This is a genomic window from Caulobacter sp. ALps2 (genome assembly GCF_058681635.1).
The window spans coordinates 847823-959890 of sequence record NZ_CM178743.1 but is presented as its reverse complement, the minus strand read 5'-3'; the positions used below and the strand labels follow the sequence as shown (position 1 = coordinate 959890).

The 112068-nt window shown below is 68.1% G+C and carries 100 protein-coding genes and 1 pseudogene (2 of these 101 only partly in view); 40 read left to right on the top strand and 61 right to left on the bottom strand.

Annotated elements, in window-relative coordinates; all coding sequences use genetic code 11:
- A protein-coding gene (locus tag ACW173_RS04315) for an NAD-dependent epimerase/dehydratase family protein (RefSeq protein ID WP_492083643.1) crosses the window boundary here: on the top strand, positions 1-779 show its 3' portion. It extends 28 nt beyond the left edge of the window; 779 of the gene's 807 nt are visible here — the last part of the coding sequence; the start codon falls outside the window, past its left edge; it ends in the stop codon at positions 777-779.
- On the opposite strand, the gene ACW173_RS04310 is transcribed toward ACW173_RS04315, so the two are convergent.
- The 3 genes from ACW173_RS04310 to ACW173_RS04300 are packed head-to-tail and all read right to left on the bottom strand — an operon-like array spanning position 780 to position 2972.
- Positions 780-1265: a VOC family protein gene (locus ACW173_RS04310; RefSeq protein ID WP_492083642.1), complete on the bottom strand. Its 486-nt coding sequence runs from the start codon at positions 1263-1265 to the stop codon at positions 780-782.
- Between the two features lie 22 nt (positions 1266-1287).
- On the bottom strand, positions 1288-2112 hold the full coding sequence (locus ACW173_RS04305; RefSeq protein WP_492083641.1) for an oxidoreductase: 825 nt from the start codon (positions 2110-2112) through the stop codon (positions 1288-1290).
- 2 nt (positions 2113-2114) lie between these two features.
- Positions 2115-2972 (bottom strand): TauD/TfdA dioxygenase family protein, encoded by an 858-nt coding sequence (locus ACW173_RS04300; RefSeq protein WP_492083640.1) that lies wholly within the window; start codon positions 2970-2972, stop codon positions 2115-2117.
- Positions 2973-3245: 273 nt separating this feature from the next.
- On the opposite strand from ACW173_RS04300, the gene ACW173_RS04295 reads away from it, so the two are divergent.
- Genes ACW173_RS04295 through ACW173_RS04280 form a run of 4 tightly spaced genes read left to right on the top strand, consistent with a single transcriptional unit; the run spans position 3246 to position 7331 of the window.
- On the top strand, positions 3246-4484 hold the full coding sequence (locus ACW173_RS04295) for an aromatic ring-hydroxylating oxygenase subunit alpha (protein WP_492083639.1): 1239 nt from the start codon (positions 3246-3248) through the stop codon (positions 4482-4484).
- A complete protein-coding gene (gene ygiD / locus ACW173_RS04290; protein WP_492083638.1) occupies positions 4481-5269 on the top strand; it encodes a 4,5-DOPA-extradiol-dioxygenase in 789 nt (262 codons plus the stop codon). The genes ACW173_RS04295 and ygiD overlap by 4 nt, the downstream gene beginning before the upstream one ends.
- A 13-nt stretch (positions 5270-5282) precedes the next feature.
- Positions 5283-6359, top strand: a complete 1077-nt coding sequence (locus ACW173_RS04285) for an acetamidase/formamidase family protein (RefSeq protein ID WP_492083637.1) — start codon at positions 5283-5285, stop codon at positions 6357-6359.
- Positions 6360-6362: 3 nt separating this feature from the next.
- The gene (locus ACW173_RS04280; RefSeq protein ID WP_492083636.1) at positions 6363-7331 is read left to right on the top strand and encodes an AraC family transcriptional regulator; all 969 of its coding nucleotides are present in this window, start codon (positions 6363-6365) and stop codon (positions 7329-7331) included.
- A gap of 184 nt (positions 7332-7515) precedes the next feature.
- Here the strand turns inward: ACW173_RS04280 and ACW173_RS04275 are convergent, their stop codons facing one another.
- The gene (locus ACW173_RS04275) at positions 7516-9816 is read right to left on the bottom strand and encodes a TonB-dependent receptor (RefSeq protein ID WP_492083635.1); all 2301 of its coding nucleotides are present in this window, start codon (positions 9814-9816) and stop codon (positions 7516-7518) included.
- A gap of 101 nt (positions 9817-9917) precedes the next feature.
- Complete coding sequence (locus tag ACW173_RS04270) at positions 9918-12545, bottom strand: TonB-dependent receptor (RefSeq protein WP_492083634.1); 2628 nt, start codon at positions 12543-12545, stop codon at positions 9918-9920.
- A gap of 175 nt (positions 12546-12720) precedes the next feature.
- Between ACW173_RS04270 and ACW173_RS04265 the strand changes: the two genes are divergently transcribed.
- From ACW173_RS04265 to ACW173_RS04240, 6 genes are all read left to right on the top strand, one after another.
- Complete coding sequence (locus tag ACW173_RS04265; RefSeq protein WP_492083633.1) at positions 12721-13296, top strand: RNA polymerase sigma factor; 576 nt, start codon at positions 12721-12723, stop codon at positions 13294-13296.
- Positions 13250-14296 carry a FecR family protein gene (locus ACW173_RS04260; protein ID WP_492083632.1) on the top strand — a complete coding sequence of 349 codons (1047 nt, stop codon included), beginning with the start codon at positions 13250-13252 and terminating at the stop codon, positions 14294-14296. Before ACW173_RS04265 ends, ACW173_RS04260 begins: the two co-directional genes overlap by 47 nt.
- A 116-nt stretch (positions 14297-14412) precedes the next feature.
- Entirely contained in the window at positions 14413-15897 is a 1485-nt protein-coding gene (locus ACW173_RS04255; RefSeq protein ID WP_492083631.1) for an amidohydrolase, read from the top strand.
- Between the two features lie 91 nt (positions 15898-15988).
- A complete protein-coding gene (locus tag ACW173_RS04250; RefSeq protein ID WP_492083630.1) occupies positions 15989-16231 on the top strand; it encodes a hypothetical protein in 243 nt (80 codons plus the stop codon).
- A 374-nt stretch (positions 16232-16605) separates the two neighbouring features.
- Positions 16606-19587 carry a TonB-dependent receptor gene (locus tag ACW173_RS04245; RefSeq protein WP_492083629.1) on the top strand — a complete coding sequence of 994 codons (2982 nt, stop codon included), beginning with the start codon at positions 16606-16608 and terminating at the stop codon, positions 19585-19587.
- A 118-nt stretch (positions 19588-19705) separates the two neighbouring features.
- On the top strand, positions 19706-20413 hold the full coding sequence (locus ACW173_RS04240; RefSeq protein WP_492083628.1) for an IclR family transcriptional regulator: 708 nt from the start codon (positions 19706-19708) through the stop codon (positions 20411-20413).
- An 8-nt stretch (positions 20414-20421) separates the two neighbouring features.
- Here the strand turns inward: ACW173_RS04240 and ACW173_RS04235 are convergent, their stop codons facing one another.
- From ACW173_RS04235 to ACW173_RS04225, 3 genes are read right to left on the bottom strand one after another with little or no spacing between them, the layout of a single operon-like run.
- The gene (locus ACW173_RS04235) at positions 20422-21369 is read right to left on the bottom strand and encodes a FecR family protein (RefSeq protein WP_492083627.1); all 948 of its coding nucleotides are present in this window, start codon (positions 21367-21369) and stop codon (positions 20422-20424) included.
- The gene (locus ACW173_RS04230; protein WP_492083626.1) at positions 21347-21883 is read right to left on the bottom strand and encodes an RNA polymerase sigma factor; all 537 of its coding nucleotides are present in this window, start codon (positions 21881-21883) and stop codon (positions 21347-21349) included. The genes ACW173_RS04235 and ACW173_RS04230 overlap by 23 nt, the downstream gene beginning before the upstream one ends.
- Positions 21884-21908: 25 nt before the next feature.
- The gene (locus tag ACW173_RS04225) at positions 21909-22100 is read right to left on the bottom strand and encodes a hypothetical protein (RefSeq protein ID WP_492083625.1); all 192 of its coding nucleotides are present in this window, start codon (positions 22098-22100) and stop codon (positions 21909-21911) included.
- Between the two features lie 203 nt (positions 22101-22303).
- On the opposite strand from ACW173_RS04225, the gene ACW173_RS04220 reads away from it, so the two are divergent.
- The 4 genes from ACW173_RS04220 (at position 22304) to ACW173_RS04205 (ending at position 29241) form a co-directional block, all read left to right on the top strand.
- Positions 22304-22606 carry an HU family DNA-binding protein gene (locus tag ACW173_RS04220; protein WP_492083624.1) on the top strand — a complete coding sequence of 101 codons (303 nt, stop codon included), beginning with the start codon at positions 22304-22306 and terminating at the stop codon, positions 22604-22606.
- Positions 22607-22734: 128 nt separating this feature from the next.
- Positions 22735-26196: a TonB-dependent receptor domain-containing protein gene (locus ACW173_RS04215; protein WP_492083623.1), complete on the top strand. Its 3462-nt coding sequence runs from the start codon at positions 22735-22737 to the stop codon at positions 26194-26196.
- A 100-nt stretch (positions 26197-26296) separates the two neighbouring features.
- A complete protein-coding gene (locus ACW173_RS04210) occupies positions 26297-27892 on the top strand; it encodes a pectate lyase (RefSeq protein WP_492083622.1) in 1596 nt (531 codons plus the stop codon).
- Positions 27889-29241 carry a pectinesterase family protein gene (locus ACW173_RS04205; protein WP_492083621.1) on the top strand — a complete coding sequence of 451 codons (1353 nt, stop codon included), beginning with the start codon at positions 27889-27891 and terminating at the stop codon, positions 29239-29241. The genes ACW173_RS04210 and ACW173_RS04205 overlap by 4 nt, the downstream gene beginning before the upstream one ends.
- Positions 29242-29259: 18 nt before the next feature.
- Here ACW173_RS04205 and ACW173_RS04200 read toward each other — a convergent pair whose 3' ends face one another.
- The 6 genes from ACW173_RS04200 to ACW173_RS04175 all read right to left on the bottom strand — a co-directional run bounded on the left by ACW173_RS04200 (position 29260) and on the right by ACW173_RS04175 (position 38564).
- Positions 29260-30888: an alkaline phosphatase D family protein gene (locus ACW173_RS04200; RefSeq protein ID WP_492083620.1), complete on the bottom strand. Its 1629-nt coding sequence runs from the start codon at positions 30886-30888 to the stop codon at positions 29260-29262.
- 69 nt (positions 30889-30957) lie between these two features.
- On the bottom strand, positions 30958-34197 hold the full coding sequence (locus ACW173_RS04195) for a TonB-dependent receptor domain-containing protein (protein WP_492083619.1): 3240 nt from the start codon (positions 34195-34197) through the stop codon (positions 30958-30960).
- Between the two features lie 93 nt (positions 34198-34290).
- Positions 34291-35301, bottom strand: a complete 1011-nt coding sequence (locus ACW173_RS04190) for a FecR family protein (protein WP_492083618.1) — start codon at positions 35299-35301, stop codon at positions 34291-34293.
- Entirely contained in the window at positions 35270-35872 is a 603-nt protein-coding gene (locus ACW173_RS04185; RefSeq protein ID WP_492083617.1) for an RNA polymerase sigma factor, read from the bottom strand. Before ACW173_RS04185 ends, ACW173_RS04190 begins: the two co-directional genes overlap by 32 nt.
- Positions 35873-35966: 94 nt before the next feature.
- Positions 35967-37127: a hypothetical protein gene (locus ACW173_RS04180; protein WP_492083616.1), complete on the bottom strand. Its 1161-nt coding sequence runs from the start codon at positions 37125-37127 to the stop codon at positions 35967-35969.
- A 33-nt stretch (positions 37128-37160) separates the two neighbouring features.
- Positions 37161-38564: an amidase gene (locus ACW173_RS04175; protein WP_492083615.1), complete on the bottom strand. Its 1404-nt coding sequence runs from the start codon at positions 38562-38564 to the stop codon at positions 37161-37163.
- 66 nt (positions 38565-38630) lie between these two features.
- On the opposite strand from ACW173_RS04175, the gene ACW173_RS04170 reads away from it, so the two are divergent.
- The gene (locus ACW173_RS04170) at positions 38631-39620 is read left to right on the top strand and encodes a P1 family peptidase (protein WP_492083614.1); all 990 of its coding nucleotides are present in this window, start codon (positions 38631-38633) and stop codon (positions 39618-39620) included.
- Here the strand turns inward: ACW173_RS04170 and ACW173_RS04165 are convergent.
- The 6 genes from ACW173_RS04165 to ACW173_RS04140 all read right to left on the bottom strand — a co-directional run bounded on the left by ACW173_RS04165 (position 39617) and on the right by ACW173_RS04140 (position 48005).
- The gene (locus ACW173_RS04165; RefSeq protein WP_492083613.1) at positions 39617-41200 is read right to left on the bottom strand and encodes an ABC transporter ATP-binding protein; all 1584 of its coding nucleotides are present in this window, start codon (positions 41198-41200) and stop codon (positions 39617-39619) included. The genes ACW173_RS04170 and ACW173_RS04165 overlap by 4 nt on opposite strands.
- Position 41201: 1 nt before the next feature.
- Positions 41202-42038 carry an ABC transporter permease gene (locus tag ACW173_RS04160; protein WP_492083612.1) on the bottom strand — a complete coding sequence of 279 codons (837 nt, stop codon included), beginning with the start codon at positions 42036-42038 and terminating at the stop codon, positions 41202-41204.
- On the bottom strand, positions 42035-44581 hold the full coding sequence (locus ACW173_RS04155; RefSeq protein WP_492083611.1) for an ABC transporter substrate-binding protein: 2547 nt from the start codon (positions 44579-44581) through the stop codon (positions 42035-42037). The genes ACW173_RS04160 and ACW173_RS04155 overlap by 4 nt, the downstream gene beginning before the upstream one ends.
- Positions 44578-45930 (bottom strand): tetratricopeptide repeat protein, encoded by a 1353-nt coding sequence (locus tag ACW173_RS04150; protein ID WP_492083610.1) that lies wholly within the window; start codon positions 45928-45930, stop codon positions 44578-44580. Before ACW173_RS04150 ends, ACW173_RS04155 begins: the two co-directional genes overlap by 4 nt.
- Before the next feature lie 10 nt (positions 45931-45940).
- Positions 45941-46906 (bottom strand): alpha/beta fold hydrolase, encoded by a 966-nt coding sequence (locus ACW173_RS04145; protein WP_492083609.1) that lies wholly within the window; start codon positions 46904-46906, stop codon positions 45941-45943.
- 352 nt (positions 46907-47258) lie between these two features.
- Complete coding sequence (locus ACW173_RS04140) at positions 47259-48005, bottom strand: Crp/Fnr family transcriptional regulator (protein ID WP_492083608.1); 747 nt, start codon at positions 48003-48005, stop codon at positions 47259-47261.
- Here ACW173_RS04140 and ACW173_RS04135 point away from each other — a divergent pair.
- The 6 genes from ACW173_RS04135 (at position 47984) to ACW173_RS04110 (ending at position 54262) form a co-directional block, all read left to right on the top strand.
- Positions 47984-50107 carry a toll/interleukin-1 receptor domain-containing protein gene (locus ACW173_RS04135; protein WP_492083607.1) on the top strand — a complete coding sequence of 708 codons (2124 nt, stop codon included), beginning with the start codon at positions 47984-47986 and terminating at the stop codon, positions 50105-50107. The two genes, ACW173_RS04140 and ACW173_RS04135, sit on opposite strands and share 22 nt — an antisense overlap.
- Positions 50104-50511: a hypothetical protein gene (locus ACW173_RS04130; protein WP_492083606.1), complete on the top strand. Its 408-nt coding sequence runs from the start codon at positions 50104-50106 to the stop codon at positions 50509-50511. The genes ACW173_RS04135 and ACW173_RS04130 overlap by 4 nt, the downstream gene beginning before the upstream one ends.
- A gap of 11 nt (positions 50512-50522) precedes the next feature.
- On the top strand, positions 50523-52274 hold the full coding sequence (locus tag ACW173_RS04125; protein ID WP_492083605.1) for a tetratricopeptide repeat-containing protein: 1752 nt from the start codon (positions 50523-50525) through the stop codon (positions 52272-52274).
- 310 nt (positions 52275-52584) lie between these two features.
- The gene (locus ACW173_RS04120) at positions 52585-52806 is read left to right on the top strand and encodes a hypothetical protein (protein WP_492083604.1); all 222 of its coding nucleotides are present in this window, start codon (positions 52585-52587) and stop codon (positions 52804-52806) included.
- A complete protein-coding gene (locus ACW173_RS04115) occupies positions 52799-54070 on the top strand; it encodes a hypothetical protein (protein WP_492083603.1) in 1272 nt (423 codons plus the stop codon). The genes ACW173_RS04120 and ACW173_RS04115 overlap by 8 nt, the downstream gene beginning before the upstream one ends.
- Before the next feature lie 12 nt (positions 54071-54082).
- Positions 54083-54262: a hypothetical protein gene (locus tag ACW173_RS04110; protein ID WP_492083602.1), complete on the top strand. Its 180-nt coding sequence runs from the start codon at positions 54083-54085 to the stop codon at positions 54260-54262.
- A gap of 18 nt (positions 54263-54280) precedes the next feature.
- Here the strand turns inward: ACW173_RS04110 and ACW173_RS04105 are convergent, their stop codons facing one another.
- The 6 genes from ACW173_RS04105 to ACW173_RS04080 all read right to left on the bottom strand — a co-directional run bounded on the left by ACW173_RS04105 (position 54281) and on the right by ACW173_RS04080 (position 60870).
- Entirely contained in the window at positions 54281-54667 is a 387-nt protein-coding gene (locus ACW173_RS04105; RefSeq protein WP_492083601.1) for a DUF6491 family protein, read from the bottom strand.
- A 93-nt stretch (positions 54668-54760) separates the two neighbouring features.
- A complete protein-coding gene (locus tag ACW173_RS04100) occupies positions 54761-54928 on the bottom strand; it encodes a thioredoxin domain-containing protein (protein ID WP_492083600.1) in 168 nt (55 codons plus the stop codon).
- A complete protein-coding gene (locus ACW173_RS04095; RefSeq protein WP_492083599.1) occupies positions 54925-55056 on the bottom strand; it encodes a hypothetical protein in 132 nt (43 codons plus the stop codon). The genes ACW173_RS04100 and ACW173_RS04095 overlap by 4 nt, the downstream gene beginning before the upstream one ends.
- Before the next feature lie 123 nt (positions 55057-55179).
- Complete coding sequence (locus ACW173_RS04090) at positions 55180-56457, bottom strand: DUF5690 family protein (protein WP_492083598.1); 1278 nt, start codon at positions 56455-56457, stop codon at positions 55180-55182.
- A gap of 69 nt (positions 56458-56526) precedes the next feature.
- Complete coding sequence (locus ACW173_RS04085; protein ID WP_492083597.1) at positions 56527-58737, bottom strand: ATP-binding protein; 2211 nt, start codon at positions 58735-58737, stop codon at positions 56527-56529.
- A 51-nt stretch (positions 58738-58788) separates the two neighbouring features.
- The gene (locus ACW173_RS04080) at positions 58789-60870 is read right to left on the bottom strand and encodes a hypothetical protein (RefSeq protein ID WP_492083596.1); all 2082 of its coding nucleotides are present in this window, start codon (positions 60868-60870) and stop codon (positions 58789-58791) included.
- A gap of 116 nt (positions 60871-60986) precedes the next feature.
- Between ACW173_RS04080 and ACW173_RS04075 the strand changes: the two genes are divergently transcribed.
- Entirely contained in the window at positions 60987-62042 is a 1056-nt protein-coding gene (locus tag ACW173_RS04075) for an MBL fold metallo-hydrolase (RefSeq protein WP_492083595.1), read from the top strand.
- A 40-nt stretch (positions 62043-62082) separates the two neighbouring features.
- Here ACW173_RS04075 and ACW173_RS04070 read toward each other — a convergent pair whose 3' ends face one another.
- Together ACW173_RS04070 and fdxA are read right to left on the bottom strand one after the other, a co-directional pair.
- On the bottom strand, positions 62083-62586 hold the full coding sequence (locus ACW173_RS04070; protein ID WP_295109222.1) for a CarD family transcriptional regulator: 504 nt from the start codon (positions 62584-62586) through the stop codon (positions 62083-62085).
- 458 nt (positions 62587-63044) lie between these two features.
- On the bottom strand, positions 63045-63386 hold the full coding sequence (gene fdxA, locus ACW173_RS04065) for a ferredoxin FdxA (protein ID WP_492083594.1): 342 nt from the start codon (positions 63384-63386) through the stop codon (positions 63045-63047).
- A 265-nt stretch (positions 63387-63651) separates the two neighbouring features.
- Here fdxA and ACW173_RS04060 point away from each other — a divergent pair, with 265 nt between their 5' ends.
- Positions 63652-65742 (top strand): putative bifunctional diguanylate cyclase/phosphodiesterase, encoded by a 2091-nt coding sequence (locus ACW173_RS04060; RefSeq protein ID WP_492083593.1) that lies wholly within the window; start codon positions 63652-63654, stop codon positions 65740-65742.
- 36 nt (positions 65743-65778) lie between these two features.
- A complete protein-coding gene (locus ACW173_RS04055; RefSeq protein WP_492083592.1) occupies positions 65779-67113 on the top strand; it encodes an ATP-binding protein in 1335 nt (444 codons plus the stop codon).
- Here the strand turns inward: ACW173_RS04055 and ACW173_RS04050 are convergent.
- From ACW173_RS04050 to ACW173_RS04040, 3 genes are read right to left on the bottom strand one after another with little or no spacing between them, the layout of a single operon-like run.
- Positions 67110-67397: an RNA-binding S4 domain-containing protein gene (locus tag ACW173_RS04050; RefSeq protein WP_492083591.1), complete on the bottom strand. Its 288-nt coding sequence runs from the start codon at positions 67395-67397 to the stop codon at positions 67110-67112. The two genes, ACW173_RS04055 and ACW173_RS04050, sit on opposite strands and share 4 nt — an antisense overlap.
- Positions 67394-69940 carry a helicase-related protein gene (locus ACW173_RS04045; protein ID WP_492083590.1) on the bottom strand — a complete coding sequence of 849 codons (2547 nt, stop codon included), beginning with the start codon at positions 69938-69940 and terminating at the stop codon, positions 67394-67396. Before ACW173_RS04045 ends, ACW173_RS04050 begins: the two co-directional genes overlap by 4 nt.
- Before the next feature lie 47 nt (positions 69941-69987).
- A complete protein-coding gene (locus ACW173_RS04040) occupies positions 69988-71634 on the bottom strand; it encodes an amidohydrolase (protein WP_492083589.1) in 1647 nt (548 codons plus the stop codon).
- Between the two features lie 79 nt (positions 71635-71713).
- On the opposite strand from ACW173_RS04040, the gene ACW173_RS04035 reads away from it, so the two are divergent.
- Entirely contained in the window at positions 71714-72289 is a 576-nt protein-coding gene (locus ACW173_RS04035) for a methylated-DNA--[protein]-cysteine S-methyltransferase (RefSeq protein ID WP_492083588.1), read from the top strand.
- A 186-nt stretch (positions 72290-72475) separates the two neighbouring features.
- Here the strand turns inward: ACW173_RS04035 and ACW173_RS04030 are convergent, their stop codons facing one another.
- Complete coding sequence (locus ACW173_RS04030; protein WP_492083587.1) at positions 72476-72937, bottom strand: DUF3617 domain-containing protein; 462 nt, start codon at positions 72935-72937, stop codon at positions 72476-72478.
- A gap of 244 nt (positions 72938-73181) precedes the next feature.
- Here ACW173_RS04030 and rpmB point away from each other — a divergent pair, with 244 nt between their 5' ends.
- Entirely contained in the window at positions 73182-73481 is a 300-nt protein-coding gene (gene rpmB, locus ACW173_RS04025; RefSeq protein ID WP_125155294.1) for a 50S ribosomal protein L28, read from the top strand.
- Positions 73482-73831: 350 nt separating this feature from the next.
- Here the strand turns inward: rpmB and ACW173_RS04020 are convergent, their stop codons facing one another.
- The 4 genes from ACW173_RS04020 to cobT all read right to left on the bottom strand — a co-directional run bounded on the left by ACW173_RS04020 (position 73832) and on the right by cobT (position 78020).
- Positions 73832-74131, bottom strand: coding sequence for a hypothetical protein (locus ACW173_RS04020; RefSeq protein ID WP_492083586.1), 300 nt, complete (start codon positions 74129-74131; stop codon positions 73832-73834).
- A 348-nt stretch (positions 74132-74479) separates the two neighbouring features.
- A complete protein-coding gene (locus ACW173_RS04015) occupies positions 74480-74791 on the bottom strand; it encodes a hypothetical protein (protein ID WP_492083585.1) in 312 nt (103 codons plus the stop codon).
- Between the two features lie 206 nt (positions 74792-74997).
- Positions 74998-76095, bottom strand: a complete 1098-nt coding sequence (locus ACW173_RS04010) for an esterase-like activity of phytase family protein (RefSeq protein ID WP_492083584.1) — start codon at positions 76093-76095, stop codon at positions 74998-75000.
- Positions 76092-78020 carry a cobaltochelatase subunit CobT gene (gene cobT / locus ACW173_RS04005; protein WP_492083583.1) on the bottom strand — a complete coding sequence of 643 codons (1929 nt, stop codon included), beginning with the start codon at positions 78018-78020 and terminating at the stop codon, positions 76092-76094. The genes ACW173_RS04010 and cobT overlap by 4 nt, the downstream gene beginning before the upstream one ends.
- 106 nt (positions 78021-78126) lie before the next feature.
- On the opposite strand from cobT, the gene ACW173_RS04000 reads away from it, so the two are divergent.
- Positions 78127-78309 (top strand): DUF1328 family protein, encoded by a 183-nt coding sequence (locus ACW173_RS04000; protein WP_492083582.1) that lies wholly within the window; start codon positions 78127-78129, stop codon positions 78307-78309.
- 81 nt (positions 78310-78390) lie between these two features.
- Here ACW173_RS04000 and ACW173_RS03995 read toward each other — a convergent pair whose 3' ends face one another.
- On the bottom strand, positions 78391-79545 hold the full coding sequence (locus tag ACW173_RS03995; RefSeq protein ID WP_492083581.1) for a DUF3089 domain-containing protein: 1155 nt from the start codon (positions 79543-79545) through the stop codon (positions 78391-78393).
- Between the two features lie 145 nt (positions 79546-79690).
- On the opposite strand from ACW173_RS03995, the gene ACW173_RS03990 reads away from it, so the two are divergent.
- Complete coding sequence (locus tag ACW173_RS03990) at positions 79691-80641, top strand: IMCp domain-containing protein (RefSeq protein ID WP_492083580.1); 951 nt, start codon at positions 79691-79693, stop codon at positions 80639-80641.
- A 1-nt stretch (position 80642) separates the two neighbouring features.
- On the opposite strand, the gene ACW173_RS03985 is transcribed toward ACW173_RS03990, so the two are convergent.
- The 4 genes from ACW173_RS03985 to groES all read right to left on the bottom strand — a co-directional run bounded on the left by ACW173_RS03985 (position 80643) and on the right by groES (position 83312).
- The gene (locus ACW173_RS03985; protein WP_492085901.1) at positions 80643-80957 is read right to left on the bottom strand and encodes a hypothetical protein; all 315 of its coding nucleotides are present in this window, start codon (positions 80955-80957) and stop codon (positions 80643-80645) included.
- A 39-nt stretch (positions 80958-80996) separates the two neighbouring features.
- On the bottom strand, positions 80997-81128 hold the full coding sequence (locus tag ACW173_RS03980) for a hypothetical protein (protein ID WP_492083579.1): 132 nt from the start codon (positions 81126-81128) through the stop codon (positions 80997-80999).
- Between the two features lie 189 nt (positions 81129-81317).
- The gene (gene groL, locus ACW173_RS03975) at positions 81318-82961 is read right to left on the bottom strand and encodes a chaperonin GroEL (protein ID WP_492083578.1); all 1644 of its coding nucleotides are present in this window, start codon (positions 82959-82961) and stop codon (positions 81318-81320) included.
- Between the two features lie 60 nt (positions 82962-83021).
- Positions 83022-83312, bottom strand: coding sequence for a co-chaperone GroES (gene groES / locus ACW173_RS03970; RefSeq protein WP_172270611.1), 291 nt, complete (start codon positions 83310-83312; stop codon positions 83022-83024).
- A 175-nt stretch (positions 83313-83487) separates the two neighbouring features.
- On the opposite strand from groES, the gene ACW173_RS03965 reads away from it, so the two are divergent.
- The gene (locus tag ACW173_RS03965) at positions 83488-83871 is read left to right on the top strand and encodes a VOC family protein (RefSeq protein ID WP_492083577.1); all 384 of its coding nucleotides are present in this window, start codon (positions 83488-83490) and stop codon (positions 83869-83871) included.
- Positions 83872-83900: 29 nt separating this feature from the next.
- Entirely contained in the window at positions 83901-84329 is a 429-nt protein-coding gene (locus ACW173_RS03960; RefSeq protein WP_492083576.1) for a DUF4345 family protein, read from the top strand.
- Here the strand turns inward: ACW173_RS03960 and ACW173_RS03955 are convergent.
- Together ACW173_RS03955 and ACW173_RS03950 are read right to left on the bottom strand one after the other, a co-directional pair.
- Complete coding sequence (locus ACW173_RS03955; RefSeq protein ID WP_492083575.1) at positions 84326-84838, bottom strand: methylated-DNA--[protein]-cysteine S-methyltransferase; 513 nt, start codon at positions 84836-84838, stop codon at positions 84326-84328. The genes ACW173_RS03960 and ACW173_RS03955 overlap by 4 nt on opposite strands.
- 163 nt (positions 84839-85001) lie before the next feature.
- Positions 85002-86309 carry an acyl-CoA dehydrogenase family protein gene (locus ACW173_RS03950; protein ID WP_492083574.1) on the bottom strand — a complete coding sequence of 436 codons (1308 nt, stop codon included), beginning with the start codon at positions 86307-86309 and terminating at the stop codon, positions 85002-85004.
- A gap of 147 nt (positions 86310-86456) precedes the next feature.
- On the opposite strand from ACW173_RS03950, the gene ACW173_RS03945 reads away from it, so the two are divergent.
- The 3 genes from ACW173_RS03945 (at position 86457) to ACW173_RS03935 (ending at position 89850) form a co-directional block, all read left to right on the top strand.
- On the top strand, positions 86457-87053 hold the full coding sequence (locus tag ACW173_RS03945; RefSeq protein ID WP_492083573.1) for a GNAT family N-acetyltransferase: 597 nt from the start codon (positions 86457-86459) through the stop codon (positions 87051-87053).
- 17 nt (positions 87054-87070) lie between these two features.
- On the top strand, positions 87071-88303 hold the full coding sequence (locus ACW173_RS03940; RefSeq protein WP_492083572.1) for a hypothetical protein: 1233 nt from the start codon (positions 87071-87073) through the stop codon (positions 88301-88303).
- Positions 88304-88473: 170 nt separating this feature from the next.
- On the top strand, positions 88474-89850 hold the full coding sequence (locus ACW173_RS03935) for a hypothetical protein (RefSeq protein WP_492083571.1): 1377 nt from the start codon (positions 88474-88476) through the stop codon (positions 89848-89850).
- Positions 89851-89856: 6 nt separating this feature from the next.
- Here ACW173_RS03935 and ACW173_RS03930 read toward each other — a convergent pair whose 3' ends face one another.
- A complete protein-coding gene (locus ACW173_RS03930; protein ID WP_492083570.1) occupies positions 89857-90267 on the bottom strand; it encodes a VOC family protein in 411 nt (136 codons plus the stop codon).
- A gap of 48 nt (positions 90268-90315) precedes the next feature.
- Positions 90316-92217 carry a DNA mismatch repair endonuclease MutL gene (gene mutL, locus ACW173_RS03925; protein ID WP_492083569.1) on the bottom strand — a complete coding sequence of 634 codons (1902 nt, stop codon included), beginning with the start codon at positions 92215-92217 and terminating at the stop codon, positions 90316-90318.
- A 100-nt stretch (positions 92218-92317) separates the two neighbouring features.
- Here mutL and ACW173_RS03920 point away from each other — a divergent pair.
- Positions 92318-93359 (top strand): annotated as a pseudogene (locus ACW173_RS03920) (TraB/GumN family protein); the annotation flags it as partial.
- A gap of 97 nt (positions 93360-93456) precedes the next feature.
- Here the strand turns inward: ACW173_RS03920 and ACW173_RS03915 are convergent.
- The 8 genes from ACW173_RS03915 to ACW173_RS03880 form a co-directional block, all read right to left on the bottom strand.
- On the bottom strand, positions 93457-94029 hold the full coding sequence (locus ACW173_RS03915) for a DUF3035 domain-containing protein (protein ID WP_492083568.1): 573 nt from the start codon (positions 94027-94029) through the stop codon (positions 93457-93459).
- A 125-nt stretch (positions 94030-94154) separates the two neighbouring features.
- Positions 94155-94706 (bottom strand): signal peptidase II, encoded by a 552-nt coding sequence (gene lspA / locus ACW173_RS03910; RefSeq protein WP_492085899.1) that lies wholly within the window; start codon positions 94704-94706, stop codon positions 94155-94157.
- Positions 94707-94782: 76 nt separating this feature from the next.
- Complete coding sequence (gene ileS, locus ACW173_RS03905; protein WP_492083567.1) at positions 94783-97692, bottom strand: isoleucine--tRNA ligase; 2910 nt, start codon at positions 97690-97692, stop codon at positions 94783-94785.
- 79 nt (positions 97693-97771) lie between these two features.
- Positions 97772-97816: a hypothetical protein gene (locus ACW173_RS03900; RefSeq protein WP_181242883.1), complete on the bottom strand. Its 45-nt coding sequence runs from the start codon at positions 97814-97816 to the stop codon at positions 97772-97774.
- 159 nt (positions 97817-97975) lie between these two features.
- Positions 97976-99067, bottom strand: a complete 1092-nt coding sequence (locus ACW173_RS03895; RefSeq protein WP_492083566.1) for a S1C family serine protease — start codon at positions 99065-99067, stop codon at positions 97976-97978.
- Between the two features lie 187 nt (positions 99068-99254).
- Positions 99255-100196, bottom strand: coding sequence for a bifunctional riboflavin kinase/FAD synthetase (locus ACW173_RS03890; protein ID WP_492083565.1), 942 nt, complete (start codon positions 100194-100196; stop codon positions 99255-99257).
- Positions 100196-100654: a MaoC family dehydratase gene (locus ACW173_RS03885; protein WP_492083564.1), complete on the bottom strand. Its 459-nt coding sequence runs from the start codon at positions 100652-100654 to the stop codon at positions 100196-100198. Before ACW173_RS03885 ends, ACW173_RS03890 begins: the two co-directional genes overlap by 1 nt.
- Entirely contained in the window at positions 100629-101489 is an 861-nt protein-coding gene (locus ACW173_RS03880; RefSeq protein ID WP_492085897.1) for a TIGR01459 family HAD-type hydrolase, read from the bottom strand. Before ACW173_RS03880 ends, ACW173_RS03885 begins: the two co-directional genes overlap by 26 nt.
- A gap of 149 nt (positions 101490-101638) precedes the next feature.
- Between ACW173_RS03880 and ACW173_RS03875 the strand changes: the two genes are divergently transcribed.
- Positions 101639-102205: an NnrU family protein gene (locus tag ACW173_RS03875; RefSeq protein ID WP_492083563.1), complete on the top strand. Its 567-nt coding sequence runs from the start codon at positions 101639-101641 to the stop codon at positions 102203-102205.
- Between the two features lie 28 nt (positions 102206-102233).
- On the opposite strand, the gene ACW173_RS03870 is transcribed toward ACW173_RS03875, so the two are convergent.
- From ACW173_RS03870 to tipF, 3 genes are all read right to left on the bottom strand, one after another.
- Positions 102234-102935, bottom strand: a complete 702-nt coding sequence (locus tag ACW173_RS03870) for a 2OG-Fe(II) oxygenase (RefSeq protein WP_492083562.1) — start codon at positions 102933-102935, stop codon at positions 102234-102236.
- Complete coding sequence (locus ACW173_RS03865; RefSeq protein ID WP_492083561.1) at positions 102932-103651, bottom strand: methylated-DNA--[protein]-cysteine S-methyltransferase; 720 nt, start codon at positions 103649-103651, stop codon at positions 102932-102934. Before ACW173_RS03865 ends, ACW173_RS03870 begins: the two co-directional genes overlap by 4 nt.
- 101 nt (positions 103652-103752) lie before the next feature.
- On the bottom strand, positions 103753-105030 hold the full coding sequence (gene tipF / locus ACW173_RS03860; protein ID WP_492083560.1) for a flagella assembly cyclic-di-GMP phosphodiesterase TipF: 1278 nt from the start codon (positions 105028-105030) through the stop codon (positions 103753-103755).
- Between the two features lie 188 nt (positions 105031-105218).
- Here tipF and ACW173_RS03855 point away from each other — a divergent pair, with 188 nt between their 5' ends.
- Genes ACW173_RS03855 through ACW173_RS03840 form a run of 4 tightly spaced genes read left to right on the top strand, consistent with a single transcriptional unit; the run spans position 105219 to position 108126 of the window.
- Positions 105219-105542, top strand: coding sequence for a FeoA family protein (locus ACW173_RS03855; protein ID WP_492083559.1), 324 nt, complete (start codon positions 105219-105221; stop codon positions 105540-105542).
- A 4-nt stretch (positions 105543-105546) separates the two neighbouring features.
- Positions 105547-107454 carry a ferrous iron transport protein B gene (gene feoB / locus ACW173_RS03850; protein WP_492083558.1) on the top strand — a complete coding sequence of 636 codons (1908 nt, stop codon included), beginning with the start codon at positions 105547-105549 and terminating at the stop codon, positions 107452-107454.
- 37 nt (positions 107455-107491) lie between these two features.
- On the top strand, positions 107492-107749 hold the full coding sequence (locus ACW173_RS03845; RefSeq protein ID WP_492083557.1) for a hypothetical protein: 258 nt from the start codon (positions 107492-107494) through the stop codon (positions 107747-107749).
- Complete coding sequence (locus ACW173_RS03840) at positions 107746-108126, top strand: type II toxin-antitoxin system VapC family toxin (RefSeq protein WP_492083556.1); 381 nt, start codon at positions 107746-107748, stop codon at positions 108124-108126. Before ACW173_RS03845 ends, ACW173_RS03840 begins: the two co-directional genes overlap by 4 nt.
- Positions 108127-108129: 3 nt before the next feature.
- Here ACW173_RS03840 and ACW173_RS03835 read toward each other — a convergent pair whose 3' ends face one another.
- The 5 genes from ACW173_RS03835 to ACW173_RS03815 all read right to left on the bottom strand — a co-directional run.
- Positions 108130-109008, bottom strand: coding sequence for a 3-hydroxybutyryl-CoA dehydrogenase (locus ACW173_RS03835; protein WP_492083555.1), 879 nt, complete (start codon positions 109006-109008; stop codon positions 108130-108132).
- 150 nt (positions 109009-109158) lie between these two features.
- Positions 109159-110214, bottom strand: coding sequence for a lysine-2,3-aminomutase-like protein (locus ACW173_RS03830; protein WP_492083554.1), 1056 nt, complete (start codon positions 110212-110214; stop codon positions 109159-109161).
- 52 nt (positions 110215-110266) lie between these two features.
- Positions 110267-111415, bottom strand: coding sequence for a hybrid sensor histidine kinase/response regulator (locus ACW173_RS03825; RefSeq protein ID WP_492083553.1), 1149 nt, complete (start codon positions 111413-111415; stop codon positions 110267-110269).
- Entirely contained in the window at positions 111412-111990 is a 579-nt protein-coding gene (locus ACW173_RS03820; protein ID WP_492083552.1) for a chemotaxis protein CheB, read from the bottom strand. The genes ACW173_RS03825 and ACW173_RS03820 overlap by 4 nt, the downstream gene beginning before the upstream one ends.
- Positions 111987-112068 carry the 3' end of a CheR family methyltransferase gene (locus ACW173_RS03815; RefSeq protein ID WP_492083551.1) on the bottom strand. Its footprint extends 743 nt past the window's final position, so the window shows 82 of its 825 coding nt (coding positions 744-825); its start codon lies beyond the right edge, outside the window — the gene reads right to left on this strand; the stop codon is at positions 111987-111989. Before ACW173_RS03815 ends, ACW173_RS03820 begins: the two co-directional genes overlap by 4 nt.

Genomic DNA, 112068 nt, shown 5'->3' with positions numbered 1-112068 from the left:
GCGGCATCGGCTCGGCGATCCGATCGGGCCTGGCCGGCCGCTACGACCTGATGCGGTTGGCGGACATCGCTCCGCTGACGCGGGCGGGCGAGGGTGAGCAATGCATCCGCGCCGACCTGCTGGACATGGCGTCGCTGGCCGCGGCGATGGATGGGATCGACTGCGTGGTCCACATGGCCGGCGTACCCGTCGAGCCCGAGACCAACGCCTGGGAGCGGGTGCTGCCGGCCAATATCGTCGGCGTCCACAACCTGTTCGAAGCCGCGCGGATCGCTGGGGTGAAGCGCGTGCTATTCGCCTCGTCGCACCACGCCGCCGGTTTCCATCGCCGCGAAACCCCGACTGTCGAGACCCTGGTCCCGCGCCCCGACAGCTATTACGGCGTCAGCAAGGTGTTCGGCGAGGCGATCGGGCGGATGTACGCCGACAAGTTCGGCCTGCAGGTGTTGTCCCTGCGCATAGGCGCCTATCGCGAACGGCCGTCCGATCCACGCCAGCTGGCCGTCTGGATCAGCCCGCGCGACATGGTCGAGCTGGTCCGCTGCGGGATCGAGGCGCCGAGCTTCGGCTATGCGACCGTGTACGGCGTTTCGGCCAACACACGGAATTTCTGGGACAATTCGGCTGTCGCGTTTCTGGGCTATGCGCCGCGTGACAACGCCGAGGCCTGGGCGGCCGAGATGATGGCCGGGCCGCCCGAGGACCCGGCCGCCGTCCCGTTTCAGGGCGGCTGGTACTGCGCCAAGGACTTCGTCGGCGATCCCTCGCGCGTCGACTGACTATTCCCGCGTGAAGTCCGCCGGGACCCGCGGATCAGCGCCAGCCTTGCCCCACAACACGATCTCGTTGCCCCAGGGGTCCCGGAAGGCGTGGTTGTAGCCGTTGAATTCCTTCCAGTAATGGTTCCGCCACAGGATCGTCGCGCCCAGCGCCTCAGCGGCTCCGAGGATGCGATCGGCGCTGTCGTCGTCGCTGATGAGCACCCAGATTCGAGGCTTGCGGCCGTCGGTGCTGAGCGCGCGCGGCTCGACGCCCTCGGGCTCGGGGTGGGGACGGGCGTTGGCGGCCTTGAAGATCCCCAGGTGCAGATTGCCGATCTCGCTGTCGGTCCCGTCGGATTTCTTAAAGAAGCCGCCGGGCACCATGCGGTGATAGACGCCTTCGGGGCGAGCGTCGTTCTGCCAGCCGAACACCTTGGCGTAGAAGTCGCCGGCTTTGGACGGGTCTTCGGAGGCCAGGTCGACGAAGATCAGGGTGTTGGTCAAGGCGTGCGCTCGCGTTCGGGGTTCAGGCGTCAAAGCCGGTGGAGAGGGACAGGGCCTTCCAGGCGTCGATATCGGCGGCCAGGCCCTGAGCGGCGTAGCCGGCGTACTTCAGGGCGTCCTCGCCCAGCAGCAGGTGCATCGGCGGATCCTCGACGTCGGCGATCGTCAGGATCGCCTGGGCCGCCTTGACCGGATCGCCGGGTTCCTGGCCGGCGTGGTCGGCCATGATCCGCTCGGCGTCCCGCGCCAGACCGTCATAGTCGGAAAGCTTGTCGGCCACGATGACCTTGGAGCCGGTGGCGAAGTCGGTGCGCAGGCCGCCAGGGGCGACATTGACGACCTTGATTCCCAGCTCGGCGACTTCCTGGGCCAGGGTCTGGGTCAGGCCCTCCAGCGCCCACTTGCTGGCGCAATAGACGCCTGTGCCGGCCCAGACAGCCAGGCCCGAGACCGAGGTGATGTTGATGATCCGGCCCGCACGGCGCGCGCGCATGGCGGGCAAGACGGCCTTCAGCACCGCCAAGGGGCCGAAGACGTTGACCTCGAACTGTTTGCGAACCTCGTCCAGCGAGGCCTCCTCGACCGCGCCGACCAAGCCGTAGCCGGCATTGTTGACCAGGACGTCGATGGTCCCGGTGACGTTTTCGGCCTTGGCGACGGCGGCCTTGATCGCTGCCTCGTCGGTGACGTCGAGGATCACGGCATGGCCGCCGAGAGCCTCGAGCGCGGCCGCCGCTTCGGGCTTGCGCACCGTGCCGACGACGATATCGCCGCGCTCCAGGGCGGCGCGGGCGATCTCTCGGCCCAGGCCGCCCGAAACGCCGGTGATCATCCAGGTCCTGGTCATGATCAGTAGGGCTTGTCGCCCTTGACCCACAGGCGGTGCATGGTCCGGATGTACTTGGTGTCGTCGTACAGCGTGCCAGTGTGCAGGGTGCAGCGGTTGTCCCACATCAGGAGGTCGCCGACCTTCCACTTGTGGCGATAGATGAACCGCTCCTCCGTCATGAACTCGACCAGCTCGTCCAGCAGGGCAAGGCCCGCCGGGCCGGGCATGCCGATGACCTCGGTCACCGTACCGGTCGAGGGCCACAGCGCCTTGCGGCCGTCGGCGGGGTGGGTGCGGATCAACGGATGCTCGACATCGGGGTTGGCCGCCTCCAGCTCGGGCGACAGGTTTTGTTGCTGGCCAAACTGCCGGGTGGCCATGAAGTGCTTGTAGCTGTGATGCAGCCGCAGCTTTTCCAGCATCGCCTGCTTGTCGGCGGGCAGGGCGTTCCAGGCCGCGCAGCCGTCGGCCAGCAGGGTGTCGGAACCTTCGTCCGGGACCTCGACCGCGTAGAGCATGGTCAGCATCACCGGCTCGGGCTTGTAGCTGTAGTCGGTGTGCCAGCCCACGCCGTCATTGTGCGCGCCGATCGGCTTACCGTCGACGATGCGGTTGCTGAGGATGAAGATCTTCGGATAGCCCGGCAGGGTGAAGCGGGTCTGGGTGTGGTCCTCGGGATCGCCGAACCGCCCGATGAAGCGCATCAGGTCGTCGGGCGTCATCTTCTGATCGCGCAGGGCTATGGCGCCATGGCGGTGGAAGGTGTCGACGACGTGGTCCAGGGCCGCGTCCGGGGCGGAGGCCAGGTCGATGCCGGAGATTTCGGCCCCGAAGCCCGGCTTCAGGTCCTTGATGGCGATGTCGGCGGTCAGCGTCATGGCGTCCTCCGTGGGGCGATGTCCACGATGGAAATCTAGGCGCGCCGACGGCGGCGGTCTTGTCTCAACGCGCACGACAGCTTTCTCGTCGGTGTCGGAGGTGATCCCCGATTGGGCGCCGGAGGCGTTGTCGGGGCGCCCAGCGCCCGCAAATCCGGCGTCGCGCCGCGCGGAGCGCTCGATGACCAACTCTTCGTGCGCGCTGAGGCAAGACCGGTCCACGGTGCGGTCCTAGCGTGATGGTCGACCTCCGACATTTCAGAGCGCTTCCCGATGAACCCGCGCCCGCCCTTTCTCAGCGACGTCTTCTTCGAAGGCCTTTCACGCTCGATGCGGGATGTCGAGGCCGCCGAGACCCTGCCGCCGGCCTGCTATGTCGACGCCGACTTCTACGAGTTCGAGAAGGAGGCGTTGTTCAATCACGAATGGCTGTGCGTGGGGCGCGTCGACTGGGTCAAGGAACCTGGCGACTACTTCACCACCCGGATCATCGGCGAGCCGATCGTGGTGGCTCGCAACCGCGACAATCAGATCAAGGCGATGTCGGCGGTCTGCCAGCACCGGGCCATGCTGGTGGCCGAGGGCCGTGGCAACACGCGCGGCTTCGTTTGCCCCTATCACCATTGGGTCTATTCGCTGAATGGCGACCTGGTGAACGCTCCGGCCATGGAGCGCACCTGCGAGTTCGACAAGAAGGCGATCAAGCTGCCGACCTTCAAGGTCGAGATCTGGCTGGGCTTCATCTTCATCAACTTCGACGCCGAGGCCCCGCCGCTGGCGCCGCGTCTGACGGCGGTCGAGGCGGCTGTCGCCAACTATGACCTCGACAACGCCGACGGTCTGTCGCCGCCGATGACCGGTCAGTTCGCCTGGAACTGGAAGGTGATGTTCGAGAACAACAACGACGGCTACCACGCCAGCAAGCTGCATCGGGGGCCGCTGCACGACTTCATTCCCAGCGAGCTGTGCAGCTTCCCGGAAGCCGAGGATGGAGACGCCGGCTTCCTGCGCTACAACGGCACGCTGCACGCGGACGCCAGCTTCAACCCGACCCAGAAGGCGGTGCTGCCGATCTTCCCGAAGCTGACGGACGAAGACCGCAACCGCGCCACCTTCGCCAACATCCCGCCGACGCTGTCGCTGGTGATGACCAGCGACATGGTCATCTACCTGATCCTGCGCCCCACCGGTCCCGAGACCATGGAGCAGGACACCGGCATCCTGGTCGCGCCCGGCGCCATGGAGAGCCCCGGTTTCGAGGAGCGGCTCGAGATGATCATGACCTCGGCCGGCAAGATCATCGCCCAGGACATGCATGTCGACGAACTGGTCCAGCAAGGCCTTCGCTCGCGCTTCGCCATCCGGGGCCGCTACTCCTGGCAGGAGGGCGCGCAGGTGCAGTTCAACCGCTGGCTCGCGCCGCGCTACCAGCAGGCCTGGGCGGCGATGAAGGATCCCCAAGGGAGCGACGGTGACGCACCGGCGCCCGCCAATTCGGAGGCCGCCGCATGAGCCGTCTGCCTGTCGTCTTCTTCGGTCACGGCAGCCCGATGATCGCACTGGAGACCAACGACACCACGCGCGCCTGGAAGTCCATGGGCGACGCGATCGGCAAGCCCAAGGCCATTCTGTGCGTCTCGGCCCACTGGCTGACGCGCGGGGTCGCGGTGACGGCCATGACCAAGCCGCGCACGATCCACGACTTCGGTGCGTCCTTTCCGAAGGCGTTGTTCGATCAGCGGTATCCCGCCCCCGGTTCGCCCGAACTGGCCGCGCGGGTCGCGGAAATCCTGGCGCCCACGCCCGTGACCCTGGATGAGCGGGCTTGGGGGCTGGATCACGGGACCTGGTCGGTGCTGGGCAAGGCCTTTCCCGACGCCGACGTGCCGGTGGTGCAACTGAGCATGGACGCGACCAAGCCGCCGGCCTGGCACTTCGAGATCGGCCAACGCCTGGCGCCTTTGCGCGACGAGGGCGTGCTGATCGTCGGCACCGGCAACATCGTCCACAACCTGCCGGCCATGGACTGGGGCGACCGCAACTGCGCGCCCTACGACTGGTCGCGGCGGTTCAACGACTACATCAAGACCGCGATCGTCGAAGACGCGCCCGAGCGGGCCGTGGACTTCGAGAGCCAGGGCCACGACGCCCAGCGCTCGGTTCCGACGCCCGACCACTACTGGCCGCTGCTCTACGTGCTGGGCGCGCGCCTGCCCGGCGACGTCCCGACCTTCGCCCCCGACCACATCGAGCACGGCTCGCTGAGCATGACCTCGGTCACGCTCGCTAGCGCCTGAACCGGAGATCCCGATGCCCTTCATCTGCGAACCCGGCCAGACCCGCCCGGACGTCGTCCCCGGCGCCCTGCACACCCTGAAGGCCACGCCCCAAACCGTGCACTGGGGCTATTTCGATCCCTCGACCCCGCCATCGCTGCGCATCAAGAGCGGTGACCTGGTCCAGGCCGAGGCCATCACCCACCATGCAGGCGACGCGCCCGAGCTGATGATGGACGAAGGCGTTACGCGGATCTTCAAGGAGATTCCCGAGGACGACCGCAACCCCGGCGTCCACATCATGACCGGCCCGATCTATGTCGAGGACGCCAAGCCCGGCGACGTGCTGGAGGTGCGCTACCTGCGCATGGTTCCACGCAACAACTACGGCTCCAATCTCGCGGCCAACTGGGGCTATCTCTACAAGGAGTTCGGCGAGAAGGAGCGGGTGACGATCTACGAGCTGGATCCCAACACCAACACCGCCAGCGCGCTCTATGCCTACGACTTCGAAGGCAAGTACCTGATCCCGGGCACGATCACCAATTGCCCGGAATGCGATCGCCAGCCGGCCCTGAAGGGGATCCGGATCCCGGCCCGCCCGCACCTGGGCACCGCCGGCGTGGCGCCCGCCGTCGATGGCCGTGTCAGCACCATCCCGCCCGGCGAGCACGGCGGCAATATCGACAACTGGCGCATCGGGGCGGGAGCCACGATGTACTACACGGTGCAGGTCGACGGCGGTCTGTTCTCGATCGGAGATCCTCATGTCAGCCAAGGTGACGGCGAGCTATCGGGCACGGCCATCGAGTCCTCGCTGAACGTCCTGATGCAGATCGTGCTGCGTAAGGACATCCAGACTCCCGGTCCGCTTCTCGAGACCCCCAAGTGGTGGATCGTCCACGGCTTCAACGAGGATCTGAACCTGGCCATGCGCGACGCCTCGACCAAGATGCTGAGTCTGCTCAGCGACCAGGTCGGCCTGTCGAAGAACGACGCCTATTCGCTGATGAGCGTGGCGGCCGACTTCGGCGTCACCCAGGTGGTCGACGGCACCCAGGGCTGCCACGTGCGCATCCCGCGCGACATCTTCCCGAAGCTCAAGGTGTGACGCATGAAGGCCTGGTCGTTCAGCACTGAAAGCCATCCCCGCGCCGAACGCGCCGAGGCCTGGCGCGAAGCGATGAGCCGCCTGGGCCTGCCCATCGAGGGCCTGGCGAACGGCGAACCGGCGGCCGCTTCGGTGGCCTGTCTGACCTCGCCGCTAGGGATCGAGTTCGCCTTGGTCGAGGCCGGCGCCCAGACGATCGCCGGTCGTCTGACGTCGCAACCGGCGGCGGTCTGGCTGGCGGTCCTGCTGCACGGCGAGGCGACGCTGGTCACCGACGAGCTGGCGGTCAGCGTCGCTTCGAGCGACATCGCCTTTGGCCCGACGGGGCAGGCGGCGGCCCTGCGGCTGGACACCCGATCGCGCCTGTTGTTCGTACGCGCGCCGCGCGTGGCGCTGGACCATCGCCTGATCAGGCCCTTCAACCTTCGGGTCGGATGGCTGGACGGCTCCAAGGGCGTTCCGCGCATCCTCTCCGACCTGCTGCGCGCCACCGCCGAGGAGCTGGAGAACCTGTCCGTCGACCAGCTGCGGCCGGTGGACCTGGCCTTCACGGAGTTCCTGGCCCAGTGCCTGCTTGAACGGGGGGGCGCGGTCTCCGACGCCTATGACACAGCGACGCCTACCGCCCACCTGCAGCGCCTTTGCCAGACCATAGAGACCCTGTTGCCGGACGCGGAGCTGTCGCTGCGGCGTGTCGCCAACGAGGAAGGGGTCTCGCCCCGCTATGTGCAGAAGCTGTTCGCCTCGGCCAACGAGACCTTCAGCCACTATCTGCGCTCACGTCGCCTGGAGCGCTGCCGGATCGACCTGGCCAGCCCCCAGCACGCCCGCTTGTCGATCTCGGAGATCTGTTTCCGCTGGGGCTTCAACGGCTCGGCGCATTTCAGCCGAGCCTTTCGTGAGCAATACGGTCTCTCGCCGCGGGAGTTCAGACAGGGACGCGGGCCCAGCGACTCCGAGGTCTTGAACTGAGGTCACTACGGGGTGTGGTTCCGGCCCGTTGGGCGAGGCGCTCGAGGGTCGGTCGGTTCGAGTCCGTGAAAACCAACTGGATCTCACCCTACCCCCGACAGCGCGGGGCCGAGGCGGAACGAGCTCTGGACATCCATGTGATCGAAGGCGACGGGCGAGCCGATGGCTCGCCCGTCGTTCTTTTTTAGAAGCGTTTGCGGACCTGGATACCGGCCGTCCGCGGACTGATGCTGACGACCTGCTTGGCGTTGTTGACCGCCGAGGTCACGCTCATCAGCCCGACCTCGTCGGCCACGTTGTTGACGAAGGCATAGGCGCCCCAGTCAGCCCCTTCGACCCCGACGCGGACGTTGGCGTAGCCGTAGTCGCCTTGTTTCTCGTAGTAGACGTAGGTCGGGCGGAACTGCGAGGCGGACTCGCCGACATAGGCGTAGTCGGCCCGGATCAGGCCGTTCAGGTCGCCTTTCAGCGGCCAGGTATATTCGACCGCGGCCGAACCGCTGAACTTGGCCACGTTCGGGAACTTGTCGCCGCGCAGGCCGGTCGAGCCGGTGATCAGGATGGTCGAGTTGGCCTGGTCCTCGGTCAGCTTGGCGTCGACGACGGCGGCGGTGCCGCTGATCGTCAGGCCGGAGATCGGACGGGCCACGGCCTCGATCTCGAAGCCCTTGATCCGGGCCTTGCCGGCGTTGGTCAAATAGCTGAAGGCGCCGTTGGCGCTGGTCGCCGAGATCTGCATGTTCGACCAGTCGATCTGGTAGGCGGCGGCGTTCAGGGTCAGGCGACGGTCGAACCACTGGCTCTTCACGCCACCCTCGTAGTTCCAGAGGCTGTCGGGCGCGTAGCCCAGCAGCGCGCTGGCCAGGCCAGGCACGTTGTTGGCGCCGCCCGGGCGGAAGCCCTTGGCCGCCACCGCGTAGAACATGACGTCGGACGTGACCTGGTAGGAGGCGTTCAGCTTGCTGACCCAGCCATCGGCGCCGGCGTCGACCTGGGCGGCCGGACCGACATAGGACTGGGTGATGAAGTTGCTGATCAGGACCTGGCCCGAGACGGTCTTGTCATACTTGAAGCGGCGCACGCCGCCGGTCAGGGTCAGCTTCTCGATCGGCTTCCAGGAGACTTCGCCGAAGAAAGCGGTCTGCTTGGTGTCGGTGCCAACGTGGCGCCAGGCGGTCAGGTCGTTGGGGTTGATGACGCCGGTGGTGGCGTCGCCCTTGGCCACCTTGCTCTCGATGTAGTCTTCACGCTTTTCCAGATAGACGCCGCCAGTCCAGTTGACCTTGTCGTCGAACAGCGCGCCGGTCATGCGCAGCTCGTGGTTCCACGAGGTCAGGCCCATCGGCTGGTACAGCGCGCCCGGGGTGCGGCTGTCGGCATAGGCGGTGTAGGCCGTCAGCTGCGCGGCCGTGCAGGCCGGGTTGGTCGAGCCCGTCGGAGCCGGACCGCCGGCGATGTAGTTGCGGCAGGAGGTGGCGTTGGCGCGGCTGCCCGACAGCGTGGGGCTGTAGTCGGAATTCCGCAGCAGGGTCCACTTGTAGTAGGACGAGGTGGCCGTGACCGTGGCGAAGCTCAGGTCCCACTTACCCGTGACGTTGTAGAGGCGCAGGTTGTCGCTGGTCGGGGCGATGACGCGGGCATTGGTCGAATAGGCGTCCTTGCCCAGCGCCGGATACCAGCTGTTCTGACCGTCCAGGTTGGTCTTCTGGTACAGGCCGGTGGCGTTGATCGTCAGGTTTTCGGTGGGCGTGAAGCCCAGCATCAGGCGACCGCCGCTGGAGTGCTGGTCGTTGATGTCCTTCTTTTTCAGCAGGACGTCGTCGACATAGCCGCCGCCTTCGGTCTTGTAGAGCACAAGCCGCGCGGCCAGCTTGTCCTCGATCAGCGGCACGTTGACCATGCCCTTGACCGAATAGCCGTTGCTGCCGCCCTTGGTGCTGGTTCCCTGGGCTTCGACGGCGCCGGCATAGCGGCTGGAGTCGGGCTTGTTGAGGATCACGCGCAGGGTGCCGCCCATCGAGCCCGAGCCGTAGAGCGTGCCTTGCGGGCCGCGCAGGACCTCGATGCGCTCGGCGTCGAACAGGTTGACGTCGGCGCTGGTCGAGCTGGCGTCGGCGGTCGTGCCGGCCGGGCCCGTCAGCGGGGTTTCGTCGTAGTAGAGACCGACGGTGGCTTCACCGGCGCTGCGCACGCCGCGCAGGGTCAGGCGCCGGCTGGTCGGCGAGTTGCCGTCGACCTGCAGGTTCGGCACCGTACGGAAATAGTCCTGGATGCCGGACGCGCCCAGGGCCTGCAGCGACTTTTCCGTGACCGCGCTGACGCTGATCGGGGTGGTCTGGACGGTGGTGGAGCGCTTCAGCGCGGTGACGACCACTTCCTCGATCGTGCCGGCGTCGTTGGACTGGGCGAACGCCTGTCCGGCGACCAGGCTCGTTAGCGCGCTAGCGCCCAGGGCCAGGGCGCGAAGGCCTCGAAATTGCATCATTGTTGATCCCCTCTTGCGGCGCGCTCGACGGCGGCCTGTAGGATCAGACGCAAGGGCCACACGCTCCCTCACCCGATGTGGGCGAAAAAGACAGGCCCGGATCAGAAGCGGCGTTCGATGCCTACGCGCAGCGTGCGCGGCGCCACGCCGAAGTACTCGATCGGGCCCGAGGTGTTGCGCGAGGCGGTGGCGCGACCGGCCCGATCCAGCAGGTTGTCGACCGACAGGTCCAGGATCCAGGCGCGATGCTCCAGGCCGACGCTGGCGCCGAAGACGGCGTAGCCGCCCATCTTCAGATAGTCGCTGTTGCCGGCGTTGAAGGCCGAACGGGCCAGCCCCGCATAGGAGCCGTCGAGGCGGAAACGGGCGGCAAGGTCGCCGGGCAGGGTCCAGCGGCGCTCCATCGAGGCCGAGGCCGTCATCCGGGGCACGACTGGCAAGCGATCGCCCTCGAGCCCCAAGCCGATCGCGGTGTTGGTGAGCTGGTCGGCGGTCAGGCGCGCGTCGGTCACGGTCAGCGCGCCGGCCAGGGTCCATCCCAGCACCTGCTGCGCGGCGGCCTCGACCTCCAGTCCATGGATGCGCGCCGCGCCGATATTGGTGACGTAGGTGAAGGCGCGGTTCTGGGTCTGGGCGGCGTACTGCATGTCCCGCCAGGCGATCCGGTAAAACGCCACATTGCCGGTGAAGCGGTGGTCGGCGCTCTGGAGCTTCAGGCCCAGCTCATAGTTGTTCAGCCGATCCGAGCGATAGACCGCCAGGGTCTCGGGCAGTCCGGGTACGACATTGACGCCGCCGGGGCGGAAACCCTGGGAGACCTGAGCGTAGCCAAAAAATCCAGGTCCAAATTCGCGGCTGGCCAGCGCCTTCAGGCTCCAACCCTGCTCCTGTGTCCGCGCGTCGATCGCATAGTCAGCCCAGGTCCCGGAAACGACATTGGCGATCTGCACCGCGCCTCGGTCCCGCTTGACGTAGTCGAAACGTCGCGCGCCCAGGGTAAGCTGGGTCAAAGGCGCGACGGCGTAGGAAACCTCGCCGAAGACCGCGCTCTGGGAGAGGTGGTTCTCGATGTCGCGGCGGCCGATCAGCACCGGCGGTTCGACGAGAGCGCCGGTATCGGGATCCACGTGCCGAACCTGGCTGTCGATAGAGTCGCCGCGTACCTCCCGGTACGCGCCCAGCGTCCAGGTGAGGGGACCCTCGCCGACGGAGGAGGCCCGGATTTCATGGATTTCGGCGGTCAGCTCGGCCGGCTGGTTCAAAATCGCCGGATAGACGCTGTCGACATAGGCCGTGTAGCTGGCCATCTGCGTGGCGTCGCAGGTCTGGGCCTGGCTGAACATCCGCAGACAGCCGGCCGCGTTGGTCCGCTCGCCCAGCAGCACGCCGCTGTAGTCTGAGCGGCGGGTCAGTCTCCAGCGGTACCAGGACGACACGGCCGTCAGGTCCACGGCGTCGCCTCGCCATTTCACGGTCGCCGCCGCCAGGTCGATGTCGCCGTCGAAGGGCGCGCGGCCGGCATGGACGGTCCGCCAGGGGCCGGCGGTGTCGTTCCAGGCCGAGATGTCATCGCGGTGGCTGGCCTGGTGCGTGGCCGAGAGCAGGGCCGACAGCCGCGACGCCGGCGCCCAGAACGCCGCGACCCGCGCGCCGCGCACGCGGGAGGCGTCGACGTCCTTCAGGCCCAGCCGCGCATTGTCGATCACGCCGGGCTGGCGTTGGTCATAGGCCGTCAGCCGGAACGCCAGGGTGTCGGGGATCGCGACGACGTTCAACGCGGCGTTCGCCCCGCCGGCTTGCCCGCCGTGGGCGGCGGAAGACAGCGAGGCGCCGATCGCGGCGGAGTCCTCCGACAGGTCCGGACGCTTGAACAGGATCCGTAGCGCCCCGCCCATCGCGCCGGAGCCGTACAGCGTGCCCTGCGGTCCCCGCAGAAGTTCGACGCGCTCGACGTCGACCAGGGCCAGTTCCGGCGCCATCACGCCGGGATCGGACGTGGTGCCGACCGGCCCGGTCATCGGCGTCTCGTCGTAGTAGAGCCCGGTCGTCGCTTCGCCGGCCCCATAGACGCCGCGCAGCACCAGGCGCCGGCCAAAGGCGGTGGAGATCAGTTTCAGTCCCGGCAGCAGCGGCGCGGCCTTCTCCAGGTCGACGACGCCGGCTCGCGACAACTGCTCGCCGGAGATCACGGTCATGCTGATCGGCGTCTGCCGCGCCAGGCTGGCGCGCTTCAGGGCCGTCACGACAACGGAGTCGATCGCGACGGGCTGAGACGGCTGAGACGGCGGCGCGTCCGGCATGGAGGCCTTGGCCGGGCGTGGGGCTGGCACCACAAGGAAGCTGCGGCCCTCGAGTTGGACGGTCAGTCCCGACCCCGCCAGCAGCGCGTGCAGCGCCGCCTCCGCCGTGAACACGCCCCACAGACCAGCGGTGCGCTTGCCCTGGGTCAGGGCGGGCGAGAACAGGATTTCGCGATCGCTGCGCAGCGCCAGCTGATTCAGGGCCTGGCTCAAGGGCTGGGCGGGAATGTCGAAGCGGATGGCGGCGTCCGGACGCCGAGGCGCGGCGACAGCCGCGGCAGCCGGCGCGGCGCTTAGGGCCGTGGCGCAAAGCAGAGCCAAGACGGCGCCGCGCCGTCCGGACGCTTCCGAGCCTCTGGGCCTGAACAACAACGAATCCCGATCTCCCCTGGCGGCCTGGAACGTCATGCCGTCGAGGGCGCGCACCATGCCTTATTTCGTCGGCCGCCGTGCTTCGCGGCGTGCCCTGACGCCTCAAGATCGCGTGTTGCATAGGCAATAGGCAACCGGCCAGCGGTTGCGTCGCCACGACTTCACTCGGACGGCCTCCCTTGACAGGGGCGAGAGCACGATTTCACCTGACTGCCATGTCGGGGCGTAAACAATGATCTGGGGCCGCAAGCCCGCCAAGCCTCCCGAGCAGGTCCGCGACCTGTCGGACAGCGGCGCGCGCTTCACGCCGGCGCTGCGCGCCTTCTTCTCACGCCGCGCGCACGCCAACGACGTCGAGGACCTGGTGCAAGAGGTTCTGCTCCGGATCCAGAAGCGCCAGCCGGGCGCGGTCGTGAACAATGTCGAGGGTTATCTCTTCGAGGTCGCGGCCAACGTCCTGATCGATCGCGGCCGCCGCGACCGCACCCGCCGACGGTCCGATCACTGCGAACTGCAAGAAATTCATCATCCTGTTGATGAAGTATCGCCCGAACGCGTCTTACAGGGACGTGAGCAGATGGCGCGCGCCATGGCGGCCCTCAACGAGCTGCCGGAACGCACGCGACGGGTTTTCATTCTCGTGCGCTTCGAGGAGATGAGCTACAAGCTCGTCGCCCAGCGCCTGGGGGTCTCCGTCAGCGCTGTCGAGAAACATGTGATGAAGGCGCTGCGTCACCTGCACGCGCGTCTGCGAGACCAGGATGACGTCGACCACGTCGGGCAAAGAGATACACGACGACCCGGATAGCGCGGCCGCCCTCTGGTTCGCGCGACTGCAAGGCGATGACGTGGCGCCGCGCGATCGGCGGGCGTTCGAGCGCTGGCTGAAGGCCGACGCCCGGAACGCTGTCGCGTGGGAAGGTCTCGACCGCACCTGGAACGGTCTTGCCGACATCGAGGACGACCCGGCCTTCGCGGCCCTGCGCGCCGATGCGCTGGGCGCCGATAAACTAGGGGGCGGCGACAAGCGCCCGCATCTGGATCGCCGCGCCTTGGGCCTAGCCGCCGCCGGCCTGGTCGCCGCGGTCGGCGGCGCCATCGTCGGCAAGCGCTGGCTGAGCGATGGCGGCGCGCTGGCCCCGCCGGCCGACGAACCGGTGTTCAGCACGGCGGTTGGCGAAAGTTCGACCTTCCGTCTCGCCGACAGCTCGGTCGTGACGCTCAGCACCGACTCCGCCGTGCGGGTGAACCATTGGAGCAAGGAGCGCCGGCTGACGCTGCTGCGCGGTCAGGCCTTCTTCCAGGTCGCCAAGGACCCCTCGCGGCCCTTCGTGGTCGCGGCCGGCGACAAGCGGGTGACGGCGGTCGGCACGGCCTTCGACGTGCGCATGGAGCCGGGCAAGCTGTCGGTGACGCTGGTCGAGGGCCGTGTGCGCATCGCCGCCGACGCGGCCGCCAATGGACAGGGGGGCGAACGGCGCGTCGAGATGTCGGCGGGCTCACGCTTCGTGGCGGCCGATCCCGCCGAGTGGCTGATCTCCGCGGTCGACACCGCCAAGGAATCCGCCTGGCTGAAGGGGCGACTGGTCTTCGACGGCGAACCGCTGTCGGCCGTTGTCGCGGAGATGAACCGCTTCTCCGAGCGCAAGCTGTCGCTGGCCGATCCAGCCCTGGGCGCGACGCCGGTCAGCGGTGTCTTCAAGACCGGCCAGATCGACGCCTTTGTCGCGGCGCTCAAGACCTATGGCCTGGCCGATGTCGGCCGCGCCGACGACAAGCGGGTCGAGCTGGTGCGCCCTCGCGCCTAACGCGCGACGCGATCTTGAGAAAATTTGCGGACCCAGGTGAGGTGAGGGCGCGGCCCTACGTCATATAGGTGGGCGCCCGCTTGGCGTCGTCCTTCGCTACCCGGGGAAACCGTTCCATGAAGCTTTCCGCTCTGAAGCTCGCCCTTCTGTCCGCCAGCATGGCGACGGGCGTGCTCGCGACCCAGGCCCACGCCGCGCCGCTCAACGACGCCGCCCGCGCCCAGATCCTCAAGGCCGTCGACGCCGACGCCCCGCAGATCCAGGACGCCGCGCTGAAGATCTGGGGCTTCGCCGAGGTCGGCTACCAGGAGGTCAAGAGCTCGGCCCTGCTGCAAGGCCAGCTAAAGGCCGCCGGCTTCGACGTGAAGGCTGGCATCGCGGGTGAGCCGACCGCCTTCGTGGGCAGCTTCAAGAACGGCGCCGGCCCCGTCATCGCCATCCTCGCCGAGTTCGACGCCCTGCCGGGCCTGGCCCAGACGGCTGAGCCCGTGAAGACCGGCATCCCTGGCCAGGTCGCCGGCCACGGCTGCGGCCACAATCTGTTCGGCGCCGCCTCGGTCGGCGCCGCCGTCGCCATCAAGGACTGGATGGTGAAGAACAACATCAAGGGCGAACTGCGCGTGTTCGGCACGCCCGCCGAAGAGGGCGGCTCGGGCAAGGTCTATCTGGTCCGCGACGGCCTGTTCAACGACGTAGACGCCACGCTGCACTGGCATCCGTCCAACGAGAACTCGGCCGTCCAGGGCGTGTCGATGGCCAATATCAGCGGCAAGTTCCGGTTCCACGGGATCTCGGCCCACGCCGCCGGCGCGCCTGAAAAGGGGCGCTCGGCCCTGGACGGCGTTGAGGTCATGGACGTCGCCACCAACTTCCTGCGCGAGCACACCCCGGACAAGACCCGGATCCACTACGTGATCACGGCGGGCGGCACGGCCCCCAACGTCGTGCCCAACTTCGCCGAGGTCTACTACTACGTCCGTCACCCCGATCCGGCGGTGGTCAAGGATGTCTGGGCCCGTGTCGAGAAGGCCGCCGAGGGCGCAGCCATGGCCACCGGCACCACGGTCGAAAAGGAAATCACCGGCGGTGTCTACGCCCTGCTGCCCAATGACACCCTGGGTCGCGTGATGGACGCCAACCTGCGCAAGGTCGGCGGAATCACCTGGACTCCGGAGGAGCAGGCCTTCGCCAAGAAGATGCAGGAGAGCCTGCCCGGCGCGCCGTCGATCGACACCGTCAAGACGATCGAGCCCTACAAGGTCGAACTGGAAGGCGGCGGCGGCTCGACCGACGTTTCGGACATCAGCTGGGTCACCCCGACCGTGGGTCTGGGCACCGCCACCTTCGTGCCGGGCTCGGCCGGCCATAGCTGGCAGAACGTGGCCGCCGCCGGCTCGTCGATCGGCGTCAAGGGCGCCGTCAACGCGGCCAAGACCCTGGCGCTGACGGGCGCGGACCTGTTCTCCAACCCAGACGTCGTCAAGAAGGCCAAGGCCGAGCTGGACCAGCGTCGCGGTCCGAACTTCGCCTACAAGGCCATGCTGGGCGACCGTCCGCCGGCGCTCGACTACCGCAAGCCCGCCTCGGCGGGTCGCGAATAACGATCGTTTCCCCCGGCGATCGTCAGCGGCCGGCGCCGTCCTTCCCGGGCGCCGGCCGCGCACCTTTTTTGGGCGTCCATTGGAGTTCGGCTTGGTCCAGACCATCACCATCAGCCTCGAGCGTTTCGAAGTGCTCAAGGCCGCCTTGCCGGCGATCACGCGCGAGCACCTGACCGACGTCTACGGCATCAGCGAGACGACCTGGATCAAGCTGCGCAGGGGCGAGCCGATCAAGCTCAAGACCTGGGAGCGGATCCAGGCGCGGCTGGCGCGGCGGATATCTCTATCGGGATCCGGCGGCGATCATCGTCTGTCCGCCGCGACGGGCCGATAAGGGAAACGAGGTCCCAAGAGGCCCGTTCGCGGAGGGCCACCCGCGCCGGGAACCAAGGCGCACTGAACCGCAGTCATACAGGCGATTCCCGCGCGAGCGGAGCCGACTGATCGTGTCTGGACGAAGCCGAAGGCCGTCCTGGCGCCGTGAAACCGCTGACATTCGACAACTCGTGGACGCGAGAAATTTTCCCCGCGCGGCCTTACGGCGCCGCGGCGCTCATTTCCGGCATGACGCCTCTTGCCATCGATAGCAATGTTATCCCAATATAAATAGTATTATTCCGACATGTGGGAGCTTGGGTGTCTATGCGCGCCTTTGGTCCCTGAGCGACAAGACGGAGCCGGCGCAGTTCGGCCCGAGGGAAGGGAAACATGCAGAACAAGGCATTCCGCGCGCCCGTCAGGTCGCTTCGAACCGCCGCCTCCACGAGCGTCCTGGCGATCGCCCTTCTGTCCGCGGCGCCCGCCGCTTGGGGCCAGGCCCAGACACCGCCGACGGACGCCGCGACCGTCGACGAGATCGTCGTCACGGGCTTTCGCGCCTCACTGAACAATGCGCTGGCGATGAAGCGCACCGAGAACGCCGCCGTCGACAGCATCGTCGCCGAGGACATCGGCAAGTTCCCCGATAGCAACCTCGCCGAGTCGATGCAGCGGATCCCTGGCGTGACCCTGTCGCGCGGCGATGGCGGCGAGGGGCGAAACATCTCGGTGCGGGGGCTTGGCCCAGGCTTCACCCGCGTGCGCATCAACGGCATGGAGGGCGCGGCCCAGACCGGCTCGTCCGATATCTACGGCGCAGGCAACAACGGCCGCAGTTTCGACTTCAACGTCTTCCCGACCGAGATCTTCTCCTCGCTGGCGGCGCGCAAGACCGCCTCCGCCGACGTGGAGGAAGGCTCGCTGGGCGCGACGATCGACTTGCGCGCGCCGCGTCCGTTCGACTCGAAGGAAGACCAGGTGCTGACCGCGACCGCGCGCGGCGTTTACAACAGCGTCTCCAAGAGCACGGACCCGCGGTTCTCGCTGCTGGCGTCCAAGAAGCTGACCGACAGCTTCGGCGTGCTCGGCTCGATCGCCTACCAGGACCGGAACATCCGCGAGGTCGGCTATTCGGCCGTGGACATCCTGTCGGCGAACACCAACGGCCTGACGGTCGACGGCGTCGTCCATCCGTTCTGCACGCCGATCGGCTACGCCACGACCAGCCCGTCGCCCATCGCTCAGGCCGGCAAGGGCGCCACGGCCGCCAACTGCAGCACCAACAATCCCCGGACCAGCACGCTGGCGGCCTACAACGCCGTGGCCGCCCTGCGTCGCAGCGACCTGCCCAACATCCCCGGCAGCGGCGCCTTCCTGCCGCGCCTGCCGCGCTATGTGAACTCCGAGCAGGACGCCAAGCGCCTGGGCGGCACGCTGTCGTTCCAGTGGAGGCCCAGCAGCGACACCGACGTCGCCCTCGACCTGATCTATTCGAAGTTCAAGGTCGAGCGCCGCGACAACTACATCGCCGCCATCGCCTTCGGCCGGAACGTCAACAACAACGGCCAGCCGATGGTGTCGGTGCGCGATATCCAGTTCGATTCCCAGGGGTCCCTTGTCTACGGCCTCTTCGACGGGGTGGACGTGCGCTCGGAGGGCCTGGTCGACCGCTTCACCACCGAGTTCAAACAGGCCAACCTCGATTTCCGCCATCGCTTTAACGACAAATTCGAGGTCAGCGGCGTGGTCGGGCGCTCGGTCTCCAAGTGGGACGGCACGCTGCGCCTGCAGACCTTCATGGACGCGATCGACGTCGACAACTTCAGCATCGACTTCCGCGACGGCGGCGACACGCCGAAGATCTCGTACGGCTTCGATGTCGCCAACCCGGGCAACTTCGCCTACGGGCCGGCGCTGGCGGACGGCACGGTGCTGGGCGGCTTCACGGCCCAGGGGCGGCCGCAGTTCAACAAGACGATCAGCTCGACCGCCGAGCTGAACGGCAAGTGGGACCTGTTCGACGCTGTCACGCTGAAGTTTGGCGGCCAGTTCCGCGAGAGCGACTACACGAGCTATCAACTGAACATCGTGCCGACGAGCACGGCGGTCGTGGCGCTGCCGGCGGGGACGACACTCGCGAGCGTCACTCGGCGGATCACCGGCCTGGACAAGCTGTGGGGCGATGGCGCGCCCGCCGCCTGGGCCGCGATCGATCCGGCCAAGTGGCGCCAGGCCACGGGCTTCGACTCCTTCAAGTACTGCGGGGTCGAGTGCGGCGCGGGCTCGTCGCGGATCAAGGAGACCATCAAGAGCGGCTACGCCATGGCCGACTTCCACATCGAGGACGCGCTGCCCGTGCCCGTCCGCGGCGATGTCGGCGTGCGCTACGTCAAGACCGAACAGCTGGCGATGGGCCACATCCCGATCGCGGCCCCGGCTGGCTCGACCTATCCGACGGTCGGCCAGCGTAACGAGGTCGATCGTTCGTACGACGACTGGCTGCCCTCGGCCAATGTCGTGCTGGAGTTCACCCCCAGCCTGCTGGGACGCCTGTCGGCGGCCAAGGTCATGTCGCGCGCGGAACTGGCGTCACTGACCCCGTCCAGCGGCGTCAACGGCATCACCCGCACCGGCACGATCAACAACCCGTTCCTCGACCCGATCCGCGCCGACACCTACGACGCGGCGCTGGAATGGTACTTCCGGCCCGGCTCGCTGGTCTCGGTGGCCTACTTCCACAAGAAGATCGACACCTTCATCCAGCGCGTCACCAGCCAGGTGCCGTTCAACCAGCTGGGCCTTCCGGACGCGCTGCTGGCCAATACCGGCGCCGCGCCCACCGACGTCTTCACGGTCAGCCGCATCGAAAATACGCCCGGCGGCCCGCTGTCGGGCGTCGAGCTGAACCTGCAGGCGCAGCTGGATTTCCTGCCCGGAATCTGGAGCCACTTCGGCGTGCTGGCGAACTACACGCACGTCACTTCGGAGATCAATTACATCCTGGCCAGCGTCAACGGCGCGGTGACGGCCTCGACGACAGCGGATCTGACGGGGCTGTCGCGCGATTCCGCCAGCGGCACGTTCTACTATGAGGACGACCGCTTCAGCGTCCGCGCCACCGGCAGTTATCGCGGCAAGTACATCCGCGGCATCCCCGCCTCGCCGGGCAGTGATCTGCAAGGCAATGACGCGACCTTCTATCTGGACGCATCGGCCTCCTACGCGATCAATGACCACTGGAAGGTGATCGTCGAGGCGCAGAACCTGACCGACGAGCAGAACCGCCTCTACATCGACAGCAAGCGTCAGGACACGCTGTTCCAGACGCGGATCGGGCGAACCTTCACGGTCGGCGTGAACGCACGGTTCTGATCGCGTGGGCGTGGGCGGGCTCGTCTTCGGACGAGCCCGTTCGCCCTTCCAAGGCTCTCGTGGGAGTTCGGATAATGAAGCGCCGAGTCTGGTCCGCGCGCTCATCGGTCCCGCGGCCATGATGGAGACGTCCAAGATCTCCTCCAGCCAGACCTTGGTGCGGGCGATGGACCTGCTCGACGCCTTGCGTGAGGGGCCGCGCGACCTGAAGGGCTTGCAGGCCAAGCTTGGCCTCTCTCGCAGCACCGTCCACCGGCTGGCCAGTCTGCTGGTTGATCGACAACTGCTCGCGGTGACGGACCGACGCTACCGCTTGGGGCCTGGGCTGATCCATCTGGGCTTCAAGGCCCAGGAACAGCGCGACCTGATCACGATCGCGAGGCCTTTCCTCGCCGACCTGACAGCCGAGACGGAAGAGGCGACCAACCTGGCCGTCCGGGACGGCGACGAGATCGTCTATGTCGCTCAGGTCCCGGGCCAGCGGCGGGTCGCGGTGCGCCACAGCATCGGCGATCGTAACCTCGTCGCCGACACGGCGTTGGGGCGAGCGCTGCTGGCCGATGTCGGCAAGGTTCAGCTTAAGCGCATGTTTCTCGACACGTCCTGGGCGTTCGTCGAGGGCTGTGTCCTGCACCGCGAGGATGGCCGCGACCACATCTGCTGCATAGCCGCGCCGATCCGCGAAGCGAGCGGGGCGATCGTCGCCGCGATCAGCCTGTCGAGCACGCCGCGATATATGGACCCTGACCGCATGCGCAGGCTGTCGCCCCGCGTTCGCGCGGCGGCCGCGAGCATCAGCGTGGAGCTGGGCTTCGGCGAATTCTAGAGTCTTGGCTAGCGCGTCGCGCGCGGCGTGACGACCAGGACGCCGTCGGCGCGCGGGCGCACGTCGACCGGCAAGGCGGTGGGCAGGCTGGCGACGAAGGTCCGGGATTGGTCGGCGCGGAAGCTGGCGGTCACGCGCAGCTCGGCCACGGCGGGCGCCGCGACCACGCGCACGGCCGAAAAGCGACCAATATCGGCGGCGACGTCGGTCAAGCGGGCCGAGACATAACTCAGGCGGCCCCGACGCCAGCCGGCGATGGCGTCCGGATCGGCCAGCTTGGCCCGGTGCGCGCCGCGGGTGTCCAGGGTGACGCTGTCACCCCGGGACAGAACGGCGTCGAAGGCCGGTCCGCCTTCGTCGCGATGCACGGCGACGCGGCCGCGCGCGACCGAGACGCCGATCTCGCCGCTCGGGGCGCGACGGACCTCGAAGCGGGTCCCTAGGACCGTGACCTGCGTCTGGCCGGCCTCGACCTTGAACGGACGGCCTCGCGCGTGGCGGACGTCGAACAAGGCCTCGCCGCGCTCCAGCACATAGTGACGGCCGCCGAACAAGCCGGTCTTCCGCAGCCGCGTTTCGGGCGCGAGGGTCGCGACGCTGCCATCGCTCAGCGTGGCGGTCCGAACGACGCGGTCGCTTTGCAGGATCTCGGGCGGGCGCGTGGCCAAACCGATGCCGATCGCCAGGCAGGCGGCCAGCGGCAGGGCGGCGGCCGCCGCCCAGCGCCAGGCCGGCGCGCGAGTCTGGCGTTGCTCGCGGGCCAGGACATCGACGCTGCTCAGCGCCAGCATCAACCGCTCGGCCTCGTCATAGGCCTGGGTGTGGCGTGGATCGGCGGCCAGCCAGTCGCGCAGGGCGTCGGCGCGTTCGGGCGGCAGGCGCTCGCCAAACACGGTCAGGGCCCAGTCGCGGGCCTGTCCTGCGATGTCGCCCTCAGGCGCGGCGGTTGCGTTCACGAGACAATCCTCGAAAGTCTATCTGTCCGCCGGCGACCGCGCGCTGGCAGGCGGCGACGGCCTCGCCGACCGTCTTGCGCACCAGCGCCTCGGAAACGCCGTTCTGGCGGGCGATCTCGGCAAAGCTGAGACCCGCCACGCGATTGGCCGCCAGGAAGCGGCGGTGGCGCGGGGGCAGGCCTTCGACAACACGGCTCAACACGCCCAGCTCTTGCTTGGCGATGATGATCCGCTCGGCGTCCGGTTCGGCGTCCGCCTCCAGGGTCGGCGCGGAGGCCGACACCAGGCGAGAAGCCAGCTTCTGACGTCGCAGGGCGTCGCGCGCGAGATTGATGGCTACGCGAAACACGAAGGCCCTTGGGCTCTCGTGGTCCTGGTTCGCCGGTCGCTCGCCGAGCTTGACGAAGGCCTGTTGCGCCAGGTCCTCGGGCTCGGGAGGGCCGGGTCCGAACCGCGCCCGAAGAAAACGGCGCAGGTCCTCCCAGTCGTCGCAGTAGCTCTCGCGGAAGGCCATCTGGCCGCTCCACGTTCGCACGTCGTTATCGGCGCTCGGCCGCTGCGGTTTCGCCACGGCCCCTCCCATCTTCTCTCGCGCCGTTTATGCCGCCGACGATGCGGGTTTGCGGCGTTCCATTCAATGCGCCGACAAAAAAATCGCGGGCGCGATGGTTTTGTTGTGCGGATCGGCTCAGCTCATTCGTTGAATAAGGTTTGATGGCGATTTTGTGCAAGTATTTGCCCTGTAAATCGCATGTGACCGGTAACTTTTCTCTTTCGAATTTAAATTCGGCATGTTTATGTCGCAACAAGTGACACCGGTGTCCAACCGGGAAAGCGGCGTTTTCGCCGGTTAGGGAAGGGGAGGCGGGCCAGTTGCGAGCCCCGAGCGATATTGATCGCCTTGCGCGGATCGCCTCGAACGGACGAGGCGCCCATGCGCGTTGACGGCGCCTTTGTACAATCCTTTGTGGACTACTCGCGCATGGACCGCGAGGTCAGCGACGTGCTGGTCCACGCCCTGTTGGGCCGCATGCGCCAGGCGCTGCTGGACGGCCTCAGCCTGGACGTGCCGGGGATCGGCGAGCTGACCATCCATCAGTCGCGCCCTCGCGCTCTCGTCAACCCGACCAGCGGCCAGACCCGTGAGCTGGGCGGCGAACGGACGATCCTTTTTCGACCGGACAGGACCCTGGTGCGCGAGTTGAACGCCGCCGGGAAGGACCACGATGTCGCCTGACCGCAACATGCCGCAGGGCGTCTTCGCGCGCCGCAAAGCCACGGCCGACTAGGGGCCGCCACCCGGCGGAGGGACGGACTCAAGAGAAGCCCGCCGCCCACACCGACATCAGATTGGGGAGGAAACCAATGACCATCCATCGAGACCAAAACAAGAAGAGGGCCTGGCTGCTGGCCGGCATTTCCACCGCCGCGGTCGTCGCCGCCGCGCCGGGCTTCGCCGCCGCTCAGGACACGGCGGCCGCGCCGGCCAGCTCGCCCGACACCGTCACTGAAGTGGTCGTCACCGGCTACCGCGCCGCGCTGCAAAGCGCCCTGACGCTGAAGAAGAACTCGGACGTGATGATGGACGCCATCAACGCCGAGGACATCGCCGACTTCCCCGACTCCAACCTGGCCGAGTCGCTGCAGCGCCTGCCGGGCATCTCGATCGACCGCGACAACGGCGAAGGCCGCACCATCAGCGTGCGCGGCCTGTCGGGCGACTTCAGCCGTGTACGGATCAACAACATGGAAGCGCTATCGACCGGCGCGGCCAACGACGCTGGCTCCAGCCCCAACCGCTCGCGCGCGTTCGACTTCAACGCCTTCGCCTCGGAGCTATTCAGCTCGGTGCGCGTGCGCAAGTCGTCTTCGGCCGAGGCCGACGAAGGCTCGCTGGGCGCGACCGTCGACCTGATCACCGGACGCCCGTTCGACTACAAGCGCAGCGCCGCGGCCTTCTCGGCCGAGGACTCCTACTATCAGAACGGCAAGAAGCACTCGCCGCGCGTCACCGGCCTGTTCTCCGACCGCTTCTTCGACGGAAAGATGGGCGTGCTGGTCTCGGCCGCCTGGGCCAAGCGCAATTCCGAGGATGACAACTATGCCCGCGGCACCGGTTCGTCGGACTATGTCTATCGCGGCTCGACCTGGACTGGCGACGAGTTGCCCGGCCGCGCCGGCTTCGCGGCCCCGACGGGCACGGTGTTCAGCGCCCTGATCCCGACCACCCTGACCGGCTCGGCTCTGGACGCCTACAAGGCCAACCCGGCCAACTACTACAACCCGTTGTCCAACCCGGCCGCCTATGCGGCGATGACCGGCTCGGACCCCGCCGCCTACGCCAAGCTCTATCCAGGCTGCGCGGCGGTGACGTCGGCGCCGGTCGCGGGCCTGACCCCGACGACGCCGGGCTGCAACAATTCGTTGGTCCGCTTCCCGGCCCTGCCGTCGATCCAGCAGCGCAATGTCACGACCGAGCGCCTGGGTCTGACAGGCTCGTTCCAGCTGCAACTGGCCGAGCGCACCCGCCTGACCGTCGACGGCCTTTATTCAAAGTTCGAGAGCGAAAGCACCAACTACCAGCTGGGTCCCGTCGGCCTGAACCGCAACAACACCAACGCCAGCTACTCGTACGGCGCCAACGTCCCGACGGCCACGGCGCGCGCGGGCACGGCCTACACCGACGCCCAGCGCCGCGCGCTTTATCCCGGCACCTGCACTTTCGCCGCGGAGACCGAGCTTACCCCCGGCACCGACTGCGGCCAGTCGCTGAACAGCACGAGTCCGCTGCCGGGCTACACCTACAGCTACAACCCCAACAACCTGGACGCCTATGAGTACTACACCAACCCAGCGTCGCCCGGTTACGCTGGTCCGGCCGCTTCTCTGCCGTTCCGCGGCCAGCTGATCGGCCGGCCGGCGGTCAAGGTGCTGGACGCCGACGTCGTGGGCCAGAACGCGGAATATCTGAAGCTGAGCAATGTCGACTGGCGTTCAGCCGCCGACCGCGGCGCCTATACCACCGACTTCCGCCAGGTTTCGGTCAATGTCGACCACGAGTTCAGCGACAAGCTGAAGGCCACGGCCTCGGTCGGCGCCTCGCGTTCGGAGAACGTCAACGTCGGCACCCTGGTCGAGTTCAACGCCATGGACGTCCAAGCCCCGTTCGTCTTCGACGAGCGCGGCGCGACCGGCATGCCCAAGTTCGACGCGGGCTTCAACGCCGCTGACCCGAACAACTGGGGCATCGTGAAGGGCTTCTCGGGCATGCGCCACTATCGGCGCACGACGGTCAACGACTACAAGGGCGGCAAGATCGACGTCACCTACGAGCTCGACGACCACTGGACCATCAAGACCGGCATCACCAAGCGTGAGTTCCAGTTCTCGACCGACCAGTACGAACGCAACAACGACCTGCTGAACCCGACCGAGAAGGAAGCCAAGGTCTCGGTGGCGTCGTTGAGCCAGGTGATCGAGTTCGGCAACGGCCTCGATGTGCCGGCCGGTTCGACGACCAGCTTCATCGTTCCCAACATGGAGGCGTTCAGCAACGTCTTCGGCTTCGACTGCAACTGCATCAACAAGTTTGGCGACTTCACGATCACCCGGAAGCGCAACCGCACCGCCACCTTCGGCGTGACGGAAAAGAACCTGTCGTACTACGCGCAGTTCAACTTCGACTACGAAGTCTGGAACGGTCGTCGCCTGTTCGGCAACGTCGGCGTCCGCCAAGCGGAAACGGACGTCCTGGCCTATGGCGAGACGACCGCTGGCCGCCGCATCACCGGCGAGAACCACTACACCGACACCCTGCCGTCGGGGAACCTGACCTGGGAAGCCTACGACAACCTCTACATCCGCTTCGCCGCGGCCAAGGTCATGGCTCGGCCGTTGCTGGGCAATCTGTCGCCGGCCATCACCGGCGTCAGCATCCCAAGCGATGGCTCAAATATTGGCGGTACGCTGACGGTCGGCAACACCAAGCTCTCGCCGTTCCGCGGCAAGGCCTACGACGTCGCCGCCGAGTGGTACTTCAACAAGGGCGGCCTGATCAGCTTGGGCTACTTCCGCAAGGACATCTCCAGCTTCCCGCAGACGGTCTTCTATGAAGCGCCGCTGTCGCAGTTCCTGGACGCCGACGCCCTGGCGGCCCTCAAGCTGCAGTACCCGGCGGCGACCGGTGGCGACGTCTTCCGCCGCGCCTATATCGACGCCGACAACCCGGTCCTGGCGCGCCAGGTCCGCGACGCGCCCGGCGGCTACCTGCAGGGCTGGGAGTTCAACTTCCAGCAGGACCTGACCTTCTTGCCCTGGTACTTCAAGAACCTGGGCGTCCAGTTCAACATGACCAAGCTGGACACCGAACTGACCTATATCCTGGATCCGGGCACCGTGGTGGCCGGCGCCGGTACGGTCACCAAGCCGCCCACCTATGGCAAGGGCCCGTGGCTCGGCGCTTCTCCCAAGGGCCTGAACTTCACGCTGTACTACGAGACCGAGAAGTTCAACGCCCGCGTCTCGGTGGCCAAGCGCGACGCCTACAAGACCAACTATCCGCTCACCTCGGGCAACTGCGATCCCGGCCTGCAGTCGAGCGGCGCGGCGTGCGACAGCCCGCTGATCAACGAGTTCGGCTCCTCGGCGGCGACGACCAATGTCGACATGTCGGTGCGCTGGTCGCCGCTGAAGAAGGTGAGCATCACCTTCGAGGCGCTGAACATCACCGACGAGAAGGCGACCCGCTACAGCTATACCGATCCGGTGATCCAGTCGTACGGCGCCAGCGGTCCGAACTACCGTCTGGGCGTCCGCTACAAGTTCTAGGCTGACTTCCTCTTATCCCCGGGCCGCCTCCAACGGCCCGGGTCCAGAGCGACGCCGGCGACCTCTCGCCGGCGTCGTCCTTTTTGGGACGGAGTGTGGGATGTTCTCGCGACGCACTTTGCTGGGCTCGGTCACGGGCCTGCCTTTCCTGGGACGCGCCGCCAAAGCGGCGACGGGGCCGTCGGTCGCGGAGGTCAAGGCGACCATGGCCCGTGCCACGCGCTTCATGACCGACAAGGTCGCCGTCCACGGCGGTTATGTCTGGTCCTATCTGGCGGACTTCTCGCGCCGCTGGGGCGAGATGGAGGCCTATCCGTCCATGGTCTGGACCCAGGCGCCAGGCACGCCGGAGATGGGGCAGATCTTCCTCGACGCCTATCATGCCACCGGCGACGAGACCTATTACAAGGCCGCCGAGCAGGCCGGTTCGGCCCTGATCGCCGGACAGCATCCGTCGGGCGGCTGGAACTACATCATCGACTTCGCAGGCGAGGCCAGCTTGCGCCGTTGGTACGAGACGATCGGGACCAACGGCTGGCGGCTCGAGGAATTCCAGCACTACTACGGCAACGCCACCTTCGACGACCATGTGACGGTCGAGTGCGGCCGCTTCCTGTTGCGCCTGCACCTGGAGAAGGGCGATCCCAAGTATCGCGCCGCCGTCGACAAGGCGGTCGATTTCGTTCTGAAGAGCCAGTACCCGAGCGGCGGCTGGCCCCAGCGCTGGCCGCGCATGGGCGCGTTCTCCAAGCAGGGACGGCCCGACTATACCGGCTTCATCACGCTGAACGACGAGGTCGCCGAGGAGAACATCAGCTTCCTGCTGCTGGTGCTGCAACAGCTGAAGGACGAGCGAGTGCGCGAGCCCGTCAAGCGCGCCATGGAACTGATCATCGCCCTGCAACAACCCCAGCCCGCGCCGGGTTGGGCCATGCAGTACGATCTGGACTTGAAGCCCGCGACGGGGCGCACCTATGAGCCAGTGTCGATCACGCCGCATGGCACGGCCGCGGCGGTGATCCAGCTGCTCGACTACTACCAGCAGACCGGCGAGCGGAAATATCTGGTCCGAATCCCCGAGGCGCTCGACTGGCTGGCCAGCGTCGAGATCCCGCCGGGGAAGCGCGGCCCCGACGGGCGCAACTTCTACCGCAACTACGATCCGGCGACGGGCAAGCTGCTGGGCGGCCATCGCAAGGGCTCGAACAGCCAGAACGGGACCTTCTGGGCCGACTTCAACACCGAAGACACGCGGGCCGAAAAGCACATCAACGTCGCGGCCCTGCGGGCCCGCTACGACCGCGTCGCGACGATGTCGCCGGAGGCGGCGACCAAGAACTCAGTCCTGATGGGGCGTGGTCCGTCGCTGCCGCCGCCCTACATCGTCAGCCATGTCGGCGGCTCGGACCTGAACGTCACGGTCTCCGATGGCAAGCGCGCGGCAGCCGTGACCGAGTTGGTCGCGGGCCTGAACGCCGAGGGCTACTGGCCCGTGGAGCTGCGGACGACCAGCCACCCCTACCAGGGACCCGGCCCGGCCGCGCCGCCGCCAGGTTTCGTCGATGCCGGCCAGGTCGGCGACGCCTGGGACACCTCGCCCTTCACCCTGCCCAGCGGCCCGATGGGCATTTCCACCGGCGCCTATATCAACAACATGGCGCGACTGATCAGCTATCTGCGGACCCAGAAGGCATGAACTCCAACGCGATGACGCGCCGCGCGGCGCTGGCCGGACTGTCGGCCCTGCCTGCCGTCGCGCGGGCCACGAGCCCTGGGCCGGCGGCCTACGCCCTGTCCCCCGACATCGTGGTGGCCAAGGACGGCTCGGGCCAGTTCAGCTCGATCCAGGCGGCGCTGAAGTCCATCCCGACCGACAACCGCGAGCGCAAGGTGATCCTGGTCCGCAACGGCTTCTACGACGAGGCCGTGCGGGTCGACGCGCCCTACGTGACCCTGCGCGGCGAAAGCCGGCTGGGCGCGCGGCTGCGGGCCAACCGCCCGGCCAACGAGATCAAGGACGAGATCGGCCAGGGCGTGCTCAACATCGCCGCTACCGCCCACGACTTCGTCCTCGAGCACATGACCGTGCACAACACCGTCACCGTCGCCGGCCCGCACGCCTTCGCGGTGCTGGGCCGCGCCGACCGCACGATCATCCAGGACGCCGACCTCCTCAGCCTGGGCGCGGACACCCTGGCCTTGTGGCGGAGCGAGAAGTCCAAGGCCGAGGCCGGCCTGTCGGAAGCGCCGGGCGCGACGCCGCTCAGCCCCGACGGCGGGCGCTACTATCACACTGGTCTGCGCGTGACGGGGGCGGTGGACTTCGTCTGCCCGCGCGGCTGGTGCTTCATGGCCGACTCCGAGATCGTCCAGGTCTATCCGCGCGCCGAGGCCGCCGTCTGGCACGAGGGCAAGGGCAATGCGGACAAGAAGTTCGTCATGAAGAGCTGCACGTTCGACGGCCCGCCGAACTTCTATCTGGGCCGCCATCACCGCGACGCGCTGTTCTATTTCATCGACTGCGCCTTCTCCGAGCGGATGCGCGACAAGCCGACCTACCAGGTGGTCTATCCGCTGGATGGCGGGACCCCGACTCCGGCGGACATCGAGCGCAATCGGGTGGCGGCCGCCGAGACCCAGTGGGGCGAGCGGCGCTACTTCCACAACAGCCACCGCGCGGGCGGCGACTACGCCTGGATGGCCGACAATCTGGGCAAGACCCAGGCGGCCAAGATCGACGCGGCCTGGACCTTCGCCGGGACCTGGAATCCCGAGCGCGTTGACGGCCCGCGCGTGACCGGCGTCGCCGAGCAGGGCGGCCGGACGCGCCTGACCTTCGATCGTCTCGTGACGGTCAAGGGCGCGCCCCAGCTGGTCTCGGTCAACGGTCAGGCCGGCAAGTATGTCGAAGGCAGCGGGACCAACGTTCTGGCCTTCGAGACGGCCGGCAAGCCAGCGCGCCTGGACTTTGCCCAGGGCGCCGTGATCGGCACGGAGGCTGTCTCGAAGACGGCCTTCGCGCGGACCACGCTGCCACGTCGGTGATGACCCGACTGTCGCGGGTCAGCCCGTGAAGACCTTCCGTCCGCGCTCCACCGACATCCGGTGCGAGCCGGAGAGGGCGGTCGAGCGGGCCTTGATGGTTTGCAGGAACAGCCACTCGCCCGTGATCCGCTGGGGCGTGACCTCGATCATCATGTAGCCGCGCTGGCTGGTGTCGGCCCATTTCAGCTCGGGATTGGCGGCCATGAAGCCGCGCGCCACGACCTTGGGATCGGCCCCCATGTCGCCTTCCATGCCGTTGGAGGTCACCGCCTGGCCGGCGAACTCGACGCCGGCGGGACGGCCGTCCTCGACCAGGCCGTAGGCCCAGGCGTTGTGGCTGTCGCCCGACAGCATGACGAGGTTGGCGTCGGCGGCTTGGGCTGACTTCAGGAGGCGCGAGCGGGCGGCGGGGTAGCCGTCCCAGCGGTCCATCCACATCGGCAGACCTGCTTGCGCGGCGCGGATGTTGTTCTTGTAGCCCGCGACCTTCTTTTCGCTCACCTCGGGACGCAGCCAATCCACGGCCTCCTTGGGCATGACCGTCCGTCCCAGGATGGTGCCCATGCCGACCAACTGCCACGTGTCTTTCGTGGCCTTCATCTGGTGGGCCAGCCAGCTCTCCTGCGTGGAGCCCATCATCGTCGCCGACGGATCCTTCCAAACGCCGTCGCGGAACGTCTTGAGAGCCGCGTCGGGATCGGCGGCCTTGAAGGTCGCGCCGATGTCGGCGGGCTTGGTGCGGGCCAGCAGGCGCGATTCCGTGCGGTACAGGGTGGCCAAGGTCCCGATCGGATAGGCCTTCCACGGCTCGTCTGAGACCGGCATCCACTCGCGATAGACCTGCATGGCCGCCGCGCGGCGAACGTTCCAGTCGCCTTCCTTGTCCGGCTGGTGGTTCTGGGCGCCGGCCTCATAGCTGTCGTTGGACGACTCGTGATCGTCCCACAGGGCCACCATCGGGGCCAGCTGGTGCAGGCGTTGCAGGTCGGGATCGGCGCGATAGCTGGCGTAGCGCAGGCGGTAATCGGCTATGGCCAGGATCTCGGTGACCGGCAGCAACTGCTCCTTGCGGCCCTGCGCCCAATCGGCCTCACGGGTCGAGGCGACGCCGTATTCGTAGATGTAGTCGCCGGTGTGCAGCCACAGGTCCACGTCCTTGCGCGCCGCCGCGTGGCCGTAGGCGTTGAACAGGCCCTGGGGCAGGTTCGAGCACGAGAAGACCGCCAGGTTGAAGCGATTCACCGGCCCCCGCGGCAAGGTCTTGGTGCGGCCGACGGGCGAGCGCTCGCCGTTCGGGGCGATGAAGCGGTACCAGTAGACGGTCCCGGGTTTCAATCCGTCGACGGTGATCTTGACGGTCCAGTCGCGATAGGCGCCGGTGCGCACGACGCCGCCGGAGACCACCTTGGCGAAGTCTGGATCCAGGGCGACCTCGGCCTCCAGCCGCACGAAGCCGTCGCCAGCCAGCGGGACGTAGCGCGTCCACAGCAGCATGGCGTCGGGGCCAGGCTCGCCGCTGGCGACATTGTGGGTGAAGCCGCTGGCGCCCAGCAGTTGCCGGGCGACGGCCTGGCCGGCCGGCGACATCAAGGCGCCCAGGCCAAGCCCGCCCAGAACCAGGCCGCGACGATCGATCTTCAGAACCATGAGGTCCTCCGCATAAAAGAAAACTCCCGCGGCTGGAGGGCCGCGGGAGTGAAGTTGCTCAGGGGAAAACTAGAAGGTGCCCTTGATGCCGACGTTCCACATCGAGCCGTAGATGCTGTACTGCTGCACCCGGGTGCGGACGTTCGAGTAAACGACGTCAGGCGCGTTGAAGATGTTGCGGCCGGCCAGCATGACCTCGAACTGCTTGTTGATCTTGTAGCTGGCGCTGACGTTCCACAGCTCGCGGGCGGCGCGGTAGAGGGTGCCGTTGTTGGCGGTGGTCGGGGTGTTGCTGAGCGCGCTGGTGCGGGCCGACGACTGGTAGTTGCCGGTCAGTTGCAGGTCGAACTTGCCGTAGCTGTAACGCAGACCCCAGTTGGCCGAGGTCTTGGGCAGGTTCACGCGCACGCCGTCGGGATCGACCTTGGTGACCGAGGCCCGCAGGCCCAGGCCGCGCAGCGCGCCCGGCAGGAAGGTCAGTTGCTGGTCGTATTCCAGCGTGATCCCCTTGTTGGTGCTGGTGCCCGGCAGGTTCTGGGCGCTGCGGAATGTGTAGCCGGCGTAGTCGGCGGGGTTGTAGCCGACGTCCTCCGGGTTCACCGTGATGCCGGTGACCTGCATGTCCTGGACGTCCAGCTGATAGGCCGAGATGCCGATGATGCCCGACGGCTCGAGGTAGTACTGCAGGCTGGCATAGTACTTGGTCGAGTGCTCGGGCTTGAGCAGCGGGTTGGGCACCGTGACGATCAGGTTGTTGTCGTCGACGGCCACGACGCCGCCCAGGTTGCCGTAGTCGGGGCGCAGGATCGACTGGCTGAAGGCCAGCTGGCCGACCAGTTTCTTGGAGAGCTCGTACTTGGCGCCGCCGCTCCAGAACCAGTCGTCATACTCGCCCTCGCGGGTCGTATATGTACCGTTGCGGTACTGGTACAACAGACCGGCGACGGTGCTGGTCGACAGGCCCGCGGCGGTCACTTCCTTGGCCGAGCGGATGTCGGCGACGCGCGCTTGGGTCTTCGTCTTTTCGTAGCGCAGGCCAAGGTCGAACTGGGCCTTGCCGATGCGCGGCTGCATCTCGGCATAGGCGGCGCTGACTTCTTCGCCGATCTTCTTGTTGTTATCCAGCTGGCGCTTCACGTTGCCGACCGTGTCGGGCACGAAATACTCGGGATGCTGGGCGTAAATATCGTAAACGCCGTAGTTGCTGTCGGCGCGCCAGTGCTGGTCATTGAGGTTGCCGGCGTCGAAACCGTGAATCTTGAAGGCGTAGTTTTGGGTCGCCGGGATCATTGCTTCCGGCGCCTTCTGAGTCAGGTCGCCGGTCGGGCCGACATACTGGAACTGCTTGTACGAGCCTTCGACGGTCTTCCAGGCGTTGGTGCGGTAGCTGGCGCCGCCCAGGACCTTCAGCTGGACCTTGCCGAAGGCCAGCTTCTTCTTCAGGTCCAGATTGGCGCTGTACATCTGGTTGTTGGCGTTCGACTGCGACGTGCGGATGTTGTTGCCGATGTCGTCGTCGCGGTTGAAGCTGGCCGGATCGCTCCACGGACGGCCCGCCGTCTGCTTGAGGGTCCAGGCGTTGGAGTCTTCCGACGCGCGGTCCAGGGTGAAACCGATGCGGGTCAGGTAGCTGTCGGTGCGCTGAAAGAAGCCGCGATCATTGTCCTCGAAATTGAATTCCGAACTGGAATAGCTGGTCCGCAGCAGGGCCTCGAACGTATCGCCGCGATACTCCAGCTTGGGCGCGAACACCCAGGCCGGGGTGCCGGCGTAGCGGTGCGAGTACTGGGTGTGCAGGCGGGTGCTGGTCCCGTTCGGGTTCACCACGATGTGGGTCCCGGTCGAGTCCGCCGTGGTCTGGCTGGCCGTCGTCGTGCCGAAGATCAGGTAGGTGTACTGGTTGAAGTACTCGACGTCGTAGAACGAGTAGCTGCTGCGCAGGGACAGCGCCAGCTTGTCGGTGATCTTGTAATCGAGGCTGAGATTGGCCGCCTTGCGGTGGGTCAGCTTCGGACCCGGGCGGTACATCAACTGGTAGGGAATGACCCGGCCGTTAGCCAGATACGACCAGTCGGTCTGGATGCGGTCTTGCTGGACGAAGTTGGCGTTGTAGCTGGCGTTGAACGCCACGCCGAGGCGACCGTCCAGGAATACGTCGGCATAGCCGAGCTGGGCCGACGGATAGATCGTCGAATGCTTCTTGTCGTCGGGCAGGTACTGGCGCGACAAGGTGCTGTCCGAGGTGCCGACGCCGCCGACCTGGAAGCGCAGCAGGCGGCTGCTGCGTTGGAAGGCATACTTGCTGCGCAGGTTGATGGCGCCGCCGGGGCTGTCGGCGTCCATGTTGGCCTGCAGCGTGTTGTTCAGCTCGATCGAGTCGATGCCGGTGATCGACATCTGTTCGAAGGAGTTCTGGCGCCCGGCGTTGTTGTTCGAGGTGGCCGTGGCCATCCGCGCGCCGTCGGTGGTGAAGGTCGAGTACTTCGGGTCCAAGCCACCGATGCGGACGGCCGTGGCGTCGACCTCGGTATAGTCCAGCGACAGGCCGGGCATGTTCTTCATGAACTCGCCGACGTCGCCCATGGTCAGGGCGCCGAAATTGTCGGCGGCCACGACGGTCTTGGCGTTGGTCGAGGCGCGGCGCTCCATGATGGCGGCCGCCTGGCCCTCGCGCTTGGCGGTGATGGTCACCGCCTCGACTTCACCGGCCGCGGCGGTATGGGCCCCAGGGTTCAGCGCGACCTCGATCGTGGAGGCCTGGCCGGGCGTGACCGTGACGACCGTGCGCGACTCCTGCAGGCCCGCATACTTGACCAGCACGCTGACATCGCCGGCCGGAACGCCGGACAGGCGGAAGTCGCCGCCGTCCTCCGAATAGGCGACGATCGACGCGCCTTCGACGCGGATTTCGGCGTTGCGGACATATTCGCCGGTGGCGGTGTTGAGGACGCGGCCCCGAACGATCCCGCTACCGACGCCGGCCTGGGGGCGCGAAACGCCCGTGGTCGAGGCGCGCAGGGTGATGGTCTGGCCATCGTCGCTGTCGATCGTGAGCGGCGTGCCGACGATCAGGCGGCGCAGCGCCGTGCGCACGTCCATCACACCCTTCACGGCCGGGGTCTGGATGCCGTCCAGCTGGCGGGCGGGCGCCACGATCTGCACCTGGCCCTGGCGAGCCAGTTCGGGAATGGCGCGCACGGCCGGCTGGGCCGGAATGTCGAACACTCGCTCCTGGGCGAAGGCGGGCGCGGCGATCGCCATGGCGACGACGGACACCCCGTAGGCGAGGCGGGAATAGCGAGAAGTCATTGGCTTTACGGCCCCCGATGATCGCGTTGTTTGCGACGTTGCCGGTTGAGAGCCGTCGGCCCGGGGTCTTCCGCTATATGTTGCAAAAACTTCTTATTGCGCGGCGGCCTGGGCGGCGTTCGCGCGGGTCAGTACGACCTTGTCGGCGCCCTGTTCCAGCCGGGCGTCGAACACCCGGGCGATAGCCCGGCTGAAGCCCACTGGATCGTTGGCGGCGAACAGGCCGGTGACCGGTTCGCGAGCCAGTTCGGCGTCCCGCACCTGGATGCGAGTGTCGCTGTAGCGAGCGAACTCGGCGGCGGCCTCGCCCAGGGTCTGGCCTTCGAAAGCCAGCTTGCCTTCGCGCCAGGCCAGCTCGCGGGTGACGATCTGCGGCGGGATCGGCAGCGGACGCTCGGTCGAGATATGGGCCGGATCCGACAGCGCCAAGCGTGTATTGGCCAGCACGGCGACGATCTTCGCGGAGCCGATCAGGGGCGCCGCCGACACGTCGATCTGACCGAGGTTCACCAGCACGTCGACGGGCTTCTCGTCCAGCTTGCGGACGCGGAAGCCGGCCTGGACCGTGCGCAGCCGCCGGCCGTTGACCTCGACGACGAAGGGCCGTTTTTCGTCGCGCGCCACGGAGAAATAGGCCTCGCCCTTCAGCAGGACGACCACGCGTTGGTCCTTGTCGTAGCGGACGCGGATGCGGCTGTCGGTGTTCAGGAGGACGGTCGAGCCGTCCTTCAGCGGGGTCAGGCGGATCTCGCCGCGCTCGGTGCTGATCACCGTCCCGGCCGCGGCCGAGGTCACGCCCAGGGCGGCCAGCGAGGCGGCGGCCGCGGCCGCGCCCGTCCAGGTCAGGGCCTGGCGACGCGACAGGCGCGGCCGACGCGTTTCGGTGAACACCGCCGGGTCGAACTCCGGACCGAGGGCCTGGGCCGACTCGCTCATCATCGACAGGGCGCGAGCGCGCAACATGGCGCCCTTGCTGCGCGGATCCCCGTTCAGCCAAGCCTGGTAGACCGCGTCCATCTCCGGCGACAGCGGCCCACGATCCAGCCGCGCCGTCCATTCGGACGCCGTCTGGTCAATGTCGCGACTGGTGTCTCGTTTGGCCATTTATCGGGGCGATCTCTGCTTCCGTAGTCCTAGAGGTTTGGGGTGGGGTGTTTCCGCTACGACCGAACCAATCAATCAGGAAGAGAATGCCTCGGGAGATGTGAGTCTCCACGGTATTTTCCGAAATTCGCATGCGGGCGGCGATCTCGCGTTGGGGCAGGCCCTTGACCCTTCGCAGCACGAACGCCTCGCGCGTCTTGAGCGGCATGGCCGCGATCGCCTTGGCCAGCTGCCGCAGCTCGTCGCGGTCGATCGTCCGCCGCTCGGGCGAGGCCGCGTCGTCGGGATGCTCCAGGCGCTCCAGGTCGTCGACCGCGTGGATCGCCACGATCCGCGCCCGGCGCACGTGGCGGGTGATCACCGAACGGGCCACCTGGAACAGGTAGGCGCGCGGATGGCGGATGTCGTCGACGCTCTCCAGCTCGGCCAGGATCGTATAGGCTTCCTGTATGATGTCGTCGGGATCCACGCCCGTTGGCGCGCCGCGGGACAGCCACCCCTTCAGCGCCGGCTCGTGCGGAAGGATGTTCCGCAAGAACCACCGTGTTCTTTCCCTGTCGGCGCCGCTCATCTCGGACTCGCTGGCTGGACACTGCGTGAGGCCGCCTGCCTAGCGGCCGTTTGTGACAGCCCGATCAGGCCGCACGCGGAGGATTTAGCGGTGGTCAGCGTGCAACCTTGGCAACATCTTCGGCTGTGGCGGGCGCGAACGGCGCGGCCGCATCGCCGGTCCAGCGCATCAGGGTCAGGTCGGCGGTCTGCTTGCCGTCGACCTTGGTGTTGACCGCCAGATAGGCCCGGCCGTGGCCGACCGGTTGCAGGCCGACATCGGCCTTCTGGTTCCAGCCGCGCACGCCGGTGGCGGGGTCCTTCAGGCCGCCGTCGGCCAGGGCCAGCAGTTGACCCTTCTCCCAGCCGCCGGGGCCGGGCACGCCCACGAGGTCGGCGGTCACCGGCTTCTCGCGCGCCTCGACGGCGAACAGGCCGTAGTTTGGGAAGCCGGTCTTCTTGCCCAGATAGACACCCATCAGCCAGCGCTTCTGGGCGTCGTCATAGGCCAGGTTCTGGACGCCGTAGCTGGTGTTGCCGGTGCGGATGAACACCTTGGCCGTCGGCGAGACAGGACCGTTGTGGTGCGGCGCGGCCTCGGTCAGCGGGCTGGCGTAGCGGCCCCAGTCCGACACGTCGTACTGCAGCAGCACCTGATGGTCGTTGTCGGTCCGTTCGGTGTTTCCGTAGATCCCGTAGGCCACGGTGAGGTAGCGCGGACCGTCGGCGCGGCCGAACGCCGGACCGAACGAGACGCCGTCGATGCCCGAGCAGCCGTAGCGGTGGTCGGCCGTCTTGCCGACATCGCCATCGAACTGGCCGTCGCCGTTCATGTCGGCGGCGTAGTCGTGGGTCACCTCGGGCAGGTAGACGGTGCGGAAGATCTCGCTGGCGCCGGCCTCGACGCCGACGCGATCCAGGCGCGCCACATCGATCACCGCGATGTAGAAGGCCTTGTCCTTCTTGTACTCCAGCGAGCCGTAGACCTTGCCGTCGGCCGGGTTGAAGTCGAGGTCGCCCAAGTGCCCGGTCCAGCCGACCAGGGTCCCGACCAGGTTTCCCTTCAGGTCGTACTTCGCCAGCAGGTTGGTGAACGAGTAATAGACGTAGCCGCCCTTCACATCGACGGCGATGCCTTGCACGTGGCCGGACGCCCAGGTCCCGCCGTTCTGCTTCAGAGGCAGGTCCGCGAGGGGCGCCGAACTGGCGGCCTGGACAGGGGATGATGCGGTCGCCAGCAGGGCGCAGGCCAGGAGGAGCGGAAGGCGCGTCTTCATGGGAAGCGCCGACTATCCCCATTGGATGACGGTTTAACGACTGTCCTTGAATGGCGCGGCGGGCCAAGGGCGTTGCGCGGGTCGTAGGCGTTCCCAGGCGCGGGACAGGCGCAGCACGCCCAGGTCGTCGAAACGCCGACCCGCGATCTGCAGACCGATCGGCAGGCCATCGGCCGTGTAGCCGGCGTTGATCGAGGCCGCCGGCTGCTCGGTCATGTTGAAGGCGACGGTGAAGCCGATGTGCTCGAACGGCCGCGCGGGATCGTTGGTCGGCGACGGCAGATGGGCGTCGAAGGCCGGCATGGGCGCGGTGGGCGAGATCACGAAGTCGAACGGCTGGAACGCCTTGGCGCCGAACTCGCGGATGCGCTGGATCTGGTTGAAGCCGCGATAGACCGACAGGCCGTCCGCGCCCCGCGCCGCCCGGGCCCACTCCAAAATGTAGGGCAGGGCGCGCTCGGCCCGTTCCGGCGGCAGGGCGTCCAGGTCGCTCAACGAGCGGGTGCGCCAGAACAGGTCCAGGCCATCCAGCATCTCGCGGGTCAGGAACGGCGCGAACGGCTCGACGACGGCGCCGGCGGCTTCGAAGGCGCGAGCAGCGGCGGTCACGGCCTCGGCGACGTCTGGCTCGACCGGCAGGCCGACGCCGGCGTCCAACATCAGGCCGATGCGTAGGCCTTTCGGGTCGATATCGAGGTCGTCCCAGGCCAGGCGCTCCGGCGGCAGGCTCATATAGTCGCGCCAGTCGGGGCCGCTGAGCACGGTCATGGCCAGGGCGGCGTCCTCGACCGTGCGGGTCATCGGCCCCGCGCAACGGCCGATATAGGGCGGGTCGATCGGGATGCGGCCATTGCTGGGCTTGAAGCCATAGATCCCGCACCAGCCGGCCGGCAGGCGGATCGAGCCGCCGATGTCGGTGCCTAGGTGCAAGGGCCCGTAACCCGCGGCGGCGGCCGATCCCGCGCCGGCGCTGGAGCCACCGGGGGTCTTGGCCAGGTCCCACGGATTACGCGACAGGGCGTGGAAGCTCGACAGGCCCGACGACAGCATGCCGAAGTCGGGATTGGTGGTCTTGGCCAGGATCACCGCGCCCGCCTCGCGCAGCCGCGCGGCCGGCGGAGCGTCGAGGGGCTCGGGCGCGAGGTCCGAGGCGGCCGAGCCGATCGGCTTGGGCGCGCCCCGCGTGGCGATCAGCTCTTTGATGGTGACGGGAACGCCGTCCAGCGGGCTCAGCGCCTCGCAGTTTCGCCAACGAGCCTCCGAAGCGTGGGCCGCGTCCAGCGCCGCGTCGGCGTCGAGGGCCCAGGTGGCGGCGAGGTCCGGCTCCCAGGCGTCGATCCGCGCCAGCACGGCTTGCGTGACCTCGACGGGCGACACGCCGCGCTCGCGATACAGCCGGGAAAGTTCGGTCGCCGTCAGATCGGGAAGCTCGTTCATGGAGGGAGACTAGGACGCCCAGGAGCGGCTTCGCTAGAGTGCGGCGAATCCAAAAGGGACATCGCCTTGCTTCGACCTGGTCCGCGCAATCTGCTCACCGACGTGCCTGGCCTGACGGTCGGCAACGCCACGGACGAGGCGGCCAGGACCGGCGTCACCGTGGTGCGCTTCCCCGGCGGCTGGACGGCGGCGGTCGATGTGCGCGGCGGCGGGCCGGGCGTGCGCGAGACCGCGGCCCTGTCGCCCGAGAACGGCTACGCCAAGCTGCACGCCCTGACCTTCAGCGGCGGCTCGGTCTTTGGCCTCGGCGCGGCCGACGCCGTGACCGCCGCTCTGTCGCGGGCCGGCGAGGGTTTCCAGGTGCGGCCCGAGACGCCGCGCGTGCCGATCGTGGCTGGGGCGGTGCTCTACGACTTGGCCAATGGCGGCGACAAGGCCTGGGGTCTGGACCCGCCCTATCAAGGCCTTGGCCGGCGGGCCTTCGAGGCGACCGGCGCGAGCTTCGACCTCGGCGCGGTCGGGGCCGGACGCGGGGCCAGGGCCGGGGTGACCCAGGGCGGCCTGGGCTCGGCCTCGCTGGACCTTGGCGAGGGCCTGGTCGTCGGCGCCCTGGCCGCCGTGAATCCGGTCGGATCGGTGTTCATGCCCGATGGCGAAACCTTCTGGGCCTGGCCGTTCGAGATCGACGGCGAGTTCGGCGGGCGCGTTCCGAGCGGCCCGGCCGGCGCGGTCGAGCCGCTGCCCCATGACTCCCGCCTGGCGGGCCTGGGCCGTCTGACGCCGGGCGCCAACACGACCCTGGCGTTGGTCGCGGTCAATGCCGACCTGACCCCCGGCGAGTGCCTGCGGCTGGCGATCATGGCCCAGGACGGCCTGTCGCGCGCCATTCGCCCGGCCCACACCCCGTTCGACGGTGACGTCGTTTTCACCGCCGCCTCGGGCGCGGTCAGCCTGGGCGAGGAGGGCCGCCAGCAGCGCCTGGCGCGACTGGGCTCGGCGGCCGGCGACTGTCTGGCGCGGGCGATCGCGCGGGGGGTCTACGCGGCTCGGAGCTAGGCGCGAGCGGCCAGTGCGCGGGCCAGGTTCGGCGTCGCGGCGATCAATTGTGCCGTATACGGATGTTTTGGCGCCGCGAAGACCTCGGCGGTTGGGCCGGCCTCGACGATTTCGCCCTTCCGCATGACCAGCACCCGGTCGGTCAGGCCGCGCACCACGCCCATATCGTGGGTCACGAACAGATAGGCGACGCCCAGTTCGTCCGAGAGCCTGGCCAGCAGGTCCAGCACCTCGGCGCGGACCGTGACGTCCAGGGCCGAAACCGCTTCGTCCAGGGCGATGACGTCCGGTTCGATGATCAGCGCGCGGGCGATGGCGATGCGCTGGCGCTGGCCGCCGCTGAACTGGTGCGGATAACGATCGGCGGCGTCGGCGGGGAGCCCGACCTTGGCCAGCACGGCCTCGACCCTGGCGCGGCGCTCGGCGAGGGCGAGCTTCTCGTCCAGCAGGTGAAGCGGCTCGGCCACCAGTCGCTCGACCGTCCAACGCGGATCCAGGCTGCCGTTCGGATCCTGGAAGACCAGCTGAATCGCTCCGCGGCTCCGGCGCGGCGAGGTCGGGGTGAAGACCTCGCCGGCCAGCCGCACCTCGCCGCCCTGGACGGGGTCCAAGGCCAGCAAGGCCCGCAGCAGGGTGGACTTGCCGCTGCCGGACTCGCCGACCAGGCCGACGATTTCGCCGGGACGGATGGCCAGGGAGACGCCGGGTAGCACCCGGATCGGCGCGCCAGTCCGCGGGAAGCCGGGCCGCCCCGGATAGTCGCGAACCACCTCGCGCGCCTCCAGCACGGGCGCGGCCTCGGTGTCCGGCGTGCGGGTCCGCACCGGCATGCGCTCGGCATTGGCGGCCAGGGCGCGGGTGTAGGGATGGGTGAGATTGGCGAACAGCGCGGAGGTCTCGCCCTGCTCGACGATCTCGCCGTCCTTCATCACCGCCACGTGGTCGGCGGCCTGGGCGACCAGGGCCAGGTCGTGGCTGATCAGGATCAGCGCCGCGCCGTCCTCATGGACCAGGCGCAGCAGCAGGTCGAGGATCTGAGCCTGGGTGGTGACGTCCAGGGCGGTGGTCGGCTCGTCGGCGATCAGCAGCCGCGGCGACAGGACGACGGCGATGGCGATCGCGACCCGCTGGCGTTGGCCGCCCGACAGCTCGTGCGGATAGCGGGTGAGGGGGATGTCCTGCAGCCCCACCCGGTCCAGTGTCTTGCGGGCGGCGGCGGTGGCGTCGGCGCGCGAGGCCTTGCGGTGCAGGCGCACGACCTCGGCCACCTGGGCGCCGATGGTCATGACCGGATTGAGCGCCGTCATCGGCTCCTGGAACACCATGCCGATGCGGTCGCCGCGCAGACGCGACAGCTCGGCGTCCGACATGCCGATCAGGTCGCGGTCCCCGAACCGGATGTGGCCGCTGATCGTCGCGCCGCGCGGCGGCAGGCCCAGGATCGAGAGCGCGGTCATCGACTTGCCCGAGCCGGACTCGCCGACCACGCCCAGCACCTGGCCGGGCTCGAGCGTCAGGGACAGGCCCTTGAGAATCGGCTCGTCGCCGAGGGTGAGCTTGAGGTCGCGGATCTCCAGCATCTCAGCGTTCCTCATCGAGGCGCGGATCGAGCCGATCGCGCAGGCCGTCGCCCAGCAGGTTCAGGCCCAGCACGGTGATGACGATGGCCAGGCCCGGGAAGATCGCCTGCAAGGGGGCGACGGCGACCAGGGTCTGGGCGTCGGCCAGCATCCTGCCCCAACTGGCGGCCGGCGGCTGGACGCCGAGGCCCACATAAGAAAGGCCCGCCTCGGCGATGACGCCCAGCGAGAACTGCAAGGTCGCCTGGACAATCAGTATACTGAGCAGTCCGGGGCCGATGTGCTCGATCGAGATCCGCGTCGGGCTCTTGCCCGCCGCGCGGGCGGCCAGGATGTAGTCGCGGGTCCACAAGGATAGCGCCGAGCCGCGCGTCAGGCGGGCGAAGACCGGCACGTTGAAGACGCCGATGGCGATGACGGCGTTGAGCGCGCTCGGGCCGAGCACGGCGGTGATCAGGATGGCCAGGATCAGGGCCGGGAAGGCGAAGACCACGTCCGAGGCGCGCATGACCAACTCGTCGACCCAGCCGCGTTGCGCGGCGGCCAGCAGGCCCAGCGGCACGCCGACGCCGGCGCCGAACAGCACCGCGACCAGCGAGACCGAGAAGGCGTTGCGCGCGCCCAGCAGGATCATCGAGGCGACGTCGCGGCCAAAGTGGTCCAGGCCAAGCCAGTGGGCGGCGGAAGGACCTTGCAAACGGTGATCGATGTCGAAGGCCGTGACGTCATGGGGCGTCCAGACCAGCGACAGCAGGGCCGCCGCGATGAAGGCGACGCTGATGACGCCGCCGACGATCAGGCCAAGGGGTAGGCGAGCGGGCAGGCGCGGCCGGTTCATGATCCGCGCCTCCGCAGCCGGGGATCGACCAGGACGTAGGCCACGTCGACCAGGAAGTTGGTGGCGACCACGGCGAAGACCAGCAGCATGACCACGCCCTGCACCACGATCAGGTCGCGCTGGGTGATGGCTTGCAGGACGAGACGCCCCAGGCCGGGCAGGAAAAAGACATTCTCGATGATCACGCCCCCGGCCAGCAGGAAGGGGAACTGCAAACCGAGGATGGTCAGCAGCGGGATCAGGGCGTTGGGCAGGCCGTGACGCCACAGGGCTTGGCTGGCGGTCAGACCCTTGGCGCGGGCGGTGCGCACATAGTCCTCTGCCAGGGTGTCGATCAGGGCCGAGCGGGTGACGCGGGCGATGATCGCCGCCTGGGGCGCGGCCAGGGCCAGCGAGGGTAGGGCCAGGGCCTTGAAGGCGGGAGCCAGGCCCGCCTCCCAGCCAGGAAAACCGCCGGCCGACACCCAGCGCAGGCCGATCGAGAACACCATGACCAGCAGCACCGCGAACCAGAAGTTGGGTATGGCCACGCCGACCTGGGTCAGGCCCATGACCACGGTGTCGGTCGCCTTGCCGCGCCGCGCGGCGGCCAGGGCCCCGATCGGCGCGCCGATGACGATGGACAGCGCCATGGCCAGCAGGGCCAGCGGCAGGGAGACGCCGATACGCTCGGTGACCAGGGCCGCGACCGGAGTCTGGTAGGTGTAGCTGACGCCCAGGTCGCCGTGCAGCATGCCGGCCAGCCAGGCCAGGTAGCGGGAAGCTGCCGGGCCTTCGAGGCCCATCTGTTGGCGGAGGTTGGCCACCGCCTCGGGGCTGGCGTTCAAGCCCAGCATGTAGGCGGCGGGGTCTCCCGGCACGACCTGGATGATGGCGAAGACCACGACGCTGGCGGCCAGCAGGGTGGCGACCATCACCGCCGCCCGACCGCCCAGCCAGGCCGCGCCGAAGCGGGCGGCGAGCACGGCCAAGCCTGCAACGACGGCCAGGACCAGGGCGCCGCCGAAGATCGCGCCCGCCGGTCCGGACTTGGCGACCACACCTTCTTCCGCGCCGCCGACCCCATCGAACGACGCCGCGTGCAGGTCGATGGTCTGGCTCGGCGAATTGACCCAGAAGTCCTTAAGCCGCGCGTCGAACACGCCCAGGCGCGGAAACTGGAAGAGGAAGCCGTTGACCGCGTCCTCGGCGATCCGCCGCTGGATCTGGCCCAGGATCGCCGTGCGCTGGCCCTCGTCGGTCGCGCCCTTCAGGGCTTCCATCAGCCCGTGGAAGGCGTCGCTGTGGTAGCCGAAATAGTAGTCGGCCTTGTCGTAGATCGCGTAGTCCATCGGCTCCGCGTGGCTGACGATGGTCAGGTCGAAGGCGTGGCGGCCATAGACCTGGTCCAGCCACTGGGCCCATTCGATGTTCTCGATCTTCACCCGCACGCCGGCCTGGGCCAGCTGGGCGGCGACGATCTCGCCGCCGCGGCGGGCGTAGTTGGGCGGCGGCAGTTTCAGGGTGAGGTCGAGACCGTTCGGGTAGCCGGCCCGCGCCAGCAGCGCCTTGGCCTTGGCGAGGTCGTGCGGGTAGAGGCCCGTCAGGTCGACATAGGCCGCGTTCTGAGGCGGGAAGTGGCTGCCGATCGGCGCGCCGTAGCCATACATCGCCCCATCGATGATCGTCCGGCGATCCAGAGCGTATTGCAGGGCGCGACGCACGCGGACATCGGCCAGCGGTCCGACGCGCTGGTTCATCGCCAAAATGACCTCGCCCTCGCTGGAGGCGGTGACCACCTTCAAGGTCGGATCGGCGCGCAACTGGGCCAGGTTCTCCGGGGCCGGATAGTCGGGGAAGGCGTCGACCTCGTGGGTCTTGATCGCCGCATAGGCCGCTGCCGGATCGGCGATGAACTTGAAGCGCACCGACTTCAGCTTGGCGGGCTGGCCCCAATAGGCGTCGTTACGGGAGAGGCTCACCGTGTCGCCCCGTCGCCAGCCGACGAACTTGAACGGACCGGTGCCGATTGGCGCGGTCGCCAGGCTTCCCGCCGACTTCGGCGAAACCATCACGCTGTCGCCCCAGGCCAGGGTGTAGAGCAGGTTGCTGTCGGGGGCGGAGAGACGCAGGCGCACGGTGCGCGGATCGACAACCTCGACCTGGCGGATGACGCTCAGCGCCTGCTTCTGGACGTTGGTCGACGCCGGGGCGATCGCCCGCTCCAGGCTGAACTTGACGATGCTGGCGTCGAACGGCGCGCCGTCCTGGAACCGCACCCCGTCGCGCAGATGGAAGACGTAGGTCAGGCCGTCGGGCGAGATCTCCCACCAGGTCGCCAGCAGCGGCTTGACCGCGCCTTGGGCGTCGAGGCGGACCAGGCCTTCGAATACGGTGGCGTGGACCACGTCGTCGGTGGCGACCGCCGCGCCGGAGGTCGGGTCGAGGTTCGGCGGCTCCAGTTGCAGGGCGACCGTCAGGCTGTCCTTGGGCGCGGCCTGGGCGAGCGGCGCGAACGCCAGCAGGCAGGCGGCCGCCAGAGCAAGAAGGGCGCGGAGCTTCACGCGATGCGCGCCCGGGCCTTGGCGGCCTCGCCGGGCAGGCCCAGGCGGTCATAGACGCCAGCCAGGGCGCGGTTCAACGGCACGCCGTCGGGATCGAAGCCGCGCCGCAGCTCCAGCGCCTGCTGGGCTTCCGACAGGCGGTCGGCGCGGATCAGGGCGTCCAGGATCAGCTGCTCGAAGAGGTCGCGCTGGGCGTGGCTGCCGCCGATCTCGGCTAGGCGGGGCAGGGCGGCGCGCAAGCCGCGCAGGGCCGCCGGATACTCGCCGCGCGTATGGGCGACCAGCCCCTCGGCGGCGGGCAGGGCCACCTCGCGCCAAGTCTCGCGGACATGGTCGGGCGCGTCCAGCGCCGCCTGGCGCACGGCGGCCAGCAGGGTGTCGGCCTGAGGCCGACCGGCGCGGGCCAGACCGTAGAGATATTGCAGCGTCAGGAACGGCTGCACCACGTCGTCGGCGCGGACGGCCAGGTGGTCGGCGAGATCGGACCAGCGGTCACCGACCTCGACGCCGGCCAGTTCCAGCCGGGCCAGCAGCGACACCGCCCCGACCTGGTCCTGGGAGTAGTCCTTCGCCTGCGCCCAACAGTGGTCGTCATAGGCGGCAAGGGCGTCTTCGAACCGGCCCTGGCTCAAATAGAACAGCGCCAGGTGCCACCACAGGTGGGTGTCCATGAACGAGTTCAGACCCGTCCAGGTGTCGCGGACGCCTTCCAGGAAGGCGACGCCCTCGGCGATGCGGCCTTGGGTCAGCATCACGTGGGCCAGGGCGTGCTGGGCCCAGGGCTCCTTGCGCTTGAGGCCCAGCGCGCGGCGGGCGGCGGCTTCGGCCTCGTCCAGCAGGTGGCACTGCTCGTAGGCGAAGGCCAGCATGCCGTGCAGCTCGGCGACGTCTCCGGCGGCCGGCAGGACGGCGCTGGCCGCCCGGAGCATGGCCGGGAAGTCGCCGTGGTTGAAGTCGTGATAGTGCCGAAGCTTCAGCACCAAGAGGTCGCGCGGCCAGGCCGCCAGGATCGTGTCGGCGATCTCCTGGGCGCGCGGGATGTCGTTGGCCGACCAGGCGGCGACGAAGTCGACGAAAGCCTGCTCGCGCGGATGGGCCTGCTCTGCCGCCGCCTGGGCGCGGGCCAGATAGGGCGCGGCGCGGTCAGCGGCCTCGGGCGCTTCCAGCAGCAGCCACAGCGTCGCGGCATAGGCGTTCAGCAGCACGCTGTCCGGATGCGCCTCGGCGGCGCCGATCACCTCGGCCGCCCGGGTCTCGTAGCCGAGGAAGCCATCGACGAACCCGTCGACCGCCGCCAGGGCGGCGTCGGACAACGGGCTGACCGGGTTGCCGAGATAGTCGGTAAGCATGCGGGGTACTCTAGCGGACGCTAGCCTGCGCGAGGAAGGCGGCCGTATCGTCAGCCGTGCGTTGCGGGATCTCGACCTGCGGCAGGTGGCCGACCTTGGGATAGATGATCAGTTTCGCGCCCGGGATCGCCTCGGCGAACTTGTGGGCGGCGGCGACCTCGATCAGCGGGTCGATCTCGCCCCACAGCACCAGGGTCGGAACCTTGATCGTGGAGAGCACCTCCGCCGTCGCCTGGCTGTGCTTGCCCGGCTGTATAGACATCAGGATGGCGCGGTGGCCGGGGGCGCGCTGCAGCTCGGCCCAGCGGGCGATGAAGGCGTCGGTGATCACGGCCGGATCGCCGACCTCGCCGCGCAGGCCCGCGCGGATCAGCGGGGTGTTGTCGATCGAGCGCAGGAAGGCCCGGCCCCACGAGTACTTCAGCAGCTTGAAGGCCAGGGGCGGCTTCTTCAGCGTGGTGGCGGGCCAGCCGGCGGCGTCGACCAGCACGAGGCCGTTCAGGCGCTCGGGATGGCGCACGGCGACCTGCCAGGCCACCCCGCCGCCCATCGAATTGCCGGCGATGGCGAACTTCGGAAGGTTCTCTTTCGCGGCCAGGGCTTCGACCAGGTCGGCGAAGCCGTCGGCCGAGGCCACATAGCCCGCCGGCGCGCGGGTCAGGCCGTGACCGGGCAGGTCGACGGTGATGATCCGGTAGCGATCGGAAAGCCGAGCGACCCAGCCCTCCCACGAGAAATGGGAGTCGCCGAAGCCGTGGACCAGGACGAGCAGTGGGCCGTCGGCCTTGCCCTGGTCCTTGTAGTGCAGCCGCACGCCGCCGGGCAGGTCGGCATAGCGCGAGGCCTTGTTGGCGTATTTGGCCTCGAGCTTTTCGTACGGGATGTCGGGGCCGCGCAGCAGCAGCCAGCCGACGAATCCGGCCAGCACCGCCACGGCCAGAAGGCCGCCCAGGATCAGCACCAGGGTCTTCAACATGGACGGTCTCCCCGACGGTCGTGACTAAAAGCGATACTGGGCGCGAAGGCCATAGGTCGCCGGCTGGCCCGGCGCGGCGATGTCGATCAGCGGCAGGAAGAAGTTCCGCGTCAGGTCGTACTTGGTGTCGAAGACATCGCGCGCGAAGGCGGTCAGGGACGAAGCCCTCGGCCTTGAATTCTTCGTCGCTGTCGTACTTGGCGGTCACGCCGGCCGACAGGGTGTTGGTCGGGCGGTTGGTGATGAAGTTGATCGCGCCGCCGGTGGTGTCGCGGCCGTGCAGCGTCAGTGGAGATTAAAACCGAGATTTCCTCCGTGGAGGCGAAGCTTCTACAATCGGCGTTCAGGTAGCCTAAAGCTCGCCTCCGATCCGCTCGACCTCGTCGGCCAAGGCCGTCATGTCGAGGATCTTCAGGGTGCGGCCGCTCTGGCGGACGATGTTCAGGCTGGCCAGGCGGTTCAGCTCGCGGGTCACGGGTTCGCGCTGACTGCCAACCAGGACGGCCAGCTCGGCGTGGGTCGGGCAGGGGTGGATCACCGCTTCGTTGCCGTCGCCAGCCGTGGCCGAGCCCATGCGCAAGAGTTCGATGTCGACCCGGCAGGCCACCGAGACGGCGGTCAGCTCGAACAGCCGGTCGGTCAGGGCGCGGGTCAGGCTGGCCATGTCTTCCAAAAGAGCCCGCATGAAGCGCGGCGACTCCTCGAACAGGCGCAGCACCAGCCGCTGGGGCAGGCGCACCATCCGCACGTCCTCGAGCGCCACGATATTGACCGAGCGCGGCAGGCCGTCGATGGCGGCGATCTCGCCGAAATAGCCGCCGGGGGCTATGCGCCGATAGCCGACCTCGCGTCCAGAGCGGGCATAGAGGTTGGCCAGCAACGCCCCCTCCAGCAGCAGGTAAATGCCGCCGTCCTCGTCGCGGCGCTGCACGATCATCTCGCCCTTGCCGAAACGCAGGTGCTCGACTTGCTGGGCGAGCGCCTCGACCTCCTCGCGGGTCATGTGGCGGAATAGCTTGTTGGCGCGATAGTCTTCGGCCGCGACCGCGATCGGCGCCGATCTCTGGGCGCGCTGAGATGATGGTGGAATCACGGTCATCAGGTACGGTCCTACCCAGTCGTACTGGGGGGCGGCGAATGGATAATCGACAGCGTTACAAGGCCTTTATCAGCTATAGTCACCATGACCGCCAAGCCGCGGAATGGCTTCATCGCGCATTAGAGAACTATCGAGCCCCGTCCAAGTTGTCGGCGAAAAGCGGCGCTAGTATAGCGGGTGGGCTTCGGCCGATATTTCGCGATCGCGACGAACTGAGCGCCGCCGCCGACCTGGGCGAGACGATCCGTGACGCGCTGGACCGCTCCGACGCCCTGATCGTCCTGTGCTCGCCGACCGCGGCGACCTCGCGCTGGGTCGACCAGGAACTCACCTATTTCCTGAAGGATCGTGGTCCGAGCGCGGTGCTCTGCGTGATCACCCCGGCCACGCCGGGCGGCGCCTCGCTGAACGCGATCATGCCGCCGGCCCTGCGCGCGGCCCTGCCCGAGGGCGTCGAGCCCCTGGCCGTCGACCTGCGCCGCGACGCCGACGGCAAGCGTCTGGCGAGATTGAAGATCGCCGCTCGTCTGCTGGACGTCAGCCTGGACCAGCTGGTGCAGCGCGACGCGCGCCGCCGCCTGCGGATGATGGCCGCTTTCACGACCCTGGCCGCCGTCGTCACGGTCGGCATGGGGGCGATGACCATCGCCACGCTCAAGTCCCGCCAGATCGCCCGCGAGCAGCGCGACGAAACCGAAGCCTTGGTCGCTTACATGCTGGGCGACCTGCGCGAGCAGTTGGAGCCCGTCGGCCGCCTGGACGTACTGGACGGGGTCAGCGCCAGGGTGCTGGCCTACTACGCCAAGGCCCGCACCGACCGGCTGGACGACAAGGCGCTGGCTCAGCGCGCCAAGGCCCAGACCCTGCTGGGCACGATCCGCGAGCAGCGAGGCGACCTGGCCGGCGCTCAGGACGCGTTCTCGCAAGCGACCGCCACGACCCACGCCCTGGTCGAGCGTGACCCCAACAACGGCGAGCGCATCTTCGACGAGGCCCAGAACGTGTTCTGGATGGCCTATATGGAATGGCGGCGCGGCGACGTCGCCGGGGCCGAGCGGGGGTTCCAGCGCTATGGCGAACTGGCCCGGACCCTGGTCAAGCTGGATCCCAACCGCGCCGATTGGCGGGTCGAGGTCGCCTACGCCCAGAACAACCTCGGCACCCTGATGTTCGAACAGGGGCGGCCGGCCGAAGCTCTTACCGCCTTCCGCAACGCGTTGGCCGTGTTCGACGCCGAGCGCGTCCGCGCGCCCAAGGACAAGGCGCGCATCGTCGATACGGCGGACTCGCGCGCCTGGATCGCCGACTCCCTGCTCAAGTTGGGGCGAGTCAGCGAGGCGCGGGTCGAACGCGAGACCTCGGCCAAGCTGCTGGCCCAGGCGGCGGCGGACAATCCTGGCGACAAGCGCCTGGCCGCGCGCAGTGTGGCGACCGGCCTGGCCCTGGCGCGACTGGAACTGGACCTGGGGCGGGTCGCATCGGCGCGCGCGCGTTCGGACGACGGCATGCGCAAGTTGCGTGAGCTGGCGGCGCTGGATCCCACCAACGCCCGCTGGCGCGAATATCTGCTAGTCGGCCAGCTGGACACGGTCGACCTCGCCTGCTGGTCGGGTGATCTGGACGGCGCGCGGAAGGCGCATGCCGCCGCGGCCGCGGATCTTGCCAAGCTACGCGCCGAGCAAGGGGGGAAGGGGTGGCGGATCGACCTGGACGGGCGGATGGACCTGCAGGCGGTGGTGCTGGCGCGGCGTGGCGGCGACCTGGGGAAGGCCAGGAGCCTGGCCCGAGGCATCCTGGACCGCCTGGCCATGACGCCGGGCTCACGCGACGCCGAGGCCGACCGTTCGGCGCTCCGAGGCTTCGCAATGCTGGAGGCCGGCCGAGCCAAGGAGGCGGTGTCGACCCTGGCGGGGCGGCGTGAATCCCTCCCGCCCAGCAGTCGTGATGTATTGGCCCGCGCCTATCTTGCCGCAGGAGATTTCAACCAAGCCGAGAACATCGTGCGTGAGTTGAAAAAACACGGCTACGCTCATCCCGGCTTTCTTGCCTTTTGGCGAGATTCCCCCGTAGGTGGAATCTTCGGTCGGGAGGCTTACGAATGACGGAACCTACACCCTCTAAGGTTGTCGAGCTGGTGATCGGCTTGGACAAGAACTTCAACTTCATGAACTTCCTGCATCCGGAACGGCCCACGCGGCTGAGTCTGGATCTGAGTGAACGCTGCGAGCTGGTCTTCACGCTGAGCGATCAACTGATCAACGCCGGCTGGATGTTCCAGCGTCGTCCGATCGAGTTCGATCGCGATTACGGCGTCAACTTCTCCAGCTTCGTCTGGGTGCCGTATTCGATCGACGGCGGCGATCCGAACCCGCGATCGCGCTTCAAGGTCATCTATGAGGACGCCCGCATGGGCGAATATACCTACAGCCTGTTCATGCTGGACGGCCACGGCCAGAAGATCGATCTCGATCCCGATATCGAGAACGGCATCGGCCGGGTTCCCTGATCCCGTACGCGGTGTTCGACAAGGCAAAGATCGCCGCGCTGATCCAGCGCGGCGAAATCCTCGCCGCCTACGACATCGCTCGCGCCGCTCTCGAGGCGGGCGAGATCACGCGTGACGTCGCCTATGCCGCCGTGCTGTGCCTGGCGCGGTCCGGCGCCATCGACTTCGCGCGATCCGAATATGTCCGCCTGGGCCTGGACCAGGCGGACGACTCGGACGCCGTGGCCTTGGGGGCGCGGCTTCTCAAGGACGTGGCCCTGGCCACCCGCGGTCCGCGCCGCGCCGCCTTCGCGCGCGCCTCGATCCGGCGCTACGAGGCGCTGTTCCAGCGCTTTGGCGGCCTCTACGGCGCGATCAACGCGGCGACCATGACCCTGGTGGCCGGGGATCACGAAGGCGCCCGCGCTCGCGCCGCCGTAGCGCTGGAGATCCCGCCTCCCTCCGGTCTGACGGGCGAGGCCGCCTACTACGAAGCCGCCAGCCGCGCCGAAGCCCGCTTCCTCATGGGCGACCTCGCCGCGGCGCGCGAGACCCTGGCCGCCGCTCTGGCCCATGCGCCGCAAGCCTACGCCGCCCACGCCTCGACCTTGCGCCAGCTGGACATGCTGTGCCGCGAGACCGGCGTCGACCAGGCTTGGCTGGCCCCGTTCCGCCCGCCGGTCTGCGCCCACTTCACGGGCCACATCCTGGGGCCTGACAAGGACGGGGCGCGGCCGGACTGCGCCCTGCGCCGCCAGGTCGACCAGCTGCTGAAGGACCAGCGCGTCGGCTTCGGCTACGGCAGTCTCGCGGCCGGCGCCGACATCATCTTCGCCGAGGCCCTGTTGGCGGCCGGGGCCGAACTGCACGTGGTGCTGCCCGTCGGCCGCGCGTCGTTCGTCGAGGTCTCCGTGGCCCCGTTCGGCGCTGAATGGATCGATCGGTTCGAGCAGTGCATGCGGCGGGCGACCTCGATCCGCTATGGCTCGCAAGACCCCTATTTGGGCGACGAGCAGGTCTTCGCCTATTCCAGCCAGTTCGCGATGGGCTGCGCGGTGCTGCGGGCCCAGACCCTGTCGACCGAGGCGATCCAGCTGGCGGTGTGGGACGGCCACGAGACCGGCGGACGGGCCGGGGTCGCCTACGACCTGAACTACTGGGCGCGCAGCGGCCGCCGTCGCGCGGTGATCCCGATCGAGCGCCCCGCGCCCGTCCGCCGTCCGCCCGCCAACCGGCACGAACCGCCCAAGCGCGCCATGAAGGCGATGCTGTTCGCCGACGTCCAGGGCTTCGGCGCCCTGCGCGACGACCAGATCCCGGCCTTCATCGAGACGGTGATGGGGCGCATGGCCAAGGCGATCGAATGGCTGGCCGCCCCACCGAGCCATATCGAGACCTGGGGCGACGGCCTTTTTCTGGTCTTCGATCGGCCGATCGACGCGGCCCTTGCCGCCCTGGCCCTGCTGGAAGGGCACAAGGCGTTGGACCTGAAGGCCCTGGGCCTGCCTCGCACGCTGGGCCTGCGGGTCGCCGGGCACTACGGTCCGGTGCACCTGCGTCGCCATCCCCTGACATACGCCCCGGCGGTGATCGGCGCCCATGTGGTCGTCGCCGCCCGGATCGAGCCGGATGTCGCCCCCGGCTCGGCGGGCGTCAGTGAGGCCCTGGCCGGCGCGCTGGCCACCTTCCACGGCGACGCCGTCGCCTGCGGCTATGTCGGCCGCACCCAGGGCCGCAAGGGCTTTCCGGCCACCCCCATCTTCAGCCTGGCCAGGGCTCCCTAGAGGGCGGCGCACCCTCAAGGCGTGCTGGCAATCGATTGCTCGCTCAGCACGTTTTACCGACCCGCGGTATGTGATCCGCGCCCGGTGTGCAGATCGGCACATCTGAAATCGCAATTTTTTTCCATGGTTCAGCTGTCGACCGCGACGAGCGGGGAGGCGGGGTGGTTGAGCACCGCCCCAAGTCCAAGCCCGTCGCCGGCCGCGTGAACCGACTAAAGGGCCCGGCCACCCGCCGGTCGGGCCCTTCTTTTCGAAACGCCATTCCCCAGGTCGCGGCGACGCGGCCCCCGCCACGCCAAAGGAGCCGACCATGCTTCTCGAAAAGTCTTTCTCCCCTGACGCCCCCAACGCCGTCCTCAACGCCGCCCCGCCGGCCGACGACGCCGCCGCCCGCCTGCTGCGCCATGTGCTGAAGGTGTGGGCCCGCGAGCAGGGCGTCCCCGAAGCCGACGTGCCGGTCTTCATCGACGGCGTCTTCCGGTACGCGGCGACGACGATCCTGGACGGCCGCTACGGACGAACCGGTGCGTAGTTTGCGGCTCTTCGCCGATCGTGGGGGCGATTTCGCCCGGGCCCGGAGCGTAGTCGCCGGCGGCGAGGCCTTGCCTCAGCCGGCGGTCGCTCCGGTCGAACCGCTGTCGGCGCTGGAGACCGAGGCCTGGCGCCTGTTGTGCCTGATGGCGGCCGAGGGCCGCCGTCGCGCCGCCCCCGCCGTCGACATCGCGCGGGTCACCTGGTTCGCCGACCCCTCGCTGCTGAACGCCTGGAACGACTTCACCGCCGCCGCGCGGGCCTGTGACGCCAGCATGCGCGGCAAGGCCCGCACCTTGGCCGAGGATATTGTCAGCTACGCCAAGGACACTCCGGAGCTCTACCGTCGGCTGGCCGCCCTGCTGGCGCCGCTGAAGACGCGGGCGCCGTCCCTGGAGGAGGCCCGGGCCTGCCAGGCGATTCTGGAGACCCTGTGCCGCGCCGCCGAGGAACGCGCTCGTCGCGCCAGCGCCCTGGGCGACGCCGTCGCTCCGTTGGCCAAGGCCGCGACTCGCCTGGGCGCGGTGTTCGCCGGCCGCGAACGCAATCCGCCCGTCCGTATCGTCCTGCCCCACGTCCCGGGGCTGTGCCTGGCTTATGACGACCATGGCGACGCTTGCGCCAGTGACATGGCGATCTTCGACAAGCGTCAGTTCTGGGTGCTGGAACCCAGCGGCGAGGCCCATGTCCTGGTCAGCGCCGCCGATCCTTGTCTGGTGCTGATCGTCGACCAGGACGAAGAGCTGATCCCGCTGACCCGCACGCCGCCGCCGTTCACCTTCGCTGACCGCGGGCCACGTCCGCGCGTGGCGCGCCGCGAGGCGACGCCGGTCGACGCCGCGCGGTTCCTCGTCTCGGTCTCGTCCGACCTCTATCTGCAAAACGTCAGCTACCAGACCCTGGCCTTGGAGTGCCCGGGCGAGGGCGGCTGGCGGCACGGCGCGCCCGTGGTCACCCGCCTGAAGCGCGGCGGCTCGACACAGCGCTGGGCGTTCGAACCGCCTCTGCGCTCGCGGCAGGAGCTGATCTTCCACGACGTCGTCGCCCCGGCCGCGATCCACGGCCTGGAGGTCGGCGGTCTGGCCCGGCTGTCGGACGACTGGGCCGCCATCGCCGAGGACCTGCGGGCCGGCGCCGCCCAGGTGCTGCGCTGCGCCGAGCGCGATCAGCCGTTCGTGGCCAGCGGCTCGGTGGTCGACGTGTTGGAAAGCTGGCGCCGCCTGGCCGCCGAGGCGCGCAACGCCTCGACCGACCTGTCCGCTTAGGAGGAGAGACTGATGCTGGAAGACATCCTCTCGGTCCTGCTCGCCGGCTCGGCCTTGGTGGTGGCCCTGAAAATGGCCGCCGTCGTCGCCGGCTTCGTGCTGGGCGTGCGCCTGTTGGCGGGAGGCGGCCGCACGGCCGACGATCGCGACCGCTCGCTGTCGGACGCCGCCCGCAGGCATCGCCCGAACTGAGTTGCGAGCTGGGGCGGCCTACTTCTTCTTCGCGGTCTTCATCGCGTCCAGCTCTTCCGGCGTCAGTTTGCGCACGTCGGTCACCGGATAGCGCCGCCGGCCGGTCGCGTCCGGCACGATGATCTCGGCGTCATAGCCCGAGCACACCCACGACCGCCCGCGTGAATAGATGCCGATGCGCAGCGACCAGTCGATGTCGGGCGACGGGGAGAACAGCGTCAAGCGATAGACGTTCCTGGGGCTGATGGTGACGTCGACGGTGCGGTCGTCGATGACGGTGAAGCCGTTGACGTCGTCGGGCCGGAAGCACGCGCTCTTGGAACGCTCCGGCTTGGCGGGGGCGGCGAGGGCGGGACCGGCCGACAGCAGCGCCGCCAAGACGACGGATCCGATCAGGACACGCATGATCAAACTCTCCCAGTGGCGCCCGCCATTCGCATCCTCGCGCGCAAGCGTGGCCGGCTCAAGGCCGGTCTGTTTCTAAAGGCCAGTCTGTTTCTAAAGACCAGTCTGTTTCAGCGGGTTGAGGGCGAAGACCTCTTCCTTGCGCAGGGTGGGGCTGGTCTCATGGTGGATCACCTCGATCCGATCGGCGAGCCTGGCCTCGTGGGCGAAGACCAGGGCCTTGCGGGCGAACGGCGAGTGGGTCTGGCAAAGCAGCTTCACGCGAGCGGTCCTTCGGTCAGGATGATCAGAGAACGGGTGTCGGACGGCGGGGCGGCGGCCAGCAGGGCCGCGAAGCTGGCCGCGCCCGAGGGCATGGTGGGCAGTCCGACTTCGAGGCCCTGACCCATCGCCTGTTCTTCGAGAACGGCGATGTCCGCCGCTTCCGCGCCTCGGTGGTGATGGAGCGGACCAAGGTCGGGCTCGGCGTGCCGGTCTAGAGGGCGCGCGGGCTGATCGTCCGCGGCGCCATCTTAGAGCGTCCTCAGGAAGCGGTTGGCGAAGAACAGGCCGACGAGGCCCAGGCCGCAGGCGATATAGGCCCCGCCCGCGAGGAACTGACCCCATTCGATGTCGAGCTTGGCGAACGACTTCACCAGCAGCAGCGAGATGCTGCCGATATAGCCGAACGAGTCGGCGACATAGATCAGGAAGCCCGCCGTGCCGACCTTGCCGGTGGCGGCGATCATCCGGTCGAACAGCATGGCGTTGAACGGGGTGTAGCCCATGTAGAGCCCCGCGCCGGCCAGGATCATCCACCAGACCGGCGGCAGCACGTGCAGCTGATAGGCCAGGGTCGAGACGCCCAGCAGGGCGAAACCCAAGGCCACGAAGCCGATGTTGAAGGCCACCGCGCGGCGATTGTCCTTGACCCCCATGAGAGCGGCCAGGCCGACCAGCACGATCGCGGCCACCGGCAGCTCCGACAGGGTGAAGATCGAGGCGGCGTTCTTGAAGCCCAGCTCGGCCCAGATCTCGGCCGAGAAGTTGTCGCGGAAGTCGCGCAGGGCGGTCAGGATCACATAGACCGCGATCAGCAGGATCAGGGCCGGGGCGTGGGCGGCGAACAGGGCGACGCGGTCCTGGCGGCTCATCGGGGCGCGGCGCACGCGCTCGGCCTCGTCGGCGGCGTTGGGCGGCGGCAGCTGGGCCAGGGCCACGACGGCGACCAGCATCAGCGGCGCGAACACCAGGCCCGAAATGGCCGGCATCCACTTCTCGTCGACATCGGCCAGCAGCAGCATCTTGCCGACCGACTTGGCCACGCCGGATGAGAGGATGAAGCTGGCGCACAGCATCGCCCCCAGCACTTCGGTCAGGCGGCGGCCTTCCAGGAAGCCGAACACCAGGCCCCAGATCATCCCCAGGCACAGGCCGTTCAGGTACATGGCCATCGGCCCGATCACCGTCGGCAGTGTCCCGAACAGCAAGAGCGACATCTGCGCCCCGAAGATCAGGGTCAGGATACCCATGGCCCGTTTGCTGGCCCGCATCTCGGAGATCACCTTGACCCCGATGAACTTGGCCGTGGCGTAGCCGGCGACCTGGGCGATGACGAGAGCGATCTTGAAGTCGAAGGCGAAAGGCCAGCCTTCCGGATGGCTGAAGGCGGCGGCCGTGAAGGGCTTGCGATAGCCGAACATGGCGAAATAGACGGCGAAAGACGACAGTCCGCCATACAGGGCGAACAGCCAGGGCGGGGCCGTGGTCAGAAAGCGGGTCACCGCGCCCTGTTTGGCGTGTTCGTCCATGCGCGGTTTCCCTTCTCGCCCTAAAGGGGCCCGCCTTCAGCTAGCCCGCTTCGTTTATCGGGGGCAACTTCAGGCGGCCTCGGCGCCGCCCATGACCACGCTCCAGAGCCGTTCGCGGTCGATCGGCTTGGCCAGGTGGGCGTCGGCGCCCGCGGCCAGGGCGGCCAGCTGGTGCTCGGGGCCGATATTGGCGGTCAGCATGACAATCGGCGTGCGGCCCTCGCCTCGTTTGGCCTCGATGTCGCGCAAGCGCCGGGTGGCGGCCAGGCCGTCGACGCGAGGCATCTGCATGTCCATCAGGACGAGGTCGAAGCGGTCGCTCTCGAAGGCCTCGATCCCTTCCTGGCCGTCGCAGGCCATGACCAGCTCGACGCCCAGCGGGGCCAGCAGCAGCTCGACGACGGCGCGGTTGACCTCGTGATCCTCGACCAGCAGCACGCGGGCGGGCCGCTCCGCCGGCGCGTTGGCGGGGACCGGCGCGTCCGTGGTCGCCACCCGCAGCGGCACGGTGAAGCGAAAGCAGCTGCCAGCCCCACGCTTGGACCGCGCCTCCAGCGTTCCGCCCAGCATCTCGACAATGGCCTTGCAGATCGGCAGCCCCAGGCCGCCGCCGCCATAACGCCGCGACAGTGAGCCGTCGGCCTGGGTGAAGGGTCGCAGGAGTTCGGGCAACTGGGCCTCGTCGAAGCCGACGCCGGTGTCGCGCACCTCGACGGTCAGATTGCGAGTGGCGGCCGAGGCGGTCGGCAGGGTGGCGATCGAGACCACGACCTCGCCGGTTTCCGTGAACTTGACGGCATTGGCGGCCAGGTTGCCGACCACCTGAGCCAGGCGGGTCGGATCGCCCTCGAAGCGGCCTTCGGTCTGGGCGTTGAGATCCAGGCGTAGGCTTAGGCCCTTGTCGGCGGCGCGGGCCCGCAGCGGGGCGATGGCGTCCTCGATGGTCTCGACCAGGTCGAAGGCGGCCAGTTCCAGCTTCAGGTCGCCGGCGTCTAGGCTGGCCACGTCCAGGATGTCGGACATCAGCCGCTCGACGTCACGACCCGAGGCGCGGATCAGGTCGACCATACGTCGCTGCTCGGGCGCGAGGGGGGTCTGGGACAAGGCGCTGCTGGCCCCGATCACCCCGTTCAGCGGTGTGCGAATCTCGTGGCTGACATTGGCCAGGAACATCGACTTGGCGCGGTCGGCGGCGGCGGCGTCCTGTTCCAGCTGGGCGCGCTCCAACTGGCTCTCGCGGAAGGCCAGGACGGTCTCGGCGATGCGGCCGAACTCGTTGCGCTGGTCCAGGTGCGGGATTTCGACATTCAGGTCGCCGGCGGTCAGCCGCGACATGGCCGCGATCAGGCCGTCGATCCGTCGGGTGATGCCGCGGTGGATGGTGAACGCCAGAGCCAAGGCGCCGGCCACCGAAACCGCCACGACCAACAGGCTGACCCCAAAGCGGATGATCAGGAGGTCCAGCTCCTGTTTGACCGAGGCGTGCAGGTGGCGAGCACTGGTGTCCCAGGCAGCGATCGTCGCGGCGCGCAGGCGATCCAGGTCCGGTGTCGCGCCCGCCGCGACGGCGTCGCGCCGCGACACGGCGGCGCCGCGCGCCAGGCTCAGCTCGGCGCGGCGCGCGGCCAACGCGGCGCGGACATTGGGATCGGGGTGGTTCAACGCGGCCTTGGCCAGCGACAGGTCCAGAATCTCGGCCTGGGCGTTCAGCCGCTCATAGGCCGACAACACGCGTTGGCGTCGGCCGGTCACGCCATCGGGCAAGGCGGAGACCTGGCCCAGCCGATGGATCGCGGTCCACAGACCGGGCAGGCCCACGGCGGCCGTGTCGCCCAGATAGAAGCGGGCCAGGTCGCGGTCCAGAGTCAGGTTCGAGGCGTCGGCGATCGCGCCGATCAGCACCGCGCCGGCCTCGGGCTGGTTGGCGGGCTGAGCGGTGGCGAAGGCGTGAAGCTGGGCTTCGACGCCCAGGTCCCGGGCGGGCCCTTCCAGGGCTTGTTTCTCGCGATGGGCCGGACCGACCACGCTGGGCCAGATGTCGCGCAGCAGCCCCGCGCCGCGCACCTCGCGCTCGGTGAAGGCGATGTCGTGCAGGGCATAGACGGTCAGGGTCGACAGCAGGATGGCCAGCGGCGCCAGGAACAGCACCGTCAGCAGGCTCAGGCGCTGGGCCAAGGTGGTGGCGCCGTCGAAGCGCTTGAGTGGGCCGAACTGCACGAGGTCTTCGAACTCCGGATCGCCCTCGACCCCGCCCCCCGGCAGGCGTCCGTGCGACCGCACGCGTATATGACGGCGGATCGCGACGGCGGGCAAGCGGCGCCGGAATGTCGTTCAGTCCGCGGCGGCGGCCGCCTGCACGATACGGTCGGCCATGACGGCGTGGGCCTGGGCGGTGGGATGGATGGTGCCGCTCACGGCCTCGCCGCGACCCTCGCCGCCCTTGAACACGACGTACTGCGTCAAAGCCGAGTCGTTGGCCGTGCGGAACCAGCGGCCCGCCCGGGGCGCGTAGGGGCGCCAGTCGGTCGGCGCGCCGTACTTCGGATCCCAGCCGGAGGCGGTCCAGCGAGGCCAGCCGAATTCACGCTCATAGCCCAGGCCTTCCCGGCCGTCGCGAGCGCACACGCCGTGCCGCGTGGTCACGTTCGCCTGGTCGACCACCGTCCAGCCGCTCCGGGCCATGACCTGGCCGACATTGCGGTTCAGGTGGGTCCAGGCGCGCTTTTCGAGCACGCAGCTGGAGTAGTAGGCGATGTTGTCAGGCACACCGACCAGGCAGTCCTTGCCATCCGGAGCGTTCGCGATGCCGAAGCTCCAGCGATCGGGCTTGAGCAGGGGCACGCGGGTGAACTGGGCCAGCCAAGGTTCGCGCTGCATCCGCAGGCCTTCGTCCTTCGCGGGAACCACGCGCGCGCCTGGAGGCTGGGTCCAGGCCTCGCCGCAAAGCCGCCCGGCGTCGTCGCGCAGGATGCTGGGGTAGAGGGTGTGGATCTTCACCTTCGCCTCGGCGCCCAGGCCGGACGCTTGGAAGGCGCGCGCGCCCAGGTCCAACATCTTGGGCAGGTCGACCAGCGCCAGGTCCTCGGCGGAGGGCGAATAGAGGCGCGGACCAGGCAGCAGCTTGCCCATCGTCGTCTCGCAGCGCCATTGCCCAGGGACCTTCAGGGGGCAGACCAGCCCCATGTCGGGATTGCGGTTGGGTTCAAGCGCGGCGTTGATCAGGAAGAAGGGGCTCATCGGGCCGCGGCCACCCGCTGGCATCACGGCCCAGCCGGCGACGCCGGCGAAGCCGATGTCGTTGCCGCCCAGCGTGTTCAGGACGACGTCGGGCCGCCGCGACCACGTCGAGCAGGTTCGGATGCTGACCTCGTCTCGTTTCTGTCCGGGCTCGCGGACCGTGTGGCTGGAAAGCGTATTCCAGTAGGTCAGGCCTTGCTCTAGCCGGAAGCGCTGATACTGGGGCGCCTGATCCTGGCACAGCAGCTCGACCGCCTGGTTGATCTGGGACTTGCGGTAAGCGACCGACTTCCACTCGCCGCTCGGCCAGCGCTTGCCGCCTGGCGCCGAGGTGCGGGGCGCGACAAAGCCGTCCAGCATGGTGGCGCCTGAGCAGGCGAAAGAAACGAAGGTCACCGAGCGCCGCCGGTTCTTCGCCGCCAGGCTAAGGGCCACCTGGGCGTGCTGCGACAGGAGCGAGCGATGGCAGGTGTTGTCCCACCAGTCGGCGGAGGCCCCGGGCGGCAAAGGCTTGGAAGACCACCAGTCGATGCCGTCCCGCTTGGCGGCTCGACCCGTCGAGGACAGTTTGGACCAGTCTGTCGGGCGATCCGGGTTGCCTTCGCCGGCCGCGAACGAGTCGCCCAGCGCCAGCACCAGCGTGTCCTCGACCTTGACGCAGGTCGTCACGGCGGGAGCGCCGGCGATCTCGGCGGTGACGGTGACGTCCTTCTCCGCGGCGACCTCCAGCGCCGTCGCCTCGGCGCACGCGCGGGGAATGCTGGCCTGGTCGCCGGCCCGCCAGACGCAGTCGCCGGCCTCGCCCGGCGCCCGGACCCAGATCCGGCGGTGCGTGGGCTTCAGGAATGCCTGCTTCTCGCCGTAGGACTCGGTCGCCCGATCGTAGAAGGTGGCCTGGTACAGACGCCGGCCATCGGGAAGGTCGGTTTCCACGAGATGGCGGATGGTCGTCTCATAGGCCTGTTCCATGGAGACGCCAGCCGAGCTCGGATTGGCGGCGGCCAGGTCGTCCAGAAGCGCGTCGCCGGCCTGGCGGCCAGCCTCGGTCTTGTTGAACAGGGTGAAGCCGCCGGCGACCTTCCAGTCGATCCGCGGGTTGTCCGCGCAGGCGGCGAGGGCGGGGGCGCCGATGAGGCCGAGGCCAAACGCCGTCAAGACCGCGATCGTCTTCCGCATACCGCCCCCCTGAGCGCGAATATTTCACGAGCGAGATGCGCGCATCTCATGACCTGAGGTTGACTTCGTCAAGTTCGAAAACCATCGTTCCGTCAACCTTTGGCGGGGGCGGCGAGGTGGGTCATATTCGCGGCGTGCTAATCAGCGCGAGCCTGGGTCTGGCGTTGCTCGCGACGCCGGCCGTCGCATGGTCGGAAAGCCCTCTGGCGGACGGCTGTCCCAAGGCGAGCGCTGCCGAGGCCGCGCCCGCCGGTCCCCTGCGGATCACTTTCCTGGGGGTCTCGACGCTGCTCTTCGACGACGGCGAAAGCCAGTTGCTGGTCGACGGCTATTTCACGCGGCCCGACTTCGGCGACACGGTCCTGAGGCGCATCGGACCCGATCGGGGCGCGCTGGAACGGCGGCTCGAGACCTTGGGAATCGAGAACCTGCGCGCCGTGTTGGTCGCCCACGCCCACCACGACCACGCCATGGACGCGCCGATGATCGCGGATCTGCGCAAGGAGACGGTGCTGGTCGGCGGCCTTTCCACCGTGAACCTGGGCGTTGCCGCCAAGCTTGGGCCGGAGCGTCGATGTCAGGTTCACGATCGTCAGCGCTTTTCGTTCGGGCCCTACGACGTCGAGGTCTTCAAAGCGCCGCATGGCGATACGGGGCGTCTGCTAACCTGGGCCCTGGCCGGCGCCACTCCGCCCGACCAGGCTCTGCCGGCCCGTTTCTGGCGGTTGAAGGATCAGGAGAACTTCTCCTACCTCATCCGGCACGGCGGCCGGGAGATTCTGGTGCATCCCAGCGCGGGTTTCACACCGGGCGCCTATGCGGGAGTCTCCGCACAGGTCGTGTTCCTGGGGGCGGGGCGGCTGGGCAAGCGGTCGCGAGCGGAGATCGCCGATTACTGGCGAGAGGTCGGCGGCGCGGTCGGAGCCTGGACCATGATCCCGGTCCATTGGGACAACTTCATGCGGCCGATCGATGAACCGCTGAAGCCGATGCCCTGGCCTCTTGACCGTTTCGAGCTTGGACAGCAGAGGCTGGGCAGGGTGATCGCCGAGGGGAAACGTCCGGTAGCGATCCTGCGCCTGGACGCCCGTGATGCGCTGATCGTCGCGCCGGGCGGGGTGGTTTCGCTCGAGCGCGCCCTCCGATCCCCAAGCAAAAACGCCCCCCGCTGAGCGGGGGGCGTCTTGATCGTTCCGAACCGTGAAGAACCGCTTAGGCGGCCTTGACCAGCGACTTGGTCAGGATGCCGATGGCGGCTTCGCGGTCGATGCGCTCGATGGCGGCGACCTCGCGGGCCATGCGGTCGAGGGCCGATTCATACAGCTGGCGTTCCGAGTAGGATTGTTCCGGCTGGTTCTCGGCGCGGTGCAGGTCGCGGACCACTTCGGCGATCGAGATCAGGTCGCCCGAGTTGATCTTGGCTTCGTACTCTTGAGCGCGACGCGACCACATGGTGCGCTTCACGCGGGCGCGGCCCTTCAGGGTGGTCAGGGCTTGCGAGACGGTGCCGCCTTCCGCCAGCGGACGCAGGCCGGCCGTCTTGGCCTTCTTGGTCGGGACGCGCAGCGTCATTTTTTCATGGTCGAAGGTGATGACGTAGACTTCGAGCGACATGCCGGCCACTTCTTGGGTCTCGATCGCCTGGATGGTGCCCACGCCGTGCGCGGGATAAACGACGTGATCGCCGACCGAGAATTCCAGACCAGTCTTGCTCATGTTCGTCCTCATGTATGCGGGCCCGAGGGGCCCGAACGCCGTGTTCCAGATCAAATCAAAAACGACAGGTTCTTGCTCCGCGGAATAAGGTGCGCGGGGCCAGGCCTGTCAGGATTTGGAATAGATCTCTAAGACACCCTTCGCCTTCGATCGGGCGAGCCGGTTCAAATTGGCTTCTCGAACCAGCTTCTTCGACAAGACAGACGGTCGCGAATAGCCGCAGCCGTCACGTCGGCGACGACAATAGCATAAAATTCAGCCCTATGAAAGGGTTGCATCCCGGCATGCGGGACGCGCCGTCAAGCTTTCGCGGCCTGACGTCTTCTCAAGCTTGAGAAATCAAGGTGGGAGCGTGGCGGTCGAAAGTGTGGGCGGTTTCGGCGTTTGCCAGGCGCCACAAGATAGAAACCGGGCCTGCTCGTCCGTTTCTGATGTTCATCAGAAACGGGCAGGCTGGGTCAGGAGCCCTTGCCGGGCTTTTCGCTGAAGTACTTCTCGAACTTGCCGGTCTCGCGCTCGAACGCCTCGCGATCGGCGGGCGGCTCGCCCTTCACCGTGATGTTCGGCCAGATCTTGGCGTAGTCGGCGTTGATCTTCAGCCACTTGCCGTCGGCCTCGTCCTCGGTGTCCGGCTTGATGGCGTCGATCGGGCATTCCGGCTCGCAGACGCCGCAGTCGATGCATTCGTCGGGATTGATGACGAGGAAGTTCTCGCCTTCGTAGAAGCAATCGACCGGGCACACCTCCACGCAGTCCATGAACTTGCAGCGGACGCAGGCGTCGGTGACGATATAGGTCATCGAAAACTCTGATGAGATCGGACGGAGTTAGGCGCGGGCGTTTTCGAAGTCCCAGGCCTTCTTGTCAATGCGGCTTGGCCGCGCGCGGTCTCAGGAATTCTCTAGGCGTGGCCAGGGCGCGACGACTTTCTGCAACCCTAGGCCAGATCGTGGGGTGATGTCGCGCGGCATCGGGCCGTCTGGACGCAAACCATTTCTTATTGAACGAACGCGATTATGCCGACCAGGAAACGCCCAATAAAAACAAGGTCGGAAAGCCGACACAATGAAGATTGAAGCCTTGGCTGTCCAACCCACACTGGAGGCCGATACCGCCACGCGCGCCCTGGCCAGCGCGCGCGCGCGCGTGTTCGGCGAATTCGTACGCGAAATCCCGTTCGCCGCGGCCTTGCTGGACCGCGACCTGACGCTGGTCGCCGTCAGCCGCGAATGGGCCGAGCAGGGCATCGCCGCGGGCGTGGCGATCGGCGGCGACGCGGGCGCCGGCGGGCTGGTGGCTCCCGAGGACGCCGCCGTGCTGCTGGCCTGCGCCGAGGAGGGCGTTCCGTTCTCGCGCTATCTGCCGACGCTGGACGCGGCGGGGGCGCGGCATGTGTGGCGCACCGAGTTCAGCGCCTGCCAGGAGGCGGGCGAGACCTATGCGGTGATGATCACCGCCCGCGACGTCACCGGCTATGCCGAGAGCGTTCTACGCGCCGAGCGCGACCAGCAGCGCCTGAAGATGGCGCTGGAACTCGACGATCTGCTGGTCCGTGAATACGACCTGCGCACCCGCGAGATCTATTTTTCGGGCACCGCGCCCGAGCTGCAGAAGTGGTGCGTGTTCAAGGACGACCCGCTGGAGATCGTCCATCCCGACGACCGCCAGCGCTGCGCCGACCTCGTGGCCACCCGCAAGCTGGGCGAGGCCCGCGTCTTCGAGTTCAAGTTGAACCGCGACGACGACATCGAGACTTGGGTCCGCTCGGTCGGCAAGGTGTTCGTCGGCGCCGACGGCAAGCCCGAAAAGCTGGTCAACCTGTTCAAGGACATCACCGACCGCCGCCGGCAGACCGAGGCGATCGAGACCCTGGCCTTCAAGGATCCGCTGACGGCCCTCCCCAACCGCGCCCTGTTCCAGCACCGTTTCCAGGAGGCGGTGACGGCGTCGGAGACGCTGGGCGAGATGTTCGGCCTGATCATGATCGACGTTGATCACTTCAAGGACATCAACGACAGCCTGGGTCACGACGCGGGCGACGCGCTGCTCAAGCGCCTGGCCGGCATGCTGCAGCGCGCCTTCCGCAGCAACGACACGGTCGCGCGCCTGGGCGGCGACGAGTTCGCCGTGATCCTGCGCGGCCTGCACGGCGAGGCCGACATGCTGCGACCGATCGCCAAGCTGCAGGATCTGCTGCGCCAGCCGATCGAGCACGGCGGCCGCAGCTTCACCGCCAGCGCCAGCATGGGCGCCGCCCTGCACGGCGACCCGGACGCCGATCCGGCCCACATGATCAAGAATGCCGACATCGCGCTGTATCGCGCCAAGGAGGCCGGCCGGAACCGCAGCATCCTGTTCGAGCCGTCGATGCGGTCCGAGGTCGAGCAGCGGCTGGAGCTGCTGCGCGACGTCCGCCTGGCCTTGTCGGAGAACGAGTTCACCCTGTTCTACCAGCCGGTCGTCGACATCCGCGAAGGCAAGGTCGCCGGCTTCGAGGCCCTGATGCGCTGGGTCCACCCCGAGCAGGGCGTGCTGACCCCGGCCCGCTTCATGCCGGCCTTCGAGGACCAGGAGCTGTCCCTGAAGTTGGGCGACGTGGCCTTCGAGGCGGCGCTGCGCCAGATGCGCGAATGGCTGGACCAGGGCGTCGAGTTCGGCCGCGTGGCCGTCAATATCAGCTCGGCGCAGTTCCGCTCGGGCCGTCTGGCCGAAGAGATCCAGGAGCGCCTGGCCCGCTGGAACGTGCCGTGCGAGCGCCTAACCATCGAGGTCACCGAGAACGTTTATATGGGCTGGGGCTCCGACCTAGTCAGCGACACCGTCCGCCGGCTGCACGAGGCCGGGGTGATGATCGCCCTGGACGACTTCGGCACCGGCTACGCCAGCCTGGCCAACCTGCGCCAGTTCCCGATCGACCGCCTGAAGATCGACAAGTCCTTCGTCCAGAACGCCGAGGACGAGGCCATCGTGAAGGCCGTCATCACCCTGGGCGCCTCCATGGGCATGAAGGTGGTCGCCGAGGGCGTCGAGGACGCCGAACAGCTGGCGGCCCTGGATCGTTACGGCTGCGACCAGGTGCAGGGCTACCATTTCGGCCGCCCGATGCCGGCGGGGGCCGTCGCCGGCTTCCTGAAGGGGTTCGGGGCCAACCCTTAGTGGCCTAGAAGCTCGCGCTTCGTATAGCCTTTGGCCATGACACTGACGGTGCGCAAAGTGCTGCGGCGATCCCGCGGCTTCGTGGGGCGATCCATCTGGGTGGTGGTCGCCATCGTGCTGGTGCAACTGACGGCCAGCGTCGCCTTCTACAGCGCCATCGACCGCCAGACCCTGCGCGAGGACCACGCCCGGCGGATCGCCGAGCTGCTGGTCGTCGGCGAGCGGGTCAGCAAGCTGGGCCAGGCCGACTTCGACCAGGTGATGAGTTCGCACTACCTCCAGGCCGAGGTGGTGGCCCTGCCGCCGGAAGGGCCGCCGATCTCACGGGCCCAGACGAGCGAGGCGAACGCCATCGCCGACTATGTCCGCCGCTGGGAGCCGGCCCTGGCCAAGCAGCCGCTGCGCCTGTGGTCGGAGAGCCGGCCCGAGGGCGGCCGCGACCTGGTCGGCGTCATGGGGCTGAAGGACGGTCGCTGGCTGACCTTCCGCTCGCGCAACTTCCCCCGGCCCTGGCCGATCGCCCTGCGCGCGGTGGCCACGACCCTGGTCTTCTCTTTGGGCTGCTTGGGCCTGGGCGCCTACGCCCTGCGCCAGCTGGGCGAGCCCCTGCGCCGCCTGACGGAGGCCTCGCGCCACGTGGGCGAGAGCCCGCCGTCGCCGATCCTGATCGAGGGCCCCAATGACATCGTCGAGCTGGGGCGAGCCTTCAACGACATGCAGCGCCGCATCGCCAGCCTGATCGAAGACCAGGCGCGGGCCATGGAGGCGCTTAGCCACGACCTGCGCACCCCGCTGGCCCGCCTGACCCTGGCCGCGGACTATATCGAGCCCGACGACATCAAGGCCCTGGTCGAGGGCAATGTCGGCGAACTGGACGAGATGCTGCGATCCCTGGCCGACTGGCTGCGCGCCCAGCACTCGGCCAGCGCGCCCGAGCCCGTCGACCTACCGGCCCTGATCCATGGGGTCATGGCGCGCTGGCCGGACAAGGTCCGCTACGAGGGCGGCAAGACCCTGATCGTCACCACCCATCGCGGTCCGTTGGAGCAGGCCCTGATCCGGCTGGTCGACAACGCCGTGCGCTTCGGCGGCCAGGCCAAGGTGCGGCTGACGGCGGATGGTTCGGATGGGCCCCTGATCGAGGTGTTGGACCAGGGGCCGGGCCTGACCGACGAGGCGATGGCCCGCATCTACGAACCCTTCTTCCGAGGCGACGCCGCGAGGGCGCGCGACACCGGCGGCTTTGGCCTGGGTATCCCGACGGCCGAGCGCCTGATCAAGCGCTTCGGCGGCAAACTGGCTATCACCAACCGCGAAGGCGGCGGCGTCAGCGCGCGGATCTGGCCGCCGGTGGCGGTCTCGGAGGCTTAAGGCTCGACCGCTTCGTAGAGTCCACGCGCCTCGGTGGCTGGGCCTCGGCGTTCGCCGCAGTCCAGCACGCGAACGGCGATCAGGCGGCCGGCCAGGCCAAACACCACGACGTCGCCGGGCTTCACGGTGCGCGAGGGCTTGTCGATACGGGTCTCGGCGCCGGCGCGGGTCAGGCGGATGCGGCCCTCGTCGACGAACTTGGCGGCCAGGGAACGGGTCTTGAAGAAACGGGCGCGCCACAGCCAGACGTCGGCCCGGACAGACTCACCATGGGTGTCCGTCATGACGCGGCTTTCTGGGGCGCGGGCTTGCGGCGGCGCGGCTTCTTCCGCCGGGGCGGCGGTTCGGTCAGCTTGGCCAGCGCCGCGAACGGCGAGTCCGGACGGGCCTTGACCGGCTTCTGCTCTAGCTTGGCGGCGCCACGGCGCTTCCAGACGATCGGCTGGTCGGGCTTGGCGCGGATGGCGGGGGTGTAGTCCAGGGCCCGCAATACGTTGGAGGCCTGCCTGGCGGTCCAGCCCAGCTTTTCCAGCGCCTTGTCGGTCAAGATGACGCCGCCGTGGTGCTGTTCGGCGCGCAGCAGACCGTCGAGTTCTTCCAGCGCGTCCACCGGGATGCTGAATCCGGCCACGGCGCGCAGGCCGCTGGCCGAGAGCTCGCGGGCCGACGGCTCGGGCGAGGACAGGGGCTCCAGCGTCGTCAGCGCCCCGCGCCAGCCGGTCGGGTTCAGGGCGCGGGCGCAGGCGATGGCTTCGGCCTTGATCACGCCGGGGCAGTAGAGGCTGAACGCCCCGATCCGCACGCCCAGGCTCTTCAGGGTGCGGCGTTCGGCCTGGCTGAGCGCCTTCAGTTCCGGATCCACCGGACCCTTGTCCAGCACCCCACCGGCCTCCAGCAGGCGGTGGGCGACGCCGCGCGGCAGGCCCCGAAGTTCGCCGCCAGCCAAGGCGCGTTCCAGCTTGCGCAGCGGGGCCAGGTGCTTGTCGACCTCGCTGGCCAGGAAGGCGTCCAACCGTCGCTCGGCCCGCTCGCGCACGGCCGCCGCGCCCAGTTCGCCCAGCAGGCGGGCGCGGGGCGACAGCAGCGGCAGGCCGTGGCGCACCGCGCCGGCCGCCTCGCCGCGCCACAGGATCGCGCCGTCGGGCGTGAGGGCGAAGGCGTCGTCGGGCTCGCTGGCCAGCACGCCCAGGCGGCGGGCGATCTCGGGCCCGACCGCGCGCTGGGCGGCGTTGCGCAGGGCCTTTTCCTCCAGGGCGGAGGTGGCCTTGACCGGGGTGAAGGCCACGCCCGACAGGTGGCCGACCACGTGGCCCTCGACCGTCACCTCGCCGTCCTGGCCGACGCCGGCATACAGCGTCTCGCGTTCGCCCAGCTGCTTCATCAACACGCTGGTGCGGCGGTCGATGAACCGGGCCATCAGCTTTTCGTGCAGGGTGTCGCTGATCCGGTCTTCCAGCTGGCGGGTCAGGCCTTGCCAGTGGGCGGGATTGGCCACCCAGTCGGGGCGGTTGGCGATGTAGCTGAGCGTGCGCACGCCCGACAGCCGCGCGGCCAGGCTGTCGATCTCGCCGTCCGTGCGGTCCAGCGCCTTGTACTGGCTGTTGATCCAATCCTCGGGCAAGCGCTTGCGGCCGGTGGTCAGGTCGTCGAACAGGGTGCGCGCCATGCGCTGGTGGTCGTCGTCGGTGGTCTTGCGGAAGTCCGGCGTCTGGCAGACGTCCCACAGCCGCAGCAGGGCCGAGCGGTCGCTCTTGCAGCGCTTGATGACGTCCTCGTCCTTGGCCAAGGCCCGCAGGGTCCGCTCGTCCAGCGCCTCCTGCGACAGCGACAGGCCATTGCGCTTGGGTGTCTCGTTCAGAGACCGCAGCAGGCCCGGCAGCGAGCCGAAGTCCAGCCGGGCGTTGCGCCACTCGGCCTGGGTGATGGGTTCGAACGTGTGGCTCTCCACCGCCTCGACCAGGTCCTCGTCGATCTCCTCGCAGTCGCCGGTGACGCCGAAAGTGCCGTCGCGGGTGTAGCGGCCCGCGCGGCCGGCGATCTGGCCGACCTCCTGAGGATAGAGCCAGCGGGTGCGCTTGCCGTCGAACTTACGCAGGCCCGCGAAGGCCACGTGGTCGACGTCCATGTTCAGGCCCATGCCGATGGCGTCGGTGGCCACCAGGAAGTCGACCTCGCCAGATTGGTAGAGCGCGACCTGGGCGTTGCGGGTGCGGGGGCTCAAGCTCCCCATCACGACGGCCGCGCCGCCGCGCTGTCGGCGGATCAGCTCGGCGATGGCGTAGACCGCGTCGGTGGAGAAGGCGACGATCGCCGTCCGCCGGGGCAGGCGGGTCAGCTTCTTGGAGCCGGCATAGGACAGGTTGGAAAAACGCTCGCGCCCGACGATCTCGGCGTCCGGCAGCAGGCGGCGCACCAGCGGAGCCATGGTCGCCGAGCCCAGGAACATGGTCTCGAACTTGCCGCGCGCATGCAGCAGGCGGTGGGTGAAGATGTGGCCGCGCTCGGGATCGGCGCACAGCTGGATCTCGTCGACGGCCAGGAAATCGACCTCGCGGGCCAGCGGCATGGCCTCGACCGTGCAGACGAAATAGGCCGCGCGGGGCGGGGTGATCTTCTCCTCGCCGGTGATCAGGGCCACGGCGGCCTTGCCGCGCAGCTTGACGATCCGGTCGTAGATCTCGCGCGCCAGCAGGCGCAGCGGCAGGCCGATCATCCCGGAGGCGTGACCCAGCATCCGTTCGACGGCCAGATGGGTCTTGCCGGTATTGGTGGGCCCCAGGACCGCGGTCAGCTTCGAAGGGGCCAGGCCGGTCGAACGGTCACTCATATCTGGAAGGTGGGGCGGGAATCGTGGGGAGGCAAGGCGGTGCGGCGCTACGGCCGCGAGAACACCACCTTGCCATCCACCACCGTCAGCACCGGCTGGGCGGTGAGGATCTCCTTGGGCTCCACCGTCATCAGGTCTTTGTCGAAGGCCGTGACGTCGGCTTTTTTGCCAGCTTCCAGCGTGCCCAGTTCCTGCTCGCGGAACACCGCGTAGGCCGGGGCCAGGGTCAGCATCCTCAGGGCCTGGGCGCGGGTGACGGCTTCTTCCAAGTGCCAGTCGGCGTTTGCGAAGCCGGTCAGGCTGTGGCGGTGGACGGCGGCGTAGAACTCGATGCGCGGGTCGCCGACCTCGACCGGGGCGTCCGAACCGGCGGCCACCACGACGCCGGCCGTGAGGAAGTCCTTCCAGCGATAGCCCTCGTGCAGGCGCGCCTGGCCCAGGCGGGCGGGAGCGAAATAGAGGTCGCCGATCGCGTGGCTGGGTTGCATCGAGGCGATGACCCCCAGCTTGGCGAAGCGCGGCACGTCGGTGTCGGCGACGATCTGGGCGTGCTCGATGCGCCAGCGCGCGGCCTTGTCGCCGACGAGGCTCTGCTCGAACCAGTCCAGGGTCATGCGGTTGCCGCGATCGCCGATGGCGTGCATGGCCACCTGCGCGCCGACCGCCTTGGCCTGCTTCATCAAAGCCAGGCCCTTGTCTTGCGGGGTCAGCTGCAGGCCCAGGCTCTCGGCGTCGCTATAGGGTTCCAGCAGTGCCGCGCCGCGCGAACCCAGGGCGCCGTCCATATAGAGCTTGACGCCGCGTACGCGAATGAGACCCGTGGCGTCCGTTTGCGGACCCTTGGCCAGCACCTCGGCCGCGCCGCTGGGGTCCATGTAGTTGTCGACCCGGATCTTGAAGGCGCCCTTGGCGGCCTCGTCGCGCAGCAGGGCCAGGTCGTCACCCATGGCGCTCATATTGTCGAGCCCGGTCCAGCCGCGCGCGGCGTACAGTGATCCGGCCTTGCGGATGGCCTCGCGCTTGAGGGCTTCGGAGGGCGGCGGGATGACGCCCTCGACCAGGCCCTGGGCGTGGTCGATCAGCATGCCGTCGGGCTGGCCGTCGGCGCCTTTCAGGATCTGGCCGCCGGCTGGGGCGGCGGTGGTCGCCGTAACCCCGGCCTTGGCCAGTGCGGCGCTGGAGGCGACGCTGGCATGGCCGTCGGAGCGTTCCAGCACGATCACCCGGCCCGGCGCCGCGGCGTCCAGGTCGGCCTTGGTCGGAAAGCGCTTCTCGGGCCAGTGGGTCTCGATCCAGCCCCGGCCGAAGATCGCGCCTTCGGGATGGGCGGCGGCATAGGTCTTCACGGTGGCGACGAGGTCGGCGACCGACTGGACCTGGTCCAGGTTCAGGGTCAGCTCGCGCAGACCGATGCCGACCAGGTGGGCGTGGGCGTCGACGAAGCCGGGATAGGCGGCCGCGCCCTTCAGGTCGATGTCGCGAGCGTCCTTGGCCGCCTTGCCCTTGGCGGCGGCCAGCGGACCGACGAACAGGATCTTGTCGTCGCGGATCAGCACCGCCTCGGCGGTGGGCGCCGCGTCGACTCCCGTATGGATCGGACCGCCGTGGATCAGGATGTCGGCGGCGTTCGCGCCGCCCGCGAGGGGCGCCAAGGCCATTGGGACGGCCAGAAGGGCGAGAAGAATCGGGCGCAAGAGCGGCCTCCGAGAGCAAGTTCCGGAAATCGTAAGGGCGGCGCCTCCCAACTCGCAACAGGCCTGCTATTTTTCTCGCATGACCGCCCAGGGTTTCACCCTTTTCGACACCGAGATCGGGCGCTGCGGCCTTGCCTGGGGCGAACGCGGCCTGATCGGCGTGCAATTGCCGGAAAGCTCGCCGGGCGCGGCCTGGGCAAGGCTGCGGAGGCGATTCCCGGACGCGGTCGAGGCCGAGCCCTCCGTCGAAATCGAAATGGTCATCGAGCGGATCCGCGACCTGCTGGCCGGCGGCCGCGACGACCTGTCGGACATTCCCCTGGATCTGGACGGCCAGTCGACCTTCAACCTGCGGGTCTACGAAATCGCCCGGGCGATCACGCCCGGCGACACCTCGACCTATGGCGAGGTGGCCAAGGCCATGGGCGAACCGGGCGCGGCGCGGGCCGTCGGCAAGGCCCTGGGCGAAAACCCGTGGCCGATCGTGGTGCCTTGCCACCGCGTGCTGGGGTCTTCTGGGCACATGGGTGGCTTCTCGGCCCCCGGCGGCGCGGAGACCAAGGCCAAGCTGCTGACCATCGAGAAGGCCAGGACCAGCGAGACGCCGACGCTGTTCGATTTGGAATTCTCGGTCGCGCCGCCGCGCATCCCCTGACCCCGTCATTCCGCCACAAGGGCGAGAGTGACGGAGACGCAACGCTTAACGCGCGCTAACGCTTCTCCGAACAGGGGCGAAACGAATCAGGACCGAATCGGCGACGTTTCCCGATTCAGTGTTTGTTCCCTACAAGCTATTGTAGCTTAAAGCGGATTAACCACAAATCGGCTTCAGGAAGCGCGCCTACTTGGCGGCCGTTTCTTCCGGCGGGCACTCGGCCGAAAGGCGCTTGGCCGTCAGGCTGCCGGCCAGCGGCATCCCGCTGATGGTCTTGATGTGGATGTTCATCTTGAAGGCCTCGGGCGAGTAGGCGCCGTCGGCCGTGACCGGCGAGACGCGCTCCTTCTTGTCGGTCCAGGTGCCCTTCAGCTGGATCTTGCCGTCGCGCACGACATTGGTCGTGTACTCACAGCGATAGCGCTTGGTGCAGATCCCGCGTGAGAACTGCTCGGTGTCGGCGGGCTTGAGGCACTTGGTCTCGTTGCTGACCGGGATCATGCCGATCTTGTAGTCGTACTCCCACTGGCCAGGCAGAATCGTCGAATGGGCGGAGGCGCGCGCCGCGGGCTGGGCCAGGCTGAAACCGGCGATAGCCACGCCCGCGCAGAGGGCCAGGGCGGAAGCGGCGAGGGCGGTGGAACGCATACGACGGGTCTCCTTCATGCAGCTCCCTATATAGAGTGCGATATGAACCGTGCTTGAAGGCGGGGGTGAGGCGTCCGGTTCCTTCACGGATGGCGGCCGACAGCCTTGACTCATGCATGGGCCTTCGCCTATATCGCCCGCTCTCGCGCGGTCGGCCTGGTCCAACCGTGTGTCCGAATTCATATCTTATCGGAGCCAGGCTCTTCACCGAGCCAGCGGTTTCGCCCAAGCCAAGGTAACCACCATGTCGCGCCGTTGCGAACTTACCGGTATCGGTCCGATGGTCGGCCACAATGTGAGCCACTCGAACATCAAGACCAAGCGCCGCTTCCTGCCGGCCCTGTCGCCCGCCACGCTCCAGTCGGAGTCGCTGGGCCAGAGCTTCAAGCTGCGCATCAGCAACGCGGCCCTGCGCACCCTGGACTTCAAGGGCGGCCTGGACGTGTTTCTGCTGGGCGCCAAGGACGAGCAGCTGTCGCCGCGCGCCCTGAAGATCAAGTCGCAGGTCAAGGCCAAGGCCAAGGCCGCCGCTCAAGCCGCCTAAGGCTCAAGACGGTTCTCGACTGAACAAAAAGCCCGCTGGGATCGCTCCCGGCGGGCTTTTCGTCGTGCGTGAGGCCTAGGCCTGGGCCGGTGATCCGAACCAGCGGTCGAGCGCCTTCGCCGGCCCTGTCTCCGCGGAGGCGGCCAAGGCTCCTCGTTCACCAGGGGCGGTAATCCGACCACAATGGGCGGGCCAAGAATTCTCGGCCTGAATTTGTTTGTCCCCAGACACAGGTCGGCCCGAAGCGCCACGGACGCATCGCGCCGGCGCAAGCCTCCATCCAGACAAGCAAAACCCGCCGCGACCGAGCCGCGGCGGGTTTGGAAGCTTGTACTGTAGTGGGAGGTCGCTTAGCGAGCGACGACCGCGCCCGAGGCCGGGTTGGCGGTGTTGTAGGCCGACAGAGCCGGGTTGTTGATCTTCGACACGGCGTCGTTGACCGAGGCGCGGATGCAGGCCGGATACAGGTAGCCGGCGAGGGCTTCGCCGCGGATGTCTTGCCAGCACACGGTCGAGGCGGCTTTGACGATTTCGGCGCGGACTTCGGCGGCCGATTTGCCGGCGACCTTGACGCGCATTTCGGCGGCCGAGGCGGGAGCGGCGGCGGCGAGGACGATGGCCGAAGCGGCCAGAACGATGGAGCGGATCATCTCGAAAGTTCCGAAAGGGGGTTGCGATCAACCACCTCCAGACGCGTTCCCCTGACGGTCCGTTTCCGGTCTGTCGCCTGTTTGGCCGTCGCGTTGCATATAGCGACGTTCTCTTGGGTTATCAACGATTATATTGCATTGCACCCTAAGCTTGAGCGCGTGAGTGCTTCGCGTGCGAACAACCGATCGCAGGCCAGAAAACGGGCATGAAAAAGCCCACGAGACCGGAGTCTCGTGGGCCTATTCTCAGGCGTACGGTCCCGAGCCTGTCGTTCGGACAGGATCGATTCCTTAGTGAGAGCGTGGCCTAACGCCGAAACCGCTCACACTTTCGGTCGCCGCGCTTGTTTAGCGGACGGCGACGCGCATGAAGTAGACGCTGCGGCCCTGGGCCTTGTTGTAGGCGACCAGTTCGCGGCTCTTGGTGCGCAGGACGGCGTCGCGGGTGACTTCGCGCACGCAATAGGGGGCCAGGTCCGAAGCGTTCGGATTGCCGGCCAGGTCGTCCTGGCAGAGTTGCTTGGCGGCGCCGACGATATCGGCGTGGACTTCGGGGGTGGCGCGACCGGCGACCTTGATGGTGATTTCACCGGCGCTGGCCGAGGTGGCGGCGGCGGTGGACATCAGGGCGGCGATGGCGATAGCGAGCAGACGGATCATTTTGATAGTCCCGGAAAGGAGGTTGGATTCAACCGCCTCCAGGTGCGTTCCTCTGACGGCCCCCAGGATCTCGCCTCGTCGTCCGTCGAGGACATGGGTAGATGGTACCGGTACCTATTGCAAGTGCGAAATTAGATTTTCCGGACAAAAGTTCAATATAATCATATAGTTGGATATGAAACTGTCTCGTTCGAAACGAAACGGTCTTAGCGCTTGCGAACGGGCTTCCGGGCGGGTTTGGGCGGCAGCGGCGCTGGCATGGGCGGGGCGACCCAGTCGAAGGCCAGCAGCAGGGTGCGCTGGTTGTTGCTGACCGCGCCGTCGTCGGAGATCAGATAGATCCGCGTGGAGCCGGCGGGCGCGCCCGGAGGCGGACCGGTCAGGGACACGCCTTCGAAGTTGTCGCGTGGCATGGCGCCTTCGATGCGCAAGGCGGCGGACGTCCGCTGCTGCGCCAGGGGCTTGGTCGGGTCGGAGATGAAGCGCACCACCGAGCGCCAGCCGCGCACCGGGTCATAGCCGCGATGCAGGGTGGCGACGGCCGCGCCCGAGAAGGGCGCGAAGCCCGTCAGGCCCCAGGTGAAGTCCGGGCCCGACTGCGGCGGCAGCGCCTTGCAGTCGGTCGACAGGCGGCACAGCCACGCCTCGCCCTCCTCGCCGCCGACGATGTAGGCGTCGGGGCCGGCGGCCGGATAGGCCGAGATCGCCTCCATGCCCTCGTTGTCGGGGAAGATGGTGGCGGGCTTGGGGGCGGGGGCGGGACGGCTCCAGGTTCCGTCGGAGCTGACGGCGTAGCGCCAGATGCGGTGGTCGCGCTCGAAGCTGACCAGGCGGTCGCCGTTGGGCAGCACGGCCAGGCCCTCGGCGTCGGCATGCTGCTTGTTCTGCAGCGGCTGCCCGTCCAGGCCCTTCAGGGGCTGCAGCTTGCCGTCGGTGACGCCGATCAGGCGGCCGGTGGCGTCCAGCCGCAGCCTGGCCTCGAAAAGGTCGCCGTCGTCGCTGATCGCCGTCAGCCGGCCGTCGATCGTGACCGACAGGTCCGAGAGGCCGTGCAGGCGGGTGGTGTCGGCGCTGGTCAGCACCAGGCCGCCGGCATAGGTGAAGCCGCCCTCCACCGTGACCTTGGCCGGATTGGCCGCGTCCAGCGGCACGGGCGTGGCCATGACGCCGATCTCGGGGCCGGCCTTGACCGGGGCCGCCGGGACCATGGGGGCGGGCGGGGCTCTGCGCGGTGTGCACTGGGTGGCCATGCCGCCCAGGCCGCCGACCAGGCCCAGGATCAGCGCGAGACGCGGACCGATCACGCGTGGACCTTGCCCGGGGCCTTGGCCGCCTGAGGCGTGACCACCGGGGGCGGAGCCAGCAGCCCGCGCGCGCGGGCGATCTGGCGCGGTTCTTCCTCGAACAGGGCGGCCAACTGCTCGACTAGCACCCCGCCCAGCTGCTCCACGTCGACGATGGTGACGGCGCGACGATAGTAGCGGGTGACGTCGTGGCCGATGCCGATGGCGATCAGCTCCACGGGGCTCTTGCCCTCGATCTCACCGATGACCTGGCGCAAGTGACGCTCCAGATAGTGGCCTGAATTGACGCTGAGGGTGGAGTCGTCCACCGGCGCGCCATCGGAAATCACCATCAGAATGCGGCGGGCTTCGGGCCGGTTGATGACGCGCTGGTGCGCCCACATCAGGGCCTCGCCGTCGATATTCTCCTTCAGGAGCCCCTCGCGCATCATCAGGCCCAGGTTCTTGCGCGCGCGCCGCCAGGGCGCGTCGGCGGCCTTGTAGATGATATGTCGCAGGTCGTTCAGGCGACCCGGGGCGCCGGGCTTGCCGGCCTTGATCCACTCATCGCGACTGGTCCCGCCTTTCCAGGCGCGGGTGGTGAAGCCCAGCACCTCGGTCTTGACCCCGCAGCGCTCGAGCGTGCGCGCCAGGATGTCGGCGCAGATCGCCGCCACCATGATCGGCCGCCCGCGCATCGAGCCGGAATTGTCGATCAGCAGGGTCACGACCGTGTCGCGGAACTCCTGGTCCTCTTCCTGCTTGAACGACAGCGGCGCGGTCGGGTCGATGATCACCCGCGTCAGCCGGGCGACGTCCAGCATCCCCTCCTCGAGATCGAAGGTCCAGGCGCGGTTCTGCTGGGCCAGCAGGCGACGCTGCAGCTTGTTGGCCAGGCGCGAGACCACGCTGGAGAGCGCCGATAGCTGCTGGTCCAGATAGGCCCGCAGGCGCGTCAGCTCCTCGGCGTCGCACAGGTCCTCGGCGTCGACGACCTCGTCGTGGGCCGTCGTGAAGATCTTGTACAGCGGCTCGCCGCCCTGGGCCTGGCTGGTGTCGGGACGCGCGGCCTTGGCGCCGTCGCCCATGTCCGGCGTCTCGTCGGACTCCTCGGGCTCGCCCTCCTGGTCCGACTGCACCATCTCCTCGTCGCCGGACTCGGTCTCGCGGTCGGAGGCTTCGCTTTCCTGGGGGGAAGAGCCCTCGGGCTGTTCGCCTTCGCCCTCGCCCTGATCCTCGTCGGAATTCTCGGTCGCGCCCTCGTCTTCGCCGTCGTCCTCGTCGGCGCTTTCGGTGGCCTCGGACATCTCCTCGCCGAGATCCAGGTCGCGGAGGATCTCGCGGCTCACCCGGGCGAAGGCGGCCTGGTCGTCGATGGCGGCGGCCAGGCGGTCCAGGTCCTTGCCGGCCTTCATCTCGATGTCGTTGCGCAGGATGTCGACCAGAGCCTTGGCCCCGTCGGGCGGCGCGTCGCCGGTCAGGCGCTCGCGGACCATCAGGCCCAGGATCTCGGCCATGGGGGCGGACTGGCGGTCGGTGGCGACGGCGCGGGTCAGGCCCTGCTTCTCCAACCGCGCCTCGAGGGCGGCGGTCAGGTTCTGGCGGACGCCGCCGAGCGCATTGGCGCCGATGGCTTCCAGCCGGGCCTGCTCGATCGACTCGAACGCCGCCTGGCCGTCGGGCGAGGCGGGGCGGGCGCGGGCGTGGGCCATCGGGTCGTGGTGAGCCAGGCGCAGGGCCATCTGGTCGGCCAGGCCCCGGATGCGCGCGGCCTCTTTCGAGGACAGGTCGCGCGGCGGATGCGGCAAGATCGCCCGCTTGCCCAGCAGCTGGGGACCGTCGCCCGAGAACACGACCTCCAGGTCCGGCGTCTCGGCGAGCGAGCGCGCGGCGTGCGCCAGGGCGCGCTTGAAGGGTTCGGTCGGGCTTTCGGGCTTGGAGGCCATGGCTTCGAGTTAGCGGTGCCGAGCGGCGAAAACAAGGAACGGCGTGCTCAAGCGGGGCGTTGTTTTCCCAACGGCGCCGCTCGCGCGCCCCTGGAAGGAAACGCAAATGCTCAAGTGGGCCATCATTCTCGCCGTTGTCGCCCTGATCGCTGGCGCGCTCGGGTTCACGGGCGTCGCGGGCGCGGCGGCGGGCGTGGCCAAGATCCTGTTCTTCCTGTTCCTGCTCGGCTTCGTGATCGTGATGCTGCTGGGCGCGACCGTGTTCAAGGCGGCGACCGGCCCGAAATAAGCCTCCGCACGCCTTGCGCGGGCCGGAGCGGAGTCGACCCCGCCGCCGGCATGAGATGGCGCTAGGACCCGTGGGTGGGTCCTAGCGTCCCGCGTACGCCTCGGCCTGACGATCGGCCAGGGCCACCAGGTCGCCCATCTCCAGATTGACGTCGATCAGGTGCAGGCCCCAGTCCTTCAGGACGCCGCCGGGCACGACGATGTCGCCGGTGATCTCGTCGGTGCGCGGATCGGCCGGGTCGGCATTCACCTTCACCGCCAGATAGCTGAAGTCGCCTTCGTTGACGCACTTGGCCGATAGCAGGCCGGGCAGTGACACGAACGGCGTCGACACCGTTACGTCCTTGGCGAAGGGCTTCGGCGGCAGGCTCGACAGAAACGGCTTGCTGCCCAGATAGGCGTGCAGGGTCGCCTCGTCGGTCGAGCCCTTGCCGGCCAGCAGAGCGGCGGGGTTCACACAGCCCGCGCGGCGGCCCTGCTCGTCGGTCTTGCCAAACCGGCTGTTGGCCGGCGGCGGGGCGGCCTCACGGAACGAGACATAGGTGACGAGGCACCCGGCCTGGTCGGCCTTCGCGCACAGCGGGATCGTGCCGAACTCGCCGTCGGCCACCGGGGTGTTCATGCCCAGCACATAGGCCGAGATCATCTGCTTCTGGGCCGGCTTGCCATCGATCTCGTTTTTCAGCAGGTCCAGCAGCATGCGCGAGCCCTGGCTGTGGCCGATCAGGACGACGCCGCGGCCTTTGTTCTCGTTGGCCAGATACCAGCGCCAGGCGTCGCGCACGTCGCCATAGGCCAGGACCCCGTTGCCCGGCGAGGGCTGGCCCATCATCACCGAGCGCAGGGCCGCCAGGGTCACCTGGCGGTACATCGGGGCGAAGACCCGGCACTTGCTGGCGAAGCGGGCCAGCTGTTGTTCGACCACCCGCCGCTCGGCCTCGTCGATGACCATGTCGCTGTTGCCGCCCGGATCGGTCGAGACGGTTGGATAGACGTAGAAGCAGTCATAGCTCGGCGCGGTGGCGGCCTTGAACGTCTCGATGGAGGTCTTGCCGTCGGCCAGGACAACCGTCGTCGTCTGGTCGACCGCGCAGGCGTCGGCTCGGCCGGGCCAGCATAGCCAGCTGTCCTTGTTGCCGTAGTCGTTGGGCGCGACGTTCGCCGGGCCTTGCGCGCAGGCCGCGCCAGTCAGGGCCAAGCCCAGGGTCAGGGCCATCGCGGCCAGAGTCTTCGCCATCCGTCGTCTTCCCTCAAACATCCGTTTGGCGCGGAGCATGACCACAGAGATCACCGGTCGCCAAGAGGCTTTGGCGCCGGGATTGCGGGGATAGGCGAGAGTCGTCCCGCCCCGGGACGGCAGAGCTTTGCGTACGAGGTCGGCGATGACTCTCCGGACCCTTCTTCTTGTCGGCGCCACGGCCGCTTTCGCCAGCGCGGCGGCGGTTTCGCCCGCCTTGGCCGACGGCTTCCCCGGCGCGCCGGCGCGGGGCGAGCATGTGCCGAAACGGGCCGCTCCGAAGCCCAGGCCCCGGACCAAGGTCGTCTATGTCGACCGCCCGGTCGTCGTGGAAAAGCGCGTGCCGGTCTATGTCGACCGTCCCACCACCCAGATCGTCGAGAAGGTCATCGACCGGCCCGTCATCATCGAGAAGCGCGTCGAAGTGCCGATCGTGAAGGTGGTCGAAAAGCCGGTCGTCGTCGAAAAGCGCATCGAGGTCCCCGTCGAGCGGATCGTCGAGAAGCGGATCTATGTCGACCGCCCCGTCGACCGGGTCATCGAGAGGCCGGTGGTGGTCGAGAAGCGGGTCGAGGTGCCGGTCGAACGCATCGTCCAGGTGCCGGTCGAGAAGATCGTCAAGGTCGAGCGGGTCGTCGAAAAGCCCGTCTATATCGACCGCCCGGTCTATGTGGATCGTCCCGTCTATGTCGATCGTCCAGCCGCTCGCTACCAGGAGCGCGCCGTCGAGAGCTACGAGGAAACCCGCGAGACCGAACGCTACGAGGAGAGCTCGTCGTCTTCGAGCTATTCGGGCTCGCGCTACGGTTCGGGCGGCGGCTGGAACGCTGGCTCGGCCCCGGCCCAGGCCTGGGGTGGTTATGTCGAGCCGCCGCCGCTGCCGATGGGCTATGTCGGCGCGCAATCGGGCGGGCGTGGCGGCGGCTATGGCGGCTATGGCCTGGTGGGCGGCGGCGGATGGGCTGGCGGCTACGCCTCGGGCCGGGCGTCGTCCTCGGCCAGCGCGTCAGCTTCGGCGTCGTCGTCGGTCTCGGTGCGCGTCGGCGGACGCGGCGGCGGCGGTGGCTGCAACTGCGGCGGCGGCAAGCGCCACTAGGTCAGAGCGAGAGCCAGCGGCGCGGGTTCTTGTCGCCCAGCGCGCGCGCCTCGCCGGGCTTGAGGCCTAGGTCCCGCATGCGGAAGGCGACGATCTCGCGCAAGGCCTCGACCGGTTCCTTGCCGCCCACGGGGCTGGAGGCGACCGAGCCGGCGTTCATGGCCAAGTCGACGGCCGCCCACTCGGCCTGGGCGCGGTCGGCCTTGCCGACGGCGAAGTAGTGGCGGACGGGCATGCGCTCGCCCGGAACCTCGACCATGACGCCGATGACCCAGCCTTGAACGATCAGATCGGCGTCGGGGCGCTGGCGGAACATCAGCCGCATGTAGCCCTGACCGAGCCTCGCGGAAAGGGCTCAGCCGATAAGCTGGAACGCCGCCTGGCTCAGCAGGCCCAGCACGAGCCAGGCCGATAGAGCGACAATCACCAGCGTCGGCCGTGAAACGCGACGCCGACGATGGGTGGGAATTTCACGCACGAACGCCATCAACCGCCTCCATGCTCAAGAGCTATGGGGCCGTTAACGCCTGTGGCGAAATTTGGATGCGGACGATTTTCGCCTGTCACGGGAAGGTGAGGCGGGCGTCATTCGCACGCGCGTCACGGCGAAAGAAAAAGGGCGGAGCCTCGCGGCCCCGCCCTCATCTTTTTCAGCTCGTGAGCCGACGTGGACTTCTTAGAAGTCCATGTCGCCCATGCCGCCCGGCATGCCGCCGCCGGCCGGAGCGCCGCCGCCCTTCTTGGGGGCTTCGACGATCGCGGCTTCCGTGGTGATCAGCAGGCCGGCCACCGAGGCGGCGTTCTGCAGAGCCGTGCGGACCACCTTGGCCGGGTCGATGACGCCGTCGGCGACCAGGTCGACATACTGCTCGCTCTGGGCGTTGAAGCCGAACGCGCTCGAGTCGCTTTCCAGGATCTTGCCGACCACGATCGAACCTTCGACGCCGGCGTTCTCGGCGATCTGGCGGATCGGCGATTGCAGGGCGCGACGGACAATGGCGATGCCGGCCGTCTGGTCGTCGTTGTCGCCGGTCACGCCGGCCAGGGCCTTGGAAGCCCACAGCAGAGCGGTGCCGCCGCCCGGGACGATGCCTTCATCGGCGGCCGCGCGGGTCGCGTTCAGGGCGTCGTCGACGCGGTCCTTCTTTTCCTTCACTTCGACTTCGGTCGAGCCGCCGACGCGGATGACCGCGACGCCGCCGGCCAGCTTGGCCAGACGCTCTTGCAGCTTTTCCTTGTCGTAGTCCGACGTGGTGTCTTCGATCTGGCGCTTGATCTGGGCGATGCGGGCTTCGATCGCTTCCTTCTCGCCAATGCCGTCCACGATCGTGGTGTCGTCCTTGGTGATCGAGATCTTCTTGGCCTTGCCCAGCATGTCGAGCGAGACGTTCTCGAGCTTGATGCCCAGGTCTTCGCTGACGACTTGAGCGCCGGTCAGGATGGCGATGTCTTCCAGCATGGCCTTGCGGCGATCGCCGAAGCCCGGTGCCTTGACGGCGGCGACGCGCAGGCCGCCACGCAGCTTGTTGACGACCAGCGTGGCCAGGGCCTCGCCTTCGACGTCTTCGGCGATGATGACCAGCGGGCGGCCCGACTGCACGACGGCTTCCAGCACCGGCAGCAGCGGCTGCAGCGACGACAGCTTCTTTTCGAACAGGAGGATCAGCGGCTCTTCCAGCTGAACTTCCATCTTGTCGGCGTTGGTGATGAAGTACGGCGACAGGTAGCCGCGGTCGAACTGCATGCCCTCGACGACGTCGAGTTCGGTCTCGGCGGTCTTGGCTTCTTCGACGGTGATGACGCCTTCGTTGCCGACCTTGTCCATGGCCTTGGCGATCATCTCGCCAACTTCCTTGTCGCCGTTGGCCGAGATGGTGCCGACTTGAGCGATTTCAGCGTTGGTCGTGACCTTCTTCGAGGACTTCTTGATGTCCTCGACGGCGATCAGGACGGCCTTGTCGATGCCGCGCTTCAGGTCCATCGGGTTCATGCCGGCCGCGACCGACTTGAGGCCTTCCTGGACGATGGCCTGGGCCAGGACCGTGGCGGTCGTGGTGCCGTCGCCGGCCTTGTCGTTGGTCTTCGAGGCCACTTCGCGGATCATCTGCGCGCCGAGGTTCTCGAACTTGTCAGCCAGTTCGATTTCCTTGGCGACCGAGACGCCGTCCTTGGTGGTGCGCGGGGCGCCGAACGACTTTTCGATGACGACGTTGCGGCCCTTGGGGCCCAGGGTCACCTTCACGGCGTTGGCGAGGATGTTGACGCCGCGCAGCATCTTGTCGCGCGCGTCGGAACCGAAATAAACGTCTTTAGCGGCCATGGAGGGCGCCTTTCTGAAATAGGAATTTCGAGGAAGAAAGTGTCTAGGAGGCGGGAGGGATTAGCCCTCGACCACGCCCAGGACGTCGCTTTCCTTCATGATCAGGAGATCCTGACCGTCGACCTTCACTTCCGTGCCCGACCACTTGCCGAACAGGATGCGGTCGCCGGCCTTGACGTCCAGGGCGACGACGTCGCCCTTGTCGTTACGCGCGCCGGGACCGACGGCGACGACTTCGCCTTCCTGCGGCTTTTCCTTGGCGGTGTCGGGGATGATGATCCCGCCCTTGGTCTTGGTTTCTTCTTCGACGCGCTTCACGAGGACGCGGTCGCCCAGGGGACGAAATTTCATTGTGGTTCTCCGTCGGAACGGTTTGTGTAAAGGCTTCGCTGGACCCGAGGAGCGCTGCTGTTAGCAGTCACTACCGTCGAGTGCCAACGCCGAGCGTGAGTTAGGCAGGGCGCTCGGGGGAGTCAAGGACGACGACCGCGAACTTTTTGCGGCGCGGTTAATGCGGGAGGGTTCGATGTTCGATCATGTGGGGTTCGGGGTGGCCGACTTCCAGCGTTCCGCGGTCTTTTATGACGCCGCGCTGCGCCCGCTGGGGATCCGCCAACTGTATGTCGTGCCCAAGGAATTCACCGGTGGGGTGGACGCCGTCGGCTATGGCGTCACGCGGCCGATGTTCTGGATTTCCGAGCAGGACGCGACCCAGGGCAAGCTCCACGTGGCCTTCGCGGCCGAGACGCGCGCCCAGGTCGACGCCTTCTACGAAGCGGCGCTGAAATCCGGTGGAAAAGACAATGGTCCGCCCGGACTTCGCCCACATTACGATAAGGACTATTACGGCGCGTTCGTTCTGGACCCGGATGGCTTCAACGTCGAGGCCGTCTGCCGCGCGCCAGAGTAGCGTCGAGAATAGCAGGAGCAACAAGGCCCATGTCGAGCTACGTCCTGTCGCTGTTCCTGGCGGTTCTGGCCTGCGTCATAGGCGGGACCCTGGGCGGCATGATCCTGGCGCGGCCGCAGACCATGCTGGGCCTGGCGGGACTGGCCGACGAAGAGACGCCAAAGGCGCCGCTGTTCGCCGAGGGGCGCGCCCTGGGCGGGGTGCTGATCGCCGCGCACGGAGTCGCGGCCCTGTATCTCGGCTACCAGCCCCGGATCGGCGCGGCCATGGCCCTGGCCCTGGCCGTCGCCTGGCTGGGCGCGGCCGCGGGCCGGGCGCTGTCGGCGGCGCTGGACGGCGAGGCTGGGCGCTACAATCGCGGCGCGATGGTGTTCAACGCCCTGATCGGTGTCACGCTCAGCTTGCCGTTCTTCCAGATCGGCAAGGTCGTCCTGCACGGGGCGGCGAGGCTGGCTTAGAGCGCCTTCTCGTGGGTAAGCAGCCAGCGCTTGCGTTCGATGCCGCCGCCATAGCCGGTCAAGGTTCCGTCCATGCCGATCACGCGGTGGCAGGGCGCGACGATGCTGAGCGGGTTGGAGCCATTGGCATGGCCGGCGGCGCGGATCGCGGCCGGACGACCGGCGCGGCGCGCCAGCTCGGAATAGGTGATGGTCTGGCCGGCCGGAATTTCCGTCAGAGCCGTCCACACCGCGTGCTGGAAGGCCGTGCCGTTGGTCGTCCAGGGGATGGTGTTCAGAGCCGCGAAGTCGCCAGCGAAATAGGCGACCAAGGCTGACCGTATCGTGGCCGGCGCCGCGCCGACGTCGGGCCGCGGCGCGCCGTAGTGGGTCTTCAGCAGCCGATCCAGCCGGGGCTCGTAGTCATGGAAGTCGATGGCCCGCAGCAGGCCCGCCTCATCGGTGACGATCAGCAACTCGCCGATGGGCGAGGGCGCGCGGTCCAGGATAAGGCGGGCGGGACGACTCATGGGGGGAGTGTCGCCGGGAGAGGCGAGACTGTCCGCCCGGAATATGCGATCACGTGCCCCCTCCGCGCTTCGCGCTCCTCCCCAGAGGGGGAAGAAGCATCTTCCGCCCCCTCCGGGGCGGACGACCGCGAAGCGGTCCGGTGGGGGCAAGTGAGGCGCTAGATCACCGGATCCCCGGCACGTGCAGGGCCGCTTCCTTCTCGGCCTTCTGCTTGAAGACCAGGTCGCCGTACTTGCCGTATTCCATCCGCGCGATCGTGCGCTGGTGCACTTCGTCCGGACCGTCGGCCAGGCGCAGCGTGCGGATGCCGGCATACGCTTTCGCGAGCCCGAAGTCGGTGGTCACGCCGCCGCCGCCGTGGGCCTGGATGGCGTCGTCGATGATCTTCAAAGCCAGGCGCGGCGCGGCGACCTTGATCATGGCGATCTCCAGACGGGCCGACTTGTTGCCGGCCTTGTCCATCATGTCGGCGGCCTTCAGGCACAGCAGGCGGCACATCTCGATGTCGATGCGGGCGTCGGCGACACGCTCTTCCCACACCGAGTGGTCCGAGACGTACTTGCCGAAGGCCTTCCGGCTCATCAGGCGCTTGCACATCTTTTCCAGCGCGACTTCCGCCGTGCCGATGGTGCGCATGCAATGGTGGATGCGGCCGGGGCCCAGGCGACCCTGGGCGATCTCGAAGCCGCGGCCTTCGCCCAGCAGCAGCGCGTCCTCGACCGGCACGCGCACGTCCTTGAGGATGACCTCGGCGTGGCCGTGCGGGGCGTCGTCATAACCGAACACCGGCAGCATGCGGACGATCTCGATGCCCGGCGCGTCCAGCGGGACCAGGACCTGGCTCTGCTGCTGGTGGCGGCTGGCGTTGTCGGGATCGGTCTTGCCCATGACGATGGCGACCTTGCAGCGTGGATCGCCGACGCCCGACGACCACCACTTGCGGCCGTTGATCACATAATGGTCGCCGTCGCGCTCGATGCGGGTCTCGATATTGGTGGCGTCCGAGCTGGCCACCGCCGGCTCGGTCATCAGGAAGGCCGAACGGATCTCGCCGTTCATCAGCGGGCGCAGCCACTTCTCCTTCTGCGCCAGCGTGCCGTAGCGCATCAGCACTTCCATGTTGCCGGTGTCGGGCGCGGAGCAGTTGAACACCTCCGAAGCGAAGCCGACCTTGCCCAGCTGTTCGGCGATCAGGCTGTATTCCAGATTGGTCAGCTGCACGCCTTCGAACTGGAAACTATCATCCACATGCACTTGGCCGCTGTGCGGCGGCATGAAGAAGTTCCACAGGCCGGCGGCCTTGGCCTTGGCCTTCAGCTCCTCGACGACCTGGACGACCTTCCAGCGCTCGGCGCCAAGGACGTTCATCTCGGCCTCGTAGACCGGGATCGCCGGATAGATGTGCTCTTCCATGAACGCGGTCACGCGATCCAGGAAGGCGCGCTGCGTGGGGGAGATATCGAAGTCCATGGCCGTTCCCTCTGCCCGCTGTCTTATGTGTCAAACGCTTGTTTGAAGTGGTTGTAGACCGGCTTTACGCGGGCGGCAAGCGGTCCTGTCCGAACCTGGCCCAGAACCTGGGTTGTCATCGGGGCGCTCCTGTTCGAAAACGGGGCCATGCTGACCTTGACCGCCGACACCCTGCAGGGCCGCTACGTCCGGCTCGAACCGATCACCGTCGATCACCGCGACGAGCTGAAGGCCGCCATCGACTGCGATCCCGATAGCTGGGAGATCATGTCGGTCAACGGTTGCGGCGAGGGCTTCGAGGACTTCTGGGGCGCCCTTCAGGGCGAGACCGACCGTGGCGAACGCATCGCCTTCGCCATCCGTCGCCTGTCCGACGGCAAGGTCGTCGGCACGTCCAGCTACATGAACATCCGCCGACTGCACGGCGGACTGGAGATCGGCTCGACGTTCCTGAACCCGGAGGTGCGTTCGGGGCCGATCAATCCGGAGAGCAAGCGCCTGATGCTGTCGCACGCCTTCGAAAAGGCCGGGGCGATCCGGGTGGAGCTGGTCACCGACGTGCGCAACGCTCGCAGCCAGGCGGCGATCCAGAAACTGGGCGCGACCAAGGAAGGCGTGCTGCGCAATCACAAGGTCACCTGGACCGGCCACGTGCGCGACACCGCCGTCTTCTCGATCACCGACTATGACTGGCCGGCGATCCGCGAACGGCTGGAGTTCCGCCTGAGCGAGACATTCGTCTAGAGCGCCCAAGGTGGCGCTTGCGACCGTTCATCGCAGGCCATTGGATAACAAGACTTTCTAAAGCTTGGCCGTGGCGAATGGCGCTCATGGCTGGAATGGCGTGTCTACGCATATGCATCGAACACGGCGCGCGCTGGGCGGCCTTGGAGGGAATCTCGCCCGCCAAGATCGACAAGACCGCGTCGGGCTATATCGATCAGCGCTGGCGTTCGCCCCGGCGCCATGGGCGCGTCGCGCCCGGCGCCTACGTCCTGATCGACCCGGTCGCGGAGTTTCTCGACGGCGAGGAAATGCGCCAGATGGCCGCCGAGCTGCAGCTTCGCCTTTTCGGCACCCAGGGGCGGGACGACCTCTGCATGGTGATTTTCGAGGGCGAGGAAGAAGACGTGCTGCGCTTCTCGACCCTGTCGGAAGAGGCGCTGTTGGCCATGCGCGGGGGCGAGCCGCCGCCGCCGGCGGGACGCACGCGGCTGGTCGATCGCGACGGCGTGCGGGAGTTGGCGCCGTGGGGCTCGACGCCTCGCACGGTGACCGAGAAGTCCAACGTCGACGGAGTCGCGCCGATCCGCCTGGGCTGGAGGGCAATCTACAGTCTCGCCACTCAACGGTTCGAAAGCAGCGAGATCCAACCTTATGTCAGGGCCGGCGAGGCCAAACCCCAAGAGGACGCCGATCATCTAGATCGTGACTTGGCGATGCTGGATCGCGCCGTGGCGGCCTTGGAGGGCGATCCAAGCCTGCGGGTCTGGGTCCGCGTGCGCCTGTGGAGCGTCGCGCGCGCCGGTCTGCGCGAGATCTGCCAGGACCGGTTCGCGGCCATCCCCCTGGCGATGCGCGACCGGATCGCGGCGATGGTCTACGACGTGCCGCGCGACCTGCCATTCTCGGCGCTCGCGCCGCTGCGCGATATCGTCGGACACAACTTCGCCCGGGTCGGGCTGCGGGTGAGCGACCCTGGTTTCTATGTCCAGGCCGTTCCGGATGGCCTGGCGCACGCCGTCGTGCTGCAATTGCCTGAGGAGGACGAGAAGATACGTCTCCAGAAGGCTCATCAGTTCCTGTCGGCGCGGGCGCAGTACGTCAGTCGGGGTCTGCGTTTGGGGCTGGGCGGCGTGCGCAGCGCTCGCGAACTGGAGCTGGCGCGGCGGATGGGAGCGCACACGGTAAAAGGACCGCTGGTCAGCGCGCTGTTCGCGACCCCGGTGAGTGAGCAGGAAGTCTCACTGGCGGAGCTGCCGCTACGGACCTGAAGTCCCCGTATCGGGGGTTAACGCGCTCTCAAGGAGAAATGCTTAGAGTTTCTTGGCGTGCCGCTGCGAGCCTTTCAGCGGACGACAATCGAAGCCCTCAGGCCAAAACGTCGCGGATAGATGAGCAGCGCCCTAACCAATTGGCGAGGAATTCTACGCATGTTGCGTGCATGACGGCCATCGCCTGCCTGCGAATCTTGTTTACCGCCGACGGCGAGAGCGCGCCGGGCGATATCCCCAAGCACAAGGCGCAAGGGGTGGCGGACGCGTTTCTGAAGGCCCGCTGGCGCGCGCCGCGCAAATGTGGGGCCGTGGCGCCCCTGGCCTTCGTCGTGGCCGACCACAATGTCGAGCAGCTTGATCCCACCGAGGTGCAGGGCTTGGCCGCCGAGCTGGAAAAGGTCCTGTTCCCCGGCCGCCCGATCGGCCAGATCGCCCTGATGACCTTCGAGGGCGACGAGCAGGCGGTGCTGAAGTTCGCCGCCCTGTCGCAGAAGGCTCTCAAGGGCCTGCTGAACGGCGAGGGCTACAGCGGCGAGCCAGGCCGCGTTCACGTCGTCACCGCCGACTCCATCGAACCGCTGCCAGCCACGCGCGCGGAAGCCAAGGTCCACGCCGAGGAGAAGGCCGCCGCGAAGAAGTCCGGCCTGGCGGCCGCCACCACGATCGCGCGCGAACCGGCGCCGTCCAAGGCCGCCGCCGCGCCGGCGCCGGCCGCTCCCGTGATCGAGCCACCCAAGGCCGAGAAGCCGGTCGAGACCGGCCCGCCCGTCGTCATGCCCGGATCCGCCAAGACCAAGCCGCAGCCGACCCTGGCCGCCAAGCTCGCCGCCAAGGCCGAGGTCCCGCCGCCGCCGGCCGAGACCGGCTGGTGGGGGATCTACGATCTCGCCCAAGGCGCCTTCGTCGGCTCGGCCATCGGCATGCGCGCGGACCTGATCGGGCCGCCGCCGGAAGACGACTCCAAGCTGCTCAAGCGTGACCTGATCGCCCTGACCGACGCGCAAGGCCAGCTCAAGACCGCCTCTTTCGGCGAAATCCACGTGCCGTTCGGTTTCTGGAACCTGACCACGCCCTCGTCGCAGGACGCCTACAAGAGCCGCCTGTCACGCTATCCGCTGGACCAGCAGCCGCGCCTGGTCGCTACGGTCTACGCCACGCCGCGCGAGGCTTCGTTGGGCATGCTGCAGCAGATGCGGGCATTCCTGAAGGGCAGCTTCGCCAGGTTCGACGTAAGGGTCAGCGATCCGACCTTCCCGATCCAGGGGCTGCCGCCCGAACTGGTCGACACCGTCACCCTGGTCCTCAACGGCGAGACCGAACACGACCGCCTGAAGCAGATTCTCAAGTTCGTCGAGCGCAAGGCCGCCTACGCCGCCAAGGACTTCGTCCAGGCCCTGGCCGGCGTGAATTCGTTGGTCGAACTGGAAGCGGCCAAGGCCGGCGGCATCAACCTGGTCCAGGGTCTGGCGGTCACCGAACTGCTGGACGTCCCCGTCGGCGGCCCCGACGGCGCGCCCTTGGCCCTGGCCCAGAACGCCGCCTAACGCGGCCTAGGCTTTCGGCATCTCGAACGTGAAGATCACGCTGTCGGCCGAGCGTTCGCTGGGGCCGTGGAACACCGCCTCGATATTGTTGCCGTCCGGATCGTACAGGAACGCGGCGTAGTAGCCAGGATGATAGGGCCGCTCGCCCGGTCCGCCGTTGTCGCGACCCCCGGCGGCCAGGCCCGCCTGGTGGAAGCGCTCGACAGTGTCGCGGTCCTTGGCCTGGAAGGCCAGGTGGATGTGGGTGGCCGGCTCGCCCTGGTCGATCCAGATCTCGTCGGCGTCCAGGTGGGGGTCGTCCTCGTTGTAGGGAACACCCAGCACGTCGAGCACCGCCCGGTAGAAGCGCTTGGTCGTCTCCAGGTCCTTGGCGCGCAGCTGGATGTGGTCGATCAGTCGGCCGCGATGAACTTCCATGGGAGCACCTCCGGGTTTGGACCCGAACGTCTCGCGGCGCGATAGGTTCTAGCGCCGCCCGAACAGCTTCTCGATGTCGGCCAGCTTCAGTTCCACATAGGTCGGGCGGCCGTGGTTGCACTGGCCCGAGTGGGGCGTGGCTTCCATCTCGCGGAGCAGGGCGTTCATCTCGGCGCCGTTCAGGCGGCGGCCGGCGCGGACGCTGCCGTGGCAGGCCATGGTCGAGCAGACCTCTTCCAGCCGCTCCTTCAGGGCCAGGGCCTGGCCGTTCTCGGCCAGGTCGTCGGCGATGTCGCGGATCAGGGCGGCGGCGTCGGTCTTGCCCAGCAGGGCGGGCGTCTCGCGCACCAGCACCGCGCCGGGGCCGAAGCTCTCGATGACGAGGCCGAGGCTAGCCAGCTCCTCGGACCGGGCGACGACGCGTTCGGCCTCGGCGGGGTCGAGGTCGACCACCTCGGGCAGCAGCAGGGTCTGGCGGGCCACGCCGCCGGCGGCCATCTCGCCCTTCATGCGCTCATAAACGAGGCGCTCGTGGGCGGCGTGCTGGTCGACGATGACCATGCCGTCGCGGGTCTGGGCGACGATGTAGGTCTCGTGCACCTGGGCGCGGGCCGCGCCGAGCGGGAAGTCGACGGGATCGAACGGCGCGGTGGCGGCGGGATAGTCCGGTATCGGACGATCTTCGAAGGCCACCGACGTGTAGGCCTCGCGCACGACTTCAGCCAGTTCGCCGCCGAAGCTGGGCTCGACGCGGGCCGAGACCTCGTTGAGCCCCGGCAGATCCATCGGCCGCTGCGTCGGTGGTGTCCAACCCCCGTCGCGCCAGGCCGAGAAGCCCGCGGGCGACGGGCCCGGCTGATACCCCGGGAACGGGCTCTGCTGGGCGCGGATACTGTCCAGGGCCTGGTTGGCCACGGTGGTCGAGGCGCGGTGGCCGGCGCCGGCCAGGGCGTGGCGCAGGGCGCCGACGATCAGGCCGCGCACCAGGGCTGGGTCGCGGAAACGCACCTCGGCTTTCGCGGGGTGGACGTTGACGTCGACCTCGGTCGGATCGAGCGTCACGTACAGCGCCGCCGTCGGATGGCGATCGCGCGCCAGGAAATCGGCATAGGCGGCGCGCAGGGCGCCTTGCAGCAGCCGGTCGCGCACCGGGCGGCCGTTGACGAACAGATACTGGTGGGCGGCGTTGCCGCGATTGTAGGTCGGCAGCCCCGCGAAACCCGAGAGGCGCACGCCGTCGCGGACCTGGTCGATCTCGATGGCGTTGTCCTGGAAGTCGCGGCCCAGCACGTTGGCCAGGCGCGCCAGGCGTCCCTGTGGCCCCGGATGCTCGGCCGGCAGGCGCAGGATGCGGCGGCCGTCGATGTCCAGCGAGAAGCCGATGCTCTCATTGGCCATGGCCAGACGCTTGATCTCCTCGGTGATCGCCAGGGCCTCGGCGCGCTCGGACTTCATGAACTTCAGGCGCGCGGGGGTGGCGTAGAACAGGTCGCGCACCTCGATGCGCGCCCCGTGCGGGCCGGGGAAGGCGGCCGGCGCGACATCGCCGACCTGGCCGCCCTCGACCAGGATCGAGAAGGCGTCGGCGCCGCCCTTGGCGCGCGAGGAAATCGACAGCCGCGCCACCGAGCCGATCGACGGCAGGGCCTCGCCCCGGAAGCCCATGGTGTGGATGCGCAACAGGTCCCACAGGCCGTCCTCGTCGGGGGCCAGCTTGGAGGTGGCGTGGCGCTCGATGGCCACGGGGAGTTCCTCGGCTGACAGACCGCAGCCGTCGTCGGCCACCAGGATCCGGGTCAGGCCGCCGCCATGGGCCTCGACCTCGATGCGGCTGGCGCCGGCGTCGATGGCGTTGTCGACCAGTTCCTTGATGGCGCTGGCCGGGCGCTCGACCACCTCGCCAGCGGCGATGCGGTTGACGGTCTCGGGCGGCAGGCGGCGGATAGGCATCAGGCGGACTTTCGCGAGGCAGGCCGGTCATCACGACCGACATGACGACTCCTTAAGTTGACCGGGCGAGCGCTGATCGGCCAACGAGGGGTGACGGACGACTTTAGCTCGATTCCGCCGTCGTTCGAGGAACACAGATAGTGACCCTGACCCGTTTCGCCGTCGCCGGCCTGACGCTTTCGTTGTTCTGCGGAGGCGGGGCTCTGGCTCAGGCGCGCAATGAGGTCTCGATCCACCAGACCAGGCCGGTCGACCTGACGCCGGTCGACAGTCAGGCCAACCTCGTCGAGGAGTTGATCGTCAACGCCCGCCTGCCGGGTCCGGCGTGGTGGAAGGTCACCGACGGCGACACCACGGTCTATGTGATGGGCATGCCGGCCTTCGCGCCGAAGAAGCTGGATTTCGACGACTCGGTCCTGCGCCGCCGGCTGGATGGAGCCAATGTGCTGATCCTCGGCCAGGAGCCGGAAGTCCGGATCCTGAGCCTGCTGGGCCTGATCCCCGGCAAGGGCAAACAGTTCGTGATGAGCAAGCCGATGCGCGACACCCTGTCGCCGGACCTCCGCGCGCGGCTGGAGGCGCGGCTGAAGGCTCAGGGCGAGCCGTTGAGCGAATACGACGATCTCAAGCCGGCGCTGGCGGGCTTCGTGGTCGCCAACGACCGGGGCGGCGGCGTCACGATCACCCTGGGCAGCCTGACCGACCGCATCCGCGACCTGGCCAAGAGCAAGGCGGTGGCTATCCAGCCTCGGGTCAAGAAGCTGGACGACTATGACCTGATCGGCATGGTCAAGTCGCTGGCCGAAGCGCCCCAGCCGCTGCAGGAGCTTTGCCTGGACGCCGGCCTCAAGGAGGCCGACAACGGCCTAGCCAGCGTTCGCGAGACCGCCGAGCAGTGGGCCGAGGGGCAGGTGCGCGAGGTCGTCGCGGCCGAGCGCGGTTATCAGCGGTGCCTGGCCTCCACGCCCTGGATCGCCCGCCAGTTCAAGGACGGCCAGGACGACGCCGTCGGCGCCATCACCTCGGCCCTGAAGAAACCTGGAAAGGCCGTGGCCGTGATCGAACTGCGCTCGCTGCTCACCGAGGGCGGCGTGCTGGACCGCCTGCGCGCCAAGGGCTTCACCGTGGCGGCGCCCGAATAAGGCCATGGCGCGCATGCCCGGGAGGCGGCTGAAATAAAAAACGGCCCGGAACCACGAGGCGCCGGGCCGTTTTGAAATCTCAAGAGGAGCGCAGGGCTTAGAGGCCCGGCAGCTTGATGCCGGTCTTCTTGTCGCGGCTGATCACCACGCCACCCGCGCCAACCAGTTTCTTCAGGCGGGCTTCCTCGGCGGCGGCGTCGACTTCCACCGGGGCGTTGGCGCCAGCTTCGGCGGCGGTGGCCACGCTGGTCGTCTTGGCCTGGCCCTTTTTCCAGAACATCACCTTGCTGGCGAAGCTCTCGTCCTTGTGAGCCAGGTCGCCGTTTTCGTCATCGACGACGAAGCGGATCAGCGGATCGGCCTTTTCCGAACCGGCGCGGGACACCAGCAGCTTTTCACCTTCCGAACGGTTCGCGGCGTTGCTCTGGCCGATCAGGGCGGCGCGAGCGGCGCTCTCCGGCTGCAGTTCCTGCGGACGCGGCTCGCCGGGCGCCGGCGGGCGCAGGGCGTAGTCCGGCGGCACGGCCAGCGGGGCCTTGCTGACGACGCGGAACTCGTCGGGAACCACCTTGCTCATGCCCAGGGCCTTCTGGGTCGAGGTGCAGCCGGCCATGCCGATAGCGGCCACGGCGGTCAGGGCGCTCACGGTCGCGACCCGATTGAAACTCATCTAACCATGCTCCAGCGGCCGACCCCCGGCCAAATTTTCGGACGCTCTCGATACGACATCATCGCGCGGGCGCCAATCTCCCACGCGAATGCGGCGTCATTCAGTCTGTCCTTGGCGAACCAAACCTACTCGGTTTGGTCGGCGAGCTTCTTCTCGCCGTACAGGAAACTGTCGAGCAGCAGCAGGGCCACGCCGATCGAGATCCCCGAGTCGGCCACGTTGAACACCCACGGGAAGTACAGCCGCGAGACGTCTATGAAGTCGACGACATAGCCGTACATCACCCGGTCGATCAGGTTGTTGCCGATGGCGCCGCCGATGATCATGCCGACACCGAGGGTCGGCAGCGGCTTGGTCGCCCTGCGAGCCCACCAGGCCAGGCCGATCACGACCAGGATCGAGAAGCCGATCAGCAGCCAGCGGCCCCAGTCGTTGCCCCGCAGCAGGCCAAAGCTCATGCCGTAGTTATGGACCATGGTCAGGTGCAGCGGGCCCAGCAGCGGCAGGGACGAACCCGGCTCGCGGCCCAGCACGGAGAGCACCCACAGCTTGCTGATCTGGTCCAGGACCACGGTGGCGGCGGCGACGGCGTAGGCGGTCCAGCCCAGGCGAGTGATTTTCAAGGCCCTCTCCGTTCTCGCCCTCCCCCTTGATGGGGGAGGGTTGGTGGGGGTGATGCGGCGGTTATCGTAAGCGCGGCCGTCGCCGCGTCACCCCCATCCCCGACCCTTCCCCCATCAAGGGGGAAGGGGGCTATTTCCGCTGCGCGTCCCAGTAGGCCACGGCTTCAGCGTCGCGAAGGCTAAGCTCCGGATAGCGGGCGTCGGTTCCCACCTCCGGCAGGATACGCCACGAGCGGGCGCACTTGGCGCCTTCGGCCAGTTTCGGATCCACCGACACGCCCTTGACCTCGTCGGTCGTGAACGCGCCGCCTTCACCGGCGACCAGGGTCGCGGCTGATGTACGGAACACCTCGGCGGCGTCCAGGCCCTCGAAAGCGGCCAGCAGATCGGGGTCGGCGACGAACACCACCGGCGCGGCCTCCAGCGCCGAGCCGATGCGCTTTTCGCGGCGCTCGACTTCGAGGGCGCCGGTCACCACCGACATCACCGTCTCGACCTTGGCCCAGCGGGCGGCCTCGGCGTCGTTCTTCCATTCCGCCGGCGTCACCGGGATCACCCGCAGGCTGTTGGAGCCGGCGTCGGGGAAGCGCGTCTGCCACGCTTCTTCCATGGTGAAGCTGGTCAGCGGCGACAGCCAGATGGTCAGGCGCTCGAACACATGGTCCAGCACCGTGCGATAGGCCCGGCGACGGATCGCGTCGGGGCGGTCGCAATAGAGGCTGTCCTTGCGGATGTCGAAGAACAGGGTGGAGAGATCCCCCTGGCAGAACTCGATCAGCGGCCGGACCACGTCGCTGAAGCGATAGGCCTCGTAGGCGGCGCGCACGTCGCGATCCAGCTCCCACAGACGGTGCAGGATGTACTTCTCCAGCGGCGGGAAGTCGGCGTAGCTCGTGACCCGCTCGGCCTCGTCGAAGCCGGCCAGGGCGCCCAGCAGGTAGCGCGTGGTGTTGCGCAGCTTGCGATAGGCGTCGGTGGTGGTGGCCAGGATCGTCTTGCCGATCCGCTGGTCCTCCGAATAGTCGACCATCGCCGCCCACAGGCGCAGGATCTCGGCGCCGCTTTCCTTGGTGACCGACTGCGGCTCGACGGTGTTGCCCTTGGACTTGGACATCTTCTCGCCGTTCTCGTCCTGGGTGAACCCGTGGGTGAGAACCGCCTTGTACGGCGCGCGGCCGCGCGAACCGCAGCCTTCGAGCAGGGACGACTGGAACCAGCCGCGATGCTGGTCCGAGCCTTCGAGATAGAGGTCGGCGGGCCAAGCGCTGTCGCCGCGGCCTTCGATCGTGAAGGCGTGGGTGCAGCCCGAGTCGAACCAGACGTCGAGGATGTCGGTGATCTTCTCGTACTGGGCCGGGTCGTGCACGCCCAGGAAGTCGGTGTCGGGACGCGTGAACCAGGCGTCGGCGCCGCCCTCGCGGATGGCGTCCAGGATGCGGGCGTTGACCGCCGGGTCGTTCAGCGGATGGCCGGTGTGCTTGTCCACGAACATGGCCAGGGGCGTGCCCCAGTTGCGTTGGCGGCTGACCAGCCAATCGGGACGCGTCTCGACCATCGCGCCGATGCGGTTGCGGCCGGCGTCGGGGTGGAAGGCGGTGTCGGCGATGGCCTGCACGGCCGTCTCGCGCAGGGTCTTGCCGCCCAGGCTGTCGACCGCGTGGTCCATGCGGATGAACCACTGCGGGGTGTTGCGGAAGATCACCGGGGCCTTGGAGCGCCAGCTGTGCGGATAGCTGTGCTCGACGCGGCCGCGCGCCAGCAGGTTTCCGGCCTCGATCAGCTTGTCCATGACCGCGCCGTTGGCGGCCCCGAACTTGCCGACCTTCTTGCCCTCGGTCTCGATGACCTTCAGGCCGCCGAACATCGGCACGTGGGCGTAATAGGCGCCGTCGGGATCTACGGTGTCGGGGATCTCGCGATGACCGTGGGCCAGCCAGACATTGTAGTCGTCGGCGCCGTGGCCCGGGGCGGTGTGAACGAAGCCGGTGCCGGCGTCGTCGGTCACGTGATCGCCGGCCAGCATCGGCACGGCGTAGCCGTAGTGGCTGTCGAGGTCGGCCAGCGGGTGGGCCAGGACCATGCCTTCGCAGTCGACGGCCTCGACCTTCTTGAAGGCCGCGACCTTGGCCGCCTTCATGACGTCGTCGACGAGCTTCTCGGCCACGATCAGACGATCGCCGACGGCCGACCAGGGGGCGAACTCGAGGTTCTCCTCCAAGGCCGTGACTTCATAGACGGCATACGGGATGTCGGGGTTGTACGAGACGGCGCGGTTGGCCGGGATGGTCCACGGCGTGGTGGTCCAGATCACCAGCTTGGCGCCGACGGCGGCGTCCGAGCCCTCGACAACCGGGAACTTCACCCAGATCGTGGGCGAGACGTGGTCGTGATATTCGATCTCGGCGTCGGCCAGGGCCGTGCGCTCGACCGGGCTCCACATCACCGGCTTGGAGCCGCGATAGAGCTGGCCGGTCGACAGGAACTTGTGGAACTCGGCCACGATCGTGGCTTCCGAGGTGAAGTCCATGGTGGCGTAGCGGTTCCACCAGTCGCCCAGCACGCCCAGGCGCTGGAACTCGGTCTTCTGGGCCTCGATCCAGCCGGCGGCATAGGCGCGGCACTCGCGGCGGAACTCCTCGGCCGGGACCTCGTCCTTGCGGCGGCCCTTGGCGCGGAACTGCTCCTCGATCTTCCACTCGATCGGCAGGCCGTGGCAGTCCCAGCCCGGCACGTAGTCGACGTCGAAGCCCAAAGCAAAGCGCGAGCGGACCACGAAGTCCTTCAGCGTCTTGTTCAGCGCGTGGCCGATGTGGATGGCCCCATTGGCGTAGGGCGGGCCGTCGTGCAGCACGAACAGCGGCGCGCCGTCGGCCTGGCGTTTGGCGCGGACGGCGCCGTACAGACCCTTATCGGAGAGGGCGGCCCAGCCCTCCAGGATCTCGGGTTCCTTCTTGGGCAGCCCCCCGCGCATCGGAAACGGGGTGTCGGGCAGGAAGACGGTTTCGCGATAGTCGCGGGCGGTCGTGGCGTCGTCGGCCATGGAAAGGTGTCCGGCTCTGAAAGGTGTCGGAAGAGAGGGCGGGAAAACCCGGCGCGCGCTGGAAAATCGTCCGGCGGCGTCACGCCGGGCGGATAATTCGCGAAATCTTCCGAACGGAACTCATGGGCCAGCGGGATAGCAGAGAGGGCGAGGTGGCGCCAGTACTTGCCCCCTCCGCGCCTTCGGCGCTCCTCCCCCGGAGGGGGAAGAAGGTCGCGTTTCCCCTTCCGCCCCCTCCGGGGCGGACGACCGCGAAGCGGTCAGGTGGGGGTAAGTGAGTGACTTAAGCCCCCGGCTTGCGCAGCTTCGGGGTCACGGTCACCGTCATCAGCCGCGCGTTGCGGATGATCAGAAACTCGGTCGGTCGGCCGATGCTGTGGTGGTCCAGGGCGCGTAGCAGGTCGTCCAGGCCGGTCAGCACCTGGTTCGCGGCCGCGATCAGCAGGTCGCCTTCCTTGAGCCCGGCCTTGGCCGCCGGGCCACCCAGATCGACGTGGGCCACATAGACCGCATAGGGCTGGTGGACGCCGGTCGCTCGGGCCAGGGCGAGCGGGACCGGGGCCTGCTGGGCGATCAGGCCGATCGAACCGCGCCGTACGTGGCCGTGCTCCAGCAACTCGCCGATCACGAACCTGGCCGTATTGGCCGCCACCGCGAAGCACAGGCCCTGGTAGCCGGCGATGATCGCGGTGGCGATGCCCACGACCTCGCCGGTGGAATTGACCAGGGGTCCGCCGCTGTTGCCGGGATTGAGCGCCGCGTCGGTCTGGATCAGGTCTTCGACCAGCCGGCCGCGTTCCCCCCGCAGGCTGCGACCCAGCGCCGAAACCACGCCGGTGGTCACCGTGGCCTCGAAGCCCAGCGGCGCGCCGATGGCGATGACCAGCTGGCCGCGCCGCAGCTTCTTGGAATCGCCGATCTTGGCCACCGGGATGGCGGCGGCCTGGTCCAGCTTGATGATCGCCAGGTCGGTGTCGGGATCGTCGCCGATGCAGCGGGCGGTGAGGCTGCGCCCCTCGGCGGTGATGACCACGAAGCGGCCGGCGCCCTGGATCACGTGGCTGTTGGTCAGGATCAGCCCGTCCGGACCGATCGCGAAGCCCGAGCCGACGCCCGACATCCGCGGATCCTCCAGCATCGGGTGGATGCGGACCACGCTGGGGCCGACCCGCTCGACCGCCCGGACCACGGCGTTGGAATAGGCGTCCAGCAGATCGCCGTCGGGCAGGGCGCAATAGCCGCCCTCGACCTCGACCGCCTTGCCGGTGTCGAACACGAACTGGGCGCTGTCCGGATAGGCCAGGATCTCGTGATGACGCGTGGTCGCCCCGTGCCGCGCCCGCGCGAACTGCTGGTACTTGCGCCCCTTGAGCATGCGGTCCCCACCCCTGCCGTTCAACAAGGTTAACGGGATGGGGGTTTTGAGGAAACCCCTTCTCCCCTTGCGGGAGAAGGTGTCAGCGAAGCTGACGGATGAGGGGTTGAAAGGCCTGTCCGGATAGCGGAGCGCGACCCCTCACCCGGCCCTGCGGGCCACCCTCTCCCGCAAGGGGAGAGGGAAACTAAAACCCCGGCGCCACGATCGCCCGGGCCGCCTGTTCGTCCTTGTGGATCTGCTCGATCATCAGTTCCAGGCTGTCGAACTTCAGTTCGGGGCGCAGGAAGGCGATCAGGTCGGTCTCGATGATCTGGCCGTACAGGTCCTCGTCGAAGTCGAACAGCCAGGTCTCCAGCCGCGTCTCGACCATGCCCGTCGTGGGGTTGTTGCCGAGGTTGGCCACGCCCGGCACCTCGCGGCCGTCGGGCAGGCGGGTGCGGGTGGCGTAGACGCCCAGCTTGGGCACCACATAGTCCTCGACCTCGACATTGGCGGTCGGAAAGCCCAGCTGGCGGCCCAACTGCTGGCCCCGGCGCACCACGCCCTCGATGGCGAAGGGGCGACCCAGGATGCGGGTTGCTTGCTCAGGATGGCCGTCGCGCAAGGCGTCGCGCACGCCGGTCGACGAGAATTTTTCGCCGTCACCGCCCTCCACCGGCTCGGCGACCGAGACGGTGAAGCCGTATTCCGCGCCATAGGCCTTCATCAGCTCCGGGCTGCCAGTTCGGCCGCGGCCGAACGAGATGTCGAAGCCGACGGCGACGTGCTTCACGCCCAGGCCCTCGACCAGCACCTTCTCGACGAACTCGCGGTCGCCGAAGCTGGCCATCTCGAAGTCGAACGGCAGCAGGTACAAAAGGTCGACGCCCAGGCCGCCCAACGCGCGGGCTTGCTGGCCATGGGTCATCAGCTTGAAGGCCGGCTCGGTCGGCCGGAACAGGCGGCGCGGGTGCGGATCGAAGGTGATCACCCCCAGCGGCGTCTTGCCGGCCAGGGCGGCTTTCGCCGCCTGGGCGATCACCTGCTGGTGGCCGCGATGCACGCCGTCGAAATTACCGAGGGCCACGGCGGCGCCGCGCTCTTCCGGCGGCGGGTTCTTCCAGGCGTTGACGGTCTTCAGGGTCATCAGGCGGCCTTGCGCGGAACCATGACGGTGGCCTCGCCGTCGACGACGGCCTTGCCGTTGACCTTGCAGACGGTCGAGAGCGTCACCTGGGCCTTGGCCTCGTTGATCTCGGTGACGGTGACGATCGCGGTGACGGCGTCGCCGATCTTCACCGGGCGTCGGAAGCGCAAGGCTTGCGTCAGATAGACCGCGCCCGGCCCGGGCAGTTGCGTGCCCAGCACCGCCGAGATGTAGCCGGCCGACAGCATGCCGTGGGCGATGCGTTGGCCAAAGCTGGTCGTCGCCGCGTAGTCGGCGTCCAGGTGCACGGGGTTGGTGTCGCCGGTCACCTCGGCGAAAGCGACGATATCGGCCTCGCCGACGGTGCGGACCAGTTCAGCCGACTGGCCGACGCTCAGATCCTCAAGAAATTTGCCCTGCATGACGCCCCTCTTACCAGACCAGATCGCCGACGGCATGGGTCGCGCCCACGGCCTCGGCGTCGAGCAGGGCGTGGACGGCGTCGGGATCGAGCTGGCCGTCGGGACCGATGGCCTTTTCGCCGTGGATGCCTTTGGCGATGAACAGGCAGGCCAGCTTCTGGTCGTGAGCGCCCTTCACGTCGGTGATGACGCCGTCGCCGATGCACAGCACGCGGTCGCGGTCGACGGGACGGCCCAGCAGTTGCGCCGCCTCGGCCACGGCCAGGTCGTAGATCGCGGCATAGGGCTTGCCGGCCATCACCACCTTGCCGCCCAGGCTCTCATAAAGATCGGCCAGGGCGCCGGCGCAGAAGATCAGGCGGTCGCCGCGCTGCACGACGCGGTCGGGATTGGCGCAGATGAACAGCAGGCCACGATCGGCGGCCACCCGCAGGCGGTCGCGATAATCGTCGGGGACCTCCTTCTCGTCCTCATAGAGGCCCGAGCACAGGATGAAGTCGGCGTCCTCGGGACCGGCCAGGGTCAGGTCGAACCCGGCCCACAGCGGCCCGTCGCGCTCGGGACCGACCTTCCAGACCTTGGTCCCGGTGTGCGGCGTCAGCAGCGCCCGGGTCGCGTCGCCCGAGGTGACGAAACCCTGCCAGGCCGAGCGCGGCACGCCCAGGCCATCCAGCTGCGCGACCACGTCATAGGATGGGCGCGGCGAGTTGGAGATCAGCACCACGGGGCCCTTGGTCTGGCCCCATCTGGTCAGGGCGTCGCAGGCCTCCGGGAAGCTCTCCACCCCGTTGTGGATCACGCCCCAGACGTCGCACAGCACCACGTCGTAGCGGTCGGAAAGGGCGGAAAGGCCGGCGGGGAAGTCCATCATGGCGAGGGCGGTAACGATCCAGGGGCGGGGCGTCAATCTCGCCCTGGGCCTTAGCTGTCGTCTGACGTCGCGTATTCAAGGGTCTGAAGCTGAACCTTTCGAAGACCGGCGTTCCATGATTATCCTCCGATCAACAAGGGGAGGGGCCGATGACCATTCTGATCCTGGGGCTCGTGGTGTTCCTGGGCGTCCACTCGGCGCGGATCCTGGCCGGACCGTTCCGCGACGCGCAGATCGCCGCCAATCCCAAACGCTGGAAGGGGCTCTACACCCTGGTCTCGTTCGTGGGGCTAGGACTGATCATCTGGGGCTGGATCCTGGCCCTGCCCATGGCGCCGCAGCTCTACGACCCGCCGACCTGGGGCCGCCACGCGGCCTGGTTGCTGGTCTGGATCGCCTTCGTGCTGCTGCCGACCGCCAATGCGCCCGCGGGCAGGATCAAGGCCACGGTGCGCCATCCGATGCTGCTGGGCGTGATCTTCTGGTCGGCGGGACACCTGCTGGCCAATGGCGACCAGGCCTCGGCGGCGCTGTTCGGAGCCTTCCTGGTGTGGGCGATCCTGGACCTGATCTCGGCCCTTGGCCGCAAGGAACCCGCGCCGGTGGTGGTGCGGCCCAGGGCGGACATCATCGCGGTGGTGGCGGGGACGGTGCTGTGGGCGGTGTTCGTGTTCTTCCTGCACCGGGTGTTGTTCGGCGTGTCGCCGTTGGGGTGAAGATGCTCCCCGCATCGCGCGGAAGCATCTACGTCGCGTCATGGAAGATCACGCCCAGCGTCCGCCGGCGTCCGGACCTCACCTCGCTGACCCCATGCCGCAGCACCCGCCGGTGCACGCCCCGCACGCCCTCCGCCGGTCGTTCGCGCACCGCGAAGATCACGCCCTCGCCCTGCCTCAGCGGCACGACCCGCGGCGCGCTCTGTTGCCTCGGCCGCTGCTCGACGATCACGAACTCGCCGCCGTCGAAGTCGCGGCCCGGCTCGTCCAGCAGGAACGCCGCCTGCAGCGGGAAGACGTGCTCGCCATAAAGGTCCTGGTGCAGGCAGTTGTAGTCGCCCGGCCCATAGGACAGCAGCAACGGCGTGGGCCGCACTTGGCCCGCCTCGCGGCACCGCGCCAGCATGTCGTCCAAGGCCTGCGGAAAGCGCCGCTCCTCGCCCAACCGCTCGGCCCAGGCGTTGGCGATCGCCGACAGCGGACCATACAGGCCCTGCCGGAGCCGTTGCACGATCTCCGGCAGGGGATAGCTGAAGTACTTGTACTCGCCGCGCCCAAAACCGTGGCGGGCCATGACCACCCGGCTGCGGAAGCCCGCGTCCTGGGGATAGAGGTCGGCGATGGCGGCGCAGGTCTCGGGCTTCAGCAACGGCCCGGTCAGGGCCCAGCCGCGCGCGTCCAGTTCGGCGGCGATGCGGGTCCAGTCCACTTTATAAAGGGTTGGTGTCACGCGGCTTCCCGCGCCAGCAGGGCCCGCTTGCGCTCGACGCCCCAGCGATAGCCGGACAGGCCGCCGTCGGCGCGGACCACGCGGTGGCAGGGCGTGATCACGGCCAGCGGATTGGCCCCGCAGGCCTGGGCCACGGCGCGGAAGGCGCTGGGGCGGCCAATCGCGCGGGCGATGTCGGCATAGGACGCCGTCTGGCCAGCCGGGATCTCGCGCAGGGCGGCCCAGACGGCCTTCTGCAGCTCGGTGCCCTGGTCGTCCAGCGGCAGGCCGGGCGCGCGGTCGGGGTGATCGACCAGCTCGGCCACCGCCTCTAGGTCCGCCGCCAGTCCTTTGGTGTCGGGCACGATACGGGCGTGCTTGAAGCGCTTGTCCAGGTCGGCCTGCAGCGCCTCGGCGTCGTCGCCCAGGGTGACCAGGCGCAGGCCGGCGTCCGAGCGGGCGACCAGAGCCAGGCCCAGGCTTGTCTCGCCGACCGCCCAGCGCAGGGTCTCGCGATTGATGTCGGGCTTGCAGCGCAGGCAGGCGCGCAGGCCGGCGGCGCGGGCGTCCTCGCGGGTGGCGTGGAAGGCGACGTTCTTGCGCAGCGGACGACCGCCGCAACTGGCGACGCAATAGACGCCGGTGGTGCGCACGCCGATGTAGAAGGCGCCCTCGGCGGCGCGGTCCTTGGCGCGCATGGCGTCCCAGCGCGCATCGTCGTTGAGGTAGACTGTCATCGTTAGGTCTCCTTTCGTGGGGAGACCATGCGCCAGGCCGCGCAAGCAATCATTCCGATGCTTGCGGCCCGGCGCCCAAAAGCGTCAGCAGTGTGAGGAGCTTACCAGCCGACCGCGCGGCGGCGCAGAGCCCCGCGCATGAAGTCCTGCGGCGGTTCGGCCTCGGCCAGGACGGCGTCGCGGATGGCGCGCGGTTCGCCGAACAGGTGGCCCTGGCCGTAACCGATATCGAGATCCAGGATGTCGACGATCTGCTTCTCGGCCTCGACCTTCTCGACGATGACCTCGATGCCGTAGCGACGGGTCAGGGCGGCGAAGTCGGTGGCGTTCAGGTCGGGCAGCGAGGCGATGACCAGCTTGCCGTCCTGCTCTTCCAACTGGTCCAGCATCATCTGGGCGCCGACCTTCAGGTAACGGACGTCGGCGCGCGCCAGGTCCTGGAAGTCCAGGTCCAGGTCATTGACCTTGTCCAGGCTGAAGCTGAAGCCCAGGCTGGCCAGGCGAGCCATGTGGCGGGCCTCGACCGGACCGCGGCGCTCGAACGCCGCCTGGCCCAGCTCGAAGATCACCGCGCCGGCCAGGTCCTTGTTGCCCTGCATGAATTCCAGGAACTGCGGGAAGAAGCTCTCGTCGCCCAGGCTGGCCAGCGAGATGTTGCAGAAGATGCCGATCTTGCGGTCCTGCTTGGCCAGGCGGCGGACGATCTGCACGCAACGGAACAGCAGCAGGTTGTCGATGGCCGTCATCAGGCCTTCGGGCTCGGCCACGGCCAGGTACTCGGCCGGCATCATGACGCGGCCGGTCTCGTCGCGCAGGCGCGAGAAGCTCTCGTAGAAGACGGTCCGGCGCTGGGGCAGGCTGACGATCGGCTGCAGGTAGAGGTCGACGCGATTCTCGGCCAGGGCGTCCTGCACGACCTGCAGCATGTGGCTGGCCTGCGGGGCGCGTTCGCGGCCCAGGCCGCTGTGGCTACGCGCCGAGGCGACGGCGACCTGGTGGCTGAGCTGGTGCTCCAGCCTGTCGTTCATCTGGCCGATCAGGTCTTCCAGCTGGTGAACCTCGGTCGACAGTTCCTCGGTGCGACGTTGGGCGTCGGCGGCGACTGACTCCACGAGATCCGACACGCGGGCGTCGACCTTCTCGATCTGGTCCAGGAGGATGGCATGGGCTTCGCGCACGGTGTCGATGTCGCCACGCAGGGCGGCGGCCAGGAAGGTCTGGCCCAGCAGGCCGTGGAAGGCGAAGCACAGGCCCAGCGTGCCGATGAAGGCCGAGACGCCGACAGCCGGGGTGGCGCCCATCCTCCAGAGGAAGAGGGAGACGATCAGAGCCAGACAAAGATAGGCCCCCGTCAGGAGCCCCAGCATCAGCCTACGCATAGTTCGCCCACACGAATCGAAACACGTAATCAGACCGAGCGGCGGTCGAAGAGTCGAATCTATTAACGACCCTGCGCCATTCGGTCCCAACAGCCCTTAAGCGTTGATCATAACCCAGAACGTCAGGATCGTTGAATCGACATTGGCGTCTTCGACTGATAATCGTTCGCAATCTAATCGGAGCCATTATGTCCGAAGCGTTCGCATTGTCCCCTGAATTCAACCCGGCCGAGAGCGATTCCGGCGGTCCGCGCCCCCTGGGCTCGGCCCGGCGCGGCGACCGTGGCGTGATCGCCCGCGTGACCGGCGTCTCGGGCGCGGAAGAAGCCGTCGCCGCCGAGGAGCTGGAGCGCCGCCTGCTGGAGATGGGTTTCGTGGAAGGCGCGAAGATCGAGGTGCTGCACGAGGGCCTGTTCGGTCGCGATCCGATCGCCGTGCGGGTGGACGACACCCGCGTGGCCCTGCGTCGGCGGGAAGCTGGCGCTGTCAGCGTGAAGTTCGACGGACGATAAGATCTTGGCGCTAGATACCGCTGTCGACGTTTCCGACACCCCCTCGAAATTCACGGACTCGACCCGGATCGCCCTGGTGGGCAATCCCAACTCGGGCAAGACCGCGCTTTTCAACGCCCTGACCGGCAGCCGTCAGAAGGTCGCCAACTACGCGGGCGTGACCGTCGAGCGGAAGGAGGGCGTGCTGACCACGGCCGCCGGCCGCCAGATGCGTGTGCTGGACCTGCCGGGCACCTATTCCTTGCGGGCCCGCAGCCCGGATGAGGTCGTCACCCGCGACGCGGTGCTGGGCAAGCTGTCCGGCGAGGCCGCGCCCGAGTGCCTGATCTGCGTGGCCGACGCCACCAACCTGCGCATGGTCCTGCGCCTCGTTTTGGAACTGAAGCAGGTGGGTCGCCCGTTCGTGCTGGCCCTCAACATGTTCGACATCGCCCAGCGGCAGGGCCTGCGCATCGACCTGGAAAGGTTGAGCCAGGAGATCGGCGCGCCGATCGTCACCACGGTGGCGACCCGCAAGCGTGGCCTGCCCGAGCTCTTGGAAAAGGTCGAGGCCATCGTCACCGCCCGCGCCGTGGAAGCCGAGAATGTCTGGCATGAGCCGACCTCGGCCGAGATCCGCGCCGCCCACGCCGAGGCCCAGCGCATCTTCAAGGCCTGCGTGAAGCCGCCCGAGCATCCCGACACGGTGACGGGCAGGATCGACGGCGTGCTGCTGCACCCGGTCGCGGGCCTGGCCATCCTGTTCACCCTGCTGTTCGTGATGTTCCAGGCGGTGTTCACCTGGGCCACGGTTCCGGCCGACGCCATCGATGGGGCCTTCGCCGGCCTGGCGGGCTGGGTGGGCGAAACCCTGCCGGAGGGGCTGGTCAGCAGCTTCATCGCCGACGGCCTGATCGCCGGCGTGGGCAGCGTGCTGGTGTTCCTGCCGCAGATCCTGATCCTGTTCTTCTTCATCCTGCTGCTGGAAGACAGCGGCTACATGGCCCGCGCGGCTTTCCTGATGGACAAGATCATGGGCGGCGCCGGCCTGCACGGGCGGGCCTTCATCCCGCTGCTGTCCAGCTTCGCCTGCGCCATCCCCGGCATCATGTCGACGCGGGTGATCGACAACAAGCACGACCGCCTGACCACCATCCTGGTCGCCCCGCTGATGACCTGCTCGGCGCGGATCCCGGTCTACACCCTGATCATCGGCGCCTTCATCCCGCAGCAGACCGTGTGGGGCTTTCTGTCCCTGCAGGGCCTGGTGATGTTCGGCCTCTATGCCGGCGGCATCGTCAGCGCCCTGGTGGTGTCGTTCGTGATCCGCGGCGTCTTCTGGCGTGGCGCGGTCGAGCCCTTCATGATGGAGCTGCCGACCTATCGCTGGCCCGAGCCGCGCAACGTCCTGATGAACCTGTGGACCCGCGCCAAGATCTTCCTGACCCGCGCCGGCCGGATCATCATGCCGCTGATGGTGCTGGTCTGGGTGCTGTCGACCTTTCCCTATCCGCCGGAAGGCGCGACGGGCCCGGCCATCGACTACAGCTTCGCCGGCCGGATCGGCCACCTGATCGCGCCGGTCATGGCCCCGATCGGCTTCAACTGGCAGATGACGATCGCCCTGATCCCGGGCTTCGCGGCTCGCGAGGTGGCGGTCGCGGCGCTGGGCACGGTCTACGCGGTCGGCGGCGACGACGACGCCGGCACCAAGCTGGGCGTGCTGCTGGCCGGCAAGTGGTCGCTGGCCACGGCCCTGTCGTTCCTGGCCTGGTACATCTTCGCCCCGCAGTGCGCGGCGACCCTGGGCGTGGTCAAGCGCGAGACCAACGGCTGGACTTGGCCGACCGTGATGTTCCTGTACATGACCGGCTTGGCCTATCTGGCGTCGTTCGCGACCTATCATATCGCCGTGGCGCTGGGGGCGGGGTAGGGGTTGTTCTGGTTGTGTTCCGTGTTAAGCTCAGCACATGACGATCCAGGTGGACATCGCCAAGCAGGACGCGTTGGCCGAGCTCGTCGCCCACGTGCGCGCGGGTGAAGACGTTGTGCTGACGGCCGACGGCGAGACGATCGCTATCGCCAAGCCGCCTGAGCCAACACCCGTACGCAAGCGCACGCCGGGCGCTTGGGCTCACCTTGGCCAGCTTCAAGACTCTGATCTTTTCTTGCGCCCCGATCCCGAGTTGGAAGAAGCAGCAGACGGGCCGATCTTTCCAGAGGCATGAAGCTTCTGATCGACACGCATGTGCTGATCTGGTGGCTGACAGAGCCATCGCGGCTTTCGTCCCGTTGTCTGGACGTCCTCGGCGCCGATGATTCCGAAGTCTTTGTAAGCGCCGTCAGCGGCTACGAGATCGAGCTAAAGCGCGCTAGAGATCCGCTGCTGCAACGAATGTCTATCGACCTTGCAAACGCGGTATTCGCTGAAGGCTTCAATTGGCAGGTCATATCGCCGGAGGACGCGATCGCGGCGGGAAAGCTGCCCCGACACCATCGTGATCCTTGGGATCGGCTGTTGATTGCTCAGGCCGCGCGAAGCGAGCGTCCCATCATGACCAAGGACGCGGCGTTCCTGGCCTATGATGTCGAGACGGTCTGGTAGCCCCTACCGCGTCGGTACAGGAACCTCGCCGCGGTAGTCATAGAAGCCGCGACCGGTCTTTTTGCCAAGCCAGCCGGCCTCGACATACTTCACCAGCAGCGGGCAGGGACGGTACTTGCTGTCGGCCAGACCTTCGTGGAGCACGTTCATGATGCTCAGCACGGTGTCCAGGCCGATGAAGTCGCCCAGCTCCAGGGGGCCCATCGGATGGTTGGCGCCCAGCTTCATCGCCGTGTCGATGGCGTCGACCGTGCCGACCCCTTCGTAGAGGGTGTAGATCGCCTCGTTGATCATCGGCACCAGCACGCGGTTGACGATGAAGGCGGGGAAGTCCTCGGCGTTGCTCGTGATCTTGCCCAGCGACTGGGCGAAGGCCACGGCGCGCTCATAGGTCGGGACGTCGGTGGCGATGCCGCGGATGATCTCCACCAGCTTCATCAACGGCACCGGGTTCATGAAGTGCAGGCCGATGAACCGCTCGGGACGGTCCGTGGACGAGGCCAGGCGCGTGATCGAGATCGACGAGGTGTTCGAGGCCAGCAACGTGTCGGGCTTGAGGTGCGGCTGCAGGCTGCGGAAGATCGACTTCTTGATCTCCTCGTTCTCGGTGGCCGCCTCGATAGCCAGGTCGGTGGCGCCGATCGCGTCCAGGCCCTCGGCGGGCTGGATGCGGGCCAGAGCGACCTTCATGGCCTCGTCGTCGATGATCCCACGGCCGACCTGGCGGGCCATGTTCTTCTCGATCAGGGCCAGGCCGGCGTCGATCCGCTCACGCGAGACATCGTGAAGCCGTACGTCGTAGCCGCCCAGGGCGACGACATGCGCGATGCCGGACCCCATCTGGCCCGCGCCGATTACGCCGACCGTCTTGATTTCACTCATAAAAACCAAGCCTTCGCTTGAAATCTAGCCAGGCTTTCGCGCCCAGACCCTTGGATATGCCGACTTTTCTAGCACGAGAAACCCCGCACTCGCCAAGGCTTTGCTGCGATGCAGCGCGAGCGGCGCCGCAAAGCCTTGCGCCGGCTAGGTTCAGGCTCTTGGCGGATAGGGGTGAGCGGTCCCATTCGGGTCCTCGACCGCGTCGCCATCCAGATAGGTCGGGCCGACCGGGACCTTGCCGTGGCCGCCGGGAATGTCGAGCACATAGGTCGGTTGGGCCAAGCCCGAGACGGTCCCGCGCAGGGCCTTCATGATCGCTTGGCCCTCGGCCAAGGTGGTGCGCAGGTGGGCCGTGCCTGGGGCGTGGTCGTGGTGGTGCAGGTAGTAGGGCCGGATCCGCGTCTCGACGAAGGTCCGCATCAGTCGCGCCAGCACCGCCGGGTCGTCATTGACGCCGCGCAGCAGCACGGTCTGGCTCAGCATCGGGACGCCAGCGTCGATGATCCGCGCGCAGGCGGCGCGGGCGGCCGGGGTCAGTTCGCGGGCGTGGTTGGCGTGCAGCGCGACATAGACGGTCTTGGTCGTGCGCTTCAGGGCCGCGACCAGGTCGTCGTTCACGGCCTGCGGATCAACAGCCGGCACGCGGGTATGGAAGCGGACGATCTTGACGTGGTCGATCGCCTCCAGCCGGTCCATCAGGTCGGCGAGGCGGCGGGGCGACAGCACGAACGGGTCGCCGCCGGTGACGATGACCTCCCAGATCTCCGGCCGACCGGCGATATAGGCGAAGGCCGCGTCCAGCTGGGCGGGGGAAAGGTTCGACAGCCCCTCGGGCCCGACCATCTCGCGGCGGAAGCAGAACCGGCAGTAGACCGCGCAGGTGTGGGTCGGCTTCAGCAGCACGCGGTCGGGATACCGATGGACGATTCCATCCACAGGGCTGTGGATAACATCGCCGATCGGATCGCCGTCCTCGCCGGGGCTGCCGACCAACTCCTCGGACGAAGGGATGAACTGGCGAGCGATCGGGTCGTTGGCGTCGGCCGGATCGATCAGCTCCGCCATCGCCGGGGTGATCGCCACCGCGTAGCGGGCCGCCACCGTCTCCAGCGCCGGCAAGCGCTCGGGCGGGACCAGTCCGGCCTCGGTCAGGGACCGGGCGTCGCGGAGGGTCTTGGCTTCCTGGCTTAGGTGGGCGGGGGGCATGAGGGGCGGGGATATGCGGGATTTCAGGCCCCGAGGCAAATCAGCGCCGCCGTTACTCCGGATCGCGGGCGAGCGGAATGGTCACCGTGAAGGTGCTGCCCTTGTTCAGTCCGGCGCTGGCCACGTCGATCGACCCGCCATGCAGGGCGACCAGTTGCTTGCAGAGCGCCAAGCCGATGCCCAGGCCGCCTTGCGACTTCGACAGATGGTCCTCGACCTGGGCGAAGATCTCGAAGATGCCGGCCTGCATCTCGGACGGGATGCCGACGCCGGTGTCGGTGACCCGGATCTCGGCCACGGCCCCGTGGCGATGGGCCGACAGGGTCACCACGCCACCCGGCGGCGTATATTTGGCGGCGTTGTTCAGCAGATTGCCGACCACCTGGGCCAGGCGGGTGTGATCGGCGTCCAGCCAGATCGGGCCGGTGTCGATATCGGTGACCAGCGTGTGGCCGGCCTGCTCCATGTGGTGCTGGCTGGCCTCGATCGCGGAGGTCAGGATCTCGCCCAGCGCGATCCGTTCCTTCTTCAGGACGATCTTGCCCTCGTTGACCCGCGAGACGTCCAGCAGGTCGTCGACCAGGTGTGAGAGGTGCGACAGCATCCGGTCCATGCGCGCGCGAATGTCGGTCGAGCGCTCGGCCGGAATGTCCTTGCCCAGCAGGTGGAGCCCGCCGGCCAGGGCGGCGATCGGATTGCGCAGCTCGTGGGCTAGAACGGCCAGGAAGCTATCCTTGTGGCGGTCGGCGCGGCGCAGAGCCTGAGCGGCGGCCTCCAGTTCGTCGCGCTGGCGCTCCAGCTGTTGGCGCTGGCGATAGAGGTCGAAGAAGACGTTGGCCTTGCTGCGCAGGACGTCCGGCTCGATCGGCTTGTTGATGAAGTCGACGGCTCCGGCCTCATAGCCCCGGAAGCGGCGCTGGGCGTCGGACGCGGCGCCGGCGGTCAGGAAGATGATCGGCACGTGGCGGGTGCGCATGGCCCCACGCATGAACTCGGCCAGCTCGAAGCCGTCCATGCCAGGCATCTGCACGTCCAGCAAGGCGAGGGCGACGTCGTGGCGCAGCAGCAGCTCCAACGCCTCCTCGCCCGAGCGCGCCTTCAGCAGCACCAGGTCCTCGCGGCGCAGCAGCGCCTCCAGCGAGACGAGGTTCTCGACCAGGTCGTCGACCAGCAGGAAATGCACAGGCCGCAAAGCGCTCATCGCTTATTCCCCAAACTCCGCAAATAGACGCCGATGTCCTCCAGTGACATCGTCCGCGCCGTGGGCCAGGCAGCCAAGGCTGCTTCCGGCATGGCCGAGGCCGCCGCGCTGGCGGGATCCTCGACCACGGCCACGCCGCCGGCTTCGGCGACGGCCTTCAGGCCCTCGGCCCCGTCCTGGTTGGCGCCCGTCAATATCACCCCGACCAGGCCCGCGCCAAAGGCGTCGGCGGCGCTTTCGAACAGCACGTCGATCGAGGGCCGCGAGTGCAGCACCGGCTCGTCGGTCGACAGCGACAGGAATTCTGGCGTCTCGACCAGCAGGTGATAGTCCGGCGGCGCGAAATAGATCACCCCCGGCTCGATCGGCTCCTTGTCGTCGGCTTCGCGCACGGTCATCGCGCAGCGGCCCCGGAAGAGCTCGGTCAGGGCGTTGCGGCGGTCCGGGGGCACATGGACGACCACCATCACCGGCAGCGGATAGTCGGCCGGCAGCGGCGGCAGAAGCGCCGACAGCGCCTGCACGGCGCCGGCCGACGCCCCGATCACGACGGCTTGGGCGGCTGTTCCGCTCATGGTTCGCGCTTCTGGTAGATCTTCTCGTCGCGGTCGAACTCGGCGAAGGCGCCGGCGTGGCTCGAGAAGCGCAGGCTC

What these genes read in the sequence shown, in the direction of transcription:
- ACW173_RS04305 (WP_492083641.1), bottom strand. Translation starts at nt 2,112, where the DNA reads ATGACCAGGACCTGGATGATCACCGGCGTTTCGGGCGGCCTGGGCCGA.
- ACW173_RS04300 (WP_492083640.1), bottom strand. Translation starts at nt 2,972, where the DNA reads ATGACGCTGACCGCCGACATCGCCATCAAGGACCTGAAGCCGGGCTTC.
- ACW173_RS04295 (WP_492083639.1), top strand. Translation starts at nt 3,246, where the DNA reads ATGAACCCGCGCCCGCCCTTTCTCAGCGACGTCTTCTTCGAAGGCCTT.
- ygiD (WP_492083638.1), top strand. Translation starts at nt 4,481, where the DNA reads ATGAGCCGTCTGCCTGTCGTCTTCTTCGGTCACGGCAGCCCGATGATC.
- ACW173_RS04285 (WP_492083637.1), top strand. Translation starts at nt 5,283, where the DNA reads ATGCCCTTCATCTGCGAACCCGGCCAGACCCGCCCGGACGTCGTCCCC.
- ACW173_RS04280 (WP_492083636.1), top strand. Translation starts at nt 6,363, where the DNA reads ATGAAGGCCTGGTCGTTCAGCACTGAAAGCCATCCCCGCGCCGAACGC.
- ACW173_RS04275 (WP_492083635.1), bottom strand. Translation starts at nt 9,816, where the DNA reads ATGATGCAATTTCGAGGCCTTCGCGCCCTGGCCCTGGGCGCTAGCGCG.
- ACW173_RS04270 (WP_492083634.1), bottom strand. Translation starts at nt 12,545, where the DNA reads ATGGTGCGCGCCCTCGACGGCATGACGTTCCAGGCCGCCAGGGGAGAT.
- ACW173_RS04265 (WP_492083633.1), top strand. Translation starts at nt 12,721, where the DNA reads ATGATCTGGGGCCGCAAGCCCGCCAAGCCTCCCGAGCAGGTCCGCGAC.
- ACW173_RS04260 (WP_492083632.1), top strand. Translation starts at nt 13,250, where the DNA reads ATGACGTCGACCACGTCGGGCAAAGAGATACACGACGACCCGGATAGC.
- ACW173_RS04255 (WP_492083631.1), top strand. Translation starts at nt 14,413, where the DNA reads ATGAAGCTTTCCGCTCTGAAGCTCGCCCTTCTGTCCGCCAGCATGGCG.
- ACW173_RS04245 (WP_492083629.1), top strand. Translation starts at nt 16,606, where the DNA reads ATGCAGAACAAGGCATTCCGCGCGCCCGTCAGGTCGCTTCGAACCGCC.
- ACW173_RS04240 (WP_492083628.1), top strand. Translation starts at nt 19,706, where the DNA reads ATGATGGAGACGTCCAAGATCTCCTCCAGCCAGACCTTGGTGCGGGCG.
- ACW173_RS04230 (WP_492083626.1), bottom strand. Translation starts at nt 21,883, where the DNA reads ATGGCCTTCCGCGAGAGCTACTGCGACGACTGGGAGGACCTGCGCCGT.
- ACW173_RS04220 (WP_492083624.1), top strand. Translation starts at nt 22,304, where the DNA reads ATGCGCGTTGACGGCGCCTTTGTACAATCCTTTGTGGACTACTCGCGC.
- ACW173_RS04215 (WP_492083623.1), top strand. Translation starts at nt 22,735, where the DNA reads ATGACCATCCATCGAGACCAAAACAAGAAGAGGGCCTGGCTGCTGGCC.
- ACW173_RS04210 (WP_492083622.1), top strand. Translation starts at nt 26,297, where the DNA reads ATGTTCTCGCGACGCACTTTGCTGGGCTCGGTCACGGGCCTGCCTTTC.
- ACW173_RS04205 (WP_492083621.1), top strand. Translation starts at nt 27,889, where the DNA reads ATGAACTCCAACGCGATGACGCGCCGCGCGGCGCTGGCCGGACTGTCG.
- ACW173_RS04200 (WP_492083620.1), bottom strand. Translation starts at nt 30,888, where the DNA reads ATGGTTCTGAAGATCGATCGTCGCGGCCTGGTTCTGGGCGGGCTTGGC.
- ACW173_RS04195 (WP_492083619.1), bottom strand. Translation starts at nt 34,197, where the DNA reads ATGACTTCTCGCTATTCCCGCCTCGCCTACGGGGTGTCCGTCGTCGCC.
- ACW173_RS04190 (WP_492083618.1), bottom strand. Translation starts at nt 35,301, where the DNA reads ATGGCCAAACGAGACACCAGTCGCGACATTGACCAGACGGCGTCCGAA.
- ACW173_RS04185 (WP_492083617.1), bottom strand. Translation starts at nt 35,872, where the DNA reads ATGAGCGGCGCCGACAGGGAAAGAACACGGTGGTTCTTGCGGAACATC.
- ACW173_RS04180 (WP_492083616.1), bottom strand. Translation starts at nt 37,127, where the DNA reads ATGAAGACGCGCCTTCCGCTCCTCCTGGCCTGCGCCCTGCTGGCGACC.
- ACW173_RS04175 (WP_492083615.1), bottom strand. Translation starts at nt 38,564, where the DNA reads ATGAACGAGCTTCCCGATCTGACGGCGACCGAACTTTCCCGGCTGTAT.
- ACW173_RS04165 (WP_492083613.1), bottom strand. Translation starts at nt 41,200, where the DNA reads ATGCTGGAGATCCGCGACCTCAAGCTCACCCTCGGCGACGAGCCGATT.
- ACW173_RS04160 (WP_492083612.1), bottom strand. Translation starts at nt 42,038, where the DNA reads ATGAACCGGCCGCGCCTGCCCGCTCGCCTACCCCTTGGCCTGATCGTC.
- ACW173_RS04150 (WP_492083610.1), bottom strand. Translation starts at nt 45,930, where the DNA reads ATGCTTACCGACTATCTCGGCAACCCGGTCAGCCCGTTGTCCGACGCC.
- ACW173_RS04145 (WP_492083609.1), bottom strand. Translation starts at nt 46,906, where the DNA reads ATGTTGAAGACCCTGGTGCTGATCCTGGGCGGCCTTCTGGCCGTGGCG.
- ACW173_RS04135 (WP_492083607.1), top strand. Translation starts at nt 47,984, where the DNA reads ATGATGGTGGAATCACGGTCATCAGGTACGGTCCTACCCAGTCGTACT.
- ACW173_RS04140 (WP_492083608.1), bottom strand. Translation starts at nt 48,005, where the DNA reads ATGACCGTGATTCCACCATCATCTCAGCGCGCCCAGAGATCGGCGCCG.
- ACW173_RS04130 (WP_492083606.1), top strand. Translation starts at nt 50,104, where the DNA reads ATGACGGAACCTACACCCTCTAAGGTTGTCGAGCTGGTGATCGGCTTG.
- ACW173_RS04120 (WP_492083604.1), top strand. Translation starts at nt 52,585, where the DNA reads ATGCTTCTCGAAAAGTCTTTCTCCCCTGACGCCCCCAACGCCGTCCTC.
- ACW173_RS04110 (WP_492083602.1), top strand. Translation starts at nt 54,083, where the DNA reads ATGCTGGAAGACATCCTCTCGGTCCTGCTCGCCGGCTCGGCCTTGGTG.
- ACW173_RS04105 (WP_492083601.1), bottom strand. Translation starts at nt 54,667, where the DNA reads ATGCGTGTCCTGATCGGATCCGTCGTCTTGGCGGCGCTGCTGTCGGCC.
- ACW173_RS04095 (WP_492083599.1), bottom strand. Translation starts at nt 55,056, where the DNA reads ATGGGTCAGGGCCTCGAAGTCGGACTGCCCACCATGCCCTCGGGCGCG.
- ACW173_RS04090 (WP_492083598.1), bottom strand. Translation starts at nt 56,457, where the DNA reads ATGGACGAACACGCCAAACAGGGCGCGGTGACCCGCTTTCTGACCACG.
- ACW173_RS04080 (WP_492083596.1), bottom strand. Translation starts at nt 60,870, where the DNA reads ATGCGGAAGACGATCGCGGTCTTGACGGCGTTTGGCCTCGGCCTCATC.
- ACW173_RS04070 (WP_295109222.1), bottom strand. Translation starts at nt 62,586, where the DNA reads ATGAGCAAGACTGGTCTGGAATTCTCGGTCGGCGATCACGTCGTTTAT.
- fdxA (WP_492083594.1), bottom strand. Translation starts at nt 63,386, where the DNA reads ATGACCTATATCGTCACCGACGCCTGCGTCCGCTGCAAGTTCATGGAC.
- ACW173_RS04060 (WP_492083593.1), top strand. Translation starts at nt 63,652, where the DNA reads ATGAAGATTGAAGCCTTGGCTGTCCAACCCACACTGGAGGCCGATACC.
- ACW173_RS04055 (WP_492083592.1), top strand. Translation starts at nt 65,779, where the DNA reads ATGACACTGACGGTGCGCAAAGTGCTGCGGCGATCCCGCGGCTTCGTG.
- ACW173_RS04050 (WP_492083591.1), bottom strand. Translation starts at nt 67,397, where the DNA reads ATGACGGACACCCATGGTGAGTCTGTCCGGGCCGACGTCTGGCTGTGG.
- ACW173_RS04045 (WP_492083590.1), bottom strand. Translation starts at nt 69,940, where the DNA reads ATGAGTGACCGTTCGACCGGCCTGGCCCCTTCGAAGCTGACCGCGGTC.
- ACW173_RS04035 (WP_492083588.1), top strand. Translation starts at nt 71,714, where the DNA reads ATGACCGCCCAGGGTTTCACCCTTTTCGACACCGAGATCGGGCGCTGC.
- ACW173_RS04030 (WP_492083587.1), bottom strand. Translation starts at nt 72,937, where the DNA reads ATGCGTTCCACCGCCCTCGCCGCTTCCGCCCTGGCCCTCTGCGCGGGC.
- rpmB (WP_125155294.1), top strand. Translation starts at nt 73,182, where the DNA reads ATGTCGCGCCGTTGCGAACTTACCGGTATCGGTCCGATGGTCGGCCAC.
- ACW173_RS04020 (WP_492083586.1), bottom strand. Translation starts at nt 74,131, where the DNA reads ATGATCCGCTCCATCGTTCTGGCCGCTTCGGCCATCGTCCTCGCCGCC.
- ACW173_RS04015 (WP_492083585.1), bottom strand. Translation starts at nt 74,791, where the DNA reads ATGATCCGTCTGCTCGCTATCGCCATCGCCGCCCTGATGTCCACCGCC.
- cobT (WP_492083583.1), bottom strand. Translation starts at nt 78,020, where the DNA reads ATGGCCTCCAAGCCCGAAAGCCCGACCGAACCCTTCAAGCGCGCCCTG.
- ACW173_RS04000 (WP_492083582.1), top strand. Translation starts at nt 78,127, where the DNA reads ATGCTCAAGTGGGCCATCATTCTCGCCGTTGTCGCCCTGATCGCTGGC.
- ACW173_RS03995 (WP_492083581.1), bottom strand. Translation starts at nt 79,545, where the DNA reads ATGGCGAAGACTCTGGCCGCGATGGCCCTGACCCTGGGCTTGGCCCTG.
- ACW173_RS03990 (WP_492083580.1), top strand. Translation starts at nt 79,691, where the DNA reads ATGACTCTCCGGACCCTTCTTCTTGTCGGCGCCACGGCCGCTTTCGCC.
- ACW173_RS03985 (WP_492085901.1), bottom strand. Translation starts at nt 80,957, where the DNA reads ATGTTCCGCCAGCGCCCCGACGCCGATCTGATCGTTCAAGGCTGGGTC.
- ACW173_RS03980 (WP_492083579.1), bottom strand. Translation starts at nt 81,128, where the DNA reads ATGGCGTTCGTGCGTGAAATTCCCACCCATCGTCGGCGTCGCGTTTCA.
- groL (WP_492083578.1), bottom strand. Translation starts at nt 82,961, where the DNA reads ATGGCCGCTAAAGACGTTTATTTCGGTTCCGACGCGCGCGACAAGATG.
- groES (WP_172270611.1), bottom strand. Translation starts at nt 83,312, where the DNA reads ATGAAATTTCGTCCCCTGGGCGACCGCGTCCTCGTGAAGCGCGTCGAA.
- ACW173_RS03965 (WP_492083577.1), top strand. Translation starts at nt 83,488, where the DNA reads ATGTTCGATCATGTGGGGTTCGGGGTGGCCGACTTCCAGCGTTCCGCG.
- ACW173_RS03960 (WP_492083576.1), top strand. Translation starts at nt 83,901, where the DNA reads ATGTCGAGCTACGTCCTGTCGCTGTTCCTGGCGGTTCTGGCCTGCGTC.
- ACW173_RS03955 (WP_492083575.1), bottom strand. Translation starts at nt 84,838, where the DNA reads ATGAGTCGTCCCGCCCGCCTTATCCTGGACCGCGCGCCCTCGCCCATC.
- ACW173_RS03950 (WP_492083574.1), bottom strand. Translation starts at nt 86,309, where the DNA reads ATGGACTTCGATATCTCCCCCACGCAGCGCGCCTTCCTGGATCGCGTG.
- ACW173_RS03945 (WP_492083573.1), top strand. Translation starts at nt 86,457, where the DNA reads ATGCTGACCTTGACCGCCGACACCCTGCAGGGCCGCTACGTCCGGCTC.
- ACW173_RS03935 (WP_492083571.1), top strand. Translation starts at nt 88,474, where the DNA reads ATGACGGCCATCGCCTGCCTGCGAATCTTGTTTACCGCCGACGGCGAG.
- ACW173_RS03930 (WP_492083570.1), bottom strand. Translation starts at nt 90,267, where the DNA reads ATGGAAGTTCATCGCGGCCGACTGATCGACCACATCCAGCTGCGCGCC.
- mutL (WP_492083569.1), bottom strand. Translation starts at nt 92,217, where the DNA reads ATGCCTATCCGCCGCCTGCCGCCCGAGACCGTCAACCGCATCGCCGCT.
- ACW173_RS03915 (WP_492083568.1), bottom strand. Translation starts at nt 94,029, where the DNA reads ATGAGTTTCAATCGGGTCGCGACCGTGAGCGCCCTGACCGCCGTGGCC.
- ileS (WP_492083567.1), bottom strand. Translation starts at nt 97,692, where the DNA reads ATGGCCGACGACGCCACGACCGCCCGCGACTATCGCGAAACCGTCTTC.
- ACW173_RS03895 (WP_492083566.1), bottom strand. Translation starts at nt 99,067, where the DNA reads ATGCTCAAGGGGCGCAAGTACCAGCAGTTCGCGCGGGCGCGGCACGGG.
- ACW173_RS03890 (WP_492083565.1), bottom strand. Translation starts at nt 100,196, where the DNA reads ATGACCCTGAAGACCGTCAACGCCTGGAAGAACCCGCCGCCGGAAGAG.
- ACW173_RS03885 (WP_492083564.1), bottom strand. Translation starts at nt 100,654, where the DNA reads ATGCCGTCGGCGATCTGGTCTGGTAAGAGGGGCGTCATGCAGGGCAAA.
- ACW173_RS03880 (WP_492085897.1), bottom strand. Translation starts at nt 101,489, where the DNA reads ATGATGGACTTCCCCGCCGGCCTTTCCGCCCTTTCCGACCGCTACGAC.
- ACW173_RS03875 (WP_492083563.1), top strand. Translation starts at nt 101,639, where the DNA reads ATGACCATTCTGATCCTGGGGCTCGTGGTGTTCCTGGGCGTCCACTCG.
- ACW173_RS03865 (WP_492083561.1), bottom strand. Translation starts at nt 103,651, where the DNA reads ATGACAGTCTACCTCAACGACGATGCGCGCTGGGACGCCATGCGCGCC.
- tipF (WP_492083560.1), bottom strand. Translation starts at nt 105,030, where the DNA reads ATGCGTAGGCTGATGCTGGGGCTCCTGACGGGGGCCTATCTTTGTCTG.
- ACW173_RS03855 (WP_492083559.1), top strand. Translation starts at nt 105,219, where the DNA reads ATGTCCGAAGCGTTCGCATTGTCCCCTGAATTCAACCCGGCCGAGAGC.
- ACW173_RS03845 (WP_492083557.1), top strand. Translation starts at nt 107,492, where the DNA reads ATGACGATCCAGGTGGACATCGCCAAGCAGGACGCGTTGGCCGAGCTC.
- ACW173_RS03840 (WP_492083556.1), top strand. Translation starts at nt 107,746, where the DNA reads ATGAAGCTTCTGATCGACACGCATGTGCTGATCTGGTGGCTGACAGAG.
- ACW173_RS03835 (WP_492083555.1), bottom strand. Translation starts at nt 109,008, where the DNA reads ATGAGTGAAATCAAGACGGTCGGCGTAATCGGCGCGGGCCAGATGGGG.
- ACW173_RS03830 (WP_492083554.1), bottom strand. Translation starts at nt 110,214, where the DNA reads ATGCCCCCCGCCCACCTAAGCCAGGAAGCCAAGACCCTCCGCGACGCC.
- ACW173_RS03825 (WP_492083553.1), bottom strand. Translation starts at nt 111,415, where the DNA reads ATGAGCGCTTTGCGGCCTGTGCATTTCCTGCTGGTCGACGACCTGGTC.
- ACW173_RS03820 (WP_492083552.1), bottom strand. Translation starts at nt 111,990, where the DNA reads ATGAGCGGAACAGCCGCCCAAGCCGTCGTGATCGGGGCGTCGGCCGGC.